Genomic DNA, 115,343 nt, shown 5'->3' on the forward strand with positions numbered 1-115,343 from the left:
GTTGTCAGTCGGAACATCTGACCCATTGCGGACATCCCCTGCACCTGCTGTTTTGCCAGTTTTTCCGCATCATCCTGCTGATAGCCTTCCAGCTTTGCTATCTGCGTCATAAACTCGACCGCCATGTCCATCGGAATTGCCAGTTTCGCATCCAGCGATTTCACGGAGCGGTCGACTTCCTGCGCCAGCGTTTGCGGTTGTGCCGTTGTGGTTGCCGGATCTTTGAGGAACAGCGACAGATTCAGCGTGGTTTCCCCTTTGGCGTTTTTCCAGCTAAGCGGCGCCAGGGTCAGTACCGGATCGCCTTTTAACAGCACGGGGAGAGCGCTAAAGAACGCTTCAGTGACTTTTTGCTGATAAAGCTCAGGATTCTGCGCCACGTCCGGCTGATTCAGCAGCGCCTGCGTTTGTGCATGATATTGCTGACTAAACTGGTGCCAGGCTTCGCCGTCGATTTGACCGACTTTCAGCGTTAATTTACCGCTGCCCAAATCCTGATTCTGCACTTTCAGGCTGTTAAGCGAGTAATCCAACTGGCTGTTAATGGTTTTTCCGTCGTTGACGAGATCGGACTTGCCGGCAATTTCCATCCCTTCCAGCACCGCCATCTCTTTACCCTCAATGGCGATGGACAGTTTATCCAGCGTTAACTTTTGGTCGCCCACACGTTCGCCAAAGCTTGCCAGTTTACTGGTACCGTCGGTTTTCAAATTATTAAAGGTGAGTTGGACCTTCTGGTTATATTCGTTAACGGCATCGACCAGGCCGCTCTGCGCTTCGCCCGACAGCGAAACCACATTACCGTCTTTATCGGCGTTAAGCTGGAACTCGCCGCCGCTAAAGGCGACCTTTTCACCGGCATTCTCGTAGTTTAACGGCTTGAGAGAGATATCGGAGCGGGTATCGCCGCCATAACCAATGCGGGTATTGATAACAAAGGGCGTGTCGCCTTTCGCGATATCAAAGAGGGGTTTTGCCGCATCGTTATTCACCAGCGTGGTTTTTACCGACGCCATAGAAGGGATCAGATTGAGCGTTTTGAGCTGGGCGAGCGGGAAGGGGCCATGTGAAACGGACTCGTCCAGCACAATGCTTTGCCCGGGCTTCAACCAGGTAGTGTCTGCGCCGGCAACCGGTTTGACAACCAGTTGCAGATGGCTACTGAACACGCCACGCTGGTAGTTTTGATAACTTAATTCGACACCGGCCTCCGGCGCAGTACGCTTGAGCTGTTCATTGGCCTGAGTCACCATTTCTGAAAGATGGTTCTCCAGCTTTTTCCCCGTATACCAGGCGCCGCCTGTCCAGACGATGCCAAGTGCAATCACTACACCTGCAGCTACCAGTGTTTTTTTCATATCAATTGTCCATAAAAATGAAACCAGGCGGATTAAACCGCCTGGAGGAGTTTTACGTCTGTTATAAGCTTAGCAAGAGTTGTTAAAAAATTCAGTACGTTGCTACAGCTTGTTATAAACACGCGCTAAACGGCCTGTGCCGCTGGCGTTAACCGGAGACTCATCCGCGCCGATAAAGGCCGATTCACCCGGCTTCAGTACCAGACGCTGTTCATCTTTACGTAACACCGCCTCACCCTCAACGCAGAACAGAATCGCGGCGCTGTGTTGGCCGATGCTCGTCTCCTGAAGCGCCAGGTCGTGCAGTGAAAAAGCAAAATCGTCAACCGGAATTGGGAAGTCCAGCTCCGCGCCGCTTTTCACCGGGGCAGTCAGCAACTCGCCGGCAGGTTTAGGTTCGAACTTCACGTTCGCGACCAGCTCAGGGATGTCGATATATTTTGGCGTAAGGCCAGCGCGCAGAACGTTATCGGAGTTCGCCATGACTTCCAGCGCAACGCCCTGCAGATAAGCATGAGGCGTTTCGGCAAACAGGAACATCGCCTCGCCGGGATTCAGTTTGACCACATTCAGCAACAAAGGAGAGAAAAGCCCGCTGTCGTCAGGATAATACTCTGAAATCACGCGGATCGTTTGCCACGGTTCGCCTTGCTGGCTGTTAAGCGCCGCTTTGAGTACGGCTAACGCGCGGGATTTTTCTTCGCCTTGCATATTCAACAGGCTGGCGAAAAGCTGGCTCAGACGTTCAGCATTCGGCGCCTGCAAAAAGTGGGCGATAGCGGAATGCGCGCCGGCGACAGGTTGCAGTAAAGAGACAATGTCAGAAAATTCGCGGAACGCGTTCATCGCCAGGAAAGGCGTCAGGGCAAAAACCAGCTCTGGTTTATGGTTAGGATCTTTATAGTTCCGCTCTGCGGCATCCATGGGGATACCCGCCGCATTTTCTTTCGCGAAACCGATTTCGGAATTGCGCTTATTCGGGTGCACTTGAATAGAGAGCGGCTGCGCGGCGCACAGTACTTTAAACAGAAACGGCAGTTCGCCGAAACGGTTGGCTACCGCTTCGCCCAGCATGGCGGTTTTATTCTTTTCGATGGCGTCACGCAGGGAGACGGTTTCGCCGTTGGCGGTGGTGATTCGCGAGCTGCTTTTGGGATGCGCGCCCATCCAGAGTTCAGCCATTGGCTGCTGCTGCGGATTGGCGATGCCATAAAGTTCCGTTAACGCAGTTTTACTTCCCCAGGCATAGTTTTGCACTGAGTTAATGAGTTTTTGCATTATCAAGCCCTGTTTCAATGTGGAGATCAATGGGAGGTATTAAACCAAGAAACCCGCATGAAGTAACCTCCGGGCGTAAAAAGTCGTACTTGTCTCAGTTTTTGTTAAAAAATTGTGTAGGATAGTGTTACTCGCTTTGAGTCGGGCAATGGAACACCTGCCCAGAGAATAACCATACCGAGCGGTAAGTGAGAGCACAATGTCAAACAAACCCTTCTTTTATCAAGACCCTTTTCCCCTCAAAAAGGACGATACCGAGTACTACTTGTTGACCAGCGAACATGTTTCCGTCGCCGAATTCGAAGGACAAGAGATCCTGAAAGTCGCGCCGGAAGCGCTAACGCTGTTGGCGCGTCAGGCCTTCCACGATGCGTCTTTTATGCTACGTCCCGCGCATCAGCAGCAGGTGGCGGATATTCTGCGCGATCCGCAGGCCAGTGAAAACGACAAATATGTCGCGCTGCAATTCCTGCGAAACTCCGATATCGCGGCCAAGGGCGTGTTGCCCACCTGCCAGGATACCGGTACGGCCATTATTGTCGGCAAAAAAGGCCAACGCGTCTGGACTGGTGGAGGTGATGAAGCGGCGCTGGCTCGCGGCGTATATAACACCTATATCGAAGATAACCTGCGCTATTCGCAGAACGCGGCGCTGGATATGTACAAAGAGGTCAATACCGGTACTAACCTGCCGGCGCAGATCGATCTCTACAGCGTCGATGGCGATGAATATAAATTCCTTTGTATTGCTAAAGGCGGCGGTTCGGCGAATAAAACCTACCTCTATCAGGAGACAAAAGCGCTTCTGACGCCGGGTAAGCTCAAAAATTATCTCGTCGATAAGATGCGTACGCTGGGCACCGCCGCCTGTCCGCCGTATCACATTGCGTTTGTCATTGGCGGCACCTCGGCGGAAGCGAACCTGAAGACCGTTAAGCTGGCCTCGGCAAAATACTATGATGCGCTACCAACCGAAGGCAATGAACACGGGCAGGCCTTCCGCGATATTGAGCTGGAAAAAGAATTGTTGCTTGAGGCGCAAAATCTTGGCTTAGGCGCGCAGTTCGGCGGCAAATATTTCGCTCACGATATTCGTGTCATCCGATTGCCGCGTCACGGGGCATCGTGTCCGGTAGGTATGGGCGTGTCCTGCTCCGCGGATCGAAACATTAAAGCGAAGATCAACCGGGAAGGGATCTGGATCGAGAAGCTGGAGCGCAATCCCGGTAAATATATTCCTGAGGCGCTGCGCCAGGCGGGAGAGGGCGAGGCGGTGCGCGTTGATCTTAACCGTCCCATGAGCGAGATACTGCAACAATTGTCGCAGTATCCGGTATCAACGCGCCTGTCGCTGAACGGCACAATTATTGTGGGTCGCGACATCGCGCACGCTAAACTGAAAGAACGGATGGACAGCGGCGAAGGTTTGCCGCAGTACATCAAAGATCATCCTATCTATTATGCGGGGCCGGCAAAAACGCCGGAAGGGTACGCCTCCGGGTCGCTTGGGCCGACTACCGCAGGACGGATGGACTCTTATGTTGATCAGCTCCAGTCGCAGGGCGGCAGTATGATCATGTTGGCGAAAGGCAACCGCAGCCAGCAGGTGACCGATGCCTGTAAGAAACATGGCGGCTTCTACCTGGGCAGTATCGGCGGCCCGGCAGCCGTTCTGGCGCAGGGCAGTATCAAGCGCCTGGAGTGCGTGGAATATCCTGAACTGGGTATGGAGGCTATCTGGAAAATTGAAGTGGAGGATTTTCCGGCCTTTATTCTGGTGGATGATAAAGGCAACGATTTCTTCCAGCAGATTCAGTCATCGCAGTGCGCACGCTGCGTTAAGTAATGTCGCCGCCCTGCGGGGCGGTAACATGATTCGCTATTTTGCCGGAGAACGGCGCAAGCGCCTTATCCGGTCTACACCGTTGTGTTGTTATCGTTAATACTCATAAGACCGCAAACATGTGAGCAATGTCGACACATGATCTCATCAACTTGAGTAAGGAGCAGGTAATGGTAACGGTACGCCGCGAGAAAGATTCAATGGGCGCGATTGAAGTCCCGGCAGATAAACTGTGGGGGGCGCAGACTCAACGTTCGCTGGAGCATTTTCGGATTTCCACGGAGAAAATGCCCGTCTCGCTCATTCACGCTCTGGCGTTGACCAAGCGCGCCGCTGCGAAGGTCAACCAGGACTTAGGGTTGTTGGCGGCGGAAAAAGCCAGCGCGATTATCCAGGCGGCTGATGAAGTGCTGGCGGGAAAACATGCTGATGAGTTTCCGCTGGCGATTTGGCAGACCGGGTCCGGTACGCAAAGCAACATGAATATGAATGAGGTGTTAGCGAACCGCGCCAGTGAAATTTTGGGCGGCGTTCGCGGTATGGAACGCAAGGTGCATCCCAATGATGACGTCAATAAGAGTCAAAGCTCAAACGATGTGTTCCCAACCGCCATGCACGTGGCGGCGTTACTGGCGTTACGCGAACACCTTATCCCGCAATTATCCGCATTAACGGATACGCTTCGCGATAAATCCCACGCTTTCGCCGATATTGTCAAAATTGGCCGTACTCACCTGCAGGACGCGACGCCGCTCACCTTAGGCCAGGAGATTTCCGGTTGGGTAGCCATGCTGGAACATAACCTCAGGCATATTGAGCACAGTTTACCGCACGTCGCGGAACTGGCGCTCGGCGGAACCGCAGTAGGGACAGGGCTTAATACCCACCCGGAATATGCCCGGCGCGTGGCCGAGGAACTGGCGACGATTACCGCGGCGCCGTTTGTTACCGCCCCGAATAAATTCGAAGCGCTGGCGACCTGTGACGCGTTGGTACAGGCGCATGGCGCATTAAAAGGACTGGCGGCCTCGCTGATGAAAATCGCCAACGATGTTCGCTGGCTGGCGTCCGGCCCGCGCTGCGGCATTGGCGAGATTGCTATCCCGGAGAATGAGCCAGGCAGTTCCATTATGCCTGGTAAAGTGAATCCGACCCAGTGTGAAGCGGTAACGATGCTATGTTGCCAGGTGATGGGTAACGATGTGGCCATCAATATGGGGGGCGCATCGGGCAACTTTGAGCTCAACGTCTATCGTCCGATGGTTATTCATAATTTTCTGCAAACGGTGCGCCTGCTGGCCGATGGCATGGCGAGTTTCAATCAACACTGTGCGTCAGGAATCGAGCCAAACCGCGAGCGTATTACGCAGTTGCTGAATGAGTCGCTGATGCTGGTCACTGCGCTCAATACGCACATCGGTTACGATAAAGCGGCGGAGATTGCGAAGAAGGCGCATAAAGAAGGGCTGACGCTCAAAGCCTCAGCCGTGGCATTAGGATACCTTAGCGACGAGGAGTTCGACGCCTGGGTACGTCCGGAGTTGATGGTTGGCAGTATGACGCCGGGACGTTAATCCGCCACATACAGGTGCAGTCGCGGAATAATCAGTCGCAGCGGCTGCGCCTGTGGTTTAAAACGGTGCTGAATATTGTCGGCGTCATAGTTTTCCAGCCCGCCAATATCCGGCACGCCAGCGCCGTTGTCCGTGTTGATTAATGCGATAATCGGCGTGGGGCAGGCGTGTTGCACCTGTTTTTGCTGGCCTTTATACCAGATGCGGGCGATCGGCTGTACTTTAACCGGACGCTTAATCTTGAGTCGGGCCTGCTGCGGTAAGGCAGCGATATCCTGATATTCCCGTTCCAGCTTGAATTGCCATTGTTCGCGCGTCCACGGCGGGACGCTGCGCGGCGACGCGAGGCTTTTTTTCAACTGGCTCAGAACCTCATCCCGGCTTAAATTTTTAATAATATGTTTATTTGCCCAACCGAAACGTATGGTGGCGGGGTTATTGATAAGCGTCAGCGTGCGGTAAGCGTTCAGCGTAATTAAGCCGGGTAGATGCCGATGCACCCACTCAAAACGTGCCGCTGAGGGAAGACCGGACTCTACCGTAACCATCTGCTCGAAGGTGGTTTTCAACTGGTTAATGCGCTGTACCTGATTTTCCAGATCTAGCTGTGTCGCATTATCCACTTGATAGCATAAAACGCCAGGCAGGCGGACGGCGGCTTTACTGCTGCGGTTTTCGGACTGCTGTTGAATAAACAAATGGCGATAGTGACGTAGCGCCAGCGTTTCGGCCTCTTTCCCCAGATGTTGCGTTACCTCGATAGTATCCAGCGGCGCATGTTCCGCCTCTTTGGTCACCTGCGGCAGTGAAAAGACACGGGCGATAAGTAGCGAATGCTGCTGTAGATTATCCGTCAGCGCCGCCAGGTGTTGTTCTATCTGGCGAAAAGTGCCATTCAGGCGTTCAACGAGATCGTAGCGGGACATGGTATCACTCACTTTAGTTACAACATACTATATATATAGCACAGTTCCCGCCGCTCAACCAGCGTGCAAAATGCGTCAGGCAGCGGTCATGTCGGGCATCGCGTGCCAGACCGGCCAGCGAAAACTAAATTTTGCGCCGCCCAGTTCGCTCTCGTCACAGACGACGCTACCGCCCATCGCCAGGGCGATAGAGTGTACGATGGCGAGTCCAAGCCCGCAGCCGCCTGTCGCCCGGTCTCTACTGGGGTCGAGTCTGACAAAAGGTTCAAATATGCGCTCACGCGCATCCGCTTCAATGCCGGGGCCATCATCTTCGACTATCAACGTTGCCTGACTGCCGTCGAGTAACAGGCTGACCTGAACGGTGGTACGACTGTAGCGCAACGCATTATTCAGCAGGTTATCCAGCACTCGCGACATTAACCGCATATCAAGCGCGCCATAATCGCCGATTACACATGTGAGAAGGTTTACGGCACGTTCCGGGGTCACGCTCTGCACATCCTGCAAATGCGCGAGCAACCATGCGGGGAGGTCGGGTTCGGTCAACATCAGTTCATTTTGTGGTCGGTCAAGGCGCGCATAGGTGAGCAGTTCTTCAATCAGCGCTTCCAGTTGACCAATATCGCGATTGAGCGCCTGTGATTCCGGCGGTGTCAGATTTTCACTCATTTCAAGCCGATAGCGTAAACGTACCAGCGGCGTGCGAAGCTCATGGGCGATACCGTCAATCAGCTGTTTTTTACTGGCGATCAGGGCATTAATGTTATCCGCCATCTGGTTGAACGCGACGCCCAGACGTTCGAAACTGGAGCCATTATCGAAGTGCAGGCGTTCAGTCAAATGACCCTCGCCAAAGCGCTGCGCGGCGGATTCGAGCCTGAGCATTTCTTGCCAGTGCGGGCGCATCCAGATAAACACAGGAAAGGCGAGAGAAAAGGCAATGAGCGCCATTAAGGCGATATCCAGCAGTCGCATTTGATGCAGGAAATAGAGATAGGGAACCGGGCCAACCGCCAGGACGTAATGGCTGCGCGGGATACGCTGAATAAAGGTGTATTGATCGTCAAGCGCGACAATATCGCCTTCACGCAGTCGCTGCGTGGTGGCGGCATCAAGCTTATAGTGATTTAACGGTTCAACGCGTAAATCGAAAGAGAGGTTCAGGTCCATCTCTTTTAACGTTTTCCCCCATTCACGCGGCGGAATTTCCCGTAGTTCGCTGCGCATCAGATAGAGCGAACTTTTCATCAGATCGTCGAGCGATTGCCTGCCCGCGCGTTCGGCGGTGAATTTGTACACCAGTCCGACCAATAAGGTCATGACCAGAAAACAGACGAACAGCAAAAGGTAAAACTGCACAAACAGCTTTTTCATCAACGCCCACCGGATCTCAATACATTAGCTCTATCGCGCGCTGACGAAAAAGATTTCCCGTCAGCGCCGCTGGTGGGTTATAAAAGCAGGCTTTGCGTCAACTGACAACCTCATTGTCCGGCGTTAAGGTCCGGACTTTCGTGAACAATGCGTCCATCGACAAGCGTCAAAACAGCGCGAATGGTATCAATTCTGTCTTCCGGCATCGTCATAAATGGCTGATTGAGTACCGCCAGATCGGCCTGTTTTCCGACGCGAAGCTGGCCCCGGTGTTGTTCGGCAAAGGCGAGCCAGGCGGCATGACGTGTATATAACGCTAGCGCTTCCAGACGCGTGAGCCGCTCGCTGGCGGGTTTACGCACGGAACCGCCTGACGCTATACCGGTGATATGATATTCGATAGCGTGCCAGACACCGGCAATGCCAATACGCGTCGAATCGGTACCGCCAGCTACGACAAGCCCTTTATCCAGCGCCAGTCGAACCGGCGGCGAATTGTCCGTCGCGCCGGGTGGATTGGCGTCACGGATGGCAAGCCCCTCAAAGTAAGGCCCCATTTGCACAGTGTATGCCAGACCCAGCTTACGCATTCGCTCAAGCGTCTGTGGCGAACCGGTATTCAGATGCGCAATAGACCAGCGGAGAGGGCGCAGATCGTACTGCTGCGCTACCTGCTCAAAAATCGTCAATATCGCGTCGGCGCTGTCATCGGTATAGGCGTGGATCTCAAGCGGTATTCCCCGTTTTGCCGCAAATGTCGCGACCTGGCGAAGCGCGGTTTTGTCCTGCTCTGAGGAAGAAAACCCTGGGGCCATCCGCACGCCGTCATTCATTCCGGCCACCAGGCTTTCCCCCAGGCCAAGAAAAGCCAGTTGCCCGTCATCGGCACGCGCCGGGCGAAAGGCCATCAGGTTGCTGAACCACTGCGCTTCATGACCTTTCGCTTCTGGCTGTACCGGAATGCGATACCCCACGCGCAGCGGTAAATCCCCCTGGTTTCGCATTGCAAATAAAGGCTCATAAGCGGCGGCAGGCCCGGCAGAGGGGTCAATGATGCCGGTCACGCCGCGAGCGTTCATATCAGCGAAAAATTGTCGCAGACCGCCCTCGCGATCGGCGTTACTACTTATGCTGGCAAAAAGCTGGTTAAACGCGGCGATGTCACCAAATAATTTCCCCGTGGCGCTACCTTTTGCGTCGCGCTCTACGCGGATTCCCGCTAAATCAGGAGGAGGGGTGTCGTTAAGGCCAAGTACGTCTATACCGCGCTGATTCACTAACGCATAGTCGTAAAGATACTGAATATAAGCCGGATGATCGGGAAGGGCGTGGCTCAATTCGGCTACCGTCGGCGCCCGGTTTTCTGCAAATTGCGCCGGTATCCACGATCCCACTACGGCTACCCATTGATCGTGGGGACGACGGTTAGCGTCGGCGCGTAATTTATCCAGCGCGTCTTTAAGCGAAGGGCTGTCGTACCAGTAGGTTTCGAATGTCTAGGTTTGTCCGCCGCGAATGGCGTGGATGTGGGTATCGGTCAGGCCGGGTATCACGGTTTTACCCTGTAAATCGATGGTACGGGTATGGTCGCCGCGCCATTCATCTGTCGCCGTATCATCGCCAATCGCCACAATCCGCGAGCCGGAAATCACCAGCGCGCTGGCCTGCGGCTGGGCATCATTCAGAGTGATGATATTACCGTTATGCAAAATAATATCCGCTGCCGGGCGGGCGACGGTGGCTGCGCCTGTGGCCGTGAGCAGAAAGAGAAGCGCGGTTCTGGAAAGCAGAGGCGGGACGAGACTGATCATTAGCATGTTCCTTTTGTCGGGCGATAAGCAAACCATAGAGAGCGAACAAGAATTGTTCAATCTGTGCCCAGGGAACAGTGCGTTCTGTTTTTAGAACGGTGGTGATAAAAAAAGAAAAGCCCGCCGAAACGGCGGGCTTGAGAAGAATTAATGAATAATTAGAACTGGTAAACCATACCCAGCGCGACGATATCATCAGTGCTGATACCGGCATCTTTATAGAACTGGTCGTCATCATCCAGCAGGTTGATTTTATAATCAACATAGGTGGAGAAGTTTTTGTTGAAATAGTAGGTAGCACCTACATCAGCATATTTAACCAGGTCTTTATCATCGCCATTAACGTTGTTATAGGTCAGATCTTTACCTTTAGACATCAGGAAAGAAACCGCCGGGCGCAGACCGAAATCAAATTGATATTGGGCTGTAACTTCGAAGTTTTGCGTTTTGTTTGCTACGCCGCCAGCATAACCCGCATCCGTTTTACCATAAGGCGTCATATTACGGGTTTCAGAATACATAGTCGCTAAATAGATGTTGTTGGCATCATATTTCAAGCCAGCTGTCCATGCATCCGCTTTGTCGCCGCCAGCAATCGTGCCGCCAGCATTGACTTGCTCATTAGTACGATCGGAAGTGGTATACGCAGCGCCTGCGCTGAAGCCCATGCCAATATCATAGGTAGTAGAAATACCGAAGCCATCACCGTTATCGTAACGAATATCGTCGCCATTATTACGGTTATTGGTACCGATATTTACATCGTCAGCGCTTTGGCTTTCATTTTTACCCTGATATTGCAACGCGAAGTTCAGACCGTCTACCAGACCGAAGAAATCAGTGTTACGGTAGGTGGCCACGCCGTTAGCACGACCGGTCATGTAGTTGTCAGCGTAAGTATAGGAGTCGCCGCCGAACTCAGGCAGCATATCGGTCCAGCCTTCTACGTCGTACAGGACGCCGTAGTTACGACCATAGTCGAATGAGCCGTAGTCGCCGAATTTCAGGCCGGCGAATGCCAGACGAGTCCAGGAATTAGCGCCTTCGCCTTCGGTAGTGTTAGCCTGAGCGTTATATTCCCACTGGCCGTAACCGGTCAGTTGGTCGTTAATCTGCGTTTCGCCTTTAAAGCCGACACGCATATAGGTCTGATCGCCATCTTTAGAAGAGTCATCAGAGAAATAGTGCAGGCCGTCTACTTTCCCGTAAAGGTCCAGTTTGTTGCCGTCTTTGTTATAAATTTCAGCGGCGTGTGCTGCGCCAGCAGCCAGCAGAGCCGGGATGACAAGTGCCAATACTTTTCTTTTCATTTTTTTATCCTTAAAAACTTAACTTATTTGCAAAAGATTGAACTTCTACAGATTCGTTGAATCAAAGGCATCCTAATCTGAATAATATTATTTCAGCAAATGCTAACTTTTCTTATATGTTATTAATTAATACAAAAGTTACTATCGGAAACGCATATATTTATGGTGAATATATTTGTTATTATGTATTCATGTATGTGATTTGTTTTATTTCACAATTTGCGAAAAAAGATGGCAATATAGCGGCGGGCAGACATTCTGTTATCAATTTTGTGAACTGGCTTCGAGTTTTTTTAATTTAACTTTCTTGAGCGAAAAAGACGTAATCATGAACCACAACGCAGAGAAAACGGTAATAAAGGGGCCGTTTCGACTAATAAAAATAGCATTCATGTATACAATGTCTGTTTTTTGAACAGTGGCGGTGATGAGCATCGCCACTATGACTTGATAAAGGCAGGTAAAATTTGTCGGCTAACTTATCCCGTCGTTTCGTCCCAGGCATGAGGGGCAAAAAGATAGCCTTTATTGCGAATGGTCTTTATACGATAGGGCTCAGCAGCGCTATCCAGCAGTTTCTTACGCAGGCGGGAAATCGCCACATCCACGCTGCGATCCAGACCATCATAATTGACGCCGCGCAGCGTTTTTAGCAACGCGTCGCGATCCATAATTTGTCCGGCGTGTGTCGCCAGTTCCCAGAGCAATTCAAAATCGGCGGTGGAGAGCGATATGAAATCGCCATTGAGCTGGACCGCCCGGTTAAGGGGATCGATGGTTAACGCGCCAAAACGCAGCGCTTTATGCGGCGTAAGCGCGCTCTCCTGAAGACTTTTTGCCTGTTGCGTTTGTTCGCTTTGCCGCAGGTGTAAGCGCAGACGCGCCAGCAAAACGGCCGGAGGCGTGGTTTTGAGGATGTAGTCGCAGGCGCCCATCTCCAGCGCCAGAATATGATTCATATCACTGTCCAGCGAGGTGAGCAGGACAATCGGGCCTTGCCAGCGGTGGCGTAAATCGCGACATATCGTCATGCCATCTTTACCTGGAAGCATAATATCCAGTAAAACCAGATCGGGCTGAGTGGTGAGGATAAGATCCTCCGCCCGGTCACCACGCGGCTCAACAATGACATCAATATCATGTTTCGCCAGATAAGCGGCAATGAGAGAACCCACTTCAGCGTCGTCTTCAACAAATACAATGCGGTTCATATTATAAATGGAGAATAGAAAACGCCAACATACACCGCCTCTGTTTTCCCTTCCATAAATCTTTTCTAAACGAGAGCGGTTCCGTTATGCTACACGCTGTTGTTATTAGCGTGTTAAGGCAAGGTAATGGGACTCGTGATTAAAGCTGCCCTGGGGGCGCTGGTCGTCGTATTGATTGGTCTGCTGTCAAAAACAAAAATTATTATATCGCCGGATTAATTCCTCTGTTTCCAACGTTTGCGCTTATCGCGCACTATATCGTGGCCAGCGAGCGGGGCATCGACGCGATGCGTACCACCATCGTCTTTAGCATGTGGTCGATCATTCCTTATTTCATTTATCTTGCAACGCTATGGTATTTCAGCGGCGTGATGCGCCTGCCCGTCGCGCTTGGCGGTGCGGTGGTCTGCTGGGGGCTAAGCGCGTGGCTGCTGATTTTTTGCTGGATTAAATGGCATTAATATTGGCAAAGACCGTGGTTTCCCCATCGTAATACAGACGGATATTACGATGGGGAGGTTGTCAACCCACCAGCATCCACGTAGCCGGAACCGCCGCGACCAGCAATAAACCAATCAGCACGACTTCCTGACGATTTAACACGTTGTCATGCTTGTGCGTCCGACGCGCATACAGGAAAACCAGTAATCCAGGCGCGTACAGTACGACGGACAGCAGCAGGTGCATGGGACCCGACGCGTATAACAACCATAAGCCATAAATACAGGCTCCGATACCGACCGCCCGATGGAGGGGACGTGTTGCAATCTTCAGCAGAAATGAGCCGACCAGAAAGTAGGGCACCAGAATCATTTCTGACGCAATCGTCAATAGCGTGTTGTAGTCCGAACCGGTCAGCCAGATCAGCACCAGACAGATTTGCACACAGATATTGGTGAGCCATAACGATGCAGAAGGCGCGCCTTGCGCATTTTGTCGCGCGAAGATGCCCGGGAAGGATTTATAGGCTGCCGCCAGAAACGGCACCTCTGCCGCCATGATAGTCCAGCTTAGATAAGCCCCGCAGACAGACACAATCAGTCCCGCTGCAATAATAATTTCTCCCCACGGCCCCATCATTTTTACCATCAGTCCGGCCATCGACGGGTTACGCATCTCCGCCAGTTCCGGACGCGCAAGAACGCCAAGAGAAAGCAGCGTGACCAGGAGATATATTCCCAGCGCCGCGAGAACCGCCAGTAGCGTGGCGCGGCCTGCATCGCGTTTATTTTTCGCTCGGGCCGAGACGACGACGGCGCCTTCAACGCCAATAAATACCCACAGCGTAATAAGCATGGTGTTCTTGACCTGTTCCCATACGGGAATATCGAGTTCAACACCGGTGAAGTCCAGTGTGAAGGTATCCAGTTTGAACATCATGATAGCCAGCACAATAAACGCGCCGAGCGGCAACAGTTTCGCCAGAGTCGCGACCAGATTGATGCTGGCTGCCGTTTGTACGCCGCGCAGGATGAGGAAATGGACAATCCAGAGCAGGACTGAAGCGCCGACAATAGCCTGCCAGGTATTACCGTCGCCAAACAGACGCAGCGCAGGCGTATCGGTAAAGAAACTCAGCGCTGAAAAAACGATAACCAAATAGGATACGTTGGCGATGACCGCGCACAGCCAATAGCCCCAGGCAGAACAAAAGCCAATCAGTTCGCCGAAGCCTTCGCGGGCGTAAGTAAAGATGCCGCCGTCAAGCTCGGAGCGAATGCGCGTAAGGATTAACATGGCGAATGCCAGTAAGAGTATCCCCACGCCGGTAATGGCCCAGCCAATTAACAACGCAGCCGGACTGGCAACGGCGGCCATATTCTGGGGCAGACTGAAAACACCTGCGCCAAGCATTGAGCTTAAAACCAGCGCGGTCAGCGCGCTCAGTCCCAGTTTTTTTTCCATTGGTATCCAGCTATAAAAATGAAATTGGAAGAATAATTATTATGGCAAAACGCATAAAAATGGTGAAAGCCACTAAGGCGCGGGATTTTACGGAGAGAAGGGACCGCATGCAACGGCCTGGATAAGATTTATCGCCAAAAAAGCGAAAAGTGAGATTCATCGCGATATTTGACGGAACTGGCATCCCGCGAGAAAGTGCCGGATGGTGGCTTATCAGGCCTGCCGTTGAACGATCGTGTAGGCCTGATAAGGCAGGTATGCCGCCATCTGGCGAGAAAGCCTGATGGCGACGCGCGCCTTATTTATAGAGGTCGGCGCTGATGGTGATGTTATTGCCGCGCTCCTGCCACTGACGCGTAATATGATAATACTTAGCGCCTTTCTTCGCCGCGCGTTTGGCGACCTGATAGGAGATTTCTGTCATATTGCCGTAGTTGCCGGTGAACTTAACGCTGTCGAAAGGCACCATCATCGCAGCCGTCGCTTTGTTCAGCTCCTCAACTTTTGTGCCATCCGGAAGTGTGACAGTGTAACGTCCGCCTTTGGAGGATTGCGTTTCGAAGAAACGGCCTACTTCGGCGCTCGGCGAGGCTGACGTGGCGACGCCTGGAATTTCGACTTTCTTCGCAGCTTCGCCGCCCTGAGCCAGCGCGGCGCGGCCAGCTTCAGAGTCTGCCGGAATAGCGTCCGGGCTCTGGACGATGCGTTTTTTCGCATCTTGTTTATAGATAAATGCAGTGATGCGCTGGTTTCCGCCCTGATTCGCATCTATCTGACGAACAATATAGAAAGCGTATGCGCCTTTTTGTTTCGCCGCTTTCGTAATGGCATCGTTAACTTCCGGCTGGCTACGGTAGAAGCCCTGAACGGTGACGGTATCATACGGTTCTAATTGTACGGCCTGGTCTTTCGGTAATTCCACGATGCCATTAATGACACGATTTTTGGGCGCGTCGGCTTTCGGCGCGTCGGCTTTATACACGTCCGCCACAACACGCCAGTTACCACTGTTGCCGAACTCCGAGGTGTCGACAACATAGAAGGAGGCTGCGCCTTCTTTATCTGCGCGGCGGGACACGGCGGAGACCGCATCGCCAATAGCATTAAAACGACCGGTAATAACGATGCGGTCATAAGGTTTTAGTGCAGCCGCTTGCTCCGGCGTCAGTTCTGTTGCTGCATGGACAGAAAAAGCAGCCGCAGAAAGCAGAGCCGACGCCAGGAGAGTGTTCTTAAGCTTCATAAAAATAATCCTTCGCCTTGCGCAAACCAGGTACTGGTATTGTTATTGACTAGAAACGTGGCTGATTATTGCATTTAAACCATATGGATGTCTGCGGGATTTTTCACGCATCGTGTCATGTATCCTATCTTTGATGATAACATTTGCCGATATGTCGAAAAAAACGGCGTCCGGGCGGCTAAGCTAATGAAGCGCATAAATTTAATAAGTTAATTTAATGTTAATTTCTTGATCGCGCCAGGGGTTTAATGATGTTTTGCTGTCAAATTTGAGCGAATTATCAGCCCTCGCAGGCCATTTTCAAGGCATTATGGCTGCTTAGCGGCTGAATCGTTCATGTTTTGCAAATTTGATAAAAAATTCTGTTTTTTGGCGCTAGATCACAGGCGTTATTTTCAGTAGGTTATAGAGAGTTTGTAACGGTTTTATTCTGCTGGGGTAACATTTACCTCAAACGCGGGCAGGCGTACGCTTCTCGCGCTTACTGACAAACCATCATCAAAAATATCGATGGAAGGGAACATTTATGCGAATTGGCATACCAAAAGAGCGGTTACCCAATGAAACCCGTGTCGCTGCGACGCCGAAAACGGTAGAGCAGCTACTGAAGCTGGGGTTTAGCGTCGCTATCGAAAGCGGGGCGGGTCAACTGGCAAGTTTTGACGACAAAGCGTTTGCGCAGGCTGGCGCGGATATTGTAGACGGCAATGCTATCTGGCAGTCGGAAATTATTCTCAAGGTTAATGCGCCTGAAGAAGAGGAAATCGCTTTACTGAACCCCGGGACTACGCTGGTCAGTTTTATCTGGCCTGCGCAAAATCCTGGGTTAATGGAGAAACTTGCCGAACGTAAGGTTACGGTGATGGCGATGGACTCCGTGCCGCGTATTTCCCGCGCGCAATCGCTCGACGCGTTAAGCTCAATGGCGAATATCGCGGGTTATCGCGCCATTGTAGAGGCCGCGCATGAATTTGGGCGCTTCTTTACCGGCCAAATCACTGCCGCCGGGAAAGTGCCGCCGGCGAAGGTGATGGTGATTGGCGCGGGCGTTGCCGGTCTTGCGGCTATCGGCGCGGCAAACAGCCTGGGGGCGATTGTCCGCGCGTTTGACACTCGTCCTGAAGTCAAAGAGCAGGTCCAGAGTATGGGGGCTGAGTTCCTCGAACTGGATTTTAAAGAGGAAGCCGGTAGCGGCGATGGTTACGCCAAAGTGATGTCCGAGGCGTTTATCAAAGCGGAAATGGCGCTCTTTGCCGCCCAGGCCAAAGAGGTCGATATCATTGTTACCACCGCGTTGATTCCGGGCAAACCTGCGCCGAAGCTGATTACCCGCGATATGGTCGATTCTATGAAGGCCGGCAGCGTGATTGTCGACCTGGCCGCGCAGAACGGCGGTAACTGCGAATATACCGTCGCTAATCAGGTTGTGACGACGGACAATGGCGTGAAAGTGATTGGCTACACCGATCTACCGGGGCGTTTGCCGACGCAGTCATCCCAACTTTATGGCACCAACCTGGTTAACCTGCTGAAGCTGCTGTGCAAAGAGAAAGACGGCAATATTGACGTGGATTTTGACGATGTCGTGATCCGTGGCGTGACGGTGATTCGTGACGGCGACATTACCTGGCCTGCGCCGCCAATCCAGGTTTCCGCGCAGCCACAGGCCGCGCCTAAAGCAGCACCTGCGCCAAAAGAGCCGGAAAAGCCCGCTTCACCCTGGCGGAAGTATGCGTTAATGGCGCTGGCGATCATTCTTTTTGGCTGGCTGGCCGATGTCGCGCCAAAAGAGTTCCTCGGCCATTTTACCGTGTTTGCGCTCGCCTGCGTGGTTGGTTATTACGTGGTGTGGAACGTGTCTCATGCGCTTCATACGCCATTAATGTCGGTGACCAACGCAATTTCAGGGATTATTGTTGTCGGGGCATTATTGCAAATTGGTCAGGGCGGCTGGGTCAGCTTCCTGAGCTTTATCGCAGTGCTTATCGCCAGCATTAATATTTTCGGTGGCTTCACCGTGACTCAGCGTATGCTGAAAATGTTCCGGAAAAACTAAGGGGTAACACATGTCTGGAGGATTAGTTACAGCTGCATACATTGTTGCCGCGATCCTGTTTATTTTCAGTCTTGCCGGGCTTTCAAAGCATGAAACGTCCCGCCAGGGGAATAACTTCGGTATTGCCGGGATGGCGATCGCGTTGCTGGCGACCATTTTCGGGCCGGATACCGGCAACGTGGCATGGATTCTGGTCGCCATGATTATTGGCGGCGCGATTGGCATCCGCATGGCGAAAAAAGTTGAGATGACCGAGATGCCGGAGCTGGTCGCGATTCTGCACAGTTTCGTGGGCCTGGCGGCGGTACTGGTTGGCTTTAACAGCTATCTGTACCATGACGCCAGTCTGGCGCCGGTGCTGGTGAATATTCATCTGACCGAAGTCTTCCTCGGTATCTTTATTGGCGCAGTCACTTTCACTGGATCGATCGTAGCGTTTGGTAAACTGCGCGGCAAAATCTCTTCTAAGCCGTTGATGTTGCCTAACCGTCACAAAATGAACCTGGCGGCGCTGGTTGTTTCTTTCCTGTTGCTGCTGGTTTTTGTCCGCACCGAAAGCGTGGGTCTACAGGTTCTGGCGCTGCTGCTGATGACCATTATCGCGCTGGCGTTTGGTTGGCATCTGGTCGCCTCTATCGGCGGGGCGGACATGCCGGTGGTTGTTTCAATGCTGAACTCCTATTCCGGTTGGGCTGCCGCGGCGGCTGGCTTCATGTTGAGCAACGATTTGCTGATTGTGACCGGCGCGCTGGTCGGTTCGTCAGGCGCGATCCTGTCTTACATTATGTGTAAAGCGATGAACCGCTCTTTCATCAGCGTTATTGCTGGTGGGTTCGGTACTGACGGCTCCTCAACGGGCGACGATCAGGAAGCTGGCGAACATCGCGAAATCACGGCGGAAGAGACCGCTGAGATGCTGAAAAACTCCCACTCCGTCATTATTACGCCGGGGTACGGGATGGCGGTGGCGCAGGCGCAGTATCCGGTGGCGGAAATCACCGAAAAACTGCGTGCGCGCGGTATCAATGTGCGTTTCGGCATTCATCCGGTGGCGGGTCGCCTGCCGGGGCATATGGACGTGCTGTTGGCAGAGGCGAAAGTGCCTTATGACATCGTGCTGGAAATGGACGAAATCAATGATGATTTCGCCGATACCGATACCGTGCTGGTGATTGGCGCGAACGATACGGTGAACCCGGCGGCGCAAGACGATCCCCGCAGCCCGATCGCCGGTATGCCGGTTCTCGAAGTGTGGAAAGCACAGAATGTCGTGGTCTTTAAGCGTTCAATGAATACTGGTTATGCTGGTGTGCAGAACCCGCTGTTCTTTAAAGAGAATACGCAAATGCTGTTTGGCGATGCCAAAGCCAGCGTGGATGCAATTCTGAAAGCGCTTTAATCTTTTAAACGTGCGGCGGCCTCTTCGGAGGCCGTTTTTATACACTTCATCCTTTACGCTGCCTCTTTGTTGGCTGCGCTCAGAAACCCCGGTCACATCGTTATCTATGCTCCCGGGTATTTCTTCCCTTGCCGCCGCGAGGCATCTTGAATGATTTTGTGTATGTATTGCATTTTATCTTTTGTTTAAATCGCTAAGCAGAACGGCGATACTCTGCCCGCCGGTGGTCTGTTCGAGGGCGATTTTGACAATGATGGTTAACGGAACGGAGAGCAGCATGCCCACCGGACCTAATAGCCAGCCCCAGAAAATTAACGACAAAAATACCACTAAGGTTGAAAGGCCTAAACCACGTCTCATGATTCGTGGCTCAAGGATATTGCCGAAGACCAGATTAATCAGCAGATAGCCTGCCAGCACCAGCAGCGCATCATAAAACCCGTTAAATACCAGCACCTGAATAATGGGCGGCAGGGCAGCGAGCACCGATCCAATATTAGGAATATAGTTCAGCGCGAAGGCCAGTAGTCCCCAGACAAAGGCGAAGCGGACATCCAGCGCGGCCAGCATTCCCCATGCGACCAGTCCCGTCACGATACTGATCGCTGTTTTTAGCACCAGATAATGGGAAACGCTATCAAGCGCGCGTTGAATTGCCGCCATGCCCTCCACCGGACGGCTCATCATCTGCTGCAGTTTTTCAGGCAATTGTGGAACCTCCAGCAGCATAAATACCACGGTCAATAACAATAAAAAGATGGACGACATGGCATTGGACAGCTGGGTGAGCAGGTTCGTTACCAGAGTCATTGCGGCGTTTGGATCGATATATTTCGCCAGCTCATCAACCGACACGCCAATGCCTGCTCGCTGCAACCACGGTTCGATACGTTGCAACGGTATCACCAATGAGGAGCGATACTGCGGTAGGGTACGGGCCAGTTCATTTAATGATGTCCCCAAATAGGCCAGTAGCAGTACCATTAGCATGACAATAATCACAATGAGCAATGACACGGCGATAACGCGCGGAATTCGACATCGGGTCATCCGTTGCACAACGGGATTGAGAACGACCGCAATAAATAACGCCAAAATAAAGGGAACAATGATATCTGCGGCGAAGCGGATACCGCTCAGAATAACCACCAGCATTCCCAGCATAATGACGATTTTTAGACCATTGAGCGTGATGATCGGTTTTGCCATATCAGTCCCTGTTTTCTGATGCCGACACGAATAATAATGTGATGTCGGTCGACCTGTTCTGGTTAAAATCAAATACTTCAGGTAAAGAAGTGAAAATATTTTGAGTTAATTCCTGGCTTATGATACAAATCAGGCGTGTTCAACTACCGAGGACAATTATCATCCGCGATGACGAGAAGCAACACTGCGGATAATTGTAATATTATGGACAATATGTTCAGCGCTTTTTTCTCCACGCAAACGCATCTTCACTCTACCTCCTTTTTCCTTCTTATCGGCGAGCAGCACTGGCGTAACGCACTTTAGTCTCTCACTTCTGCCTGAGCTGGCGCAATGCGCTGTGCTAACTGATTTTATTTTTTAGTTTGCTGCGTGCAGCAGACTCGAAAGAGTATATTCTCATGCAGGAGAAGTGTCATGTTTTACTGGATTTTATTAGCTCTGGCTATCGCGACTGAAATTACCGGCACGCTCTCAATGAAATGGGCTAGCGTGGGTAATGGCAATGCGGGTTTTATTTTAATGCTGGTGATGATCACGCTGTCATATATATTTCTTTCTTTTGCGGTAAAAAAGATTGCCCTGGGTGTAGCGTATGCCTTATGGGAGGGGATCGGCATTTTATTTATTACCATTTTTAGCGTGCTGCTATTTGATGAAGCATTATCAACCATGAAGATTGCCGGCTTGCTGACGCTGGTCGCCGGCATAGTATTGATCAAATCAGGGACGCGTAAACCCGGCAAACCGGTGAAGGAGGCGACTCGTGCAACAATTTGAATGGATACACGGCGCCTGGCTTGGGCTGGCAATAATGCTGGAAATCGCGGCTAACGTACTGTTGAAATTTTCGGACGGCTTTCGCCGTAAATGCTATGGCATCTTATCGCTTGCCGCTGTTCTGGCCGCCTTCAGCGCGCTTTCCCAGGCGGTAAAAGGGATAGACCTGTCGGTGGCGTATGCGTTATGGGGCGGTTTTGGTATTGCCGCCACGCTGGCGGCGGGCTGGGTGCTCTTCGGCCAGCGCTTAAACCCCAAAGGCTGGGTTGGCGTGATATTGCTGCTCGCCGGAATGGTCATGATCAAATTTGCCTGAGACGATCGCTGCCTGTCGGTTCAGGCAGCGATTCCCGCATTAATCCTGCGCCAGAGCTTTCAGCTTATCGCGAAAGCCGGTGACGGATATAGCGCAGTTATCGGCGCGCCAGCGATCTTTAGCCGCAGGGGCGGAGCTTTGTACGCCAATGAGCTGCCATCCGCTATCCGTGTGCAATAAGAGCGGCGAGCCGCTGTCGCCTGGTAACGTGTCGCACTGGTGTGAGAGTACGGCATTCTGCGCCCAGCCGGTCACGACGCAATCCTGATGGGAATAGAGCGCATTCAGATGATCTTCCGGATAACCGGACTGCGTGACTTTTCGGTCTGCGGCTTTCAACGCCGCAGTGAGCGCCGCTTTATCGCCGGTAAATAAAGGCACTGGCGTGATACCGGAAGGTGGGTAGCGCAATATTACCAGACCAAAATCCCAGCTTGCCGCGGCAGGCGGCACAATCCAGCCATCGCCATCCGCTTTCAGGCGTCGGCCCAGCGACGGTTCAACGCGGCCTTCAATGCCGTGGATTTCATAGCGCCATACTCCTTTTCGCGCCACAAAACGCAGCGCAACCGCCTTGTCTGGTTTTCCTTTCGGTGGCGTTAGCAGGCAGTGACCTGCTGTCAGGGCGATATGCGGGGAGATAAGCGTTGCCGTACACAAATTACCGCTGGCGGTCTCTAGTTGCCCGATGGCATCCCACGGCGATTGGGTAGGATCGGCGACGGGCACCCGATCATCATGGTTAAAAAAAAGCGTTTTGACGTCGCTGGCATCCGTGGCGTCTGTTTCAGCCCCCCTGGCTTTCGCCATAACCGGTAAAAAAACACACTATGCCCAGTAATACAGCAATGGTTTTATGCATATCACACTCTGGTGGGTAATTATGATTATTAACAACAAACCCTCAGTACTACTATAGACGTGACGGTAAGAAAGTGGGAGTAAAATCAGATAACTACACTCAGGAAAGATAGAAATGCGTGGCAATAGCGGCGCATAAAATAAGCACGATAAGAATGAGCTCAAAGCGGTAGCGAGACACTTTTTTGCCCTCCCGGAAGGCGGCGCTAAACCAGAACAATTTAGCGCCGTAAAAACGGGCGCGGGGGCGCGCCGCAGCATGTTACGACTTACGCAGCCGGTTGAGTAGTTGGTTTTGACGGGGTTTTGGCTGGCGCTTTACCACCTTTTTTCTGGTGCTTTTTAGCCGCCTGCGCTTTTTGCTCAACGGTTTTTTTATGCTGTTTTTTGTGGTGCTGGGTGTTCTGGGTTGTTTTGGCAGGCGCTGCGGTTTTCGCAGGCGTTGCAGTCTCAGCCGCGAATGCTGCGGAAGAGAGACCCATTGCAGCGGCAACAACCAGAGCTAATACTTTTTTCATTTTGATACCCTCGATTTGGTTTTCATTCAACCCCACTGCGGGGCCGGTGAAATGACTATATCGCTGTTATCAAAAGGCTTCCGTGAGTGATTGGTTTCGGCATGTAACGCTATGTACAATCCCCCGGTAACGCGATGTCAGCCCCCACCATAATAGGTAGCTTTACGTTACCGGCCGTTATTTTTGGCCGCAGAGTCGGTAATATCCGCCCTCCAGAATAACAGGCACACCGTATATGAATCCGATAATCTGGGTGGTATTTACGCTTCTGGCGCTGGATGCAATCAGAGAAGTTATGGGCGTATCAAGCCTGACAGGTCTATGGTGAACAGTGAGTCGTGGCGTGAAACCAGCCCGGCGATAGCGCACGTTGCTATCGCCGGAATATTTCTTTTCAGGCATGAAGACGGTGATGTAACCGCGTCCCGACCAGGATGGCCAGCACCAGCATTAGCGCGATAAAACCACCTACGCCGTTCCAGCCGTAACTATGCCAGAATACACCGCCTAGCGTCCCGGCAATACTGGACCCCAGATAATAGCTGAAAAGATAAAGTGACGAGGCCTGTCCCTTCGCCCGACGCGCACGCGGGCCAATCCAGCTACTGGCCACGGAGTGCGCGGCGAAAAAGCCGGCGGAAAAAAGCAGCATCCCAGCAAAAATCAGCCAAAGCGAGGTAAAAAGCGTCAGTAAAAGCCCACCCAGCATTACTGCGGTAGAGAACAGCATCACCGGCCCCCGGCCATAGCGTGAGGTCATGGCGCCAGCTTTCGGCGAGCTCCATGTGCCGGTGAGATAGGCTACGGATAACAGTCCGACCACGGCCTGGCTTAATTCCCAGGGGGAGAGCATCAGGCGATAACCAATGTAGTTAAACAGGGTGACGAACGCGCCCATCAGTAAAAAACCTTCTGCAAACAGCAGAGGTAACCCCCGATCGCGCCAGTGGAGACGGAAATTAATAAATAGCGTTTTAGGCCGTAGCGACGTGGGACGGAAATGTTGCGAGGCGGGTAAAATCTTCCAGAACATCAGCGCGGACGCCAGCGCAAAGCATCCGATGGCCGCCAGCGCGATGCGCCAGTTAAAAAAGTCGGTCATGACGCCGCTTAATAAACGCCCGCTCATCCCGCCGATGGAATTACCGCTAATATAAAGCCCCATAGAGAAAGCGACAAAGCTGGGATGGATTTCTTCGCTCAGGTAGGTCATTCCCACCGCGGCGACGCCGCTTAACGACAGACCGATCAGCGCGCGCATAATCAGAATACCATGCCAGCTGGTCATCATGGTTGATAACAATGTGCAGCAGGAGGCTAATAACAAGGCGGTGACCATCACCGGTTTACGGCCTATCGCATCAGAAAGCGAGCCGGTAAAAAGTAAGCCGATAGCCAGCATGGCGGTAGAAATAGAAAGTGAAACGCTGCTGCTGGCGGGGGAGACGCCAAACTCCTGGGAAAGTACCGGTAGTATAGGCTGAACGCAATAAAGGAGCGCGAAAGTCGCCAGGCCCGCGGAAAAAAGGGCCAGCGTGACGCGCATGAAAGGCGCTGTACCGCGTTTAATAAATTGAACCGGCTGAGAATGGCGTTGTTCATCGATATCGCTCGCCGTGGCGTCATCGAGAATAGTTGTACGACTCACGTTAAATCCTTGCTTTACATCTCCGTCAACAGGAGACGGGTATAACCGACATGTAAAGCATAGAAAAAGCAAAATATTCTGTCTAATATATTAATTGTCTCAAATAAGACGTTAAAAATATGAATATCGAATTACGTCATTTACGTTACTTTGTGGCGGTAGCAGAAGAGCTGCATTTTGGTCGCGCCGCCGCGCGCCTCAATATCTCGCAGCCGCCGCTGAGTCAGCAGATACAAATTCTGGAGCAGCAGGTCGGCGCGCGATTACTGGCGCGGACTAACCGCAGCGTAGCGTTAACCGCCGCCGGGCGACAGTTTCTGGTGGATAGCCGACACATCCTGAGTCTGGTAAACGACGCCGCCGCTCGCGCCGAGCGGTTGCATCAGGGCGAAGCGGGTGAAATCCGTATTGGCTTTACGTCTTCAGCGCCTTTTATTCGGGCGGTATCGCATACCTTTTCGCTGTTCCGCCAGTCCTATCCGGGGGTGCATATGCAAACGCGTGAAATGAATACGCGTGAGCAAATCGCGCCGCTCAACGAAGGCGTACTGGATATTGGCTTACTGCGGAATACGCCGTTGCCCGACACACTTAATCGCGAGGTGATTTTGCATGAGCCGCTTATGGCCATGATCCCGCGCGAACATCGGCTGGCGCAAAAGCCGGTCGTCAGTCTGACAGAACTGGCGGAAGAACCTTTCGTCTTTTTCGATCCGCATGTCGGGACGGGCCTCTACGACGATATCCTCGGCCTGATGCGGCGCTATAACCTGTCGCCGACCATCACGCAGGAGGTTGGCGAGGCAATGACCATTATCGGTCTGGTAGCGGCGGGACTGGGTGTCTCGATTCTGCCGGCATCCTTTAAGCGTGTACAGATGAGCGAGATGCGCTGGGTTCCCCTGGCGGAAGAGGACGCCGTATCTGAAATGTGGCTGGTATGGCCAAAGCATCATGAACAGAGTCATGCCGTACAGCGGTTTTGCCAACTGCTATTACTGGCTGCCCGACGGGATTAATTACGCTTAAAAAGGGTGAAAATGTGCAGTTAATCACACGGCTAAGCAAAAAGTTGACGGCGAGTATTGAAGTGTTTCACCATAGCACACAGATTATTTCGGAGCGCGAAAATAAAGGGAGTGAGCGGTGGTTGCTGATAGTCAGCCTGGGCATATCGATCAAATTAAGCAGACCAATGCTGGCGCAGTGTATCGCCTGATTGATCAGCTCGGACCGGTATCGCGAATTGACCTGTCTCGTCTGGCGCAGTTGGCGCCTGCCAGTATTACGAAAATTGTTCGCGAAATGCTGGAAGCGCATTTGGTTCAGGAACTTGAAATTAAAGAGGCGGGCAGTCGCGGACGTCCCGCCGTCGGGCTGATGGTGGAAACGGAAGCCTGGCACTATTTATCTATTCGTATTAGCCGTGGCGAAATTTTCCTTGCACTGCGCGATCTTAGCAGCAAACTGGTGGTAGAAGAGTGTCTGGCGCTGCCGTTAAACGAAGCTACGCCGTTGCTTGAGCGAATTATTACGCACGTTGATCGGTTTTTTACCCGCCATCAGCAGAAACTGGAGCGTCTGACCTCCATTGCCATTACGTTACCGGGCATTATCGATACCGAAAACGGCGTTGTGCACCGGATGCCGTATTACGAAGATGTCAAAGAGATGCCTTTGGGAGATGCGCTGGAGCGGCACACCGGCGTACCGGTTTACATTCAGCATGATATTAGCGCCTGGACGATGGCAGAGGCGCTTTTTGGCGCCTCACGCGGCGCGCGCGACGTTATCCAGGTGGTGATTGATCATAATGTGGGGGCGGGCGTTATCACCGACGGTCATTTGCTTCATGCGGGTAGTAGCAGTCTGGTAGAGATTGGGCATACCCAGGTCGATCCTTATGGTAAGCGCTGTTATTGCGGTAATCATGGCTGTCTGGAGACCATCGCCAGCGTCGATAGCGTGCTGGAACTTACGCAGCTTCGGCTTAATCAGTCGATGAGTTCAATGTTGCACGGCCAGCCGTTAACGGTAGATTCACTGTGTCAGGCGGCGATGCAGGGAGATCTATTAGCAAAAGATATTATTAGCGGCGTTGGCGCGCATGTCGGACGCATTCTGGCTATCATGGTGAATTTATTTAATCCGCAAAAAATTCTTATTGGTTCGCCGCTAAGTAAAGCGGCTGATATCCTTTTTCCAGCCATTGCTGACAGTATCCGTCAACAGGCGCTGCCCGCCTACAGCAGGAATACGGTTGTGGAAAGCACGCAGTTTACCAACCAGGGTACGATGGCCGGGGCGGCGTTGGTAAAAGACGCGATGTATAACGGCTCTTTGTTGATTCGTCTATTACAGGGTTAACATTTTTTAACTGTTGTACAAAAATTTGCGCTAACTCAAGCTGATTGCCCTTGCCATATCTTAGACTTTCTCCACTGTATTATTTTCCTGGCTTATATTTTCGAAGCATAACGGTGGAGTTAGTGATGCTGAAGCGTTTCTTTATTACAGGTACAGACACTTCTGTTGGGAAGACGGTGGTTTCCCGCGCATTACTACAAGCGTTAGCGTCGAGTGGTAAGAGCGTTGCAGGGTATAAACCTGTCGCTAAAGGGAGCAAAGAGACTGCAGAAGGGATGCGCAACAAAGATGCGCTGGTATTGCAAAGCGTCTCTTCGCTGGAGTTGCCGTATGAGGCGATTAATCCGATCGCGTTAAGCGAAGAAGAAAGCAGCGTCGCGCATAGCTGTCCTATAAATTACACCTTGCTGTCCAACGGTCTGGCGAGCCTGAGCGATAAAGTGGACCACGTTGTTGTGGAGGGCACTGGTGGCTGGCGTAGTTTGATGAATGATTTACGTCCATTGTCTGAATGGGTGGTACAGGAACAGTTACCGGTATTGATGGTGGTAGGGATTCAGGAGGGGTGCATTAATCATGCGCTACTGACTGCGCAAGCTGTCGCTAATGATGGACTGCCCTTAATTGGCTGGGTGGCGAATCGTATCAATCCTGGCCTGGCGCATTATGCTGAAATTATTGATGTGCTTGGGAAAAAACTGCCAGCGCCGCTGATTGGCGAGCTACCGTACCTGCCGCGCGCCGAGCAGCGTGAGCTGGGGCAGTATATTCGTTTGTCAATGCTCGGCAGCGTGCTGGCGGTAGATAGAGTCATGGCGTAACGTTTGCGAGAGCACTGACGCGACTACACAGGCAATCAGCAGACCGGGGAGTAACTGATACTCGCCGGTCATTTCACAAATCATCAGGGTGGACATTATCGGCGCATGGGTTGTCGCCGCCAGTAGCGTCGCCATACCCGCCAGCCCCAATAAAATCGCTATTTCATCCGAGCCTGGCAGCCAGAATCCCCATATCCGACCCAGAAACATTCCAATTGATAATCCGACAAATAATGTTGGCGTAAAGACGCCGCCCGGCGCGCCAGACCCGCTGCTGGCGAGCACCGCCAGGATTTTGCACGCAAAAATTCCGCCAATCAGCGAGAATAGCGGCGGAGAGAGCAAAAATGATTGTACGACGCTATAGCCGTTTCCCCATACCGTGGGCGTGAGTAACGACAGTAATCCGACAATAAGCCCGCCCAACGCCAGTTGCCAGGGCGGGGACAGTTTTAAGCGTAAGAAACTATTATGGCTGGCCGTCATCAGCCACATCAGTAATGGACCGCACAGACCGGCGACCAGGCCGGTACTGACTATCATGACGTACTCCCGCGCGTGGAGATCAACGGTCAGATGTACGGTATAGAGTAGTGAATCGCTACCGTTTAATAGATGGGTGGTTAGCAGGGCGACGACGGCGGAAACGACAACCGGGCCGAGGGAAGCCAGCATTAAGGTACCGAACAGGATTTCCGCGATAAACAGGCTGCCCGCCAGCGGCGCATGGTAAGCGCCCGCCATGCCCGCAGCGGCGCCGCTGGCGATCCATAATTTCCATTCCTCACGCGGCGTGAAGCGTCGGGCAAAGCTGGATGCCGCCAGCGCGGCGAGGAGGATCATTGCGCCTTCGCGACCAATTGCGCTGCCGCTGACCACGACCAGCAGCGAGGCCAGCGATTTCACCAGACTGGCGCCAACGTCAAATTGCCCGTCGGTTTGCAATGCTTCCATATAGTCAGTGGGCGCATGGGGGCGCTGTTGGTTCATTTTTTGCCACCCCCACAGCAACAGACCAGCGGCCAGGCCGCCAAGCGCTGGCGTAATCAGCCGTCGCCAGGGCGAAAGCCCCTCAGCCGCATTCACCAGACTGCCGGTGTCATTACTCAGGAAAATCCACTCCAGCAATTGCATCGCATGACGGAAGGCGGCGACAGCCAGCGCCGCGAGAATACCGATGAGCGTAGCGATCAGCAGGCGACGAAACATCGCGCGCAGATCCGGGTAAGCGTGTAAACGATGCATGAGCGGGTAAATAGGGAGTTTCAGGATAGCCTATTCTGCGGGGAAATGGCGTCAGACGCAAAAGCACTATGTGCGATATAATATTGCGTACAATAATGATACTGCCGGATAGCGAGAGGCCATCCGGCGGCAACGTTAGCTGCTTTCGTGAATATTTAGCGCCCGACGCGTGCGGCCTGAGCTGAGATAATCGGCGATGTAATCCTGAGAGATTTCACCGTTATAGCGTCCGTCTTCATCAACGATCGGCATCCAGCTAGTATTACTTTCGTACAATCTGGACAGCACAATACGCAGATTATCTTCCGCTTTGCCCGTAATACGGAAAGGATGGGTGATATCGGCGCAGATTCCGCTGGCGTTCCGCGCTTCCCGGCGCTTCACAAATCCCAGTGGCTTACCGTCGTTGTCAATGACGGTAATGGCGCGAATATCGTGATCATCCATAATGCCGAATGCCTCGCTTAACGGCATGGAAGGCCGCGCGGTAATGGTTGGCTGTTGGTCGGTAACATCGCCCGCGGAGACCAGTAGCAAACGCTTTAACGTTCTGTCCTGACCGACAAACGACCCGACAAACTCGTTAGCCGGTTTGGCCAGCAGTTCATCAGGACTGGCGCACTGTACAATTCGCCCCTGACGGAACACGGCGATACGGTCGCCGAGCTTTAGCGCTTCGTCGATATCATGGCTGACCAGCATCACGGTCTTTTTTAGCTTACGCTGCATATCCAGAAACTGGTTCTGGATCACTTCGCGGTTAATGGGGTCCACCGCGCCGAAGGGCTCATCCATCAGCAGTACCGGCGGATCGGCGGCCAGAGCGCGGATCACGCCAATACGCTGTTGCTGTCCCCCGGACATCTCCTTTGGATAGCGATGCAGAAATTTTCTGGCATCCAGCGCCACCATGTCCATCAACTCTTCGGCGCGTTGCTTGCAGCGCGCTTTGTCCCAACCCAACATGCGCGGCACAACGGTAATATTTTCTTCAATCGTCATATTAGGAAACAGGCCGATCTGCTGGATAACATACCCAATATTGCGGCGTAGCGTTACCGTATCCATATCGTTGGTATTCTCGCCGTTGATAAGAATATTACCGCTGCTGGGCGCGATCAGCCGGTTGATCATCTTTAACGTGGTGGTTTTGCCGCAGCCGGAGGGACCGAGTAAGACGCACATTTAGCCTTCCGGCACGTTCAGGTTGACGTTGTCGACGGCTTTTAGCGGCTGACCCTTTTTCTGTACAAATTGTTTGGTGAGATTTTCCAGTTTTATCATTATCGTATCCCCTTAGGTGTCAGTACGGCTTGCAGACGATGCAACAGCCAGTCAAGTACAATTGCCAGTAGACAGATCATTAGCGCGCCGGCAATTAACATGCGAATATCGCTGCCGCTAATGCCGTTTAACAGTAGCAGCCCCAGACCACCAGCGCCGATCACCGCGGCAATCGCCATCACGCCGATATTCATCACTACCGCGGTGCGGATACCCCCGAAAATAACCGGTAGGGCCATTGGGATTTCGACCCAGCGCAGCCGTTGCCAGAAAGTCATACCGATGCCGCGTCCCGCTTCACGCAGACCGGGCGGCAAACTATCAAGCGCAGTATGGGTATTACGGACAATCGGCAGTAAAGAGTAGAGAAAAACGGCCGTCACAGCGGGCAGAACGCCAATACCATGCCCGATCAGCGAAAAGAGCGGGATCATTAATCCAAACAGCGCGATAGACGGAATGGTAAGAAGTAGCGTGGCGGCGCCCAATACCGGCATTGCCAGCCATTTGTGGCGTACAATCAAAACGCCTAACGGTACGCCGATGATAATCGCCAGACCGACGGCCAGCGCGACCAGCCAGAGATGCTGAAAGGTAAGGCTGGCGAGATAGCCTGCATTATTCAGCATATAATGTATCGTATCCATAGGCGCTCCTTACAGCAGACCTTTGTCCTGCAAAAATTGATGGGCTACCTGTTGCGGCGTGCGATGCTCGATATCGACCTGGGCGTTTAGGGTCGATATCACATCGTTATTGAGCAGGCCGGAAAGGGTGTTTAAGGCGTCATCAAGGCCAGGATTGGCTTCCAGCACCTCTTTACGCACCACGGGCGTGACAGCGTAACTTGGAAAGAAGCCTTTATCATCTTCCAGCACTTTCAGATCAAACCCTTTCACCCGTCCGTCGGTGGTATAGACCAGCCCGGCGTCAACCAGCCCATCCCGAACGGCGTTATAGACCAGCCCTGGGTCCATCTGTCGTATTTGCGGGCGATCAAGCTGCATTTGGTAGGCTTGCTGAAGGGGCTTCATCCCATCGCTGCGCCCGGCAAATTCCAGATCGAGACCGAGCATCCAGTTGTGGTCAGGATCGTTCTGCCGGACCTGTTCGATTTTTGCCACCATTTGCGAGATGGTGGTGATATTTTCCGACTCGGCGCGTTTGCGCTGCATCGCGAACGCGTAAGTATTGTTCATGTCAGCCGGTTTGAGCCATACCAGGCCCAGCTTCGCATCCAGGCGTTTTACCGTGTCGTAGGTTTCCTGTGGACTCATGCGCTTATCGATACGGTTGAAAATAATCAGCGATGTACCGGTGTATTCCCAGGTAATATCAATTTGTTTATTCACCATCGCATTACGTGAAATCACCGCGGCGATATTGGTTTGCGGCTGAACCTGAAAGCCTTTCTTCTGCAAATACTGAACGGTCATAGCGGAAAGAATATGCTGCTCGGTAAAGCTTTTGGTGGCGAGAACCAGCGGCGCGGCCTGCGTCTGGCTACTGAACAACAGCGTTGCGGCAAGCCATCCCAACAGGTGTTTTTTGAATCTCATTTAACGCTCCTTATTGTTATTTATGCGTTCAGACGGTATGAGGGCTAAGGCGTCGCCCAAACCAGGCAAGCAGAGTGTCAAGAATCAGCGCGAATAACGCCGTGGCCGTTGCGCCGAGGATCAACGTCGGAAAATCGTTGAGATAAACTCCCGGGAAAATCAGCTCGCGTAGCTGCTAGCGCCGATCAGAAAGGCCAGCGGCGCGGTGCCGACATTGATGGCGGTCGCGATGCGAATACCGGACAGCATCACTGGCCACGCATTAGGTAGCTCTACCTGACGAAGCCGCTGCCATTTTGTCATCCCAATCCCATTCGCCGCTTCAATCAGTGAGGCGGGAACGGAACAGAGGCCCGCATAGGTATTGCGGACGATAGGCAGAAGGGAGGCCAGAAATAGCGCGACAATGGCGGGCGTATCGCCGATCCCGATAATCACCATCGCTAAGGCCAGAACGGCCAGCGGCGGCAAGGTATTACCAACATTAAAGATTTGCATGACATATTCAGCAAATCCTTTTGCCGCAGGTCGGCTGAGTAAAATCCCGCTCGGGATACCGACCAGTAAAGCAAAAAACATGGACGTAAAGACCAGCATCAAATGCCGTTGCCCGAGATACAGCAGATCGACCTGACGCGCTTTCAGCGTCTCCAGACCGATTCCCCAGATAAACAGCGCCAGTAACAGCAAAATGACGATAGTGAACCCAAGTACACGTTTTAGGGTGAGGGTGTGCATTGCGGTGTGTCTCCCTGTTTGCATGTGTTATGGCGACGTTAAGAGTCGCGTGTTGTTATGCCATGTTCCGGCAGGGTACTTTGAGCTATAGCAACAGGTTGGGAAGGATTCCAGCGAAGCGTGATGTTTAACACTATTAAACATCTATTAACAATTATGCTTTGCCCTTATGCGGCTTAGCGTAAACATTCACGATAAAGAATTATCTTAAAAACAGAAATGTAGTGTGACGTTGTCACTTTTTGTAGATAAAAATAGGCCGCAATGGGAGAAAAGGCAGGTAAAATCCTGCCTTTTGTGGGGATTAACGGAATAACGGTTTTACAGCGACGGGAATAATAAGTTGAGCTTGCCATTGCGCCAGAGTCAGACGCGCCAGTTGCCCCAACGCCTGATAAAACGGATGCCCGGCATGATCGATAAATACGTCCAGAAAGCGGGACGACCACGGAAACAGATGCCAGGCCAGGAGTTGTTCGCATTCATGATGACGATCATTCTCGGCAAGCCAGGCCGCCAGCAGCAACAGCGACCCAAAATGATCTTCTGGCTCGTTTTGTTGCATTTCAAACTGAATTCCGTTTTCGCGCATCCACTGACGTAGCGCCAGCGTAGAATCGCCAAATAATACGCTCTCACGATCCAGCCAGACGGAACCCCACGGCGGAGACGGCAGAGCGTAAGGGCCGATAAACAGACGCTGCCAGGCCTGTGGCAACGACTCTTCGCTGTGGGTCTTAAACATAGCCGCCACAGGCGCAAGCGCCTCGGCATCAAGCGGCCACTGCGCCTGCCAGTCGTCGGTTAAAGCGCCTGAACCAGAGGAGCGGTTTCGTGGCTTTCCGGCGAATAATAAAACAACGCGCCAAGAACACGCGCCGTTACTGAAAAATCATCACGTTGTAAAAAAGTGGTCATTCAAACAATCCCGAAAGGTGCGGGTCGCCCCGCACGCATAAATTAACCTGCGATGGCCATACCTACGGTCATATGCAGGCCATAAAAAAGTCCGCGGCCAATAATTTCTCCCGCCAGCACCAGCACGACACCGAGCAGCAAACCAACGGTATGCGGTTCGCGGCGACGGATTAGCGGACATAGCCAGCAGCCTAATCCGGCGGCAAGCAAGACAATGCGCCAGACCTGTAGCATACCGTAATCCGGCGCGAGATGGCTGGCCTGTTGCACGGAACTGTGAATGGTTGAGAGAGACAGTCCTTGTAGTACGATGACCGCCACGCACACCACCAATGCTAGGCCGCTAATACTGGCAAACGTCACGCTGCAAAATGGGACGCGCGCGATGCGTAGCAGTAGCGCCGCAAACACCGGGCCGCACAGGAATGCCGTGAGGAAAAAGGCCAGCGTGGTGTAGCCATTATACCAGGTTGGCACGGTATCTATCTGATAAACGAGCGTCATTGCCCAGATGAATGCAACGCCGAGCGCCATACTGACCAGCAGCCACACTTTACCCAGCGCCGGGGGCATTTTACCGAGTACCGCCACCAGCCACCAGATGCCGCCTACGGCAAAGAACACCGATCCTGCGGCGATTTCATTACTCAGTGCGGAAGCGCCTACGCGGTTAAGCGAGTTAAACGCGCGCATCGGCGAGCCGAGATGCATAATCGACGCGAGGAATCCTAGTCCCATCACCAGCCACAGAAAAAACATGCTACGCACGATGCGCTGACGGGCGATGGTATCGTCTTTTGCCGTCAGCCAGCCCAGTCCGCTAACGATTAACGCGCCGACCACGCACTGACCAAAGACCGTGAAGATCATCAACGGCCATTCATGCCATCCACTTCCCATCTTATACCTCCTTCGGATTGGCCAGATAACCGGTAGTGTCCCCGGTCGGGCGGCTGTTGGCGTTCGGTTTAATCACAATATTCGGCTTCGTGAAATGCGCGCGCGGCAACGGCGCGACGGCAGCCAGCTCTCCGTGTTTTTTACGCAGTTCGTCTATCGGGCCAAAGTCCAGCGCCCGCAGCGGGCAGGACTCCACGCAAATCGGCTTTTTGCCGTCGGCGACGCGATCATGACAGCCGTCGCACTTAGTCATATGACCTTTGGCGGCGTTGTACTGCGGCGCGCCGTACGGGCAGGCCATGTGGCAGTAGCGGCAGCCGATACAGACCTCTTCGTTCACCACCACAAAACCGTCATCGCGCTTGTGCATCGCGCCGCTCGGGCAGACTTTGGTACAGGCCGGGTCTTCGCAGTGGTTGCATGAAATGGAGAGATAATAGGCAAAGACGTTCTGGTGCCAGACGCCGTTATCTTCCTGCCAGTCGCCACCTGCGTATTCATATATCCGCCGGAAACTGACGTCGGGAGTGAGATCTTTGTAGTCCTTGCAGGCCAGTTCGCAGGTTTTGCAACCGGTGCAACGACTGGAATCAATAAAAAATCCATACTGGGTTGTCATCGGTTACTCCTTACGCCTTTTCAACCTGAACAAGATTACTGTGTGACGGATTACCTTTCGCCAGTGGGGAAGGCCGGTGCGACGTCAGAATGTTAATGGAGCCGCCGCGATCGACTTTGTCGCCAAACATGTCGGCATTTAACCAGGCGCCCTGGCCGATAGCGGTGACGCCAGGCAATATGCGCGGCGTGACTTTTGCCAGAATGAGCATCTCTCCATTCTGGTTAAAGACCCGCACGGTGTCGCCATGCTGAATGCCGCGCGCTTGCGCATCAATCGGGTTGATCCAGATCTCCTGCGGACACGCCTGTTGCAGGATGTCGATATTGCCGTAGCTGGAGTGGGTACGCGCTTTATAGTGGAAGCCGGTTAGCTGTAGCGGGTAGCGCTGACGAAGCGGATCGTCCCAACCGTCAAAGCCTGGCGTATAGGCGGGTAAAGGATGGATAATCTCATCTTTCTTCAGCTCCCACGTGTTGGCTAGGGTTGCCAGACGCTCGGAATAGATTTCGATTTTACCGGACGGCGTTTTCAGTGGGTTGGCGGCAGGGTCTTCGCGGAATGAGCGGAAAGCGACGTAGTGCTCCTCCGGGCATTTTTTCTTGAAAATCCCTGTCTGTTTCATCTCTTCGTAATCCGGCATTTCCGGGTTACGCGCTTTGGTTTTTGCGTGCAGGTATTTGACCCACTCATGCTGCGTGCGGCCTTCTGTGAAGGTCTGGTATACGTCCGGACCAAGCCGTTTAGCCACTTCACTGAGCGTCCAGTAAATGGGCTTTCTTTCAAATTTCGGCGAGGTGGTGGGCTGACCAAGAATGACATAGCCCATATTGCCTGCGGATTCGTGGGAAATCAGATCTTCCTGCTCGGTCGGCATTAAATCAGGCAGCAGAATGTCGCAATATTTTGCCGACGCGGTCATAAAGTGCTCGATGCCGACGATCATTTCACATTTACTGTCGTCCTGAAGCACCTCGTGGGTGTGGGCGATGTCGCCATGCTGATTGATCAGCGTATTACTGGCGTAGCACCACAAAAATTTGATCGGCACGTCGAGCTTGTCTTTTCCCCGCACGCCGTCGCGTGTGGCGGTCATTTCCGCGCCATGATCGATAGCGTCGGTCCAGGTAAAGACCGAAATCTGGGTTTTTACCGGGTTCTCCAGCATAGAAAACCATTCGACGCCCAGATCCCAGGTGCCTTCGCGCACGCCGGAATTACCGCCATTTATGCCGACGTTACCGGTGAGTACAGACAGCATGGCGATTGCGCGTGCGGTCTGCTCCCCGTTAGAGTGGCGTTGCGGTCCCCAGCCCTGGCAAATGTAAGCCGGTTTCGCCGAGCCGATTTCCCGCGCCAGTTGAATGATTTTTTCCGCCGGAATACTGGTAATCTGCGCGGCCCATTGCGGCGTTTTAGCAATACCGTCGTCGCCCTGACCCAAAATATAGGCTTTATAGTGCGCGTTACGCGGGGCCGAGGCGGGCAGAGTGGTTTCGTCGTAGCCGATGCAGTATTTATCCAGAAACGGTTTATCAATAAGATCTTCGGTAATCAGCACCCAGGCGATTGCCGCCGCCAGCGCGCCATCGGTACCAGGGCGAATCGGCAGCCACTCGTCTTCGCGGCCGGCGGCAGTGTCGTTATAACGCGGGTCAATCACGATCATCCGGGCGTTGGAGCGCTCGCGCGCTTGTTCGACATAGTATGTCACGCCGCCGCCGCTCATACGTGTTTCCGCGGGGTTATTGCCAAACATCACCACCAGTTTTGTATTGGCGATATCATCCGGACTGTTGCCGTCGTTGCCGCCGAACATATAGCTCATGGCCGCGCTGATTTGGGCGGTGCTGTAGCTACCGTAACGGCTGAGATAGCCGCCGCAGGCGTTCATCAGGCGATACGGTACGTTAGAATTGGTAATATTGCCGCCGTCCACGCCGGTACCGTAAAGGACATGTACCGCTTCGTTGCCGTAGTCCTTGAGGATACGTTTCAGGTTATCGCCGATGGTATCCAACGCTTCATCCCAACTGATACGTTCGAATTTGCCTTCTCCTCGTTTACCAACGCGTTTCATCGGATATTTCAGGCGATCGGGATGATTCATCCGGCGACGAATAGAACGGCCGCGCAGGCAGGCGCGTACCTGATGGTTGCCATATTCATCGTTGCCCGTGGTATCTGATTCAACCCAATATACGGTGTCATCTTTTACGTGTAGGCGCAGCAGGCAGCGGCTGCCGCAGTTAACGGTACATGAACTCCAGACCGCTTTTTCTGCCACATTGCCGGATGCGAGGTCTGCTGCGGCGTGTGCGATGCGGGAGAACGGAAGGGTGAAAGCGCTACTGGCAAGCGCAAGGCTACCGATAGCGGAGGTTTTCACCAGGCTTCGTCGGCTGATACTGGCCGCCATTAATGCCTCAGGGTTGGTGATTTTCATAACAGCTCACTATGCTCATCCAAAAAAGAGTTTTAAATGTCGTTGTGTTCGCAAAACGGGGAGCTCCGGGCGCGTAAAAACGTCCCGGAGCAGGCGGCTTAGATTTTTTCGATTTCCACCAGATTTGTATGTTGAGGATTCCCTTTTGCCAGGGGGGAAGGACGCAGCGTCGTGAGCGTATTGATGCAGGCGCCGTGGTCAATTTTATCGCCAGCCATATCCGCATTATGCCATGCGCCCTGACCCATCGCGCTGACGCCCGGCAGAATACGCGGCGTGACTTTGGCGGGTAGACGCACCTCTCCACGATCGTTAAAGACGCGAACCTTATCGCCATTCGCGATACCACGTTTTTGCGCATCGAGCGGATTTATCCACACCTCCTGGCGACAGGCGGCCTGCAGAACATCAATATTGCCGTAGCTTGAATGGGTACGGGATTTATAGTGAAAGCCAAACAGCTGTAGCGGGAAGGTGCTCCGCTTCGGATCGTCCCATCCTTCAAAAGTAGGGGTATAAATCGGCAGTGGGCTTATCACGTCGCCTTCCGCCAGCTCCCAGGTACTGGCGATGTGAGCGAGTTTGCTTGAGTAGATTTCGATTTTACCGGACGGCGTTTTTAACGGATTGGCCTGCGGATCTTCACGAAATTTTTTATAGGCGACAAAGTGGCCGTTGGGATCTTTGCGTTTATAGATGCCCATTTTTTTCAGATCGTCATACGCGGGCAATGCCGGATCTCTTGCCTGCATTTTGGCGTACAGATATTGCAGCCATTGCGCCTGTGTACGGCCTTCGGTAAACCGCTGATACACATCGTCGCCGAGGCGTCTGGCGATTTCGCTGAGTACCCAGTAGATGGGCTTGCGTTCAAACTTAGGCGTCGTCGCCGGTTGGATAAAAATCAGATATCCCATATTGCCGGCGTAATCATTGGGGATGATATCTTCCTGTTCGACGGTCATGAGATCCGGCAGTAAAATATCGGCGTACTTCGCGGAAGAGGTCATAAAATTGTCGATGACCACAATCATTTCGCATTTCGTTTCATCCTGAAGAATTTCATGGGTTTTATTAATATCCGAATGCTGATTAATCAGGGTGTTGCCAGCGTAGTTCCATAGAAATTTGATCGGGACATCCAGCTTATCTTTGCCGCGTACGCCGTCGCGCAGGGCGGTCATTTCCGGGCCGCGCGCAATGGCGTCCGTCCAGCTAAAGCAGGAGATGGTGGTTTTAACGGGATTCTCCAGGACCGGCAGACGTTCAATGGTAATGGTGTAAGTGGATTCGCGTGCGCCGCTATTACCGCCATGAATGCCGACGTTGCCGGTCAGAATCGGTAACATGGCGATGGCGCGAGCGGTTTGTTCGCCGTTCGCCTGACGCTGCGGGCCCCAACCCTGACAGATGTAGGCCGGCTTGACGCTGCCTATCTCGCGCGCCAGTTTGATAATCCGATCGGCGGGGATGCCGGTAATATGCGATGCCCACTGCGGCGTTTTGGCGATACCGTCCTCTCCCTGGCCCAAAATATAAGCCTTATAATGGCCATTGGGGGGCGCGTCAGCCGGAAGGGTCTTTTCATCGTAGCCGATGCAATAGTTATCGAGAAAAGGCTGGTCAACGAGATTTTCGTTAATCAATACCCAGGCAATTCCCGCCACCAGCGCGGCATCGGTGCCGGGGCGAATCGGTATCCACTCGTCTTCACGTCCGGCAGCGGTATCGGTATAGCGCGGATCTATTACGATCATGCGCGCATTTGAGCGTTCACGCGCTTGCTCCAGAAACCAGGTAATGCCGCCGCCGCTCATGCGTGTTTCAGCCGGATTATTGCCGAACATGACCACCAGTTTACTGTTTTCGATATCAGATGTGCTGTTGCCGTCGTTGGAACCATAGGTGTAGGGCATGGAGCAAGAAATTTGCGCGGTACTGTATGAGCCGTATTGATTCAACGAACCGCCGTAGCAGTTCATCAAACGCTTCACCGGCGAGGCGGCAGGCGACGAGCGGGTTATGTTGCCGCCTACGATGCCGGATGAATAGTGGATATAAACGGCTTCATTGCCGTAGGTCTCTACGGTCTTTTTCAGGCTGGCGCTAATGGTGTCCAGTGCTTCCTGCCAGCTAATGCGTTCAAATTTGCCTTCGCCGCGGCGGCCAACGCGTTTCATGGGATAGTTAAGGCGATCCGGATGGTTAATACGCCGACGGATTGAACGGCCCCGCAGGCAGGCGCGAACCTGATGATTGCCGTAGACATCGTCGCCAGTGTTATCAGTTTCAACCCACCAGACTTCATTATCTTTTACATGCAGACGCAGGGCGCAGCGACTGCCGCAGTTGACCGAACAGGCGCCCCAGACGATTTTATCTTCTTCGTTGCGCATAGCCTGCTGCACCGCCGCGGCCGCGGTACGCATCCCAAACGGTAAAGATACGCCTCCGGCAGCCAGCGCCAGTGAGCCAAGCGCCGCTGATTTCACTAACGTCCTGCGGCTAACGCCTGTTTGTTGCTTTTCTCCGGGCATCACTCACTCCATTGTCGTTATTATTTCGCTATATATTGATAACTATAACGAAATTATTAACATGCTAATGATGTAATGAGTTTACCCCTTTGGGAGTAAGGATTATTAATCCATGTCAAAGAGCGTTACCCTCCGGACCCGGAGGGCAGGAGGAGGTTATTGCGGTTCGGCGGATGAACCGTCCTGAGCGGGAGAGGTATTGGCTGGCGCATTGCCGCTGCTGGTGCGGGTATAAAGAATTTTATGCGTGTCGTTCGCGCAATGGCCCACCACCTGTGAGTCCGGCTGATCGGCCTGGTCGTTAGGAACGATAGTGAGCGTAAAATTATCCGCCGGCACGCCGTTATTGATGATACGTTGTTCAATATCGCTTTTTACTCTCTCGCACGATCCCGGTGCCGCCATCACCAGCGAGGGGGCGCTAACTAACGCCAGAGCGGCTATTGCAGTTGCGATTTTCATCATGAACTCCTGTGATTAATGACGATGTTCTAAGCTTAGCATTTTTCGTGTAAATAACTGTATTTGCTAATATGATGATAAATATCTTTTCATCCTGGTGATACGTGTGAAGAAACCCCTTTTACTGACGTTATTGTGCATGATACTGGCAGGTTGTGATAACCCGAAATCCCTTGAGTCTTTTACGCCGGAAATGGCCAGTTTTTCGAACGAATTTGATTTTGATCCATTACGTGGTCCGGTAAAGGATTTCAGCCAGACATTGATGAGTGAGAATGGCGAAGTGGCGAAGCAGGTCACCGGTACGCTTTCACAGGAAGGCTGTTTTGATACGCTTGAGTTACACGATCTGGAGAATAATACGGGGCTGGCACTCGTGCTGGATGCCAATTATTACCGGGATGCTCAGACGCTGGAAAAAAAGGTGCAGTTACAGGGGAAGTGCCAGCTGGCGGCGTTGCCTTCGGCGGGCGTGACCTGGGAAACGGACGACAACGGTTTTGTGGTATCGGCGACGGGCAAAGAGATGAAGGTCGAGTACCGCTATGATAGCGAAGGCTATCCGTTAGGTAAGACAACCATAAACTCGCAGAATACGCTCTCTGTGACGGCAAAACCCTCCGCGGACCCGCGTAAAAAGCTGGATTATACGGCAGTCAGCCGGGTGGATGATCGACAGGTCGGCAACGTCACACAGAGCTGCGAATATGATGCGTACGCGAACCCTGTTGACTGCCGGCTTGTTATCGTCGATGAGAGCGTTAAGCCGGCAGTGTTCCACCATTACACCATTAAAAATCGTATCGATTACTACTAAACCGGGCGCGGTGCGACTCTCCGTGACTACCGCGCCGCGTTTACTGCGCGGTGGGTTTCAGGAGCGTAGAACCGGACGTTTTATGTTCATCCAGATACTGCTGCTGGAAGATACACATGCGGATGGTGTTACGGTATTCGCCGTTAATGAAGAACTCATGAATCAGCTCGCCTTCTACTCTAAACCCGAGTTTACGGTAGATGTGAATCGCTTTTTCATTCTCTTTATCGACGATCAAATACAATTTATAGAGATTGAGTACGGTAAATCCGTAATCCATCGCCAGTTTGGCCGCGCGTGACGCCAGGCCTTTTCCCTGGTACTCCGGCGAGATAATAATCTGAAATTCCGCCCGCCGATGCACATGGTTAATTTCCACCAGTTCTACCAGCCCGGCGTTTTCACCGTCGCATTCGACGACAAAGCGCCGTTCGCTTTGGTCGTGGATGTGTTTGTCGTAGAGATCCGACAGTTCGACAAAAGCCTCATACGGCTCTTCAAACCAGTAACGCATAACGCTGGCATTATTATCAAGCTGGTGGACAAATCGTAAATCTTCACGCTCAAGCGGGCGCAGTCTGACCTTGTAGTCACTTGTCATACTGTATCCTTACACTTCCTTTTAGTTATCCTGCATTAGGGCGTAATAACGCGACCTGTACGACGATCCAGACACCGCAGCGTATTGGGCTCCCAATAGGCGTTGATGTTGGCGCTTTGCTCGCATTTATCGCGGTTATCAAAGGCGGCATCGGCTTTGTCCCACTCTTTTTCTGCGCGGGTATTCACTTTCTGGCGCAGACTGCGAGTGTCGTTCCATTGTTCCTTTTCCATAGCCGCTTCCTGACGACTTTGTGCGCTATCTCCCGATTCAATCACCAGTTTACTGGTTTCAGCGAATGCGGAAGTAGTATATACAACGGCCGCCAACGTAAGCATTGCCGTCAGGCACAGGCGTTTGCTCAGCGTATTGTTCATCACAACATCCTTTCATTAGAGGGGAAAAGCGGTAAACCACCTGTAAATTCTACACCAATCCTTATGCCTGGCATATACACAAGAATGGCCGGATAACCGTAACGATATTCTGTTGTATTATCACTTATCATTTCGTAACCAAATGAATCTCATGCTAAAGACGACTCTGCTTTTCTTTGTCACCGCCCTCTGTGAAATCATTGGATGTTTTCTTCCCTGGCTATGGCTTAAGCGCGGCGCCAGCGTGTGGTGGCTTCTGCCCGCCGCTGCGTCACTTGCGTTATTCGTCTGGCTTTTGACCTTGCATCCGGCGGCGAGTGGGCGGGTTTATGCGGCTTACGGTGGGGTATATGTCTGTACTGCGCTCCTGTGGTTACGTGTTGTCGATGGCGTCCGGCTCACGGTTTATGACTGGTGCGGCGCGCTGATCGCGCTGTGTGGAATGCTGATTATCGTCGTCGGATGGGGACGTACGTAACATTGCCGCGCGACCAGAACATTTTGTGATCTGGCAGCGCTTTTTACATTAATATACTTGTATGGTAGTAGCTCAGTTGGGTAAATTTCCTGCATCCCATAATGCGATGTAAGGAATAAAAATGAAGATTGTAGGGGCTGAAGTTTTTGTTACGTGTCCAGGGCGTAACTTCGTCACCTTAAAGATAACCACGGAAGACGGGATCACCGGTCTGGGGGATGCCACCCTGAACGGACGCGAGCTCCCGGTGGCCTCGTACCTTACCGATCACCTGTGCCCACAGCTCATCGGGCGGGATGCTCGCCGCATCGAAGATATTTGGCAGTTCTTCTACAAAGGCGCGTACTGGCGCCGTGGCCCTGTCACCATGTCCGCCATTTCCGCGGTTGATATGGCGCTATGGGATATTAAAGCCAAAGCCGCCAATATGCCGTTGTATCAGTTACTCGGCGGCGCTTCGCGTGAAGGCGTCATGGTGTATTGCCATACCACAGGCCACACCATCGACGATGTGCTGGAAGACTACGCGCGTCATAAAGAGCAAGGGTTCAAAGCAATCCGCGTGCAGTGCGGCGTTCCGGGGATGAAAACCACCTACGGCATGGCGAAAGGCAAGGGGCTGGCCTATGAGCCCGCGACAAAAGGCCAGTGGCCGGAAGAACAATTGTGGTCAACGGAAAAGTATCTCGATTTTACGCCAAAGCTGTTTGACGCCGTGCGTAATACGTTCGGGTTTAATGAACATCTTCTGCACGATATGCATCACCGACTGACGCCTATTGAGGCTGCCCGCTTTGGCAAAGGTATTGAAGACTATCGTTTGTTCTGGATGGAAGATCCGACGCCGGCTGAAAATCAGGCATGCTTCCGCCTCATCCGCCAGCATACGGTCACGCCGATTGCGGTAGGCGAAGTCTTTAACAGTATCTGGGATTGCAAACAGCTCATTGAAGAGCAATTGATTGACTATATCCGCACCACGCTTACCCATGCCGGTGGTATTACCGGGATGCGCCGCATTGCCGATTTTGCCTCGCTCTACCAGGTGCGTACCGGTTCGCATGGGCCGTCCGATCTGTCGCCGGTTTGTATGGCCGCTGCATTACATTTCGACCTGTGGGTGCCTAACTTTGGCGTGCAGGAGTTTATGGGCTACTCCGAACAGATGCTGGAGGTTTTCCCGCATAACTGGACGTTCGAGGGCGGCTATATGCATCCGGGCGACAAGCCAGGACTGGGCATTGAGTTCGATGAAAAACTGGCGGCGAAATATCCGTACGATCCAGCCTATTTGCCGGTGGCCCGCCTGGAAGACGGCACACTGTGGAACTGGTAAGGAGCGAAAAATGAAAAGCATCGTAATCGAAAAACCGAATACATTAACTATCGAAACGCGCGCGCTTCCGCAGCCTGCGCCGGGCGAAGTTCGCATTAAAGTGAAACTGGCGGGTATCTGCGGTTCCGATAGCCATATTTATCGGGGACATAATCCCTTTGCAAAATATCCCCGTGTCATAGGCCATGAATTTTTCGGTGTCATCGACGCGGTAGGCGACAACGTCAATCGCGACCGGATAGGAGAACGGGTATCCGTCGATCCGGTGATCAGTTGCGGGCATTGTTACCCTTGTTCAGTCGGTAAACCCAATGTGTGTACCTCGCTGGTGGTGCTGGGCGTGCATCGTGACGGCGGTTTCAGCGAGTATGCGGTGGCGCCGGCCCGTAATGCTCATCGCATACCGGACAACATCGCAGATCATCATGCCGTCATGGTTGAGCCGTTTACCATTGCGGCAAATGTGACGGGACAAGTGAATCCGACCGAGCAGGACGTGGCGCTTATCTATGGCGCAGGCCCGATGGGACTGACGACCGTACAGGCGCTGAAGGGGGTTTATCAGGTTAAAACGGTCATAGTCGTTGATCGCATTGAAGAGCGTTTAGCGATGGCGAAGCAGAGCGGCGCTGACTGGACCCTCAATAATGGTCAACATTCACTGGCGGAATTTCTACAGCAGAAGGCGCTAAAGCCGACCTTGATTGTCGATGCCGCCTGTCATCCCGCTATCCTGCAAGAGGCGATTACACTTGCATCGTCTGCGGCACGCATTGTCCTGATGGGATTTTCCAGCGACCCGTGTGAGATTGTACAGCAGGGTATTACCGGAAAAGAGCTGGCTATTTATTCATCGCGTCTTAATGCCAATAAATTCCCGGTCGTGATTGACTGGCTGAATAAAGGGCTTATTGATCCGGATAAGCTGATAACGCATACATTTGATTATCAACATGTCACCGACGCGATTGAGCTTTTCGAGAAAGACCAGCGTCAATGCTGCAAAGTCTTACTCACGTTTGCGAAATAATATAAATAATTGCGAGTAAGTGGTACGCATCTTACCTCTTAGAGATTGCCTATATGACACAAATAAAGCATGAACGATCGACTCAGGATTTAGTGCGCGCTGCCGTATCTGGATGGTTAGGCACCGCGCTTGAATTTATGGATTTTCAGTTATATTCACTAGGCGCGGCTCTGGTCTTCCATGAGATATTTTTTCCGGAACAGTCTGCCGCGATGGCGCTTATTCTGGCAATGGGCACCTATGGTGCAGGTTATATAGCCAGAATTATCGGCGCCTTTGTTTTTGGTAAAATGGGCGACCGAATCGGACGAAAAAAAGTATTGTTTATTACCATCACCATGATGGGGATCTGCACCACGCTGATTGGCGTACTGCCGACGTATGCGCAAATCGGCATTTTTGCGCCAGTATTACTGGTGACATTGCGAATTATACAGGGGCTGGGCGCCGGGGCGGAAATTTCCGGCGCGGGTACTATGCTGGCCGAGTATGCGCCGAAAGGAAAGCGTGGTATCATTTCCTCGCTGGTCGCGATGGGCACCAACTGCGGTACGTTGAGCGCGACGGCGATCTGGGCGGTGATGTTCTTTGCGCTTGAACGCGAACAACTGATCGCCTGGGGATGGCGTATTCCTTTCCTGGCGAGCGTCGTTGTTATGATATTCGCGATCTGGCTGCGAATGAATCTGAAAGAAAGTCCGGTATTCGAAAAAGTAAGCGAAGGCGAAAAATCGCCAGCGTTAACGCCTGCGTCAGAAAATACATTGGGCGCGATGTTTACCAGCAAATCTTTCTGGCTGGCTACCGGTTTACGTTTTGGGCAGGCGGGCAATTCCGGGCTTATTCAAACCTTCCTTGCCGGATATTTAGTTCAGACGTTATTATTTAACAAATCTATCCCAACCGATGCGTTAATGATAAGTTCCGTAATTGGTTTTATCACTATCCCACTCTTGGGGTGGTTGTCCGATAAATACGGTCGTCGGCTGCCGTATATAATATTGAATATCTCCGCGATTATTCTCGCCTGGCCGATGCTGTCTATTGTGGTAGATAAAACGTATAGCCCTGGCGTAATTATGGCGGCGCTCATTGTTATTCATAACTTTGCCGTGCTGGGATTATTTGCGCTGGAAAACATCACCATGGCGGAAATTTTCGGATCGCGTAATCGCTTCACCCGGATGGCGATTTCAAAAGAGGCAGGGGGGCTGGTGGCGGTCGGTTTTGGCCCCGTCCTCGCAGGGATCTTTTGTAACATGACCGATTCCTGGCTGCCCATCTTAATTATGCTGGTGCTCTACTCGTGTATTGGTCTGATTTCTGCGTTGTTGATGCCGGAGGTCAGAGATCGCGATCTGAGCTTGCCTGAGGATGCGGCGGAAGCGACAGCGGCAGAGAAGTTACGCCACTCCGCAACCCAGACGAGTTAAATCGTGTCGACGGTATGGCCGGAACGCTAATGCGGTTTCGGCCATGCTGCCCGGTCACTTTTGTTTAATTAGCGTAAATCCAAATGTACCAGGGCAGGCGTTACTCTGCGACTGTTCCGCTTTCAGAATATAGAGGTTATAAAATGCAAAACAGGCTTTTATCGGCAAAGGCGACGCTTCCTGATTACGATCGTGCGGCGCTGGTGGCGCGGATGGTCCATCTCGGTTTTGGCGCGTTTCATCGCGCGCATCAGGGGGTTTATACAGATATTCTGGCTGCGGAGCAGCATAGCGACTGGGGCTATTATGAGGTTAATCTTATTGGCGGCGAACAGCAGATTGCCGATCTAAAGCAGCAGGATAACCTCTATACCGTGGCGGAGATGTCGGCGGAAGCCTGGACGGCGCGTGTGGTGGGCGTCGTCAAAGCGGCGTTGCATGTTCAGGTTGATGGTCTGGAACGTGTGCTGGCGGCGATGTGCGAACCGCAAATAGCGATTGTGTCTCTGACCATTACCGAGAAAGGGTATTGTCATTCGCCAGCCACGGGCCAACTTCTGCTGGAACATCCCATGATTGCCGCCGACCTGCAAAATCCGCATCAACCGCTAACGGCACCGGGTATTATTGTCGAAGCGTTAGCGCGTCGTAAAGCCGCAGGCTTACCGGCATTTACCGTGATGTCCTGCGACAACATGCCGGAAAATGGGCATGTGACGCGTCAGGTTGTGACGGCTTACGCCCGGGAGGTGGATGCGGAACTGGCGATATGGATCGAGCAAAACGTGACATTTCCGTCAACCATGGTTGATCGGATTGTCCCTGCGGTCACGCCGGAGACGCTGGATAAAATCGAACAACTGACCGGCGTGCGCGATCCGGCGGGCGTTGCCTGTGAACCGTTTCGCCAGTGGGTGATAGAGGATACGTTTGTGGCGGGTCGTCCGCTGTGGGAAAACGCGGGCGCGACGTTGGTCGCCGACGTGGTTCCGTTTGAAGAGATGAAACTGCGAATGCTTAACGGCAGTCATTCATTCCTGGCTTATCTGGGGTATCTTGCCGGCTATCAGCATATTAATGACTGCATGGCTGACGACAACTATCGTCTGACCGCGCAGGCGTTAATGTTACGCGAGCAGGCGCCCACACTGAAAGTCCAGGGGGTAGATTTACAGCGTTATGCCGATCAGTTGATTGCGCGTTACCGTAATCCGGCGCTGCGTCATCGTACCTGGCAGATTGCGATGGATGGCAGCCAGAAACTTCCGCAGCGTATGCTGGACTCCGTTCGCTGGCATCTTGCTAATCATAGCGATTTTGATTTGCTGGCGCTGGGCGTGGCGGGGTGGATGCGTTACGTTGGCGGCGTGGATGAGCAGGGTAAGGCGATCGACGTCAGCGATCCGCTATTGCCGGTTATTCAGCGCGCCGTGGCAAACAGTGAAGAAGGCGCCAGTCGTGTTAAGGCGCTGCTGGGAATGGCTGAAATTTTCGGCAACGATTTGCCGCAGGCGGAGCGGTTTACGCAAAAAGTGCAAGAAGCCTATGACAGTTTACTGACATATGGCGCGAAAGCGAGCGTGGCGAAATATGCCGAGCGCTTGAAATAGCGTAACAGAGACCCGGTAGCATTATGCTACCGGGAAGGCCGGAACGGTTCCTGGCGGCCTGTGGTATCAGTTCATGCCAAGACGAATCAATTCGACCGGCGCGAATTTACCTTCACAACCTTCGACAATCACCGTTTTGCCGCGGCGAATTTGACCTGCATCCAGACCTTCGCTCTCAATGGCTTTGATAATCCCGGTATGACCCGTGCCGCTTATCATGACCCGGCTACCGGTAGTGATTGCGTTACGGTTACGATCGTATGTCATCATCGTGTTTTCTCCTTTCAAACTTACTGCCAAAGCCCGCAGGTTTCCCCGCATGACGGGCGACATATAAATACGCTTATCGTTGCGGATTTTTTTTGTTTTTGATCAAGCTCACGGCTTTTTAGGCGGGAATGTGCAGGGTGAGAAAGCGGAGAAGGCGTCTCACCCCGACGTTAAAGGGGGGTTAGTCTTCGCTAAACCAGCCGCTGTTTTCCTGACGGATAAGCTGGACGGATTCGCTAATTTCCTGCAAATGCTGGGTCATTGCGCTCTCAACCGCATTGCCGTCACGATTTTCCAGCGCGGAGAAAATATCATGGTGCTGGCGCAACAACATCTCCGGCGGAGAAACATGATCCAGACTCATATAGCGAACCCGGTCGATTGTCGCTTTGATATTTTCAATGGTATCCCACGCTAACTGGCAATCGGCGATCTGCGCCAGCTTTTGGTGGAAATCGTCATCAAGCTGGAAAAAATCATCAATCTGTTTGCGCTCGATAGCAATATGTTGCAGGTGCAGGTTTTGCGCCAGTTGATAGCACTGGTTGTCGGTGATCATCGCCGCCGCACGGCGGACCACCGCGCATTCGATCGCCTGCCGAACAAAGCAGCCATTCTGTACCTGAGAAAGCGAAATCTTATTCACATAACTACCGCGCTGAGGGCGGATCTGAATCAACCCATTTTCCGCCAGCTTTATAAAAGCCTCGCGCACCGGTTGACGCGAAACGTTAAAACGGGTTGAGACCTCTTTTTCTGATAGCGGCGTGCCAGGCGGGATAAGACAATGCACGATATCACGCCGAAGAATACGGTAAATTTGCTGGTTGACAGGCTGTGTAGGGTTAAGCTGCGTTTCGACGGTCATTCATTCTTACTTTTTAGGCGGTTGACCCGGATACTCTACCACTTTTCCGTGGCGGTCTATACCGATCATGTTTCTGGTTGCAGATACGTTTGCCAGGGATTACCCGGCCCGCAGACCGGGTATAACCTCTTAGCTACGGTGGACGCTGAGCCCTGCGAAAGATTGGGTAACAGGCATCATTTCAACGGTATTAATATTCACATGCGCGGGGAGTGTGGCCACCCACTATACCGCTTCGGTAATGTCTTCTGGCGTGAGCGCGGTGGTATTTTCGTAGGTTTTACCCGCTTTCTCATCGTCGCCTTTGAAACGAACGCTGGAAAACTCGGTACCGCCAACCAGGCCCGGTTCAATGTCGGTCACGCGAACCGCCGTGCCGTGTAAATCCGTGCGCAAATTCAGGCTAAACTGGCGCACAAAGGCTTTCGTCGCGCCATAGACGTTGCCACCAGCATAAGGCCAACTGCCGGCGGTTGAACCGATGTTAATGATATGACCGCGATTACGTTCGACCATTCCTGGCAGCACGGCGCGGGTCATATAAATTAAGCCTTTATTATTAGTATCGATCATAGTTTCCCAGTCTTCTACGCTGGCTTTATGCGCCGGTTCAAGACCCAGCGCCAGACCGGCGTTATTGACCAGCACATCAATATCGCGCCACTGCGCAGGCAGAGAGGACATCATCTCTTCGATGGCCGCGCGGTTGCGCACGTCCAGTTGGGCGGTCAATACGTTCTCGCCAAGCTCATCTTTTAACGCTTGCAGGCGTTCATGACGACGTCCCGTGGCAATGACTTTATGTCCATTCTCAACAAAACGGCGTGCAATGCACTCGCCAAACCCTGCGGTTGCTCCAGTTACTAAAACGATCATCACACAGTTCCTCAACGCTTTTTGTGTTGTATTACCATAGCACGCGGCGTTTATGAAAGGGTAATCCTGGTTAACACGGTTGCGGTCAGCATAGGGGGAAGCTTACTCTTATGATCAACCTATTTTCAGGAGTGAAAAATGTCGACGAATCCTTTGTTAGACCAGAGTATGTTGCCCTATCAGGCACCGCGTTTTGATCGGATCAAAGATTGCCATTATCGTCCTGCTTTTGATGAGGGCGTTCGGCAAAAACGCGTGGAAATCGAGGCCATCGTCAATCATCCGGCGGCCCCTGACTTTACGAATACGCTTCTGGCGCTGGAGCAAAGCGGGGCGCTTCTGTCACGCGTCACCAGCATTTTTTTCGCGATGACGGCCGCGCACACTAACGATGAACTCCAGCGGTTGGATGAGGCCTTTTCTGCCGAGCTGGCGGCGCTCTCCAACGATATTTATCTGAATAGCGCGTTATTCGCTCGCGTGGATGCCGTCTGGCAACAGCGTCACTCACTGGGGCTGGATGATGAGTCGCTACGGTTGGTCGATGTGATCCATCAGCGTTTTGTGTTGGCAGGCGCGCAGCTTGCCGAAGAGGATAAAGCGCAACTGAAGGTATTGAATACTGAATCCGCGACCTTAATGAGTCAGTTTAATCAGCGTCTGCTGGCGGCAAGTAAAGCGGGCGGGCTGGCGGTCGATGACGCGCATTGCCTGGCAGGATTAAGCCCGGAAGAAATGACCGTCGCTGCTGAAGCGGCGCGTGAAAAAGGCCTGGAGGAGCGCTGGTTCATTCCGCTCCTTAATACGACGCAACAGCCTGCGCTTGCTACGCTGCGCGATCGCCAGACTCGCGAAAATTTATTCGCAGCGTCATGGACTCGGGCGGAAAAAGGAGATGCCCACGATACCCGAGCTATCGTTCAGCGTCTGGTAGAGATTCGTCGCTGTCAGGCAAAACTGCTGGGTTTCCCCAATTATGCCGCATGGAAAATGGCCGATCAGATGGCGAAAACGCCGCAAGCCGCACTGAGCTTTATGCGTGGCATTGTGCCGCCAGCGCGTCAGCGTGTACTCAATGAACAGGCGGAAATTCAGAACGTCATTGATGGTGAGCAGGGCGGCTACACCGTTCAGGCCTGGGACTGGATGTTCTATGCCGAACAGGTACGGCGGGAAAAATATGCGTTAGATGAAGCGCAACTGAAGCCCTATTTTGCCTTAAATACGGTGTTGCAAGAGGGGGTTTTCTGGACCGCCAACCAGCTATTCGGCATCACCTTCGTCGAGCTTTTTGACATTCCGGTGTATCACCCTGATGTTCGGGTGTGGGAGATTTTCGATTCCGATGGTGTCGGCATGGCGTTATTTTATGGCGACTTCTTCGCGCGGGACTCGAAAAGCGGCGGCGCGTGGATGGGGAATTTTGTCGAGCAATCCACACTCAATGAAACCCGGCCCGTTATATACAATGTATGTAACTATCAGAAACCGGTTGATGGGCAGCCTGCATTACTGCTTTGGGACGACGTTATTACGCTCTTCCATGAGTTTGGTCATACGTTACATGGTTTGTTTGCCGTTCAGCGCTATGCCACGCTTTCAGGTACCAATACGCCCCGCGACTTTGTCGAGTTTCCCTCCCAGATTAATGAGCATTGGGCGAGCCATCCACGCGTGTTCGAACGCTACGCGCGTCATGTCGACAGCGGTGAAAAAATGCCCGCTGATTTACAGGAAAAAATGCGCAAGGCGAGTTTATTTAATAAAGGTTACGATATGACTGAATTGCTCGGCGCCGCATTGCTGGATATGCGCTGGCATATGCTGGAGGAGAGCGTAGCAGAGCAGTCTGTCGCTGAGTTCGAGCAGCAGGCGCTGGCCGCCGAGCATCTTGATTTACCGGCAGTGCCGCCCCGCTATCGCAGCAGTTATTTTGCCCATATCTTCGGCGGCGGCTACGCAGCGGGATACTACGCCTACCTGTGGACGCAAATGTTAGCGGATGACGGTTATCAATGGTTTGTAGAGCAGGGCGGCCTGACGCGTGAAAACGGGCAGCGTTTTCGTGATGCTATCCTTTCCCGGGGGAATAGTACTGATTTAGAAACGCTTTATTCAGCCTGGCGTGGACATGAACCGCATATTGACCCCATGTTGCAATATCGTGGGCTCGATCGCTAAGCTGATACGGTTGTTCGGCACTGTCGAACAACCGCCTGAAAATGAATCCTGCACTTCTGATGACAGCCAGTTAAATTTATGGGGTTAAATTGTCTGAATATAAAGAGGGCGTGCATTCGGATTTTTCTGCTTATTTTCCCGTGGTGGCTTGATTGCCAAAGATTTATTACCGCTTCGCTGCTGATGTTTTAAAAAATATATTTTCCGCCATGTGATGGTATTATGTAAATAATGCAGAAATGAATTTGACACTGCGCACAGGGCGACTAGATTTAGAACTGTATCACATGATATGAGAAGACATATCATATTTAAAACGCAACATCATCATGAGGATTATATTATGGCAGAACATCGCGGCGGTTCCGGTAATTTTGCAGAAGATAAAGAGAAAGCCTCAGAAGCAGGTCGTAAAGGCGGCCAGCATAGCGGTGGGAACTTTAAAAACGACCCACAACGTGCATCTGAAGCGGGTAAAAAAGGTGGCCAGAATAGCCACAGTGGCGGACGGAAATCCGGCAATTAATTTTACTCCTGATATTTCGTAAATATATTCTGAAATATTGCACATACGATGCGGGCCATAGGCTCGCATTTTTTTATTCTGACCGGGAGTTGTTCTGACCGGTCAGATGAAATTATTGTTTATGCTTTCTTCGTTAACAGAAAAAGCAATTCAGCGAGGGCGAAGTGTACGCATTTTTCTAATACTTCCTGACAATCTCCGTTGAAATGTTGTCGGCTTGTAAAAGTTGTATTGTTAATATTCCAGGCAAACCAAACGGTGCCCGCCGGCGTGCCATCTTCGCCGCCTTCCGGACCGCCATAGCCGCTGATCGCTATGCTGATATTGACCTCAGCCTGATCCTTAGCGCCCTGTGCCATTTCAGTAACGACCGCTTCGCTGACGGCGGTATGTTCGGCAAGGCTGTGGCGTTGTACGCGTAAGATTTTTGCTTTGGCTTCATCAGTAAAGGTGACATACCCCACACCGTAAAATGAGAGCGTATCTTCTGCTGCGCACAATGCTGAAGCCAGTTTCCCGCCAGTGCAGGATTCTGCAGTGGTCAGACGGAGTTTCTGGTTAACCAGTAAATCACCAAGTTTTTTTGTCAGGCTATCGACGGATTCGGCTTCATCAAGGGTGACAATATCGTGCTGTTCTAATCTCATCGTTTATTTTTCCGTTACCAGAGACAAAAGAAATCTGTTCGTTCTTCTCAAGTATGGCATATTTATTTTATGACATTGTCAGTGAATGATTATTTTATCCAGTTACCAACAAACCCGCTGTTGCATAACTTGCTTACTTTCTTACGGCGATGACTGTCATTGATTATGCGTAAGGCCATTATCCTCAAAAAATAAAGCCGATTAATCTGAATTGCTATCAAAACGTTGATGCATATGACTTCAGCTATGTGGCAAGTTCTCTATTACGCCGTTACGCTTTCGCGCTCACCGGCGCTGATGTCGGTTGCATATTAATCCGGATGGGTTGATTTTATTGCTTAATATTCTGCGGGTAAATTCATGTTTGTAAAAACTAAAAATAGCGGCCAGACTTAATACGTCAAATAGACGTTATTAAGGAGAGAGCATGAAACTACAGGTGGCTGCATTTTTAAGTTTTCTGATAATGCCTTACGCGCTAGCGGAAGATCAGGGGGGATTAAAAAAAGACGTGGCACCGCCGCCGCCTCATGCTATTGAGGATGGTTATCGCGGTACGGATGATGCAGAAAAAATGACCATCGAACAGGCAAAAACCCTGCATGATGGCGCGACCGTTTCGCTGCGCGGCAACCTTATTGATCATAAAGGTGACGATCGCTATGTATTTCGTGATAAATCCGGCGAGATTAACGTGATAATTCCTTCCGCCGTATTTGATGGGCGGGAAGTTCAGCCGGATCAAATGATCAACATTAACGGTAGTCTGGACAAGAAAGCGAAGGAACCGCTTGTCCGCGTGAACCGACTGCAAAAATAACGCGCGCTAACCGGCAATCTCCAGGTCAGCCATACGGGGCACGCGGCTGGCCTGATACCATGGGTCTTGTAAAAGCGCCTGGGGGACAAAAGGTCCCATAATGTCTTATTCAGGTCTGGTTGCGTATCGTTTAAGCTTCATTGATATTGACGGTGCTACAGTCGTTAGCGATCCGTTATCCTCGCAAGAATTTGCCCGGTAGCGTATAAGCAAAACACAAATCTATCCATGCAAGCATTTACCGCTGGTGAACCGGCGGTTTTTTTTTTGCCTGCCATCCAGACAAAAGCGGCCCCTTGCGCAACGATGCAGCAAGGGGCCGGCTCTGCGAGGGATTATCTCCGTTCATTAATCATCCCATTTATGACTGAACCAGGCGGCCAGAAATCCGGAAAATAAAATAATTCCTAATACAACGATAAAAAGGTTAATACTGCCTAACATCTCGTTTCTCCTTATTTTAGCGTGCATCCTCTTTTTTAAAAAACCTCGTACAGACTATAGTACTAATTTATACTTAAGCAAAGTCTGAATTGCGTATTTATTTTACTGGAAGGGTAAAGCATTAGAATATTTTCGTCAGCGCCCAGGAGTATTCCTGAATTACCGCAGTGACAGCAGATAATTAGCCTGCAATATATAGGGTTAACCCGGTGCGCCAGAAACGGCGCACATGACTGGCTGCAGATAATTAACAGGTGATATCCTGTTGCGTAGGGGTAATCCGCATTCCTTTTAACATCAGTGCCCATGCGAACACAATGGCGATTATCAGGACAACGAAAAGCGACCAGGCGGGAAGCGTCGTCAGGATGACGCCGCTGACCAGCGGGTTTACCGCCGCACCCAGCCAGCCCAGCGATTGCGCTGAAAAATAGCTGGCTTTCATCCCGGCAGGCGCAATGTTGTCAATTAACATATATTCGCCGGGGGCATAAATAATTTCGCCAATCGTGAATACTGCCGCTGAAAGCCCCCAAAAAAACAGATTGTCGCCTGAAAAAATAAATCCGATGAGCCCGGCGATAAAAAAGACGGTGCCGGTCGTCATCATTGGTCGAATATTGACGGCGGTAAGTCGACGGCCCACGGCGTATTGCAAACTGACCACAATAACCGCATTAACCGGCAGGACGACGGCTACCACTTTTTCCGCGAAGCCGCTATCGGCAACGACCATAACGTACTGTGAAATACAGGACGCAAAGGCCCCCCCCACAAAGGAGGCCAGAAATGCCGAAAGCGTAAACCACAATAATGCTTTGTCGCGCAGCAGAACGGAGGGAGACCAGATAGCGGCATTTTTCCCCTCGCTGGCGGCAACCGATCGTGTCACCCATACCTGAATAAAGACCAGCGGGAATGCGGAACAGATGGCGGCAAGCCAGAAGGGTAAATTGATGCTTTGCATCACCAGCAGCGTGCCGAGCGGCGGGCCAACCGTCCAGCCGATATTGAGTACGGTATAATTGAGCGAAAAAATCCGTGTTTTTGTTGTCGCGGTGAGGTTATCGGCGAACCAGGCCTTCAGGACGGTAGAAAAAACCGAATAGGCGCAGTTAATAAGCGCAAAAAGCAGGACAACCAGTACGACATTATGCACCATTGGGATGGCGATAAATCCGCAGGCGAAGGCGATAATCGCGAGTAACATGTAGCGCTTTTTATCAAACTTGTCCGCCAGAATCCCAAAGCCAAGACTAAAGATGACGCCGATCGTTAACGCGCTGGTCAGCGCGTAGCCAATCAGATCCACGCCTAAACCGTACTGACGGTTAAGATAGATGGTCATAAAGGGGAGCGTGGCACCGCGTCCAATTGTCAATAACAGCGATGAGGCGAGTAGAGCCAACGTCGAACGTCTCAATCCTGGATTCATTTTTCCTGCCTGAAATGGAGGTTACGTATCGGGACGTTTTAATCTACCGTGCCCGCAAAAGCATGATGTCTATACGCTATAGCGTAGTCTTAACATACCATAACGCAGGATTTTGCCCATCGTGTGTTGTTCAATGCCATGCTCACGGTAAAAAGAAAAGTCCTGTTATGGCGCACTGATTTCCGATAACTTACCTTTTTACAAAATTTTAATAATGACAGGGGCCGATGATGCCGCGTAAAGACGGTTTTTTGGCGTTACTGGTGGTTGTCGTATGGGGGCTCAATTTTGTTGTCATCAAAGTAGGCCTGCACCATATGCCGCCATTATTGCTGGCAGGATTACGATTTTTACTGGTGGCGTTTCCGGCAATTTTCTTTGTCGCCCGGCCTAAAGTCCCGCTTACGCTGTTGCTGGGCTATGGGCTGACGATAAGCTTTGGGCAGTTCGCCTTTCTCTTTTGCGCGATAAAGTTTGGTATGCCCGCAGGACTGGCGTCGTTGGTATTACAGGCGCAGGCCTTTTTTACCATGGCTTTGGGGGCGTTTGTTTTTAGTGAGCGGTTACAACGTAAGCAGTTAGCGGGGATCGCCCTGGCGATTATAGGTGTACTGGTATTGATTGAAGCCAGTCTCAACGGACAGCATATAGCGATGTCGGGATTTATGCTGACTCTGGCGGCGGCATTCTCTGGCGGCGGCATTTAGCTGGGCCTGCGGCAATATCTTTAATAAAAAAATTATGCAACATAGTCCGCGCCCGGCGGTGATGTCGCTGGTGGTCTGGAGCGCGCTGATCCCGATCCTGCCGTTCCTGCTGTCATCGCTGCTACTGGAGGGGGCGGATCACATTACGCAAAGCCTTATTACCATCGATATGACGACGATATTGTCGCTGCTTTATCTGGCTTTTGTCGCCACTATACTTGGCTACGGCATCTGGGGCGCGTTACTGGGGCGCTATGAGACCTGGCGCGTGGCGCCGTTATCATTGCTGGTGCCGGTAGTCGGGCTGGCGAGCGCCGCGGTGTTACTCGGGGAAACGTTGACCGGGATGCAGCTTGCGGGCGCAGTACTGATTATGGCTGGACTCTATATCAATGTGTTTGGATTTCGTGTGCTCCGTACTGCCCGCGTCAGGGGATGAGGCATTATGTTACTAAGAAGACAAACGCTAATTTCAGACCATGCCGCGAGGTAATAGCGGCGGACTTGTCATCGCCAGACGGTACTAAAAAAATGCCCCGCAAAACGGGGCAAAGAGGTTAAAGGTGTTGGTCGTTATAATAGGGCACGCCTAATTCATCTGACTTATCGCTGTTCACGCTCACGGGGTGAAGGTCATTTGGCGGATCGCCTACACAGGGCAGCAGCATCACATCGCGGCTATTTTGCGCCACAGGTAACAAAGTTTGTTCTGCAATGCCATATCCGGAGGCGATAAGTAACAGACCCGGCAGGGCGGGAAACAGCATTTTCATAGTGCTCTTCGCGTGGCGCATAAACAAACTAGTAGTTGCCATGGTTCAGCGGCAGCATATACCGTGATTCGCCATGCATATTGGTGATCCGGTATTTGTGTGGCGGCACATCAAAGTAGTTTTTGAACGTCCGGGTCAATGTTTGCTGTGACTCAAAGCCATAGCGTTCCGCCAGATAGAGAATGGGCTCGTTGCTCTCTTTTAATTTTTGCGCGATTTCCGTCATTTTACGGCTGCGGATGTATTGGCCTAATGAATGACCGGTCTCTTTTTTAAACATCCGTTGCAGGTGCCATTTGGAATATCCTGAACGCTCAGACACTTTTTCCAGTGAGAGCGGCGACTCCAGGTTATCCTCGATCCAGTCCAAAATGCTATGAATAGTAATAGCGTCAGTGTTGCGTCTGGACATCGTCATACCTCTTTTTTGTCTACGGCAGAATTTTCTTGAGCAAATACTCAAGCGTTGCCACTTCGTCCGCCGTTAAGTTTTTTGTTAATTCCTGATGCAGGTCTTGCCCTGGTCGTTGATGACATTGCTCACAAATTGCCGCGCCGTCCGGCGTTAGCTTCACCAGTACGCCGCGTTTGTCATTAGGATTCGGCAGTCTTTCGATCCAGCCTTTGCACAGCAGGCGGTCGAGCATTCGCGTCAATGCGCCGAGATCGACAGACAGCACTTTTTTAAGTTCAACCGGGGTAATACATCCCGCGCAGCGTATCGAGCAAAGCACTTTAAACTGTGTTGCGGTGATATCCAGCGGGGATAAATAGTTATTTAACAGGCGATCTTTTTTTGATTTACCATGTAGATCAAGCGACCCAGCGGAATGATTTCATTGAACAGATCACTGGTGCTTTTCAAAATGGTTGCCCCGGCAAGTAATTAATTTCGTCAGATACTATTTCCAAGGCAAGTATAAGTCAACTAAATGAATTGGCCGATGCCACGATTTGCTAAAAGGCGTCCGGGGTATTGTGCTGTGATAACTTGTAACTAATTGATAATTACAGGTTATAGGTTGTAAAGAATATTGACTTGCACACTGGCGAAATGGCGCGCCTGGGCAATATCACTTTATACTTCCGGTTCATGAAACGCTGATGGGTAAGAGATAGTATTATGATGGATTTGTTTAAAGCGATTGGATTGGGGCTGGTCGTACTGCTCCCGTTAGCCAATCCGCTAACCACCGTGGCGCTGTTTCTTGGCCTTGCGGGCAATATGAATAGTGCGGAACGCAACCGGCAGTCCTATATGGCTTCGGTTTATGTCTTCGCTATTATGATGGTGGCGTACTACGCCGGGCAGTTAGTTATGAACACCTTCGGTATTTCGATTCCAGGGCTACGGATCGCCGGGGGGTTAATCGTGGCGTTTATCGGCTTCAGAATGCTTTTCCCGCAGCAGAAGGCGCATGAGTCGCCGGAAGCGAAAAGCAAATCGGAGGAGCTGGCAGACGAACCGACGGCTAATATTGCATTTGTTCCACTGGCTATGCCAAGCACCGCAGGACCGGGGACCATCGCAATGATCATCAGTTCCGCTTCCACGGTGCGTCATGGCGGCGAGTTTCCCGACTGGGTCATTATGGTCGCGCCGCCGATTATTTTTCTTGCCGTGGCGGTGATCCTGTGGGGATGCTTACGCAGTTCTGGCGCTATTATGCGGCTGGTGGGTAAAGGGGGGATTGAAGCGATCTCCCGCTTAATGGGATTCCTGCTGGTGTGTATGGGCGTGCAATTTATTATCAACGGCGTGTTGGAAATTATTAAAACGTACCACTAAGGCGCATTTTCGTCTGCCGGAAACCTGTTCCCGGCAGACGAATGTCTTAATGCGGTTGTTCTTCCAGCGCCACTGGCCATTTGCGGAATATGAGCACAGCCCATACCAGCGCGGCACAGGCGGGTATGGCGCCAATATAGCCGATGGCCGACATTGACCAGTGCAAACTCACCTGATTGCCTACCAGCGCGCCAGCGCCAATACCAATATTAAAGATGCCTGAAAATAGCGCCATTGCGACATCGGTCGCGTCCGGGGCCAGCGCCAGTACTTTCACCTGCATACCGAGCCCTATCACCATAATCGCGATGCCCCAGAAAATGCTCAGTATGGCCAGATGCGCTTCGCTATCCGCCGCAGGCAGCAGCAGAAGCAGACAGACAACCAGCAGGGCAATAGCGATACTGACGAGCGACGAGGCATGGCGATTACCCAGTTTACCAAACACGAGGCTGCCGATGATCCCGGCGCCGCCGAGGATCAGTAACAGGACGGTAGCAAAATTCGCACTGAGCCCGGCGACATTCTGAACGAACGGTTCAATATAGCTATAAGCTGTGTAATGCGCAGTCACCACAACGACGGTCAGCACATAGAGGCTCATCAGCGCCGGGCGCCGGAATAGCAAAGGTAAACTTTTTAGTGAGCCGGAATGCTCGCTCGGCAATTTCGGTAGAAGCTTAATCAGACATAGCAGCGTAATTAATGCGCCCATGCCGATGGCAAAAAAGGTGGTGCGCCAGCCAAAATACTGACCAACAACGCGACCTATCGGCAGCCCAAGCACCATGGCCAACGCGGTGCCGGTCGCTATCAGACTTAATGCCTGCGCGCGTTTCCCGGCAGGGGCCAGGCGGATCGCCAGCGAGGCGGTTATCGACCAGAAAATAGCGTGGGCGAAAGCGATACCAATACGGCTAATGACCAGCACGGTAAAGTTCCATGCCAGAAAGGAGAGCACATGGCTGGCAATAAACAAAACAAACAGACAAATTAGTAGCTTACGGCGCTCCATTTGACTGGTAAGAAGCATAAAAGGCAGCGACATGACGGCAACTACCCAGGCGTAAATGGTTAGCATGATGCCGACCTGCGCGGTTTGCATATGAAAGCTTTCAGCAATGTCTGATAGCAAACCAACCGGCACAAATTCTGTGGTATTGAAAATAAAAGCGGCAATAGCAAGCGTAACTACCCGTAGCCACGCGACCTTGCGGGAAACTGGATTGATTGTCATAAAAATATTTCGGGTTAGTTGCGAGAAGGTGAGGCCGCGATCTTAAAACGTTTACTGGCGAAAAGACAATCATTTTGTGACCTGCTTCTCATTTACTTCGCAGGCCGTTTCGTCTTCAGTCGACGCTCGCCAGTTGGGCGTTAAGTAACTCGATAAAGGCCTCAAGCTGACGCGTCATCGCCCCGCGCCGCCACATTAGCCATGTGTTAAGCCAGCGCCACTTCTCCGCCAGCGGCCAGGCTTCCACCTGATGATGTCCTGGCATACTGTTGAGCATACTTGCTGGCATCAGCGCAATACCTGCGCCGGCAATTACGCACGCCAACATTCCATGATATGACTCCATTTCGTGAATCGTACCGGGGGTCGCGCCATCGGCATGAAACCAGCTTTCGAAATGCCGTCGGTAAGAACAGTTGGCGCGAAAAGCATAGATGTTATAACCATTCACCTCGCTGGCCCGCGAAACGACGGAATGGCCGTGTGGCGCGACGATCATCATCTCTTCCTGGTAAGCCGGTATACCTTCCAGCCCCGGATGCATTAGCGGGCCATCAATAAAGGCGGCGTTCAGCTTTCCCTCGAGCACGCCATCCAGCATGGCGCCGGAAGGACCGGTCGTTAACGCGAACTGAATTTTAGGGTAACGCTGGTTATAACCCGCCAGCAGCGCGGGGATACGTACGGCGGCAGTACTTTCTAACGCGCCGAGTGAAAACAGTCCTTGCGGTTCCTCTCCGGCAACCACCATGCGGGCTTCATCGACCAGCGCCAGGATCTGCTGGCTGTAACGTAAAAAGTTATGCCCGGCTGGTGACAGCCTGAGTCGCTGGTTTTCGCGAATAAACAGAGAGACGCCCAGGTCGGCTTCAAGCTGGCGGATACGCGTGGTCAGGTTGGACGGAACGCGGTGTACTTTTGCCGCCGCCTGCGTAATGCTGCCCGTCAGAGCGACAGCGTTAAACATTTCCAGTTGCGTCAGGTCCATGGTTTTCTTAATTCGTGAATAGTCTGGTTAATATTATTCATTTTTCAGAAATGGTAAAGGGCGTCATGATGGTACAACTCCCCTGATAACGAGAGAAAGAACATGACCATGATGACTGCAACACAGGCGTTATCCGTTAATCCTGCGACCGGCCAGACGCTGGCGGCAATGCCCTGGGCTAACGCGCAAGAGATTGAACATGCGCTGAGTCTGGCGGCGAGCGGTTTCAAAAAGTGGAAAATGACATCAGTAGCGCAACGGGCGCAAACATTACGCGATATTGGTCAGGCGCTTCGCGCTCATGCAGAAGAGATGGCGCAATGTATTACGCGTGAAATGGGTAAACCCATAAAGCAGGCGCGTGCGGAAGTGACGAAATCCGCCGCGTTATGCGACTGGTATGCGGAACATGGCCCGGCAATGCTGAATCCTGAGCCTACGCTGGTAGAAAATCAGCAGGCGGTGATTGAATACCGTCCGCTGGGCGTCATTCTGGCGATAATGCCGTGGAATTTTCCTTTATGGCAGGTGTTACGCGGGGCAGTGCCGATACTGTTGGCGGGGAATAGCTACTTGTTAAAACATGCGCCCAATGTCACGGGTTGCGCGCAGATGATAGCCCGAATCTTGACGGAAGCCGGTACTCCCGCTGGCGTCTATGGATGGGTGAACGCCAATAATGAGGGCGTGAGTCAGATGATTAACGATCCGCGAATCGCGGCGGTGACGGTGACCGGTAGCGTGCGCGCCGGCGCGGCGATTGGCGCTCAGGCTGGGGCGGCGCTGAAAAAGTGCGTACTGGAACTGGGGGGCTCGGATCCGTTTATTGTACTCAATGATGCCGATCTCGAGCTGGCGGTAAAAGCTGCGGTTGCAGGACGCTATCAAAACACCGGACAAGTCTGCGCCGCCGCCAAACGTTTTATTGTCGAAGAGGGCATTGCGCAGGCGTTTACCGATCGTTTTGTGGCGGCTGCCGCAGCATTAAAGATAGGTGATCCTCTGGTTGAAGAGAATGACCTGGGGCCGATGGCGCGCTTTGATTTGCGTGATGAACTCCATCAACAGGTGCAGGCTTCCGTCGCCGAAGGCGCACGGCTACTGTTGGGCGGGGAGAAAATCGCCGGGGAGGGCAACTATTATGCCGCGACCGTTCTGGCGGATGTTACACCTGACATGACTGCATTTCGTCAGGAACTTTTTGGGCCTGTTGCCGCCATTACCGTCGCAAAAGATGCGGCGCACGCCCTCGCGCTGGCGAATGACAGTGAGTTTGGCCTGTCGGCGACGATCTTTACCGCCGACGATACGCTGGCCGCGGAGATGGAGGCGCGTCTTGAGTGCGGCGGGGTATTCATTAATGGGTACAGCGCCAGCGATGCGCGTGTGGCATTCGGCGGGGTGAAGAAAAGTGGCTTCGGTCGCGAGCTTTCGCACTTTGGTTTACACGAATTTTGTAATGTGCAGACCGTCTGGAAGAACCGCGTCTAATTGCCCTGACGTCGCGTGGCGCCCTCTGCTATACTCGCAGGCCTTTTCAGACCTGCGAGCAAGGAGCATGTTGTGGCCTGGGCCATGGATAATGCAATTTTAGAGACGATTTTACAGCGCGTTCGCCCCCTCATTGGCCAGGGCAAAGTCGCTGACTATATTCCGGCATTAGCGTCCGTCGAGGGTTCAAAGCTGGGGATAGCGATTTGTACCGTGGACGGGCAGCATTATCAGGCGGGCGATGCGCACGAACGCTTCTCTATTCAGTCTATTTCGAAAGTGCTCAGTCTGGTGGTGGCGATGCGTCATTATCCGGAAGAGGAGATCTGGCAGCGCGTCGGAAAAGATCCTTCCGGCTCGCCGTTCAATTCGTTGGTTCAGTTAGAGATGGAACAAGGCATCCCGCGTAATCCATTTATTAATGCGGGCGCGCTGGTGGTATGCGACATGTTGCAAGGCCGGCTTAGCGCGCCGCGTCAGCGGATGCTGGAAGTTGTGCGCGCGCTTTGCGGCGTATCGGATATTACGTATGACGCTACGGTCGCGCGCTCTGAATTTGAGCATTCCGCCCGTAACGCCGCTATTGCCTGGCTGATGAAATCATTCGGTAATTTTCATCATGATGTGCCTACCGTGTTGCAAAATTACTTCCACTACTGTGCGTTGAAAATGAGCTGCATGGAACTGGCGAGGACGTTTGTCTTTCTGGCGAATCAGGGCGAGGCGTTTCATCTCGACGAGCCGGTAGTGACCCCCATGCAGGCCCGGCAAATTAATGCGCTAATGGCGACCAGCGGGATGTATCAGAATGCCGGAGAGTTTGCCTGGCGGGTAGGATTGCCCGCTAAATCCGGCGTGGGCGGTGGTATTGTCGCCATTGTGCCGCATGAAATGGCGATTGCCGTCTGGAGTCCGGAGCTGGATCCTGCGGGAAACTCTCTGGCAGGTATCGCCGCGCTTGAACAATTAACACAAACGTTAGGACGTTCGGTATACTGATGAATGCGCTTGAACCGCTCTTTGCCCGCCTGGCGCGATCGACATTTCGTTCGCGTTTTCGTCTCGGGATAAAAGAAAGACAATATTGCTGGGATAAAGGCGCGGAGGTGATTGATAAACACGCCGCCGATTTTATCGCCCAGCGACTGGCGCCAGCTCACCCGGCGAATGATGGTAAGCAAACGCCGATGCGGGGCCATCCGGTATTTATCGCGCAACATGCGACGGCAACCTGCTGTCGCGGGTGCCTGGCGAAGTGGCACCAGATTCCTCAGGGAGAACCGCTGAGCGAAGCGCAGCAACAGTATATTGTCAGCGTTATCCATTACTGGCTGGTCATACAAATGAATCAGCGGTAGAGCAGCGCGTCGTTGCTGACGCTTTCCCCGATAAATCACCCTATACCACTGATAGCAGCCGTTGACCGTTATATATCTCATGTGCTGAAGTGTCTTTTTAGTTACAACATACGTTTGGTTGTTTTTTTTCAATGCCTGTCAGCACTGTGCAAAAAATGTTCTACAGGGCAGGGGATCCGTGTATCACCAGAAGCTTGCAACCTTGATCTGGATCACGTTTAATGACAGTGCTTTTTTACCTGCTGAAGATAATCATGATCGTTAGACCACAACAGCACTGGATTCGCCTGATATTTGTCTGGCATGGTTCCGTGTTATCTAAAATCTTTTCACGACTGCTCCTTAACTTTCTTCTTTCTATCGCCATTATTATCATGCTGCCCTGGTACACAATGCTGGGTATTAAGTTTTACCCTTGCGCCGTTTAGCATACTGGGCGTCGCTATCGCCATTTTTCTGGGGTTTCGCAATAATGCCTGTTATGCGCGTTACGTCGAAGCGCGACATTTGTGGGGGCAGTTGATGATCGCTTCACGCTCAATACTGCGTGAGGTGAAAACAACCTTGCCTGATGAACGCGGTATCGAGGATTTTGTTCGGTTACAAATCGCTTTTGCCCACTGTTTGCGTATGACATTGCGTCGACAGCCTCAAACGCAAGTTCTGGGCAACTATCTTGACCAGGAGGCGTTACAGAAAGTTGTCGCTTCCCATTCCCCTGCTAACCGTATCTTATTGCTGATGGGAGAGTGGCTGGCGATTCGCCGCCGCAGCGGAAAGCTTTCCGATATTTTATTTCATAGCCTCAACAACCGTTTAAATGATATGTCGTCAGTGTTGGCCGGCTGTGAACGCATCGCCAACACGCCGGTGCCTTTTGCCTATACGTTAATTTTGCATCGTACGGTTTATCTTTTCTGCATTATGTTGCCATTTGCACTGGTGGTTGATCTGCACTATATGACGCCGTTTATTTCGGTGCTTATTTCTTATACGTTTATCGCGTTGGATGCGTTAGCGGAAGAGTTGGAAGATCCGTTCGGTACTGAAAATAATGATTTACCGCTGGATGCGATATGCAATGCGATAGAAATCGATTTACTGCAAATGAATGATGAAAGGGATATTCCGGAAAAACGGATACCGGATAAGCGCTATCAACTGACCTGAGTTTGTCTTAACAGGCGCAGAATGTTCATCTGCGCCATAACCTGAAGAGCAAAGCTTAATAGCCTTCTCCAACGCCGGTTTTGGCTGGACCGGAGTAGTGGACATGAACGATTCGCCATCCTGTGTTTGGTATCTTCGCCCACACCTGGCTTTCGCGGCCTGTCGTGTGTTGAGTCTGCCCATTATCACGGCGTACCGCGGTAAAATGCCAGTCGAACTCTGCAACGGCGGCATTGCCATACACATGAATAGCAGGGGGAGCGTCCAGTTTTAATGTGCGTTTACTGAAAGTTTTACCCATAGTGGTGCCATAAAAATTTTCAGCGATCTGCGACCATCCGCGTTCGTGACCGCGTGGATGAATAAAACTGGTTTCCGGTGAAACATAAAAGAGCTGCTTGCCTAACGTTGGGTCTGCCTTATCTATTGAATAAAGGTAACGGTTAATGCCTTCTGTAATTTCTTGTTTAACGGTCGACGTAGCTTCATTTTGTGCGGCGGTTGGCGTTGCCGCTGATGCCGATGACACCATCAGAGTTAACGTTATCGCGGCGGCCGAAAACAATAGTGACGTTTTTTGCATAATAGTTATACCCATATGGTCTGTTTTTGAGACGCTTTATCTTTCCTGTTACGTTCACTTTTATACTAAAGGAGCATGGCTCACGAACAATAAAAAACATCCTTCTATAAAACTACCCCGAAAAGGGAGTAGTGCAATTAAGAATATCGTATTTGTTTGTAACGACATGACTCAAAATATCAACATTTAGAGTTTCAGTATTGTTGTTGTCCATTGACTTACTTTTATGTTTATTACCGCTGGTAAATAGTTAATCTTATGAATAGTGATATGCAAATGACCGTTTGCGCTATGTGATAATTAACCATAGTAAAAATACACGAAGCGAAGAAGTGCTATTTCAGTAGTACTGATATTTTCATAACGCTAATTTAGAAATAAATGTAAACGTAACAAATTATACACAAAAATAAGAAGGACTGTGGCCTCAACTGACTTGATTATGATTCCGTCTTAACGAATGTCAGCCGAGTATTCAGTGCCATTCTCGCCCTGGCATCCCCGACCGTAAGCCAGTTCTCTACTGGTAACCCCCTTGTTATTACAGCAGAAAACAGGGCATATCATTGATGTAGTCATGCTTAACTTGCATTTTAACATCACTAATACATAGCAAGATAATATTACACTTTGAAACTTAACGCACGGTAATTGTTAGTGATATTGTCCTGGACAGTTCCGCGAGCAGGTTTTGCGGAAAGTCCAAAAATAAGACAAATAAGGCATATAAAATGAAAAAAGTAGTGGTGTTATCTGCGGTAGCCGCAGCCGTAATGATGGCTGGAGCCGCCAACGCAGCAGAAATCTATAACAAGGATGGCAATAAACTGGATTTGTATGGCAAGGTCGACGGCCTGCATTATTTTTCCAGTAATCATAGTACGGATGGCGATCAATCTTATATCCGTATGGGTATTAAAGGCGAGACTCAAATTACCGATCAACTAACCGGTTTTGGACAGTGGGAGTATCAGGTCAACGCCAATCGTCCGGAAGATGGTGACTCCAGCGGTTCCCCGCAAAGCTGGACGCGTCTCGGTTTTGCTGGTTTGGCATTTGCCGATATGGGGTCTGTTGATTATGGTCGTAACTATGGCGTGTTATACGACATTGGTTCATGGACTGACGTACTGCCTGAATTTGGTAATGATTCGTATGAAGCTTCCGATAATTTTATGACCGGACGCGTGAATGGCGTTCTGACTTATCGCAATAATGATTTCTTTGGTCTGGTTGATGGTCTGAATATTGCGTTGCAGTATCAGGGTAAAAATGACGGCCTGTCGAAAGAAGGCGATCCTTTAAGTAATAATGCCAGAAAAAGTATCGCGTACCAGAATGGCGATGGTTTCGGGGCATCAGCGACATATGATTTGGGCATGGGGGTGAGCCTGGGGGCAGCCTATACCAGTTCCAAACGCACGCTTGATCAGATGACGCAAGATAAATACGAAAATGGCGACCGCGCTGAAGCCTGGACTGGCGGCGTGAAGTATGATGCCAATAATATTTACCTGGCGGCAAACTATACCCGTACTTATGATATGACCTATATGGGCGATACATTGGGCGGCTTTGCACATAAAACCGATAACTGGGAAATGGTAGGGCAATATCAATTTGATAATGGCTTACGCCCGTCACTGGCATTCCTGCAATCCAGAGCCAATGATGTTGATGGACTGGGTTCGTTCGACCTTGTGAAATATATTGATGTGGGTTCCTATTACTACTTCAATAAAAATATGTCCGCGTATGTTGACTACAAAATCAATCTGCTAAAAGATGGCAACCCATCGAATCCTAATACAGACAACACCGTGGCGCTCGGCTTAGTCTACGAGTTTTGATAAAACTTGCTGATTAAGACAGTTTAGGGATACCCTCCTTTTCCCAAAACTGGGTCACTGCTTAACCTTTATTATTGTTAATTTATTCTTTTATTATTTCAGGACGCTTCTGGCGTCCTTTTTTATTGCCTATTCGTTGACTATTCGACTTCGATCTCGCGAATGCGCATTCTGCTACTGTCATCTATCTGCACTTTGCCTGAATGACAAAAGGGACAACAGAGTGTGGATGTTTGAGAGGTGAAGGGTTGATTACAGGACAGACACCAACCTTGCGCCGGTGCGATAGTAATGTGGAAACGCGCATTGTCAGCAAGGGTATGACGAGCGGCGACGTCCAGGCCAAAATGCAGCGCCGGCACCTCAACACAGGCCATAACGCCAATCTCCAGCCAGACTTGCTTTACCTTGCTGAACTGGTGATTTACTGCCTGTTCCTCCAGCAATTCGATAATATTTTGCGCCAGGGCTAATTCATGCATGGGCCAGCTCCTTCATTCAACAATATTTACGGCGACACAAGGATCAATTACCTGTAACTGTTGCGACCACAATGAGAGTGGAATAGTGGCCAGTTCGCGAGCAATGACGCCGTCAGGTTGGGCGTGACGTGTGGTAGGCGAGATAATACGGTAATCAAGAATATTGCCTGACGTCGTCAGTCTGGCCTGATGAACTAACCATCCTCGCGCGGTTTCCACTACCGCTATTTTCCATTCGCCATCATCAAAACGATTCCAGCGCAGGGTGGGAAGGGCGCTCAAACTTCGGGCGAGCGTAATGCAGCGGGCCAGCAGACGTAGCGCAGTCGTTTTACCGCTAAGACAACAGGCTGACAGCAGCGGATATTCGATAGCCAGAGGCGAGACATCCAGGGGACCATGGGTTATTAACGTATGGTCCGGGGACGATGCCATCGGTAGTGTAGGTGTAATGATATTCTGTACTGCCGCCAGCCAGCGGGCGGTTTCAGAACGCTCTTGCAAAAACCAGGCTTCCCAGCCCTTTACGCCAGCGGCAAGCCAGGTCTGAGGATCATCGTCAAAAAAGATTGTGCTTGCCAGCGGGGATAACTCTCCGCGACGTAACAACGCCCATTCTTCAGCGGTTGCCTGTCGGTGGCTAAACAGGGGGAGCCAGTCTGTCAACGCGCGACGGAGCGTTTCTCGCGCCAGCTCTTGTTGTGCGGCCTGCATATCTGGCTTCTTTTCAGGAAACAACAGTAAAGCCGCCGCCGCGCTGTGCGCCTGAGCGCACAACGTAAACAAACGTGAAATAAGCGTTTTTGCGTATACCGGCGTTGCGCCCTGTAACAAACGACCGATCGGCGCCTCCTGCCAGATAATCCGTAGCGGGTGAGAATAGACGGTCAATCTTTGCACGAACTATTACCTTCATCGATCACCATAAACCCGGACTTACTGGTTTCGCAAACCGGACAGCACCAGTAATCAGGTAACTGGCTGAAGGGCACACCGGGTGGAATTTGCCATACGTCATCGCCCAGCGCAGGGTCGTAAACCCACCAACATACTTTGCACTCCATGCGCACCACTGGCTCATTTTCTGTAACCGGGTATTCTTTCAACCATTCCAACGTATTTTTTAGCCCCGCGTAGGCATCTTCGATATCATCGATGCCTGCAACGGCGATATCAGGAATGTCCGCTATCTCAATCATATCTTGCAGTAATGTGTTCATATCATTGAAATAATTGACCCGCCATACGCCGGGAAAATGCGTGCTTACAATCCGGCATTTACCATATCCGCGTGAAAAAATAGCGCTACAACCTTCGCCTAAAAAATGATCCAGATACTCGCGATCGGCATCGTTTACTGGCAACAGCGTTAAGTTAATGATATGCGGCTCTTTTACCGGCTGTTTTACGCGCTCGGCTATTTCATGCGCGATAAAGGCACCATTCATCAATCCCGCCGGTTGTGGCGGCAATTCTGGCGTAATCGGCGGCTGCGGATGCGTCTGCCAGATGCTCTCTGGGATCGGGCCAATGATAATTTCATCGGCAACCCGTTGCTGGTCAGCGTTATATTCACGCACACGCCAGACGCCCGTAAAAACCGTCTCCTGAATACGCTGTTCTTTTCCATCGGATAATAGTACCCGGGCGGAGATTTCACCTTCGCCGAGCAGTTGATCCAATAAACCGCTATTCTGTTGCTCAGTGGCATTCAGCTTATAGCTCAGGGGAAAGGGGAGCGTTGCCACTGGGTTATCCATATCGCGAATAAGCGTAGTCAGGATGTGTCTGGCAACACGGAGCTCAGCGGGCAGCGCCTGTTCCGGTAAAACCGGCGTCAGCGGGAGATTAATGCCGGCGGGGATAGGAAGAAAGTTAAAGTCTTCCTCTTCTGGCTGCGAGCCTGGTCCGGCAATATTAACGACTGGAATAGTTCTGGAATAATTCACGTGTGTTACCTTTCATTCTATTGCGTGATAACGGGAATATCCTGACGATAGCCCGGTGTGGTCAGCAATGCGGCCACCCGCTGAGAGTATTCTTGCCAGCTATATAATCCCGCCAGACTGCCGACAAAACGGTGCTGGCGAAAGAAAAGCAGCGCCGGATATTTCAGAATGCGATACTCCCGGGCGATCAGTTCACTCTGTTCGCTATCCGCAAATGCCGCGGTATAAGACGTCGCCGGAAATTGCTTGAGGATCTCCGGGATGATGACCCAACTGTCGGCGACTTCCGGATGTTTGTTGGGGTCGCTTTGCAGCAAAACCAGCACAGTCGGATGCGCATTAATCAACGACGGGAGCGTTTGCGCATCGGTAATCAGAAAGCCTTTATCCGCCAGTGGACAAACAGGATTTTGGGGTGAGATAGTCATTTTTTTAAATGCTCCGGTAATTCAGGCGTGCGAGACAATAAATCGGCAAAACCGGTCAGCGGATCGCTTTGCGTGAGCATGGCCTGTTCCAGTGAGTCCAGCGCCGCCAGTACCTCAGCGGCTTCCGCTTCGTCCATTTCTCGTCGTGCTGCGCCGCCAAATGTCAGCAGCCATGCGCCTGCTAAGGGGGGAGCCACAAGCCGAATATCAACGTCGATAAGCTCGCCGTGTCGGTCGCGGCATTTGGCGAACCACTGACCGGGTGAAATAACCTGCACAGGAACGCCGATACACATTATGATTTCTCTCTCTGTAGCACCCGAATATCGCCGACCCGGCAAGCGCTTTGCGCATCTGGGCGTTCATCTTCGTAGCGTTCCATACACAGGCTGTAATGATTGAGTCTTTCAGTGGGCAAGGCCGCTGAAGAGGCGGTGATACCCCATTGCGCCAGCACTTCCTGCGCGAGATAGACCGCAGGCATCAGTTGCGCCTTTACCTGCGGCGTAAGACTCCCGCCATAGTCATCCAGACATTCCGGCTGCACGCCAATCAGCACAATCTCCGATAACTGGCCGCCGGTTAATTGCAGCAATGCCAGCACTTCAGAAAAACTGGTCTGATGTAAACTGAGTTTTTTCGCCGTCAGATAGGCGGGAACCTGTTCATCACGAAACATCGCCAGCGAACCTGGAGCCATACCAAAATCGATAGCATCCATGATTAACAGTTTTTCGGTCTGTTGCAGCCAGGGCAGCAGCGCCAGCCCCTGCGTACCGCCATCAACAACGTCAACTTTCTCGTTATCGGCATACTGTTCAAACAGCTTTTCCGCCGCTCTGACGCCGAACCCTTCATCTGCCCAAAGCAGGTTGCCAAGCCCTAAGATTGTTACTTCTGCCATTGTTATCACCTGAACCAGCGCCAGCCGCTTATCATGACGGAAATCACGCTTTGTCGGCTCATAATGTCTTCGCGGATAGCGGTATAAACATGCGCAATGACGAAGGCGATAATGAACCACATGCCCAGCCGGTGCCAGAAATGCAGCGCGAGGCTATCGTTGCCAGTCAGGCGAATCATCCAGCCAAACCATTGATACGCCCAACTGTCTGTTCCAAGTCCTTCGCCATAGAGCGCAAAGCCGCTACACACCATCAGTACGGACATCCAGAAATAGAACATTACCGCCAGTCCCGCTACCGGATTATGTCCATAGTAACGATGGGCCTCTTTTTCGAGGAAAAAATACCAGCGGATTTCGCTGATAACGCCTTTGCGCCAGGCGCGGCGCCAGAACGGAACCAGAAACATCTCCCTGGCGTACTCATTGCCGACACATGCCCAGTAAATACGAAACAGCAGCGCGACAGTAAAAATATACGCCGTGGTAAAATGGATCAGTCGTATCCAGCCCATCCAAAACATAAAGGTCGCTTCACCTTGAATCGATGGCAGGGGGCGGCCAATGAAATATCCTGTAACAGCCAGGACGACAATGGATAACGCCGTGATCCAGTGCCATAAACGGACCGGAGCTTCATAGATATAGTACCCCTGGCTGGTTATTTCTTTGAGATGCATTGAGACCTCCGAATCGTCGTCATCGTACCTGAACCCTGACCAGCTCCCCTCCATGATTATCAATAACATGGGTGGAGCAGGCCAGGCAGGGATCGAAGCTGTGCAGAGTACGTAAAATCTCCAATGGTTGATCGGGAACGGCGAGTTTAGTCCCCATTAACGCCGCTTCGTACGCGCCAATTTGACCTTTATCGTCACGTGGCCCGGCATTCCAGGTTGTCGGTACCACACACTGATAGCTGTCGATTTTCTGATTTTCAATTTTTATCCAGTGCCCCAGCGCGCCACGCGGCGCCTCGCTGAAACCAACGCCTTTTGCCGATGTAGGCCAGGTATCGGGTTCCCAGAGCGTGACGTTTGCCGTCGCCGTATCGCCGGACTTGAGGTTACGCATCAGACGATCGAAGAAATATTGCAGCGTATTGCCTGCCCATACGGATTCCAGCGCACGCGCGGCAGTACGTCCTAATGTAGAAAAGAGCGCTTCTTTAGGAAGCTTTAATACACTCAGCAGTTGATCCACGGGCTCTTTAAATTCCGGTTTATTTTGATGATATCCAATCAGATAACGCGCCAGCGGACCTACCTCCATCGCATGTCCCTTCCAGCGCGGCGATTTAATCCATGAATATTTAGCGGACTCATCCACCTGTTCGATAAAAGTTTTTGTGCCTTTATAGTGTTCGCCCATGACCAGTTGCGGTTCGGTCAGACCATCCCAGGGATGCAGGCCCTTATCGTTATTGCCGTTACCATAGGTATACCAGGAGTGAGTGACAAACTCCTGAATCTCATCGGGGGCGGTTAAATCGACAGGATGAATTTCGTCGAAACGACCGTTAATGATAGCCCCACGCGGAAGCAGAAGATTACTGGCGGAATAATCGTTAGGGTTATCCGGAAACTCGCCATAAGCCAGCAGGTTCATGCTCGATAACCCGCCGCCGATTTTTGCCCAGTCTTTGTAATAACTGGCAATCAGCAAGACGTCCGGAAGATAAACCTGTTCGCAGAACTGGCGAGCTTTTTGGATGATGGAACTGACAAGGTTCAGGCGTTCCATATTCACTGCGCCGACCGCGCCCGTTTCGTCAAGGTTGATGGCGCAAGGAACGCCGCCCACCAGCCAGTTAGGATGCGGGTTTTTACCACCGAAAACGGTGTGAATTTTTACGATCTCTTTTTGAAAATCGAGCGCTTCAAGATAGTGGGCGACCGCCAGCAAATTGGCTTCCGGCGGAAGTTTCATCGCCGGATGTCCCCAGTAGCCATTACGGAAAGGGCCAAGTTGACCGGACTCGATAAACCGCTTCAGTCGATTTTGCAAATCGCGGAAATATCCCGGCGAGGATAGCGGCCATGCGGAAAGGCTTTGCGCGATGGCGGAGGTCTGATGCGGGTCGGCTTTCAGGGCGGCAACCACATCAACCCAGTCCAGCGCGTGCAGATGATAAAAATGCACCAGGTGATCGTGAACGTGTAGCGTAGCCTGCATCATATTACGGATACAGTTTGCGTTGTCCGGAATCGCGATTCCCAGCGCATTTTCTACGGCACGGATTGAGGTCAGAGCGTGTGTACCGGTGCAGACGCCGCAAATGCGTTCAACAAATGCCCAGGCGTCTCGCGGATCGCGACCTTTCAGGATAACCTCCAGGCCGCGCCACATGGTGCCGGTCGACACGGCGTTAGTAATGACATTATTACTGTCGATATTCACTTCGCAACGCATATGCCCTTCGATGCGAGTAACCGGATCGACCACAATTCGCCGTCCGCTATTGTCCAGCGTAAAACCCTGAGTCTGATAAGGATATGCCATAATTATTTTTTCTCTTCCGGAGCGTTTTCTGATGACGTGTTGTTTTTATTGCGGGCGTGTTTTATGGCGCTCACCGTGGCGTGAGCGATGGCGGCAGCGCCCGCGACGCCGGCAACGCCCAGTCCGATTTTATCGGCGGTAGCTTCAATGCCGGTTTGCGGAATGCCCGTTGCCCGGCTGTAAAAAGAACCGTAATCCCAGAATCCATCTTCCGAACATCCGAGGCATCCATGACCCGACTGGATAGGAAAAGACACGCCATCATTCCAGCGAACGGTTGAACAGGCGTTATAGGTGGTCGGGCCTTTACAGCCCATCTTGTACAGGCAATACCCTTTTCTGGCGCCTTCGTCATCCCACGCTTCCACAAATTGACCGGCATCGAAATGCGCGCGTCGGTAACATTTGTCATGAATTCGCTGGCCATAAAACATTTTTGGTCGTCCAAGACGATCAAGGGGAGGGATGCGATCAAATGCCAGCATATAGGTGATAACGGCGGACATCACTTCAGGTATAGGCGGGCAGCCTGGCACTTTAATAATGGGTTTATCGGTAATTAATTTGTGAACCGGCGTGGCTTTAGTTGGGTTGGGACGGGCTGCCTGCACGCAGCCCCATGATGCGCAGGCCCCCCAGGCGATAATCGCTTTAGCATCCGCGCTGACGCGTTTTAACTTCTCCAGGAACGGCTCGCCAGCCAGTATGCAAAACATCCCATCTTCATTCAGCGGCGCGTTACCTTCCACGGCAACGATATAATTTCCTTTGTACTCACGCATCACATCCGCCAACGCCTGCTCAGCTTGTTGCCCTGCGGCGGCCATAATGGTGTCGTCATAATCCAGGGAAATGAGCGACAAAATGGCATCTTTTGCCAACGGGTGCGCAGAGCGAATGAAAGATTCGGTACAGCAGGTACATTCAAGACCATGCAGCCATATCACTGGCGTACGCGGTTTATTCTCCAGGGCATAAGCTATCTGAGGAATCATCGAACTGCTCAGGCCTAAAGACGTTGCGGTAAGGCTGCAAAACTTGAGGAAGCTACGCCTTGTCACGCCGTGTCTACGCATAACTTGATAAAATGTATCTTGTGTTTGCATAACGTTTATCCCAAACCACTATAGTTAGTGTGGGCATCATATGTTGCATTTCTTGTCTTTCTCAACGTGTTTTAGTAGCAATTATGTTTCTAATTCGTAACAACTGATTACATGTGTGCTACTCACATTACTCAAAAACATAAATTAATTTAATGTTATTGGTGATGTGGAGTAAATATAGCGTTGTGAAGATATCTCTTAATGTTGATAAGAAACCGTGTTTTTTATTTATAACATGATGGGATTTTTTTAAATGGTCACACGGATAACGCGTTTCATGTTAGTTCGCTGTGTTTAACTCTCCTTTAAACCCGTTAGTTAAATTTATTAGCTTGTAAAATAAGATCACAATTAATTACGTGCTGCATAACCATTGATAGGTTTAATTTAATATATTCATCCAATTCATTTTACAAACAAGGAGAGCATGATGAAAAAAAGTAAAGCAATTTTATTTATCGCTCCGGCGCTGTTTTCATACGCCATGGCTGCACAGGCCTGCACAACCCTTGCTATTCAGGATAAACAAGGCGATATTTTTCATGGGCGTACGCTGGAATATATGCAGGATTTACCCTCATGGTTAACGTATTACCCGGCGGGAACACAGTTTGATAAAAAAACGCCGGATGGCAGCCAGGGGATAAGCTATCAGGCGAAGTATCCGATACTGGCCATTACTTCCACCATTACTGATGGCGATAGCAGAGACATACTTGAAGGCATGAATAGCGCGGGATTGTCATTTAGTGAAAACATGATCATGAATGCGCAGTTGCCGCCATTGCCCGCGAGTGAATATAAACAGGCAATTCCTGTCACCTCGTTGGGAGAATGGGCGCTGGCCCGTTTTGCTACTGTCGGCGAGGTAAAACAGGCAATAAAAGAGGGCAAATTCTGGTCACCGGAACTGCATCGGTTTGGCGATCTGAAATCGCCATTTCATTACGCGTTTTACGACAAGAAAGGAGGAAGCATTGTCGTTGAAGTGGAAAATGGCAAATTCCATGTCTATGACAATCCCACTCGCGTGATGACAAATGGTCCCGCATTCCCCTGGCATCTGACAAATCTGAATAATTATACGCAATTAACCAATGTGGACCGCTCTTCAGGCACATAGGGCGGGATAAAAGTGATGCAGCCTGATAGCGGGATTGCTATTGCAGACTTGCCATCGTCCGATACGTCGGTTTCCCGTTTTATACGCGGCGTTTATTACACCACATATGCGCCGCAAGCGACATCCGCCCACGACGCAATGAATACGCTTGCACATATTATGAGCCGTTTCGATCGTCCGAAAAATATTACGGTTGATTATATGGGGAGTGAAGGGGAAGGCAACGCTACCCGCAAACCGGTCTCAGAATATACGGTCTGGACAACGCTGTCTGACTTAACGCACGGTGAGATGATGGTGCGCGGCTACAATGATATCAACTATAAAACCTGGTCTCTTTCTCAGTTTAAGAACGCGACAGCGCCCGTGTTCGAGAAAATCAACGTCAAAGGATAAATAGCTCATCTCGGTTTAGTTTCCCCGGTAGTCTCGGCGAAGGTAATGGAGGCTACCGGCGGTTGCTTCTCTTTATCATGCACGGTAATTAATTATCACGATCACCAGCGCCAGGATGGTATGCTAAATCCATTCAAAATCCCCTGGATATGGATTGGAGGGCGCATGGTTATACCTGAGGTCAGGCAGGAGAGGCTCTATCAGAAGATAGCCAACCTCATCATTAAGCTGATCAATGATAATATTTTTCCCCCGGGAACTTTTTTACCGCCAGAACGCGAACTGGCAAAACAGCTTGGCGTGAGCCGCGCCTCCTTGCGAGAAGCCCTTATTGTACTGGAGATCTCCGGATGGATCGTGATTCAGTCCGGTAATGGGGTTATCGTTTCAGATAAAAAACACCTTGCCAGAGACTATACCATCGAAGAAATTCTCTCTACTCGCGAGCTGGTTGATAGCCATTGTGCGCGCTTAGCCGCACAAAACGATAACGTTGACGTCATCAACCAAATAGAGGCGATTTATCATCGTATGGATCAAGCCATTAACGATAATAACGTCCACGGCTTTTACTCGCTGGATAAAGAGTTTCACCTTGCGATCTCTGAGGCTAGCCGTAACCGGGTGTTGTTCGATATGTCCCGTATGTTATGGGAACAACGGATTAAACAACGGATTAATATCCCTTATGCCGGGCTTGATGAGCAGTCTGGAGACAGAAATGTTTTACTTAATCTCAACAAACAACATAAAGCGATAGTGGATGCAATGCGCCAGTCTGATGCTGACAGCGCTTATGAGGGATCGCTGGAACATTTACGCTATGTGAGAAAGATTGTCGGCGGCTAAGTTTGTCGGTAAATAACACCGCATGGCGGATATGCCATGCGGTAGAACTCGCCGTAAATCAATGGAAAACAGCATTAATCTTTAAGTAGCGCTCCGGATAGCGATCAAGTTCTTTAACTGCATCAGGGATCTCATCAAGATTGACGACCTTACTGACAACATCTTGCGGATTAATCTCCAGCGTTGACAGCATGCGTAATGCCTCATCAAATTCACCGGCACTGGTGCGGGAACCGCGTAAATCCAGTTCTTTATAGGTGATCAGGTTCGTCGGCAGCGACGTTTCCTGTTTTGGCCATCCGGTAAACGAAATACGACCAGCAAACGATGCTAAATCAAGCGTATTTCGAATAGCGCTATTTGCGCCGGAAGCTTCTATCACGACCTGCGCCATGGTGCCGTGGGTGATATTTTTAATAGCGTCGATAACCTGATCGTCAGCGGCGTTCAGCACATAAGGAACGCCAAGCTTTTGCGCATAGCGTAGCCTTTCTTCCACAATATCGATCAGAATAGGCATTGCCTTGTAATGACGCGCGCTTAATGCCGCCATAAGACCAATGGCCCCCGCGCCGATGATGGCAACATATTCCCCAGCCTTAACGTTTGCCCGATGCAGCGCGTGCAGAGCGATGGTCAGCGGTTCTGCCAGCGGCGCCATTTCAGAAGGCACATTATCTGGTATTTTATGAATTAAATGTGCGGGATGAGTAACCACCTCCTGCATTGCGCCATCGACATGCACGCCAATGACGTTTAAATTTTCACAACAATTAGTTCTGCCGACAGAGCAAGGGTAGCAGTGACCACAATAAATATAGGGGTCAACAATTACGCGGTCACCTTCTTTAATATTGTCCGGCATTCCGGCGCCTTCCTGAAGAACAATTCCGGTCACTTCATGCCCAATAATTCTTGGGTAAGTAACCAGTGGGTTCGTTCCACGAAAAGCCCCGATATCCGATCCGCAAATGCCTGCAGCATCAACCTTAATTAATACTTCATTTTCTTTCTTATGGGGATAATCCACCCAGCGGGTTTCAACTTCACCAGGCTTATTAATGAACACAGCTTTGACTTTCATTGGCTTTGAATCCTTTACTTTTTACAAACACGAAGACCAACAGGCTTGAAACGATAGCGATAGCACCAGCCAGATAGAACGCATAGTCATATTTACCGCTAAATTGAACGATAAAACCGGTGACAAGCGGACCGATAATACCGGATATATTAGCCAGGCCATGCATGGCTCCTCCGACGCTCCCTACCTTATCTTTATGAACAACATCCTGAATAACAGCCCAATAAATTGGGCCTGTTAAATAGAGCAGGAAGAGTGAAACTGACATGAGCGTAATTGCGCTACCAATAGTGCTAACGGTACCGGAAACGGCAACACATACCGCCGCGCCTGCCAGACATACGCCCAGAATAAGTCGACGTGAGAGCAGAGCATTACCGGTAATCCGATAAATTACATCAGAACAGACGCCGCCGAGTACCATACCAATGGCGCCGATGACCCAGGGAATTACCGTAGCGATACTAATTTCTTTAATATCGAGATGTAACGAATGGTTCAGGTAACTTGGGAACCAGGTCAGGAAGAAAAAAAGAATATAGTTGTAGCTGAAAAAAGCCAGAGTTGTCGCCCATACCATTGGTTGTTTCATGTAATAGCCGAGTGAAGGCGTAGCCCGGCCATCATCAGATAAAATAACGTCCTCATGATTTTCAAAATCAATGCGTTCTTCCGGCGCCAGGCGTTTACTCATTGTTGGCTTATCGCTAACGATAAAGTATCACAGTAGTACCCAGACCAGGCCAAATAAGAAAATAATGCCAAATGCGGGGCGCCAGCCTAAGGATAACGCCAGCAGGCCCACTATCGGCCCGGACACCGCGCCGCCGAGCGGGGAACCGGCGCTAAAAATTCCGATCGCCGTGGCAGACTCCTTTCGGGAAATCCAGTTATTGATGATTTTATTTCCGGCAGCGCTGACCGGTCCTTCAGCCATACCGAAAAGAACGCGCACGATAAGCATTGTCCACAATCCGGTGACCAAACCAGTTAAGCCACAAAATACAGACCATAGTAACGCTGCGATGAGAAAAACCGTTTTTGGCCCAACTTTATCGCTGGCCCAGCCACCAATAAAATTAAACAGGGCGTATCCGATAAAAAACGCGCTGAAGATCATCCCCATCTCCGCGGCGTTAAATCCTAACTCCTTTTCGATCAAGGGGGCAGTTATCGACAATGCTGAACGATCCATATAGTTGAGCATGTAAACTATAAATAGAAGAAAAACGATAAGCCATCCCATTGTTTTTCTTTTCATGATTAATCCTCTTATTGTGGTCTAGTGGCCTGACCACAATATTTTAAGGTTATTTTCAAATCACCTCTCTTGTGGTTAGAACGTGATCAATATAACAAAAATTTATCGCAGAGGATTTTTATCCATCGCAAGCGTGATGGATAAAATTATTTAAAATCAGATAATTACTTGAAAATTCAATCGGGGCTATCGTTTTCCCCTAATCCACGCCCCGGTAACGTTTGACATGCGGCGTTAACGGAAGGTGGTGCTGTCTGTGGGTATTTTTCATCGGGCGTAATATAAACCTGACTCGTGGCGACATAGCCATCATTAAAAGTGGCTTCGATATAGGTAGCTTCCCAACCTGTCTTCGGTTCATTTAACGTAATACTGATCTTATTGTTGGCGGGAGTATCTATTGTAAGCGGCTTATAGCGGATGCCACAGGCATAACGAAAATCACGCGCATTTGGATTGTTAGCTGTCCAGCGAACGACTTTTACCGGCGCTTCTGAGAAATAGACCGTAAGAAGATGGTGGTGAATAAGGCCGATCAACTGTGGTAATGTTTTTTTACTTTGAAACCTATTAATAAAAGGAACGAGGCTTTCTTCAGCGAACTGGTTAATTGAGTAGTGGTTCATATTAGGCACTATACGTAATGATTTTACGCCAGGAAGTTTGCTATAATAAAAGCGAGTGTTGTCTGGTACGAAAAAATCATCGCCACTTGCATTAATAATATATTTCGGTATTGCAAGTCGGGGTTGATAAATAGTATTGAGATATCTTAACGGATCTATTATTTGCCTTAGTTGGGTAAATGTGGGGGATTTTATTTTCTCATCTATGCCTTGCTGGTAGTAGGGGTAGAATGTAATGGGCCAATTTCCACCGTATGATTGATAAATATGCTCAAGTGAAGCATCAATATCAAGTAGATCAATGGCGAAGGGAACAATTGCTTCAACATCAGGATCGGCGATAGCTGACAACCAGGTGGTCCACCCACGCTTTGAAATACCTGTAATGATAAAGGAATTTATATTCCATTGCGTTAACTCCTTTTTTGCTAATCTCATCGCTTGCGATAGGGCAGTGACCATAGGAATATTTAAAGGCATTAACTCACGTTTCTCCGGCGCTTCCATAAATAATGCCCAGCTTCGGGAAACGCTCTCGTCCTCTTTCAGTGGTTTTTTATCATCCTGAAAGGTTAAATATTGGTTAGGTATATCACTCACTGATATTACGATGGTATTCGTATCACGGGAGATGCTTGCCAGTGTTTCCTGGGGGAAATCACCGGGTTTACCAGTGATTTGTACGCCTTTATCATAATTAATTCCGTTGTTTACAACCACCAAAGCATGGTGCTCTTTTGCCGTTTCAGGGATATAAATATCAACGTTATGTCGCCATTGCGCAGGGGTTACCATGTCATCTGGCGACCAGTGTTGCGATAATAATTCATAGTGTCTGACTACCACCTGTGCTAATGGAGCTGTATTAATCAAGGTATATTTTAGCGGTGTGCCTGAAATCTGCCCCCGGTAGTCGGGGAGAACATGAGACAAATCACACTCCGGGCTGTTTCGACAAAAGAAGATGTTGTTATGAAGTAGTGTATAAACTTTTGTAGAAATGAAAAACAGTACGATAACAACGAGATATGTTTTTTTCATGCTTTCCCCGCGCTTTACAAGGGCAAATGCCAGCCAGCATAATTTCCATAAATACCTCTTAAACATTCAATATAAGTACAATACTTTTGATAAATAAGGGAAGAAGGGAACAATAATGTTTGTGACGTTGTCACATTATTCTGTTTCTGGTTTCACTATTAGCACTGAACTTTTTGAAAGGTAAATCATTGCCGTCACCAGACCAATAATGGCGACAGAGATAGCTATACCGATCCAGACGCCATACAGAGCATAACCCAGGACAAATCCGCCCAATACGGGGGATATAAAATCAGCGATTGCGATTAATGCCTGCGCCGTTCCGATGACGATACCTTGTCGGGCAGGCGATACATGGACGGACAAGGCGGCAAGATAAGTGGGTTTGGCTAGCGCATCAGCGATGCTAATACAAACGATAGCAAAAACAAGCACAGGTATGGTCGTGGCGATACCCGCAGTGAGAAATCCAGTACAAAGAAGGGCGAAGATGAGGATAATTAGCTTTCGCTCCGAAAAATATTGGCTCACCCAACCTAACAGAAATAGCTGAACGAAAATATTAATAACCCCGTCCGCCATTAACAGATAGCTTAACGCTTTTGGCCCAAAGGGAAGCCCATTCCAGATGAAGGTGTCAGAAAGAAAAACAGGTAATTGTGAAGAGTACATGCCATAGGCGAAGAAATGACAAAGCATTACGATGATTAAGACGCGAAGGACAGGCATCTTTAAAATAGCGCGGGCAGAGAACGCCGCTATTTTATCTGTGGTACGTGATGTTGTGGAAGGGTCTTTTAACCCCCAAATCGCGACCAGGGCAGACCCAAGGACAAGTATAAAGGCGGCGTAGATCGGCGCGCTCAGACTGATACGCGATAACCACCCGGAAACGCCTGCCCCGACAATACCGCCTAACCCAATGCAGCCTGTGAGGATACCGATTGCCTGACGCCGATTTCTGACGTGCGTACAATCGGCAATATAGGCTGCGGCGGCTGACAAATTCCCGGCGCTAATGCCAAAAAGCGTGCGGGCGAGCAGGATAAACAGGATACATTGCGCGTTGGCGAGTAATAGTAAACTTATCGCCGCAATAGCCAGCGTGACAATCAGTATTCGCTTGCGGCCAACGCGATCGGAAAGGTGGCCAATCAGGGGCGCCGCACAAAATTGGCTAAAAGCTTCAGTGGCGATGATGACTCCAATGATAAGCGGCGAACCGCCCATCTCGCGGATATAAAAAGGCAGTACCGACATTACAGCCGCTGTACTGGCGGCGTAAAGGCCGACAAGCAGGAAAACAGGCAAAATACGCCGCTTGTTGAGCGGGGTGATAGTTTCGCTGTCGGTGTTCTCATAGACATTAGTATTCATCTTTAATCCCTATGGCAAAACGAGAGAGATAATTTTCAATATCGTTGCTCTGTTTGCCGTGAAAGAATGCGCCGACATAGCCATCGGGTCGAATCACCACGCATTGACCCGGCGCCAGATGATAGGATTCCCGGAAGTGCCCCAGGGTATCGATGAGCTCGTCCTGCTCGCCAATGTGATGAATACGCAGTCCTCGCCGCGCATCGATGACCTTACCGTGGGTTTCGTAGGCCAACAGATTCCAGTCCGGACCTTGTAGTAACTGAAATAATCGTAATGATTGGCCGCCGGCGCCCAAAAGAGGAGCATCCGGAGCTCTTTCTCCCGCTTGTAACCCATGCTGACGTTCGGGCAACGTGTGGGCTAAGGGGGAGTCGGTATACTGGATGTCAAGTTGTTGAACGTCGCGTTCTCGTTTGATGCCACCCTGTTTTTGAGAGTCAAGTAATAGGGTCGAAAGGTGGAGCAGTGATTCGGCTACCGGGCGGCGTTCCTGTTCATAGCTATCGAGAAGCTCTTCTCCTGCGCCCCGCAGCGAGGCTGCCATTTTCCACCCCAGGTTATAGGCATCCTGGATGCTGGTATTTAATCCTTGCCCACCCGTCGGCGGATGCACATGAGCGGCATCACCGGCTAAAAATACCTTACCCACACGGTAATGTTCCGCTATGCGCGCATTCATCTGGTACTTCGATACCCAGGGAATCGAATGGATGCGAACATCCGTCCGCCCGATTCGTTCAGTAAGAAAAGCCGTGAGCACGTCGGCTGAGAAATTCTGCGAGTCGTCCGGGGCCAACAACGCCTGGATTTGAAAGAGCTGCGTGCCGGCGAGAGGGCAAATCGTTATCATCCGCGTCATATCGCCATCGTTAAAATGGTGCCATACATCCCGGTTTAGACCGGAAAGTGAAGCGTCAGCCACAAGCGCATGGATTCCCAACGTACGACCGGGGAAGCTGACGCCTAATTTTTTTCTGACAAAGCTTCCGCCGCCATCCGCACCTATCAAATAATGTGCGATGATGACCTCTTCTCCAGCCGGCCCGGCAACATACGCGGTGACTGTGCGTGGGGTTTGCGCAAAATGTCGTAACTCGCAGCCGAACTCCACCCGATGTCCCCATGCTTTTAATTGCTCTCGCATAATCGTTTCTGTCACGTTCTGTGGAACCATCAATGGCAGATGGTAGGGTTCGGCGTGGGTCGGTTTTGTATGATGCGCAATATCTGAATCTACATAGCTTCCGTCGTGACGGTAGGTTCGTAGTCGGGGATAGAGCCCGCCGGCGGCGACCACTTTATTGAGTATTCCAAGATAAGAAAAAAGAACTGACACCGTCAACAGATTTGGATTCAGATCTACGGCTGGAAGATGATGAAGCACTGGCATTGATGGATGATTTTTTTACGACATTTAATGTAGATAGAGGGAGTTTCTCGATCACAACATACTATCCGCCAGAACCACCGCTAAAGCATTTGCTTAATCCGTTTCGCAAAAACGATATTCCTCAGGTGGCGGATTTCACTATAGGTATGCTCATTGCGTCTGCCAGGGCTGGTCGCTGGTTGTATGACTGATTCACGCTGGGGGGCTGCTTTTCGCCTTCCGCCATTATGGTGCGCATAACGGATGTTATGTTAAATTCACCAGAACATTTAAAAGACATGTTAAAGCGGCTGGATTCGTGTATGTCAAAAAACTTCTGGCCCATAAGTTTGATCCCTTCCCTGCCGTGACGCTGCGCGAATTCTGTTGATTTGCACCCGCTTATCCTGCACACGATTTCACGCAGCACACGCCACGCAGGCATAAAAAAACCGGCCACTGTGACCGGTTCGTCGCGCAGGTGCTTCCCCTTACGGCAGCGGTCACGTTTAACGATGTGATGGCCGCTGGCATTATGCGTATTCTTCATCAACGCGGCGTTCAGCTTCCGCAACAGCTCTCTATTGTCGGCTTTGATGATGTGGTGCTGGCCCGGTATCTTTATCCGGCGTTAACAACAATGCATTATCCGGTCGAACAAATGGCGCGTTGTGCCGCGCAACTGGCGATACAGTTATACCAGGGCATTACGCCGCCGCCCAGCAGCAATCATTTCAATGCCGAACTGGTGATCCGCGATTCTGTCGCGCCCTATTTTTCACGATGAATGCGTCGTCAACAGTAAAAACTGTGATGACTATCAAATTAACCCTTCTCATGTAATCGGTTACATGGACGAAAGTAATGGATCACAGTAGTGAGAAGCGTATCCCCCTACCCTTGAGCTACCTTACTGACCGGAGCTCCATTATGAGTGCATCACAAAACAAGAAGAAAACGCTGTCATTGGGTTTAGCGCTAATCCCAGTCATCTCCATGTTGTTATTGTTGATTATCGGTTACGGCATCATGGGGCTACGTATCGAACCGCTCCTTCTGTGCTCTGCGGCGGTAGCGGCAGGCATTGCATGGTGGCAAGGATACTGTTGGGAAGACATCATCAACTCAGTGGTGGATAAGCTGGCTAAAGCAATGCCGGTTATCATGATCCTGATCTGCGTGGGCGGTTTGATTGGCACCTGGATGTTTAGTGGCACCATTCCCTACATGGTGTACTGGGGGCTAAAACTCATAAGCCCGGAATATATTTTGATTGCAGCCTTCTTTTTAACCAGCGTGGTCTCCGTCTGTACCGGTACATCATGGGGATCCGCCGGGACGGTTGGCGTTGCGTTAATGGGGGTTGCCGCCGGGCTGGACGTGTCTCTTGCAGCAGCAGCTGGCGCCGTTGTTTCTGGCGCTTATTTCGGCGACAAAATCTCACCGTTGTCCGACTCGACTAACTTTGCCGCGATTGTCGCAGACACTACTCTGTTTGAGCATATTCAGCATTTACTTTGGACGACCCTGCCAAGTTTCCTGCTTGCCGCCGTGGTTTATCTTATCGCCGGACACAGTAATATGCTGGGCGAGGTGGCTACGCCGCAGCGCGTTACGGACATCATCCACTCGCTGGAGTCGCTATACCATTTTAATATTATTCTTATTTTGCCGCCGGTGATCGTACTGTGGGGCGCAATTCGCAAAAAGCCTGTCATCCCATTAATGTTAAGCGCCTGCGTACTTGCCTTGTTCCTCGGCGTCATCATGCAGGGACTGAGCATCAAACAGGGACTGGACGCTTTCATTGATGGATTTGATATCGCCATGTTCCCACAAGGCGCAGAAGGTGTCGTGGCCGATGTTCCGCGACTGCTAAACCGGGGCGGAATGTTCTCGATGATGGGAACGATACTGTTAGTTTTCTGCGCTTTTTCATTTGCCGGAGCGCTAACGTGAACCGGCGCGTTAACGATCATCATTAACCGACTGCTGACCATTATTCATAGCGTTGGTCAACTCATTGCCGCCACTATCGGCACCACAATTTTGGTCACAGGAGCGACCAGCGACGGTAAACTGGCATTGTTAGTTCCCGCCGAACTGTTTAAAGATGCCTATCGTCGTATGGGGCTGGATACTAAAAACCTTTCACGGACGATAGAAGATGCCGGTACCGTTATCGAACCTCTCCTGCCGTGGACCTCGGCTGGCGTCTACATGGCAACCACGCTGGGCGTTAGCACGCTTGATCTTCTGCCCTGGGCTATCCAGTGCTATGCGGCGATCTTCTTCGCATTAATTTATGGTTTTAGCGGAGTTGGTATTGCCAGAACTGCCTCCGCTTCAGAAAAGTCGCCGCAAACGTCAGTGACGAAATAATAAGGAAACAAGATGGATTTTAACCAGATTATCAATCGCAACAATACTGGTTCGGTAAAGTGGGATTTTATTGAGCGTCACTTTGGCGACGGCGCTGGGAAACTGCTGCCGATGTGGGTTTCTGATTTCGATTTTGCCTGCCCGCCTGAGGTTCAGGCGGCATTGCATCAGCGAATCGAGCACGGCGTATTTGGCTATAGCGAACGTGATGAGGCCTATTTTAACGCCCTGCTTCACTGGTTTTCGTCACGCCACCAGCTTACGTTAAAACAGGAATGGGTATGCAGCGTGGAAGGCGTCGTACCAGGGTTGGCGCTCTTAGTGCAAATGTTGACGCATCCAGGCGACGGCGTAGTGGTACAGGGACCATACTATGGCTCCTTCGCCAAAATAATCACGCTTAATGGTAGAAAACTGCTGGAGAATCCCCTTAGCGAGTCGCCGGACGACGGCTACCAGATGGATTTTTGCCAACTGGAAAGGCTGTTTCGCCATGAGCGCCCTCCGCTGATGATTTTGTGTAATCCACATAATCCAACCGGGCGTTGCTGGTCGGCCAACGAGCTGGAGCAACTGCTTTTATTATGTGAAGCTTATGATGTCACTCTCATCTCGGATGAAATATGGGCCGATCTATTGCTGCCCGGCGAAACCTTTACCTCGGTACTGCATTTAGGGGAGCGCTGGCATAAACGGGTCATCTCCGCCACTGCGGCCAGCAAAACGTTTGGCTTATCGTCGTTGCGAATTTCTAATTTTCTCATTCCCGATCCTACGCTTCGCCAGCGATTCCTGTCTCGTCTGGACGCTCATGGGCTGGACGTCTTTAACGCCCTCTCCGTTCAGGCGGCGACTACCGCATGGAATGAAAGCAGACAGTGGCTGGATTCGCTACTGGATTACCTGGCGGAAAACCGCCGCTGGTTTGTTGAACAGGCGACAGAGCACCTTCCCTGGGCAAGAATTGTCCCGGCGCAGGGAACCTATTTATTATGGATGGATTGTAAAAAACTGGGACTGGATGACGAACAGCTAAAATGGGTAATGGCGGATGTCGCGGGTATTGCTCCTTCAATGGGCAGCGGCTTTGGCCCGGCGGGCAGCGGATTAAGACACCAGATCGTTCAGCGTGAAGCCGTCATGGGCAGTAATAAAGTTAACGCTTGACCAGGGGCGACGGCCGCGCAAATCATAGAGATCGCCGGAACCCAGCAGGCGTGCGGCGAAATCATTTGTGACGTTGTCATCTTTCCAATATTCGCGTACCGTATCGCGGTATTTATCATTCCATTCGCCCCACCCTGGTGGAAAGCCGCCAACCTGATAGCCGCCCGGTCCGATATCCCAGGGTTCGCCAATCAGTTTCAGTTTTGCCAGCACCGGGTCTTGCGTTACCGCATCAAAAAAACCGCCTCTCTGATCAAAGCCTTCCGGCTCACGACCAAGAATGGTGCCCAAATCAAAACGAAAGCCGTCGACATGCATTGACTCCGCCCAATAGCGAAGGGAATCCATCACCATTTGCAGTACCCGTGGATGAGAGGTATTGACGGTATTACCTGTCCCTGTATCGTTAATGTAATAGCGATGCTGATCGGGCATGGTGCGATAGTAAGAGAAGTTATCGATACCTTTAAATGACAGCGTGGGGCCAAGCTCATTCCCTTCTGCCGTATGGTTATAGACCACGTCCAGTATCACTTCGACGCCGGCATCATGGAAAGCGCGCACCATATCGCGGAATCCCTGAATACCTTTTGGACCATAGTAGCGCGTCGCCGGCGCAAAAAAGCCCAGCGAGTTGTATCCCCAGAAATTTTTCAGTCCTTTATCGAGCAGATGCTGATCGTCCGGGAACCAGTGAACGGGTAAAAGCTCGACGGAGGTAATACCCAGACTTTTAATGTAATCCACGCTGGCTTTATGTCCCATGCCCTCAAACGTACCGCGTAGAGGCTCAGGGATCGCGGAATTAAGCTGGGTAAAGCCTTTTACATGCGTTTCATAAATAATGGCGTTCGACCACGGTATGGAAGGCCGTTGTCTATCCTCCCAATTCGCCTCAGCCGGATCAATCACCCGGCATTTAGGCGTAAATGGCGCGCTATCCTGGTCATCAAAGGTCAAATCTTTATCGTCATGAAGTAATTGATACGCGAAATGCGCATCGTTCCACTGAATATCGCCCACCAGCTCACGGGCATAAGGGTCAATAAGCAGCTTGTTGGGGTTAAAACGATGACCATTTTCCGGGTCATAAGGACCGTAAACGCGGTACCCATACAGCGCGCCGGGCTGCAACTTCGGGACATAGCCGTGCCATATTTCGTCGGTATATTCCGGTAACTCCAGACAAGCGATTTCATGCTCCCCGCTCGGATCGTAAAGACAAAGCTCGACGCGTTCCGCATGGGCGGAAAAAATAGCGAAATTCACGCCTTCGCCGTCATAATTTGCGCCAAGCGTATGGCTGTATCCTGATCTGATTTCAAAAGCCCTGTTTGTTGTCATTCTCTTTCTCCACCCACGGTAAACTTTGTCCTGTCACGGCACATCAACACATAAACTCAGTCGCTCATTAAAACCAGTACGCCGCCCTGGTGTGAGGCCAACGACAGGCGTTCACCAGGCATTAACCTCTCCTGGGTAAGCACATTGCGATAACGATGCTGATTAAGCTGTCCGGGTATAATAATGTCGGTTCCTGACCAGAAACCGCTATGCGATTGTGACAATAAGCCGTCACATTCGGCGAACACCAGTCGGGGCGCAACAACAATCAGCGCATCATCATGATTGACTCTGGCGTAAGCGATGACCTTGTCGGCACGCTGACCAACAGCCCGCAGCGGTATATAGTCGCCAAAACGGAAGAGCTCATGATTCTGCTGACGCAAACGCAGTAAGGCGGCGGTGACATACTGATTCACCTGCCCGTTCAGCCAACTCTCTTCGCGCGAGAAAACTCCCGGCGTTAGTTGGTCTAACTGCTGCGCCAGCGTGGCGAAATCCGGTTCGCGGCGGTTGTCGGGATCGACAAGACGAAAATTCAACGCCTCGCTTCCCTGATAGATATCAGGTACTCCCGGCGCGGTTAACTTGATAACGGTCTGCGTCAGGCTGTTAACCAGCCCTGCGCGGATGAAGGGTTGCAAGGAACGATAAAAATCCTGCAAAAATGTCTGATTATCCGGCGCCAGTAAATAACGGGCGTAATCAAGCATTGCCGTTTCGTAAGCCTCATTACTGTCCACCCAATCGGTACGTAGCTTCGCTTCGCGTAGCGCTTTCTCCACAAAGGCTTCAAAGCGTATTTTCAGCGCGTTTAAACCTGTTTCGTCCTGCGGTTGTAGCATCGGGGGCCAGACGCCGGTCAGCGCCTGATATAACATCCACGTATCCGCCGATTTTGGCGCAGTGCCATCATTCAAAAATTTGACATGGGTCTGGTTCATCTGCCGCCAGCGGGCAAGGCATTCGCTCCACTGTTCCGGCGCTTCGGTAAGCGTATACAGGCGTGCTCGCGCATCCTCGCCTCGCTTGGTATCGTGGGTCGACGTACCGGATAACGCATCAGGCTGTCGCGCCTGTCGGGTTTTCATCTCATGGTGAAAGCGTTCGATGGAGAAGTGATGCGTGACGGGCTCGGCGCCGACTTCATTTAACGCCAGTCCCATGTTTTGACGAAAGAAAAGCGTATCCTCTACCGATTTCGCCATCAGCGGACCGGTGAGTTGCTGGAACCGAACGCGAAACTGTGTCGCCTCCTCCTGGCTGGAGGCGGGAACATCGCCAGTAAGAAGACGGCTCAGAAATGTAAGCGCTTCTGGCTGCGGAGGATTTTCAAGCGTCTTTACCCGTTCCACAATACGGTGTAACAGGCAAATATCGGTCGGCGGTAGCCCTTCTGCCGTGCCGTAAGTGCGATATACGGGAAAGGCAATTAATAACTCGCGTAACGCCTGCCGAACGATGCTCTCTTCCTGTGCGATCTGTAGCTCGCTGGCAATCGACAGCGCAAGCGCGAGCAGCCGGGTAAATTCCCCCTCGAAATTGCGATCGACCATCAGCAATTTAGCCGCCCGTAATTCCGCCCGCATATCCACTGGCGCGCCTTTAACGGTCTCGTAAGCCTGGCGCAGATTGTCTATCTGCTCATCGTCAACCAGCACCTCCGCCAGCGAGGCGATAAATTCATAGCCTGTGGTGCCGGAAACCGGCCAGTCATCAGGAAGTTGCTCGCCTTTAGCGAGAATTTTTTCCACGGTGATATAGCACGCCGGCCCCACTTCCTGACGTAAACGCGCAAGATAGGCTTTCGGATCGGCAAGTCCGTCGATATGATCGATACGTAAACCGTCAACCGCCCCCGTTCTGACCAGCTCCAGAATCAGCCGATGTGTATCGTCGAAGACGGTTTTATCTTCCACCCGCATTCCTACCAGCCCTGTGACCTCAAAGAAACGCCGATATGAAAGCGAGCGAGCGGCATCGCTCCAGGACATTAATTTCCACGGCTGGCGCTCATGCAAATCAGCAATAGCGGCTTTATCGGTAAGCGCCAGTATTTCGGCCTCGCGCCCCTGCCACGTCGCCGGCGCAAGCGGATAATAGTTATCATAATAGGCGAACGCGGGTTTACCCGTAGCGGGATCGGGCTTGATCGCAATTTCTCCGTTTTCCAGCACGGCGTCAAACGTGTCGCCTAAAAAAGGCAGCGTCAGTCGGCGCGACCAGTCAATATCGAAATGGCGCGCGTAACGGCTCTCCTTGCCATATTCAAGCACGTCGCGCCACCAGGCGTTTTCCAGCGAGCTGGCCATGTGATTAGGCACAATATCGATGATCAATCCCAGACCTTGCGCTTTAAGTTCGGCCACCAGTCTTTCAAATCCTTCGCGCCCGCCAATAGAAGGCTCAATCTCATTCGCATCGGTGACATCATAACCATGCGTTGACGCTTTGGTGGCGGTAAAGATGGGTGAGGCATAAAGATGGCTGATACCCAGATTTTTAAGGTAAGGCACCAGCGCCGCAGCGCGATCGAAGGTCATGCCATTACGAAACTGAAGACGATACGTTGCAGTTGGGATCATGATGCAGACTCTCCCTGGGCTAAGCGGACAATAAGAGAATGTTGGGAAAGCGACCCGGTGGATTCATTCGGCCAGGCGAAGAGGGTCTTACCCGGTAAATCGGGCAGCAATACCGTCGTGGCGCTAATATTCAGCGCCAGTGACAGCGTTCCTCCCGGAAAACGCCAGCTAACGGCAATAAACCCGGGCGCGGTTTGCAATACCGTTCCTGAGCTCTCACGGGCAGCGGACAACAGCGGCACGATATGCTTCTGGCGCAAAAGCAGTAGTTCGCGGGTAAATGCCAGCCACGCTTTACCCTCTTCACTGTGCTGTTGCTTCCAGTTAAGTTTTGAGCGTTGAAAGGTCTCTGGCGCATTCGGGTCCGGAACATTTTCCCCTGCATGATCGGCAAACTCTTTTGCGCGACCTTCACGAACGGCGCGGGCTAAATCCCCATGGAAATCGGTAAAAAAAGAAAAGGACGGCTTTCGCCATACTCTTCGCCCATAAAAAGCAGGTGAAAGCAGCAACGTGGCGAGCAATACTTTTGTTCGTTCAGCGCCCGCCAGGGTTATCAGTCTGTCGCCCTGGGCGCGGTTACCGACCTGATCGTGGTTCTGAATAAAATCCACAAAGGCGACCGGAGGTTGTCCGGTACTTTTTACGCCGCGAGGTTCGCCGGTTTGGGGGGAAATTTCTCCCTGATAAGCGAATCCTTCGGCCAGCGCTCTCGCGAGGTGTTTTTCCGGGGTATCAGCAAAATCGTTGTAGTAGGCCTGGGTCTCTCCGGTCGCAAAAACGTGGACGGCATTATGAAAATCGTCATTCCATTCGGCGGTAAACAGCGGCGCATTGCCATCCTGATCACGGGGATGCAGAGAAATAATATTGCGGCTATCTTCGGTAGTCAGATGAATGGGTCTGTCGGTAATGTCTTCCCGAATACGTTGTGCGATTTCAACCAGCACATGCCTGGCGCTACTGTCCTCAATCTGATCGATAGCGTCAAAGCGTAAGCCGTCGAGATGGTATTCTGTCAGCCAGTATAACGGCGCCTCGATGATATAGCGCCGCACGGCGTCGACATCATAGGCGATACCATTTCCCCACGGCGTCATGCGCTCTTTGTGGAAAAACGCCGGCGCCAATAGCGGTAAATAATTTCCCTCCGGGCCGAAATGGTTCAGCACAATATCCAGGACGACGGAAAGACCATACCCATGCGCGGCGTCAATAAACGCCTTGAAATCATCCGGCGTCCCATAGGCAGAATGCGGCGCGTAAAGCAGTACGCCGTCATAGCCCCAGCCACGCTCGCCGCCAAATTGCGCAACGGGCATCACTTCAATAACGGTAACGCCGAGTTCAGCGAGATAAGGCAGCTTCGCTATTGCGGCGCGGAAGGTGCCTTCCGGAGTGAACGTGCCTGTATGCATCTCATACACCACGGCCTGCTCCCAACGGCTACCTTTCCACCCGGTGTTGCGCCACGTGTAGCTGCCTGGATCAACCACATATGACGGACCGTTGACGTCAGTTTTTTGGGCGCGGGAAGCCGGATCGGGGACCACCATGCCATCGTTGAGTACAAAGTTATACTCCGTACCTGGCGTCACCCCGGAGACGTCCAGCGTAAACCAGCCGTCACCGCTCGCCTGCATTTCCTGGTCTTTACCCGCAAGCCTGAGCATAACCTTTTGCTGACCGGTGGCCCAAAGACGAAAGCGGACAACATCAGCGGCGATATATTCAGCCCCCCAGCTTTTGCAAAAAATTTTTGAACTCATTTGTCGCTCCGTTTAACCCATAACCTCTACAACATCCGAAGAACAAGCATAGACTATGGGGCTAATCTTTACGTGACACTGTCACTTAACAGGCATTCTTTTTCCTATCTGCGTGTAAAACCGTGGAATTATTGTCGGGATTGCTCAGATGTACCGAAGTGCGCGGTATCGCCTCGCCCGTGTTCGCCAGAGCCCTGAACACGCTGTAGCTGGATAACCTCCCCCTGCTCCCAGGCGTTAGCCCCCTTAACAACGGGATGTTCAGGCAGATCCTGCCGCTCGCGTTTAATGGCCTGGGTATCAATTCCCAGACGGCGATCCCGATCGGCCAGCAGCGCGGGGTCAAGCTGCCCGTCGCCAGTAAAGCCCATCATCAGCGCAGGGATACCCATTGGCAGGGTTTTATCCCGGTCGGTATGCCAGGTGTGCCAGGTCTTGCCATAAGTATTAACAATCTTACTCATCAACGCTTTATCAGCGACCTGCGGTAAGCCAGGCGCCACCAGGCTACCGGATTTCACCTCGTACTGGTGGCTGTGCCACAGTTTTTTCTCCTCGGGAGGAAGCGTTTTAAATAAACGTTCGCTGATAATGTACTCCACCCCCATCAGGCGCGCGTTTTTCGTATTGCCGTCGTAAATCACCGCCTGCATGACATCTTCGTTCAGGACGGTAACGTAATGGTGCGCTTCCATCTGTCCGTTTTTATCACCGCTATAAAAATGGAACCCGTCAAGGTAGGTACTGATGGCATCGACAGGTGGTCTGGATTGAATAGCCGCCGCGCCTGTTTCCAGGGTACGTAATTTGGCAGAGGTTTTTTCCCCGGGAATAGGCGTTTGCGGCGGCGTATTATTGGCGCCGCATCCGGCCAGAAAAGGAATGATAAAGAGTGCCAAGTGCCAGCGGTAAAATTTTCATTAGGTCTCCATATAGTGAAAGGGCTCTAATGAAAATAGTGCAATACCACGTGATTGGTAGAAGAAATGGAAGATGTTATTTGTGACGGTGTCACAAATAGTAAAACCCGACACACAGGCCGGGTTTTGATATCAGTTTACTCTTATTTTGAGAGTTCTTTCTTGATTTCGTCTTTTATTTTGCTTAATTCACTCTGCGGGTTTTTCTTACAAAGCTCAACGGCTAGCGGCACTGCTGTCGTCTCAGTTTCCTGGAAATCTACGTAGTCCCCGCCTTTAAAATCTTCATCTTCATTCAGCACCCAGAAAGCGACTGGCGCCATCGTCTGCGGATTGAGGTCAACAAACTCCTGGCAGCTCATACCTTTAGGCGTAACGTTTGTTTTAGTAGTATCTGTTGCCGCATTCACGCTAACACTGGTTACCAGCGCTGCCACGATAATACCTGCTGTAGCAAGGGAGAATTTATTCATTGTTGTTGCTCCAATAATTATATAAATAACCTCTACATCTGCGCGTTAACCCGTTAATGTAGAACACAGAAAATAATACCCCTCCTCTCTCAGGAATAAAGATCACCCTCCGTGATATGGCTATTATTGATATTTACGTTGACTGATTTTGATGTTTGATGAATAAAGCAACATGGCGAGCAGATTTTAAGGCGGAAAAGTAGGCCACGACAATAGCCGCAGACGTGGTCTACGGCGCGTTGAGGTGATAGAAATACGGCAGGATCTCAGATAGACCGGGAGCAAGCCCTCCGTCTGAAAGTATATTCATCAGCCCGATCAACCCATCGTTACCGGGCTGGAGAGGTTATCAGGCGTTAAGCTGGTAGTCGAGGGTGATTTCCGCATTCAGAACCTGCGATACCGGGCACCCGGCTTTTGCTTTCTGGATGATTTGATCGAAAGTTGAAGCATCAATATCTGCTACCGCGACTTTGCTTTGTAGCGCAATTTTGGTAATGGCGAAGCCCGCCTCCACCTTATCAAGCGATACGTCAGCGGTGGTGTCAATGGATGTCGGCGTAAATCCAGCCTCTCCCAGCATGAGTGATAGCGCCATGGAGAAACAGGCCGCATGTGCGGCGCCAATTAACTCTTCCGGGTTGGTTCCCTGCGCGCCTTCGAACCGGGTATTGAATCCATACGGTTGTTGATTAAGCACGCCGCTTTCTGTTGATACAGTACCTTTACCCCGTTTGATGTCGCCTTCCCAGTGTGCCTGACCTTTCTTATGGATTGTCATTTTTGCTCTCCTGTTGGCTCAAAAAATAAAGTATAGACCATGCTGCTAATCTGCGTTGTCCATGCCGATGGAGGTAGCATGTTGTCGATTACCCGCACTTCAGATATAGAAAATAGTTGTATGCTTTTTCAGTGATTAATATTAAACCAACAGGGCTCCCTTTCTTTAAAGAATATATCCCTCCTTTTGTCCTTACTTTTTCTTCTGGAGGCGTATTCCATTATGTATATTTTATATGTATATTGAGATTTATCCTATCACATTGTAATAAAGGATAAAAATCACAATAAGTAGCCTTTTAAATGTATATTAATTGACCACTATTTGTATGAGGATATGTAATTGGCAAACGTAATATATTTTCTTCAGGGGTAAACAATTAGAGTTCCGCCTTGCGTTAAAATAACTCCAGGACTAATCTTAACCACAGCCGCAAAAATATTTGCCATGCTGAATACGAATTAATTTTCTGCGAGCCGTACTAAATAAATACATGTTCACGGAGGCATTATATGTTTACTTATCACTCAGCAAATACCTCAGCAGCACAACCGGCCTTGGTCAACGCGATTGAACAAGGATTACGCGCGGAGTTAGGCGTTGTCACTGAAGATGATATTTTAATGGAGCTGACCAAATGGGTTGAGGCTTCCGACAATGACATCCTCAGTGACATCTACCAGCAGACCATCAACTATGTGGTAAGCGGGCAGCACCCGACTCTGTAAAACCTGCTATGCTGTATCGGCAACCTTAGGGGTTACGTTTCTTTCGCGTAAGCGAATTTGTCCTTAAAACTAGCAACAGGATTGAGGAGTTAACATGAAATCGAACCGTCAGGCTCGTCATATACTTGGACTGGATTACAGAATTTCCAACCAGCGTAAGGTTGTTACTGAAGGCGACACCAGCAGCGTGGTGAATAACCCAACCGGCAGAAAGCGCCGCGCCGACAGCCAAAAGTAATCGTACAGTCCTGAAATGACGTTAAACACCATTGCATCTGCAATGGTGTTTTTGTTTATAGGAATGACCTTAACGTCTCACAATGCTTTATACTCAGGGTCGGTTCCCTGGTGGAAGGCAATATATGATGATAAACGACGGTGCCAGGGACAGTTATTCGAAAAAGAGTGAGTAGCATGGAAACTATAACCAAGAAAGCACGTTCCCTTTATATCCCTTACGCTGGCCCTGTATTGCTGGAATTCCCCCTGTTAAACAAAGGCAGCGCTTTTAGCGTAGAAGAGCGCCGCAACTTCAATTTGTCAGGGCTGCTGCCAGAGGTCGTCGAGTCGATTGAAGAACAGGCCGAACGCGCCTGGCTCCAGTATCAGGGGTTTAAAACAGAAATCGATAAGCATATTTACCTGCGTAACATCCAGGATACCAACGAAACGCTCTTTTATCGACTGGTGCAAAACCATCTTGAAGAGATGATGCCGGTTATCTATACCCCGACCGTGGGCGCGGCCTGTGAGCGCTTCTCTGAGATTTATCGCCGGGCGCGCGGCGTATTTATCTCTTATCCGAACCGTCACAATATGGACGACATTTTGCAGAATGTGCCTAACCACAACATTAAAGTTATTGTGGTGACGGATGGCGAGCGGATTCTGGGGCTTGGCGATCAGGGCATCGGCGGGATGGGGATCCCTATCGGTAAGCTGTCATTATACACCGCCTGCGGCGGCATTAGTCCGGCCTATACCCTTCCCGTTGTGCTGGATGTCGGCACCAACAATCAACAGTTACTCAACGTTCTGCTTTACATGGGCTGGCGTCATCCGCGCATTACCGACGATGAGTATTATGCGTTTGTCGATGAGTTTATTCAGGCCGTTAAGCAGCGCTGGCCAGATATCCTGCTACAGTTTGAAGATTTCGCGCAGAAAAACGCAATGCCGCTGTTGACGCGCTATCGTGATGAGATTTGCTCCTTTAACGATGATATTCAGGGCACCGCAGCCGTGACCGTCGGTACGTTGATCGCCGCCAGCCGCGCTGCCGGCAGTCAGCTTAGCGAGCAGAAAATCGTTTTCCTCGGCGCGGGTTCCGCCGGATGTGGGATTGCTGAACAAATCATCGCGCAGACTCAGCGTGAAGGTTTAAGCGAAGATGCCGCTCGACAGAACGTTTTTATGGTCGATCGCTTCGGCCTGTTGACGGACCGGATGCCTAATTTATTGCCGTTCCAGGCAAAACTGGTGCAGAAATGCGACAATCTCCAGCACTGGGATACCGAAAATGACGTGCTGTCGCTGCTGGATGTGGTGCGTAACGTGAAGCCGGATATCCTGATCGGGGTTTCCGGCCAGACCGGGCTCTTTACTGAAGAGATCATCCGCGAGATGCATAAGCATTGCCCTCGCCCGATCGTCATGCCGCTCTCTAATCCCACCTCTCGCGTGGAGGCCACGCCACAGGACATTATCGCCTGGACGGAAGGCAACGCGCTGGTGGCAACCGGCAGTCCATTCTCGCCGGTCATCTGGAAAGATAAGATTTATCCGATCGCAAAATGTAATAACGCCTATATTTTCCCCGGCATCGGTCTGGGGGTTATCGCTTCCGGCGCATCGCGCATTACTGATGAAATGCTGATGTCAGCCAGTGAGACGCTGGCGAAATATTCTCCGCTGGTCAATAACGGCGAAGGATTAGTGTTACCAGCGCTTAAAGACATCCAGGTCGTGTCGCGCGCTATCGCTTTTGCCGTAGGTAAAATGGCGCAGCAACAAGGCGTAGCGGTGAAAACCTCTGCGGAAGCGCTGCAACAGGCGATTGACGATAACTTCTGGAAACCGGAATACCGCGACTACCGTCGGACTTCCATTTAATACGTACCCGGCGGTGAATGCCGCCGGATATCATTTTCTTCTTTAGTTTTAGTGAGTCTGTCGACACACCTGAATTCCTTTCCCTGCTTATTTGTCAAGCTACTAATATTAGCCACCTTTATGTATTGAACGGGGATTTATCAGGATAATCCTGGCTAAACTATTACATTGTATTTCTGCCGCCTTGCATAACTCATCAGAAATATTAATCCTAAAGAGGTAATAGCACCTTACCTGCTATTACCTGCTATGCAGTTCACTATTAATAAAAGGAGAAGGTTATGAAAGCTGCTGTTGTCACACAAGATCATCAGGTTGATGTTACTGAGAAAACGCTGCGTCCCCTTCGCCACGGTGAAGCTTTGCTAAAAATGGAGTGCTGCGGCGTATGCCATACCGATCTACACGTGAAAAACGGCGATTTCGGTGACAAAACCGGCGTCATTCTGGGACACGAAGGCATTGGCGTCGTGGCGGAAGTCGGTCCTGGTGTCACCTCGCTGAAACCCGGCGATCGCGCGAGTGTCGCGTGGTTTTATGAAGGATGCGGACACTGTGAGTATTGCAATACGGGCAATGAAACCTTATGCCGCAACGTGAAAAATGCCGGTTACACGGTAGATGGCGGCATGGCCGAAGAGTGTATTGTCGTCGCGGATTATGCGGTGAAAGTACCGGAAGGTCTGGACTCTGCGGCGGCAAGTAGTATTACCTGCGCGGGCGTTACCACGTATAAAGGGGTGAAGATTTCTCATATTAAACCTGGCCAGTGGATTGCCATCTACGGTCTGGGCGGTCTGGGTAATCTGGCCTTGCAGTACGCGAAAAACGTTTTCAATGCGAAAGTGATCGCCATTGATGTCAATGATGGACAACTGAAACTGGCCGAGGAAATGGGCGCAGATCTGACCATTAATTCACGTACGGAAGATGCGGCTAAAATTGTGCAGGAAAAAACCGGTGGCGCGCACGCAGCGGTGGTTACCGCGGTCGCTAAGGCGGCGTTTAATTCCGCAGTAGATGCCGTTCGCGCCGGAGGTCGCGTGGTGGCAGTCGGGCTGCCGCCAGAAGCCATGAACCTTGATATCCCTCGCCTGGTGCTGGATGGAATTCAGGTTGTCGGTTCGTTGGTGGGGACACGCCAGGATCTGACCGAAGCCTTCCAGTTCGCGGCGGAAGGAAAAGTCGTGCCAAAAGTCGCTTTACGTCCGCTTGAAGATATCAACGTTATTTTTAAAGAGATGGAACAAGGGCAAATTCGTGGCCGTATGGTCATCGATTTCCGTCGTTAAACGATTTGCTGTGGTCGTCTGAGTATACAGACAGCAGATGAAAACAAGGCGCTACCAGGATAGCGCCTTGTTTATCAGATTGCGAAAGAATTACTGAATACCTTCTTCGCTCTCTTTTTTTGCTTCCGCCTTCTCGATTTCACGATACCAGCGTGGATGATGTTTCTTCGCCCAGCGACGGCTGACCTTCCCTTCGATCATGCCTTTAATCGAGCCTTTCACCCAAAATGCCATATACATATGGATGAGGATCGCGTGCATTAAAATAATGCCCGCCGCCGCATGAATTAACAGGCTATAACGCACCACCTGCATGGGGAAATACTGCGCGAAATACGGACGCCAGATAATCACGCCAGTCACCAGCAGCACAAAAATCATGCTCATAATGGACCAGAACATCATCTTCTGTCCGGCATTGTATTTGCCGACATCCGCCACCTTATGCTCATTGCCTTTCAATACTTCGACAATATTTTTCAGCCACGGAATATCTTTTTTATCCGGGATGTTGTGGTGGACGAAACGCACGAACATAAACATCAGCGCGATGAAGATGGCAATACCGAAGAACGGGTGCAAAATACGTCCCATCTGCGGCGTGCCGAAAGTTTGCGTCAACCATTGTAGCGTCGGGAAGAAAAACGAAATTCCCGACAGCGCTACCAGGAAGAAGCAGATCACCACCGTCCAGTGACAGGCGCGGTCGACAAATTTCGTGCGCACAATCATTTTCGACTTACTCATGATGATCCTCCTCATCGTCGTCCGTTTCTTTATTCGGGCCAATACCGATGTAGTGGTAAATCAGACCGGCGAAAGTGGCGATAAAGCCCGCTGCGGCCAGCGGTTTTAGCGCCCCTTTCCACAGATTGATTGAGGTATCGATCTGCGGATCTTTCGGCAAGCCGTGGTACAACTCCGGCTGATTGGCATGGTGCAGCACATACATGACGTGCGTGCCGCCGACGCCCTGCGGGTTGTAGATACCGGCATGTTCAAAGCCACGCGCTTTTAACTTCTCCACGCGTTGCTCGCCCAGTTCCAGCATCTCTTTTTTGGTGCCGAAGTGAATAGCCCCGGTCGGACAAGTTTTGACGCAGGCCGGTTCCTGGCCCACGCTGACGCGATCGACGCAGAGCGTACATTTATAAACGCGGTTGTCCTCTTTGTTGAGGCGCGGAATATTAAACGGACACCCGGCGATACAGTAACCACAGCCGATACAGTGTTCAGATTGAAAGTCAACAATCCCGTTCGCGTACTGGATGATAGCCCCGGCAGATGGACAGGCTTTAAGACAGCCTGGATCTTCACAGTGCATACAACCATCTTTACGAATCAGCCACTCCAGCTTGCCGTTCTGCTCGGTTTCGGTAAAGCGCATCACCGTCCAGGACTTGGCGCTGAGATCGGCAGGGTTATCGTACACCCCGACACAATGACCAACGTTATCGCGAATATCGTTCCATTCAGAACAGGCTACCTGGCAGGCTTTACAGCCGACACAGGAGGAGACGTCGATCAGTTTCGCGACTTCGGCTTTGTAATCACGCGCCTGCGGAGGCGGCGTGATGGCGTTTGTTGCGGACCGTTTAATAATGTCCTGCGTTTCCATAGACATATGTTCGCCTCCCTTACGCCTTCTCGATGTTAACTAAAAACGCTTTGTATTCCGGCGTTTGCGAGTTGGCATCACCGACATTTGGCGTCAGAGTATTGGCGATATAGCCTTTGCGCGCGACACCCTCAAAGCCCCAGTGAATCGGGATCCCCACCGTTTCAACCTGCTGACCGTTGACATGCAGGGTGCGAAGACGACGAGTTACCACCGCGACCGCGCGAATAAACCCGCGTTTACTGCTCACCTTCACATAGTCGCCGTTAGCAATACCTTTCGCTGCCGACAGCGTCTCACTGATCTCCACAAACTGTTCCGGCTGAGCGATAGCGTTAAGTAGCGCATGTTTGGTCCAGGTATGGAAATGCTCTGTGAGGCGGTAAGTCGTGCCCACGTACGGAAACTGCTCCTTCTTACCCATGCGCAGCGCATCTTCTTCATACAGACGCGCAGCCGGGTTCGAGACCACATTCGGGTGCAGCGGGTTAGTGCCCAGCGGCGTTTCCATCGGCTCGTAATGCTCAGGGAACGGCCCTTCCGCCATTTTATCAATAGCAAACAGACGTCCCAGCCCTTCCGGCTGCATGATAAACGGATTGGTCCCGCTCCCCGGCGCCGCGTTGTTAAAGTCCGGAATATCGTTCCCTGTCCACTTCGCGCCGTTCCACTGGATCAGCATCCGTTTTGGATCCCACGGTTTACCCTGCGGATCCGCCGAAGCGCGGTTATACAATACGCGACGGTTTAGCGGCCACGCCCACGCCCAACCCAGTGTATTGCCAAGCCCTGACGGGTCGGCGTTATCACGTCTGGACATCTGGTTGCCCTGCTCCGTCCAGCTACCGGTATAAATCCAGCAGGAGGAGGATGTCGTACCGTCATCGCGCAGTAATGCAAAACTACTCAACAACTGGCCTTTCCTGGCAAGCAGTGTACCGTTGGCGTCATAGAGATCTTCCAGCGCATAGCCGTTGTTCTCTTTCGCCACTTCTTCCGAATGCGGTTCATCCGGCTGCTTGTAATTCCAGCTCATCTTCAATAGTGGTTCGGCGCCTTTACCGCCTTCTGCGCGATACATTTCACGCAGACGATGGTAAATACCGGCCAGAATCTCGCCGTCGTTACGCGCTTCGCCCGGCGCGTCCTGACCTTTCCAGTGCCACTGTAACCAGCGACCGGAGTTAGCGATAGATCCATCCTCTTCCGCAAAACAGGTAGACGGCAGACGGAAGACTTCGGTCTGAATCGTTGTCGGATCGACATCATTAGATTCGCCGTGGTTCTGCCAGAACGTTGACGTTTCAGTCACCAGCGGATCGATAACGACCAGATACTTCAGTTTGCTTAAGCTTTGCACCACTTTGTTTTTGTCCGGGAAGGACGCCACCGGGTTAAAGCCCTGACAGAAATAGCCGGTGACTTTCCCGCTATCCATCATGTTGAAATATTTGATCACGTCATAGGACTGATCCCACTTAGGCAGCCAGGCAAAGCCCCAGTCATTCTCTTTCTGCGCCGCATCGCCATAGAAAGATTTCATCAGGCTGACGAAGAACTTAGGATAATTACCCCAGTAGTTGACCTGATCGGCCAGCGTCGCTTTGGGGGTATTCGCTGCCAGATAAGTTTGCAGATCGGCCTGTTTTTCTGACGGTAGCGTCAGGTAACCCGGCAGGCTGGTGGAGAGCAGTCCTAAATCCGTTAAACCCTGAATATTAGAGTGGCCGCGCAAGGCGTTCACACCGCCGCCAGCCATCCCCATATTGCCGAGCAGCAACTGGATCATCGCCATAGTACGGATGTTCTGCGCCCCGACGGTATGTTGCGTCCAGCCCAGCGCATACAGGAAGGTGGTAGTGCGATCCGGCGCGCTGGTAGAGGCCAACACCTCACACACCTTCAGGAAATCCGCTTTCGGCGTACCGCAGATGTTTTCCACGACGTCCGGCGTGTAGCGCGAAACGTGCTGCTTCAGCAGATTCCACACACAGCGTGGGTGCGTCAACGTTTCATCACGTTTGGCATAGCCGTTTTCATCGAACTGGTAGTTCCAGGAGGATTTATCGTACTGACGCTTTTGGGCGTCATAGCCGCTGAAAAGACCGTCATCAAAGGCAAAATCATCCCGCACCAGCAGGCTGGCGTTGGTGTAATGCTTAACGTATTCAGCGTTGATTTTGTTATTTTCGATCAGGTACAGCAAAACGCCGGACAGAAAGGTAATGTCTGTACCGGAACGTATTGGCGCATAGATATCCGCCACCGACGCCGTACGCGTAAAGCGTGGATCAACGACAATCAGCGTCGCATCGTTATTATTTTTCGCTTCCATCGCCCAGCGGAAACCCACCGGATGCGCTTCTGCGGCATTGCCGCCCATCACCATCACGACGTTGGCGTTTTTAATATCCACCCAGTGGTTGGTCATCGCACCGCGACCAAATGTTGGAGCAAGACTTGCTACCGTTGGTCCGTGTCAGACGCGCGCCTGGTTATCTACCGCCAGCATACCGAGAGAACGCGCAAACTTCTGCGTCAGCATACCCGTTTCATTGCTGGCCGCCGAGGCGCACAGCATCCCGGTAGAGAGCCAGCGGTTAACCGTGACGCCCTGCTCATTCTTTTCAATAAAGTTGGCGTCGCGGTCGGCTTTCATTAATTTAGCAATACGAGTGAAAGCGTCATCCCAGCTAATGCGCTGCCACTTGTCGGAACCCGGCGCGCGGTATTCCGGATAGCGTAGGCGATCTTCACTGTGAACATAGTCCAGCAAACCGGCCCCTTTCGGGCACAGCGCGCCACGGCTTACCGGATGATCCGGGTCGCCTTCAATATGGTAAATCGCTTCTTTCGCGTTTTTTGCCCCATCTCCCAGGCTATACATTAATAGCCCGCAACCTACGGAACAGTATGTGCAGGAGTTACGGATCTCTTTTGCGCGCAACAGCTTATAGTTTCGCGCCTGAGCCAGGGCCATTTTAGGGGTAAAACCCAGTGCGGCCACCGTTGTTCCCGCCATACCGCCCGCGCAGATTTTAAAAAATTGTCTGCGGCTGACGTCCATTGCTTTCCTCTTTTTTCCACGGATGCACGCCTCCTTCGAACTGCAGCAAAACCTCAGCCCAGGATGCGTGTATAACTTCGCGAGGAAACTAACAGCAAAATCGATAACTTTTTTGCGTCAAATCAATATTGAAACGGTTCCGCTATTAAATAGCCCTATTTTTAAACCGCAATAACTCCAGGGAGGTACTAAAAAATGACACTGCATGGCATCGCCCTCGGAAAAAGTGCTATAAGTGGCAGTTTATTTTGCGCGGTATTCAGGACAGTCACAAAGCATGACATCACAAAAAGCAACGCTAATAGGGCTTGTTGCCATCGTTCTGTGGAGCACGATGGTTGGGTTAATTCGCGGCGTCAGCGAAGGTCTCGGACCGGTAGGCGGCGCAGCCATGATCTATTCATTAAGCGGTCTGCTGCTGATTTTTACCGTCGGATTACCTGATATCCGCCGTTTCCCGGGGCGATACCTCATCGCAGGCAGCGTACTGTTTGTCAGTTATGAAATATGCCTGGCGCTTTCTCTCGGTTATGCCGCCACTCGCCATCAGGCTATCGAAGTCGGCATGGTTAACTATTTATGGCCCAGCCTGACCATTCTGTTTGCCATTCTTTTTAATGGGCAAAAAACTAACTGGCTTATTGTTCCTGGATTGCTTATTGCACTTACTGGCGTTTGCTGGGTTCTGGGGGGCGAGAATGGTCTTAATCCAGGAGAAATTATCAGCAATGTCGCCACCAGTCCGCTAAGTTATTTACTGGCATTTCTTGGGGCGTTTATATGGGCGACGTACTGCACCGTCACAAATAAATATGCGCGTGGTTTTAACGGTATCACAGTCTTTGTGTTACTCACCGCCGTGGCGCTGTGGTTCCACTATTTTCTTACGCCGCAACCTGCCATGATATTTAGCCTACCGGTGATTGCTAAACTTTTTACCGCGGCATTAACGTTAGGGTTTGCCTACGCCGCATGGAATGTGGGCATACTTCATGGCAATGTGACTATCATGGCCGTAGGGTCTTATTTTACCCCCGTCATGTCCTCTGCTCTGGCCGCGCTGTTACTCAGCTCACCACTGTCATTCTCCTTCTGGCAAGGCGCAGTCATGGTTTGCGTAGGTTCGCTACTTTGTTGGCTGGCAACGCGGCGGCGCTAAGCGACGGGCGGGCCGATATTGATATTAAATCGACCCGCTGTACCTTGACACTCTTCATAACACAACTACGCTTTTATCTATTGCCTGTGCGTATTTGACGATTTTCCATTTTCACGTGCTCCTCCTGCGCCATACCAGGATTGCGCTGGTAAAAATGAATTTTATAAAATCGTTAAACATGTTAATGCAATGATATAATTATATTAACAAATATATAATTAACGTTAGCTCGCAACTGTTATTAGTGCATATAATAATCAGTAGTTACTACCAAAAATAAAACCATAAACAGCCCAATAGTCCCCTCCGAAAAATATATCTTATTAGACAGTCCCTATTTGAATTAATACTCTCAAATGTATTAAGGAGATCTCGATCACACAAATTAAAATAATTTGTAATCTTATGAAACTTATTATTGAACTTATGCCACTCCGTCATTTAAAAATAGTCTGCCATTGACAAATGCCTCGTTTAACAATGGTTGAGGAAACACGCTAAGAAAATTATAAGGATTATTAAAATGAAACTTAAGTTAGTAGCAGTGGCAGTGACTTCCCTGTTGGCAGCAGGCGTTGTAAATGCAGCCGAGGTATATAACAAAGACGGCAATAAACTGGATCTGTACGGTAAAGTTCACGCTCAGCATTATTTCTCTGATGATAACGGAAGTGATGGTGACAAAACTTACGCGCGTCTGGGCTTTAAAGGCGAAACTCAGATCAACGATCAGTTAACCGGTTTTGGCCAGTGGGAATATGAATTCAAAGGCAACCGTACTGAAAGCCAGGGCGCTGACAAAGACAAAACCCGTCTGGCGTTTGCTGGTCTGAAATTCGCTGACTACGGTTCTTTCGACTACGGTCGTAACTACGGCGTTGCTTACGACATCGGCGCATGGACCGACGTTCTGCCAGAGTTCGGTGGCGATACCTGGACTCAGACTGACGTCTTCATGACTGGCCGTACTACTGGTGTTGCCACCTACCGTAACACTGACTTCTTTGGCCTGGTTGAAGGTCTGAACTTTGCCGCGCAGTACCAGGGCAAAAACGACCGTGACGGCGCGTACGAGTCTAACGGCGACGGTTTCGGTCTGTCCGCAACGTATGAGTACGAAGGTTTTGGCGTAGGTGCGGCCTATGCGAAGTCTGACCGTACTAACAACCAGGTGAAAGCAGCGAGCAACCTGAATGCTGCGGGTAAAAACGCTGAAGTCTGGGCTGCTGGTCTGAAATATGATGCGAACAACATCTACCTGGCGACCACCTACTCCGAAACGCTGAACATGACCACCTTTGGTGAAGATTCAGCGGGTGATGCGTTTATCGCGAATAAAACCCAGAACTTTGAAGCAGTTGCTCAGTATCAGTTCGACTTCGGTCTGCGTCCGTCCATCGCTTACCTGAAATCCAAAGGTAAAAACCTGGGTACTTACGGCGACCAGGATCTGGTTGAGTACATCGATGTCGGTGCTACCTACTACTTCAACAAAAACATGTCCACCTTCGTTGATTACAAAATCAACCTGCTGGACGACAGCGACTTCACCAAAGCGGCTAAAGTGTCTACCGACAACATCGTTGCTGTTGGTCTGAACTACCAGTTCTAATTTTGTTGTAGTCTGAATACAAAGCCAGTCCTTTCAGGGCTGGCTTTTTCTCTTGATGTAGACTCGGTCATAAGGAGTATGCCGTGCAGACGTTCACTGGTCGTTGTCTTTGCGGACAGAGCCATTTTACCGTTGACGTCGAAATGCTGGATGTCTATGCCTGCCATTGTACGCTGTGTCAAAAATGGTCGGGTGGAATAGCCATGTATCTGGAAGCCTGCGGGCAACCACAGCTAGCCCCCCTTTCCCCGGAACCGCCATACTTTTCATCCTCTTCGCGCGGCGAACGCTACTTCTGTTCCGGCTGCGGGTGTCCGCTGTGGTTTCGGCTTACCGATACCGATCGCTATTTTATTCCCTGGACCTTACTGGAACTGAACGAAGTTGATCGCCGTCGGCTGATTCTGGCTGCGGAAATTTATACCGAAACCCAGCCTGCCTTCTGGCGACTGACGGGGCAATACGCACGCCTCAGCGGTAAAGAGGTTGAGGAAATGGACTCCCCCTGCCAGCTAGCGCATTAAGCGCTTATCTCACCAGGCGTTATGTTATCGGCGTTGGGCTTTTGCCAGGCTGAACCACATCCCTACCGCCAGCAAAAGAAGCATACTCCCGGCGCTGCTTAACGCCACGCTATGCGACCAGATAAAGGCATGTCTGGCGGCGTCCAGTATTGCCTGCCCCTGCGTGGGCGGTAGGCTATTCGCCAACTGCACGGCTTCTCCCATTGAAGATGACGCTCTGGCAATCTCTTGCGCCTCAAGCCCGGCAGGCAGACGGATAGACGCGGAGAAGCTACGGCTTAACAACAGACCGAAAATGGCAATGCCCAGTCCCGCGCCCAGTTCATAAGCCATCGTTTCTATCGCGCCGGCCGCCGCCGCTTTTTCTGCCGGCGCAGCGGCCATAATTGCCGACGTGGAAGCCAGCAATGCGCTGGCGGCGCTAAATCCCAGCAGCGCCATCAGCCCCCAGGCCTGCCATTGTTGGGTGCTGAAATCCGTCATCGCCAGGCCATAAAAACTCAGCGCGCTTAACGCCATGCCGCCCGTCGCGACCAGCCGTAACCCCAGACGCGAGACCAGCGCGCCCGCAATCGGCCCGCTGAATCCACTGGCGACCATCACCGGCAGCATAAATACCCCGGCCTCATAAGGCGATAGCCCGTGAACAAACTGTAGCTCTTGCGCCATCAGCAGCTCAAAACCCACCAGAGTGATCATCGCGGTCATCGCCATCACGACGCCGCTCAGGATAATGCGATGGGTAAATAGTCGCATATCAATCATCGGACGCGATGTCGCAAGCTGTGTGCGGAGAAAGAGTCCTAGGAGCAGCGTGCCGGTAAGCAGGGTAAGCGAGATGGCCCACAGCGACAAATTCCCTTTCAGCGCGGTTTTAGCGCTATAGACCAACAGCAAAATGGCAATAATCAGCATCACCGCATGGCCAAGATTGAGCGGTTGATCGCGACGGCCCGCCTGGCGAGGAACATAGCGGGCGGTTAAGCCCATGACGACCAGCACAATCGGCACGTTGATCAGGAAAACCGATCCCCAGTAAAAATGCTCTAATAATATGCCGCCGATGAGCGGCCCAAACGCCGCTCCGCCCGAACCTACCGCTGCCCAGACGCCCAGCGCCATGTTGCGATGCTTCTCTTCACAAAAGGTAGCGCGTATTCCGGCCAGCGTCGCCGGTACAATCATCGCCGCGCCAATAGCCAGTAATACCCTGGTGGCGATAAGCCAACTGGCGGTATGCGAAAACGCTGCCGCCAATGACGCCAGGCCAAAGAGCGTCCCGCCCAGCATCAGCAGGCGTTTAAAACCGATACGATCGCCAAGCGCGCCCATCGGCAACACCATGCCAGCCATGACCAAAGAATAAATATCAATGATCCACAGCAGCTCGTTGCCGCTGGCCCCCAGTGTCATACTCAGTGTCGGGGCGGCGACATGCAAGACCGTGGCATCAATGGCGACAGGAATATAGACCAGCACAATAATGACTAACGTTAACCACTGACGAAACATAACTCTCCCTTCAAAAACTCAAATTTGGACGCTTGTCCAGCTTCAGGATCCTACGGTAAGTTGAACGAATGTCCAGCTTTTTGTTACACTGCGCGCATTGGCTAATGTGGGGAAAATATGAGTTACCTTAACCGGGATGAACGCCGCGAAGTGATCCTGCAAGCGGCGATGCGCGTGGCGCTGGCAGACGGGTTTGCCGCCATGACGGTGCGACGAATTGCATCAGAAGCCGATGTCGCCGCCGGCCAGGTGCATCACCACTTCAGCTCGGCGGGCGAGCTCAAAGCGCTGGCCTTTGTCCATTTGATCCGCACCCTGCTTGATGCCGGGCAAGTTCCGCCGCCCGCCACCTGGCGTGCACGGCTTCACGCTATGTTGGGTAGCGAAGACGGCGGCTTTGAGCCTTACATAAAATTGTGGCGAGAGGCGCAAATTCTGGCCGACCGGGATCCGCACATCAGAGATGCTTATCTCCTCACGATGCAGATGTGGCATAAGGAAACGGTCACAATTATCGAGCAGGGCAAACAGGCAGGAGAATTTACGTTTACTGCTAACGCCACGGATATCGCCTGGCGGCTTATCGCACTGGTGTGCGGGCTGGACGGTATGTATGTACTGGGGATTCCGGAAATGGCCGATCCCGCGTTTAAATTCCATCTGGATCGTATGATTACGCTTGAACTCTTTGCGTAAAGTTACAAATAATTTAATAAAAATCGCTTTTAATTTACAAATAGTAACAATTAAGAAACATCATATCTCCTCATCGCGCCGCGCTGGCCTGGTTTTTTATCTATTCTTTCACTCAATATTCTAAAAAAACTTCAATAAGTTCTCAAAAGAGCGCGTGACGCTCTGTCTCTTTTTTGTGTTTTTCTTCAAATGATATGCGCATGTGAGGGGTAAAATGACACGACAAAACGAGAATTATAACCGTTATCTCTTGAGTGACTGGCGACCCGAAAATCCAGCCTTCTGGGAGAATAAAGGGAAAGGCATCGCCAGAAGAAACTTATGGATTTCAGTAAGTTGTTTGCTCCTTGCATTTTGCGTCTGGATGTTGTTTAGCGCTGTTGCCGTCAACCTCAATAAAATTGGATTTAATTTTACCACCGACCAACTCTTTTTATTAACCGCACTACCTTCTCTTTCCGGCGCAATATTACGCGTTCCCTACTCCTTTATGGTACCACTGTTTGGTGGCCGTAAATGGACCGTATTAAGTACCGTAATATTGATTATTCCCTGCACCTGGCTGGGATTCGCCGTGCAAAATCCTGCCACCCCTTTCGGGGTATTTATGCTCATCGCTCTGTTGTGCGGTTTTGCGGGGGCAAACTTCGCGTCCAGTATGGGCAACATCAGTTTTTTCTTTCCAAAAGCCAGACAAGGTAGCGCGTTGGGTATTAACGGCGGACTGGGAAATCTTGGCGTCAGTGTGATGCAGTTGATTGCGCCGCTGGTTATTTTTCTGCCGATATTTACTTTTTTAGGCGTCCGGGGCGTGCCGCAACCTGATGGCTCCCTGCTCGCCCTCACTAACGCAGCCTGGATCTGGGTGCCGTTACTGGCTGTCGCGACGCTTGCCGCCTGGTTTGGTATGAACGATATCGGCAGTTCAAAAGCGTCTGTCGCCTCGCAATTGCCGGTGCTAAAACGTCTGCACCTGTGGCTGCTTAGCCTGTTGTACCTGGCGACATTCGGGTCATTCATCGGCTTTTCCGCAGGTTTCGCCATGCTCGCCAAAACGCAATTTCCCGACGTAAACATTCTGCAACTGGCGTTCTTTGGCCCCTTTATCGGCGCGCTGGCGCGATCGGCAGGCGGCGTGATCTCCGATAAATTCGGCGGCGTTCGCGTCACGCTCATTAATTTTATCTTTATGGCGCTGTTTACCGCCTTGCTATTCCTCACACTGCCAGGCTCCGGCGCAGGCAGCTTTAGCGCGTTCTATCTTGTTTTTATGGGCCTGTTTTTGACAGCGGGTCTCGGCAGCGGTTCTACCTTCCAGATGATTGCGGTGATCTTCCGTCAGATCACGCTCTACAACGTCAAACTGCGCAGCGGGAGCGATGAGCAGGCGCAGCGCGAAGCGGTGACGGATACCGCCGCCGCGCTCGGTTTTATCTCCGCTATTGGCGCTGTGGGCGGCTTCTTTATTCCAAAAGCGTTTGGCACCTCTTTGGCCTTGACCGGCTCGCCGGTGGGCGCCATGAAAATCTTTTTGCTGTTTTACATCGCTTGCGTCCTGCTGACCTGGCTGGTCTACGGGCGTCGTAAGCCTAAACAACAATAACAACATACGCACCTGTAGGACGGCCATCCGGTAATGGTTTAACGCCAAATCGACAGGATGGCGGAAAATTTATCGAAGCAGGAGAAATGTCATGAGTAAACTGTTGGATCGCTTTCGTTACTTTAAACAAAAAGGCGATACCTTTGCCGACGGCCATGGTCAGGTGATGCATACCAACCGCGACTGGGAAGACAGTTATCGCCAGCGCTGGCAGTTTGATAAGATCGTGCGCTCAACCCACGGCGTCAACTGCACGGGCTCCTGTAGTTGGAAAATTTATGTCAAAAATGGTCTGGTGACGTGGGAAACCCAGCAAACCGACTACCCGCGCACGCGTCCCGATTTACCGAACCATGAACCGCGCGGCTGCCCGCGCGGCGCCAGCTACTCCTGGTATCTCTATAGCGCCAATCGTTTGAAATACCCTCTGGTGCGTAAGCGGCTGATAGAACTGTGGCGCGAGGCCCTTTCCCGGCACAGCGATCCGGTACTGGCATGGGAATCTATAATGAACGACCCGCAAAAATGCCAAAGTTACAAACAGGTGCGCGGACATGGCGGCTTTATTCGTTCGAACTGGAAAGAGCTGAATCAGCTCATTGCCGCTGCTAACGTCTGGACAATCAAAACCTATGGTCCGGATCGTGTGGCGGGGTTTTCACCTATTCCGGCAATGTCGATGGTTTCTTACGCCGCCGGAACACGTTATCTGTCATTGCTTGGCGGTACTTGTCTGAGCTTCTATGACTGGTATTGCGATCTTCCACCCGCGTCGCCAATGACCTGGGGCGAGCAGACTGACGTGCCGGAGTCCGCCGACTGGTATAACTCAGCCTACATTATTGCCTGGGGCTCTAACGTGCCGCAGACGCGTACCCCGGACGCCCACTTCTTTACCGAAGTGCGCTACAAAGGCACCAAGACGATCGCCATCACCCCGGACTATTCCGAAGTCGCTAAACTGTGCGATCAGTGGCTGGCGCCAAAGCAAGGTACCGACAGCGCGCTGGCGATGGCCATGGGTCACGTTATTTTAAAAGAGTTTCATCTCGATAATCCCAGCGACTATTTTCTTAACTATTGCCGCCGTTATACCGACATGCCAATGCTGGTCCTGTTGGATGAGCGCGCAGACGGCAGTTATGTGCCGGGGCGTATGATGCGCGCGTCGGATCTGGTGGATGGACTGGGAGAAGCCAATAATCCGGAATGGAAAACCGTCGCGCTCAACAGTACGGGCGAACTGGTCGCGCCCAATGGTTCTATCGGTTTTCGCTGGGGCGAAAAGGGAAAATGGAACCTGGAACCGGTGGCGGCGGGCGTCGAAACTGAACTGTCGCTCTCTTTACTCGGTCAGCATGATGACGTGGCGGGTGTCGCCTTCCCCTATTTTGGCGGTAACGAAAACCCGCATTTTCGCAGCGTGCGGCAGGAACCGGTGCTGGTACGTCAGTTACCGGTGAAACGCCTGGCTCTGGCGGACGGTAGCGAGCGGATGGTCGTCAGCGTTTACGATCTGGTGCTGGCTAATTATGGGCTGGATCGTGGTCTGGATGACGGCCATAGCGCCAATAATTATAACAACGTAAAAGCCTACACGCCGGCCTGGGGCGAACAGATTACCGGCGTGCCGCGTCGACATATCGAAACTATTGCACGTGAATTTGCCGAGACCGCCCATAAAACTCACGGTCGTTCGATGATCATCCTCGGCGCGGGAGTGAATCACTGGTATCACATGGATATGAATTACCGTGGGATGATTAACATGCTGGTGTTCTGCGGCTGTGTTGGACAAACCGGCGGCGGCTGGGCGCACTATGTCGGCCAGGAGAAGCTGCGGCCGCAAACCGGCTGGCTGCCGCTGGCCTTCGCGCTGGACTGGAATCGCCCGCCACGTCAGATGAACAGTACCTCGTTTTTCTACAACCATGCCAGCCAGTGGCGCTATGAAAAACTGACTGCGCAAGAGTTGCTGTCGCCGCTGGCCGATCCGGCTAAATTTTCCGGACACCTGATCGATTTCAACGTGCGCGCGGAACGTATGGGCTGGCTACCCTCGGCGCCGCAGCTTAATCTTAACCCGCTCAGCGTGAAAGCGAGCGCCGATAAAGCCGGGCTGTCTGCGGCGGATTATACCGTGCAGGCGTTGAAATCAGGCGCTATCCGTTTTGCCTGCGAACAGCCTGACAGTGGTCATAATCACCCGCGAAATTTATTTGTCTGGCGCTCTAACCTGCTCGGCTCCTCCGGGAAAGGTCATGAGTACATGCTCAAATATCTGCTGGGCACCGACAGCGGTATTCAGGGCGAAGCGCTGGGTTCCAGCGAAGGAATTAAGCCTGAAGAGGTGGAATGGCAGTCCGCCGCGATTGAGGGCAAGCTCGATCTGTTGGTCACGCTTGATTTCCGTATGTCCAGTACCTGTCTGTTTTCCGATATCGTTTTGCCGACCGCCACCTGGTATGAAAAAGACGATATGAATACCTCGGATATGCATCCGTTTATCCACCCCCTTTCCGCCGCGGTCGATCCTGCCTGGGAATCCAAAAGCGACTGGGAGATCTACAAAGGTATCGCCAGCGTCTTTTCTGAAGTGTGTGTCGGACATCTCGGACAGGAAACCGATGTGGTGTTACACCCGCTCCAGCATGATTCCCCGGCGGAACTGGCGCAGCCATTTGATATTCTCGACTGGCGTAAAGGCGAGTGCGAACTTATTCCGGGCAAAACCGCCCCCAATATCGTCGTGGTTGAACGCGATTATCCGGCCACCTATGAACGTTTTACCTCGCTGGGTCCCCTGCTGGATAAATTAGGCAACGGCGGTAAGGGTATTGCCTGGAATACGCAAGATGAAGTCGATTTCCTCGGTAAGCTCAATTACACCAAACACGATGGCCCGGCGAAAGGACGTCCGCGGATCGACACCGCGCTGGATGCTTCGGAAGTGATTCTTGCCTTAGCGCCGGAAACTAACGGCCAGGTGGCGGTGAAAGCCTGGCAGGCGTTGGGCGAGATGACCGGGCGCGAGCACACCCATCTGGCCATCAATAAAGAAGATGAGAAAATTCGCTTTCGTGATATCCAGGCGCAACCGCGCAAAATTATCTCCAGCCCGACCTGGTCAGGGCTGGAAAGCGAGCATGTCTCTTATAACGCCGGCTATACCAACGTACATGAACTGATCCCGTGGCGCACGTTGTCGGGGCGTCAACAACTCTATCAGGATCATGCGTGGATGCGCGCTTTTGGCGAAAGCCTGGTGGCATATCGTCCGCCGAT

At 51.4% G+C, this 115,343-nt stretch carries 90 protein-coding genes and 18 pseudogenes (2 of these 108 running past the window's edge); 45 read left to right on the plus strand and 63 right to left on the minus strand.

What is annotated here, in order from left to right:
• Both ACQ29O_RS10445 and manA read right to left on the minus strand, forming a co-directional pair.
• Positions 1-1,358, minus strand: the 5' portion of a protein-coding gene (locus ACQ29O_RS10445) for a YdgA family protein (RefSeq protein WP_000753342.1). The gene continues 151 nt to the left of window position 1, outside the view; 1,358 of the gene's 1,509 nt are visible here — the first part of the coding sequence; its start codon is at positions 1,356-1,358; the stop codon falls past the left edge of the window.
• 102 nt (positions 1,359-1,460) lie between these two features.
• Entirely contained in the window at positions 1,461-2,636 is a 1,176-nt protein-coding gene (manA, locus tag ACQ29O_RS10450) for a mannose-6-phosphate isomerase (protein WP_001170622.1), read from the minus strand.
• 199 nt (positions 2,637-2,835) lie between these two features.
• On the opposite strand from manA, the gene fumB reads away from it, so the two are divergent.
• Together fumB and fumC are read left to right on the plus strand one after the other, a co-directional pair.
• Entirely contained in the window at positions 2,836-4,482 is a 1,647-nt protein-coding gene (gene fumB / locus ACQ29O_RS10455; protein ID WP_000066611.1) for a class I fumarate hydratase, read from the plus strand.
• 167 nt (positions 4,483-4,649) lie between these two features.
• A complete protein-coding gene (gene fumC / locus ACQ29O_RS10460) occupies positions 4,650-6,053 on the plus strand; it encodes a class II fumarate hydratase (protein ID WP_000259117.1) in 1,404 nt (467 codons plus the stop codon).
• On the opposite strand, the gene tus is transcribed toward fumC, so the two are convergent.
• The 5 genes and pseudogenes from tus to rstA all read right to left on the minus strand — a co-directional run bounded on the left by tus (position 6,050) and on the right by rstA (position 12,688).
• The gene (gene tus, locus ACQ29O_RS10465; protein ID WP_000092497.1) at positions 6,050-6,979 is read right to left on the minus strand and encodes a DNA replication terminus site-binding protein; all 930 of its coding nucleotides are present in this window, start codon (positions 6,977-6,979) and stop codon (positions 6,050-6,052) included. The two genes, fumC and tus, sit on opposite strands and share 4 nt — an antisense overlap.
• A gap of 75 nt (positions 6,980-7,054) precedes the next feature.
• Positions 7,055-8,356 (minus strand): two-component system sensor histidine kinase RstB, encoded by a 1,302-nt coding sequence (rstB, locus tag ACQ29O_RS10470; RefSeq protein WP_000732946.1) that lies wholly within the window; start codon positions 8,354-8,356, stop codon positions 7,055-7,057.
• A gap of 110 nt (positions 8,357-8,466) precedes the next feature.
• A pseudogene (locus ACQ29O_RS10475) lies at positions 8,467-10,173 on the minus strand (amidohydrolase).
• 152 nt (positions 10,174-10,325) lie between these two features.
• Entirely contained in the window at positions 10,326-11,477 is a 1,152-nt protein-coding gene (gene ompS2 / locus ACQ29O_RS10480; protein WP_000824305.1) for a porin OmpS2, read from the minus strand.
• Between the two features lie 479 nt (positions 11,478-11,956).
• Positions 11,957-12,688 carry a two-component system response regulator RstA gene (gene rstA / locus ACQ29O_RS10485; RefSeq protein WP_001080048.1) on the minus strand — a complete coding sequence of 244 codons (732 nt, stop codon included), beginning with the start codon at positions 12,686-12,688 and terminating at the stop codon, positions 11,957-11,959.
• Between the two features lie 126 nt (positions 12,689-12,814).
• Here rstA and ACQ29O_RS10490 point away from each other — a divergent pair.
• Positions 12,815-13,149, plus strand: a pseudogene (locus tag ACQ29O_RS10490) (GlpM family protein).
• Between the two features lie 61 nt (positions 13,150-13,210).
• Here the strand turns inward: ACQ29O_RS10490 and ACQ29O_RS10495 are convergent.
• Together ACQ29O_RS10495 and ydgH are read right to left on the minus strand one after the other, a co-directional pair.
• Positions 13,211-14,593 carry an amino acid permease gene (locus ACQ29O_RS10495; protein ID WP_000412349.1) on the minus strand — a complete coding sequence of 461 codons (1,383 nt, stop codon included), beginning with the start codon at positions 14,591-14,593 and terminating at the stop codon, positions 13,211-13,213.
• Between the two features lie 298 nt (positions 14,594-14,891).
• On the minus strand, positions 14,892-15,836 hold the full coding sequence (gene ydgH, locus ACQ29O_RS10500; RefSeq protein ID WP_000769294.1) for a DUF1471 family protein YdgH: 945 nt from the start codon (positions 15,834-15,836) through the stop codon (positions 14,892-14,894).
• 526 nt (positions 15,837-16,362) lie between these two features.
• Here ydgH and pntA point away from each other — a divergent pair.
• Together pntA and pntB are read left to right on the plus strand one after the other, a co-directional pair.
• Positions 16,363-17,892: a Re/Si-specific NAD(P)(+) transhydrogenase subunit alpha gene (gene pntA, locus ACQ29O_RS10505; protein ID WP_001219360.1), complete on the plus strand. Its 1,530-nt coding sequence runs from the start codon at positions 16,363-16,365 to the stop codon at positions 17,890-17,892.
• Between the two features lie 10 nt (positions 17,893-17,902).
• A complete protein-coding gene (gene pntB / locus ACQ29O_RS10510) occupies positions 17,903-19,291 on the plus strand; it encodes a Re/Si-specific NAD(P)(+) transhydrogenase subunit beta (RefSeq protein WP_000014055.1) in 1,389 nt (462 codons plus the stop codon).
• A 174-nt stretch (positions 19,292-19,465) separates the two neighbouring features.
• Here pntB and ACQ29O_RS10515 read toward each other — a convergent pair whose 3' ends face one another.
• The gene (locus tag ACQ29O_RS10515; protein ID WP_001118270.1) at positions 19,466-20,500 is read right to left on the minus strand and encodes an AI-2E family transporter; all 1,035 of its coding nucleotides are present in this window, start codon (positions 20,498-20,500) and stop codon (positions 19,466-19,468) included.
• A 135-nt stretch (positions 20,501-20,635) separates the two neighbouring features.
• Here ACQ29O_RS10515 and ACQ29O_RS10520 point away from each other — a divergent pair, with 135 nt between their 5' ends.
• The 3 genes from ACQ29O_RS10520 to mdtI all read left to right on the plus strand — a co-directional run bounded on the left by ACQ29O_RS10520 (position 20,636) and on the right by mdtI (position 21,596).
• A complete protein-coding gene (locus tag ACQ29O_RS10520; RefSeq protein WP_001539987.1) occupies positions 20,636-20,806 on the plus strand; it encodes a hypothetical protein in 171 nt (56 codons plus the stop codon).
• Between the two features lie 111 nt (positions 20,807-20,917).
• A complete protein-coding gene (gene mdtJ / locus ACQ29O_RS10525) occupies positions 20,918-21,280 on the plus strand; it encodes a multidrug/spermidine efflux SMR transporter subunit MdtJ (protein ID WP_000500278.1) in 363 nt (120 codons plus the stop codon).
• Positions 21,267-21,596 carry a multidrug/spermidine efflux SMR transporter subunit MdtI gene (gene mdtI, locus ACQ29O_RS10530; protein WP_001183821.1) on the plus strand — a complete coding sequence of 110 codons (330 nt, stop codon included), beginning with the start codon at positions 21,267-21,269 and terminating at the stop codon, positions 21,594-21,596. Before mdtJ ends, mdtI begins: the two co-directional genes overlap by 14 nt.
• Before the next feature lie 39 nt (positions 21,597-21,635).
• On the opposite strand, the pseudogene ACQ29O_RS10535 reads toward mdtI, so the two are convergent.
• Together ACQ29O_RS10535 and asr are read right to left on the minus strand one after the other, a co-directional pair.
• Positions 21,636-22,458: pseudogene (locus ACQ29O_RS10535) on the minus strand (trypsin-like serine peptidase).
• A gap of 268 nt (positions 22,459-22,726) precedes the next feature.
• Positions 22,727-22,975, minus strand: coding sequence for an acid resistance repetitive basic protein Asr (asr, locus tag ACQ29O_RS10540; RefSeq protein ID WP_000756313.1), 249 nt, complete (start codon positions 22,973-22,975; stop codon positions 22,727-22,729).
• 235 nt (positions 22,976-23,210) lie between these two features.
• Here asr and ACQ29O_RS10545 point away from each other — a divergent pair, with 235 nt between their 5' ends.
• Complete coding sequence (locus tag ACQ29O_RS10545; RefSeq protein WP_001068154.1) at positions 23,211-23,303, plus strand: KPN_01571 family protein; 93 nt, start codon at positions 23,211-23,213, stop codon at positions 23,301-23,303.
• 66 nt (positions 23,304-23,369) lie between these two features.
• Here the strand turns inward: ACQ29O_RS10545 and ACQ29O_RS10550 are convergent, their stop codons facing one another.
• Positions 23,370-24,623: an MFS transporter gene (locus ACQ29O_RS10550; RefSeq protein ID WP_000091801.1), complete on the minus strand. Its 1,254-nt coding sequence runs from the start codon at positions 24,621-24,623 to the stop codon at positions 23,370-23,372.
• Positions 24,624-24,742: 119 nt separating this feature from the next.
• On the opposite strand from ACQ29O_RS10550, the gene ACQ29O_RS10555 reads away from it, so the two are divergent.
• The 3 genes from ACQ29O_RS10555 (at position 24,743) to bioD (ending at position 27,811) form a co-directional block, all read left to right on the plus strand.
• Positions 24,743-25,642, plus strand: coding sequence for a LysR family transcriptional regulator (locus ACQ29O_RS10555; RefSeq protein WP_001019577.1), 900 nt, complete (start codon positions 24,743-24,745; stop codon positions 25,640-25,642).
• 127 nt (positions 25,643-25,769) lie between these two features.
• Positions 25,770-26,990, plus strand: coding sequence for a sugar metabolism global transcriptional regulator Mlc (gene mlc / locus ACQ29O_RS10560; protein WP_000225087.1), 1,221 nt, complete (start codon positions 25,770-25,772; stop codon positions 26,988-26,990).
• A 125-nt stretch (positions 26,991-27,115) separates the two neighbouring features.
• Positions 27,116-27,811, plus strand: coding sequence for a dethiobiotin synthase (gene bioD, locus ACQ29O_RS10565; protein ID WP_000919234.1), 696 nt, complete (start codon positions 27,116-27,118; stop codon positions 27,809-27,811).
• Here the strand turns inward: bioD and clcB are convergent.
• The 11 genes and pseudogenes from clcB to ACQ29O_RS10620 all read right to left on the minus strand — a co-directional run bounded on the left by clcB (position 27,767) and on the right by ACQ29O_RS10620 (position 40,522).
• Positions 27,767-29,056 (minus strand): voltage-gated ClC-type chloride channel ClcB, encoded by a 1,290-nt coding sequence (gene clcB, locus ACQ29O_RS10570; RefSeq protein ID WP_000554905.1) that lies wholly within the window; start codon positions 29,054-29,056, stop codon positions 27,767-27,769. The two genes, bioD and clcB, sit on opposite strands and share 45 nt — an antisense overlap.
• A 135-nt stretch (positions 29,057-29,191) precedes the next feature.
• A pseudogene (gene osmV / locus ACQ29O_RS10575) lies at positions 29,192-30,340 on the minus strand (osmoprotectant ABC transporter ATP-binding protein OsmV).
• Complete coding sequence (osmW, locus tag ACQ29O_RS10580) at positions 30,340-30,987, minus strand: osmoprotectant ABC transporter permease OsmW (RefSeq protein ID WP_000379683.1); 648 nt, start codon at positions 30,985-30,987, stop codon at positions 30,340-30,342. Before osmW ends, osmV begins: the two are co-directional and overlap by 1 nt.
• 9 nt (positions 30,988-30,996) lie before the next feature.
• Positions 30,997-31,899, minus strand: coding sequence for an osmoprotectant ABC transporter substrate-binding protein OsmX (gene osmX, locus ACQ29O_RS10585; RefSeq protein ID WP_001211193.1), 903 nt, complete (start codon positions 31,897-31,899; stop codon positions 30,997-30,999).
• Between the two features lie 28 nt (positions 31,900-31,927).
• A pseudogene (osmY, locus tag ACQ29O_RS10590) lies at positions 31,928-32,637 on the minus strand (osmoprotectant ABC transporter permease OsmY).
• 304 nt (positions 32,638-32,941) lie between these two features.
• A pseudogene (gene dmsD, locus ACQ29O_RS10595) lies at positions 32,942-33,555 on the minus strand (Tat proofreading chaperone DmsD).
• A gap of 42 nt (positions 33,556-33,597) precedes the next feature.
• The gene (locus ACQ29O_RS10600) at positions 33,598-34,455 is read right to left on the minus strand and encodes a dimethyl sulfoxide reductase anchor subunit family protein (protein ID WP_000534697.1); all 858 of its coding nucleotides are present in this window, start codon (positions 34,453-34,455) and stop codon (positions 33,598-33,600) included.
• A gap of 1 nt (position 34,456) precedes the next feature.
• Positions 34,457-35,074: a dimethylsulfoxide reductase iron-sulfur subunit DmsB gene (gene dmsB, locus ACQ29O_RS10605; RefSeq protein WP_000213062.1), complete on the minus strand. Its 618-nt coding sequence runs from the start codon at positions 35,072-35,074 to the stop codon at positions 34,457-34,459.
• A gap of 10 nt (positions 35,075-35,084) precedes the next feature.
• Complete coding sequence (gene ynfF / locus ACQ29O_RS10610; protein WP_000705279.1) at positions 35,085-37,520, minus strand: selenate/tellurate reductase subunit YnfF; 2,436 nt, start codon at positions 37,518-37,520, stop codon at positions 35,085-35,087.
• Positions 37,521-37,618: 98 nt separating this feature from the next.
• On the minus strand, positions 37,619-40,057 hold the full coding sequence (ynfE, locus tag ACQ29O_RS10615) for a selenate/tellurate reductase subunit YnfE (protein ID WP_020976729.1): 2,439 nt from the start codon (positions 40,055-40,057) through the stop codon (positions 37,619-37,621).
• Between the two features lie 156 nt (positions 40,058-40,213).
• Complete coding sequence (locus ACQ29O_RS10620; protein WP_000975516.1) at positions 40,214-40,522, minus strand: DUF1161 domain-containing protein; 309 nt, start codon at positions 40,520-40,522, stop codon at positions 40,214-40,216.
• A gap of 103 nt (positions 40,523-40,625) precedes the next feature.
• Here ACQ29O_RS10620 and ACQ29O_RS10625 point away from each other — a divergent pair, with 103 nt between their 5' ends.
• Positions 40,626-41,336, plus strand: coding sequence for a YnfC family lipoprotein (locus tag ACQ29O_RS10625; RefSeq protein ID WP_000743121.1), 711 nt, complete (start codon positions 40,626-40,628; stop codon positions 41,334-41,336).
• A gap of 40 nt (positions 41,337-41,376) precedes the next feature.
• On the opposite strand, the gene speG is transcribed toward ACQ29O_RS10625, so the two are convergent.
• Together speG and ACQ29O_RS10635 are read right to left on the minus strand one after the other, a co-directional pair.
• Entirely contained in the window at positions 41,377-41,937 is a 561-nt protein-coding gene (gene speG, locus ACQ29O_RS10630; protein ID WP_000199997.1) for a spermidine N1-acetyltransferase, read from the minus strand.
• 35 nt (positions 41,938-41,972) lie between these two features.
• On the minus strand, positions 41,973-42,314 hold the full coding sequence (locus ACQ29O_RS10635) for a DUF1283 family protein (RefSeq protein ID WP_001066440.1): 342 nt from the start codon (positions 42,312-42,314) through the stop codon (positions 41,973-41,975).
• A gap of 151 nt (positions 42,315-42,465) precedes the next feature.
• Between ACQ29O_RS10635 and ACQ29O_RS10640 the strand changes: the two genes are divergently transcribed.
• The 5 genes from ACQ29O_RS10640 to ACQ29O_RS10660 all read left to right on the plus strand — a co-directional run bounded on the left by ACQ29O_RS10640 (position 42,466) and on the right by ACQ29O_RS10660 (position 48,201).
• On the plus strand, positions 42,466-42,792 hold the full coding sequence (locus ACQ29O_RS10640) for a YnfA family protein (RefSeq protein ID WP_000921389.1): 327 nt from the start codon (positions 42,466-42,468) through the stop codon (positions 42,790-42,792).
• Between the two features lie 121 nt (positions 42,793-42,913).
• Positions 42,914-44,128, plus strand: coding sequence for a starvation-sensing protein RspA (gene rspA / locus ACQ29O_RS10645; protein WP_000706266.1), 1,215 nt, complete (start codon positions 42,914-42,916; stop codon positions 44,126-44,128).
• Between the two features lie 10 nt (positions 44,129-44,138).
• On the plus strand, positions 44,139-45,158 hold the full coding sequence (locus ACQ29O_RS10650; protein ID WP_000836496.1) for a Zn-dependent oxidoreductase: 1,020 nt from the start codon (positions 44,139-44,141) through the stop codon (positions 45,156-45,158).
• A 53-nt stretch (positions 45,159-45,211) separates the two neighbouring features.
• Positions 45,212-46,591: an MFS transporter gene (locus tag ACQ29O_RS10655; RefSeq protein WP_000192118.1), complete on the plus strand. Its 1,380-nt coding sequence runs from the start codon at positions 45,212-45,214 to the stop codon at positions 46,589-46,591.
• 143 nt (positions 46,592-46,734) lie between these two features.
• Complete coding sequence (locus ACQ29O_RS10660) at positions 46,735-48,201, plus strand: mannitol dehydrogenase family protein (protein WP_001181268.1); 1,467 nt, start codon at positions 46,735-46,737, stop codon at positions 48,199-48,201.
• Between the two features lie 66 nt (positions 48,202-48,267).
• On the opposite strand, the gene ydfZ is transcribed toward ACQ29O_RS10660, so the two are convergent.
• The 3 genes and pseudogenes from ydfZ to ydfG all read right to left on the minus strand — a co-directional run bounded on the left by ydfZ (position 48,268) and on the right by ydfG (position 50,215).
• Positions 48,268-48,471 carry a putative selenium delivery protein YdfZ gene (ydfZ, locus tag ACQ29O_RS10665; protein WP_000989267.1) on the minus strand — a complete coding sequence of 68 codons (204 nt, stop codon included), beginning with the start codon at positions 48,469-48,471 and terminating at the stop codon, positions 48,268-48,270.
• Between the two features lie 181 nt (positions 48,472-48,652).
• Positions 48,653-49,339 (minus strand): GntR family transcriptional regulator, encoded by a 687-nt coding sequence (locus ACQ29O_RS10670; protein ID WP_000215562.1) that lies wholly within the window; start codon positions 49,337-49,339, stop codon positions 48,653-48,655.
• A 129-nt stretch (positions 49,340-49,468) separates the two neighbouring features.
• Positions 49,469-50,215: pseudogene (gene ydfG / locus ACQ29O_RS10675) on the minus strand (bifunctional NADP-dependent 3-hydroxy acid dehydrogenase/3-hydroxypropionate dehydrogenase YdfG).
• A 138-nt stretch (positions 50,216-50,353) separates the two neighbouring features.
• On the opposite strand from ydfG, the gene dcp reads away from it, so the two are divergent.
• Together dcp and ACQ29O_RS10685 are read left to right on the plus strand one after the other, a co-directional pair.
• Positions 50,354-52,396, plus strand: coding sequence for a peptidyl-dipeptidase Dcp (dcp, locus tag ACQ29O_RS10680; protein ID WP_000106250.1), 2,043 nt, complete (start codon positions 50,354-50,356; stop codon positions 52,394-52,396).
• Positions 52,397-52,739: 343 nt separating this feature from the next.
• On the plus strand, positions 52,740-52,922 hold the full coding sequence (locus tag ACQ29O_RS10685) for a general stress protein (protein ID WP_000807642.1): 183 nt from the start codon (positions 52,740-52,742) through the stop codon (positions 52,920-52,922).
• Positions 52,923-53,041: 119 nt separating this feature from the next.
• On the opposite strand, the gene ACQ29O_RS10690 is transcribed toward ACQ29O_RS10685, so the two are convergent.
• Positions 53,042-53,569, minus strand: a complete 528-nt coding sequence (locus ACQ29O_RS10690) for a 2-oxo-tetronate isomerase (RefSeq protein WP_001235352.1) — start codon at positions 53,567-53,569, stop codon at positions 53,042-53,044.
• A 427-nt stretch (positions 53,570-53,996) separates the two neighbouring features.
• Between ACQ29O_RS10690 and ACQ29O_RS10695 the strand changes: the two genes are divergently transcribed.
• Positions 53,997-54,389, plus strand: a complete 393-nt coding sequence (locus ACQ29O_RS10695; RefSeq protein WP_000776351.1) for a YdeI family stress tolerance OB fold protein — start codon at positions 53,997-53,999, stop codon at positions 54,387-54,389.
• A gap of 238 nt (positions 54,390-54,627) precedes the next feature.
• Here ACQ29O_RS10695 and ACQ29O_RS10700 read toward each other — a convergent pair whose 3' ends face one another.
• The 3 genes from ACQ29O_RS10700 to ydeE form a co-directional block, all read right to left on the minus strand.
• Positions 54,628-54,738 (minus strand): hypothetical protein, encoded by a 111-nt coding sequence (locus tag ACQ29O_RS10700; RefSeq protein ID WP_418895766.1) that lies wholly within the window; start codon positions 54,736-54,738, stop codon positions 54,628-54,630.
• A complete protein-coding gene (gene mgtS / locus ACQ29O_RS10705) occupies positions 54,738-54,833 on the minus strand; it encodes a protein MgtS (protein WP_000901531.1) in 96 nt (31 codons plus the stop codon). The genes ACQ29O_RS10700 and mgtS overlap by 1 nt, the downstream gene beginning before the upstream one ends.
• Before the next feature lie 247 nt (positions 54,834-55,080).
• Positions 55,081-56,268: an efflux MFS transporter YdeE gene (gene ydeE / locus ACQ29O_RS10710; RefSeq protein WP_020936972.1), complete on the minus strand. Its 1,188-nt coding sequence runs from the start codon at positions 56,266-56,268 to the stop codon at positions 55,081-55,083.
• Positions 56,269-56,495: 227 nt separating this feature from the next.
• On the opposite strand from ydeE, the pseudogene eamA reads away from it, so the two are divergent.
• A pseudogene (gene eamA, locus ACQ29O_RS10715) lies at positions 56,496-57,414 on the plus strand (O-acetylserine/cysteine exporter).
• Between the two features lie 118 nt (positions 57,415-57,532).
• Here eamA and marB read toward each other — a convergent pair.
• From marB to marR, 3 genes and pseudogenes are all read right to left on the minus strand, one after another.
• On the minus strand, positions 57,533-57,748 hold the full coding sequence (gene marB, locus ACQ29O_RS10720; RefSeq protein ID WP_000783049.1) for a multiple antibiotic resistance protein MarB: 216 nt from the start codon (positions 57,746-57,748) through the stop codon (positions 57,533-57,535).
• A gap of 28 nt (positions 57,749-57,776) precedes the next feature.
• Entirely contained in the window at positions 57,777-58,160 is a 384-nt protein-coding gene (gene marA, locus ACQ29O_RS10725) for an MDR efflux pump AcrAB transcriptional activator MarA (RefSeq protein ID WP_000091194.1), read from the minus strand.
• 19 nt (positions 58,161-58,179) lie between these two features.
• Positions 58,180-58,613 (minus strand): annotated as a pseudogene (gene marR, locus ACQ29O_RS10730) (multiple antibiotic resistance transcriptional regulator MarR).
• Between the two features lie 258 nt (positions 58,614-58,871).
• On the opposite strand from marR, the gene ACQ29O_RS10735 reads away from it, so the two are divergent.
• The gene (locus ACQ29O_RS10735; RefSeq protein ID WP_000968968.1) at positions 58,872-59,537 is read left to right on the plus strand and encodes a MarC family NAAT transporter; all 666 of its coding nucleotides are present in this window, start codon (positions 58,872-58,874) and stop codon (positions 59,535-59,537) included.
• Positions 59,538-59,583: 46 nt separating this feature from the next.
• On the opposite strand, the gene ACQ29O_RS10740 is transcribed toward ACQ29O_RS10735, so the two are convergent.
• Positions 59,584-60,774 (minus strand): sugar transporter, encoded by a 1,191-nt coding sequence (locus ACQ29O_RS10740; protein ID WP_000154616.1) that lies wholly within the window; start codon positions 60,772-60,774, stop codon positions 59,584-59,586.
• A 115-nt stretch (positions 60,775-60,889) separates the two neighbouring features.
• Positions 60,890-61,762, minus strand: coding sequence for a putrescine utilization regulator PtrR (ptrR, locus tag ACQ29O_RS10745; RefSeq protein WP_000366539.1), 873 nt, complete (start codon positions 61,760-61,762; stop codon positions 60,890-60,892).
• Between the two features lie 102 nt (positions 61,763-61,864).
• Between ptrR and sad the strand changes: the two genes are divergently transcribed.
• The 5 genes and pseudogenes from sad to ACQ29O_RS10770 all read left to right on the plus strand — a co-directional run bounded on the left by sad (position 61,865) and on the right by ACQ29O_RS10770 (position 65,781).
• The gene (sad, locus tag ACQ29O_RS10750) at positions 61,865-63,253 is read left to right on the plus strand and encodes a succinate-semialdehyde dehydrogenase (RefSeq protein ID WP_000178408.1); all 1,389 of its coding nucleotides are present in this window, start codon (positions 61,865-61,867) and stop codon (positions 63,251-63,253) included.
• A gap of 72 nt (positions 63,254-63,325) precedes the next feature.
• Positions 63,326-64,252, plus strand: coding sequence for a glutaminase B (glsB, locus tag ACQ29O_RS10755; RefSeq protein WP_000312240.1), 927 nt, complete (start codon positions 63,326-63,328; stop codon positions 64,250-64,252).
• Entirely contained in the window at positions 64,252-64,611 is a 360-nt protein-coding gene (locus ACQ29O_RS10760; RefSeq protein WP_000992449.1) for a DUF4186 domain-containing protein, read from the plus strand. Before glsB ends, ACQ29O_RS10760 begins: the two co-directional genes overlap by 1 nt.
• Before the next feature lie 254 nt (positions 64,612-64,865).
• Positions 64,866-64,910 (plus strand): annotated as a pseudogene (locus ACQ29O_RS10765) (hypothetical protein); the annotation flags it as partial.
• A 4-nt stretch (positions 64,911-64,914) separates the two neighbouring features.
• Positions 64,915-65,781: a bestrophin family protein gene (locus ACQ29O_RS10770; protein ID WP_077918269.1), complete on the plus strand. Its 867-nt coding sequence runs from the start codon at positions 64,915-64,917 to the stop codon at positions 65,779-65,781.
• A 55-nt stretch (positions 65,782-65,836) separates the two neighbouring features.
• On the opposite strand, the gene ACQ29O_RS10775 is transcribed toward ACQ29O_RS10770, so the two are convergent.
• The gene (locus ACQ29O_RS10775) at positions 65,837-66,379 is read right to left on the minus strand and encodes a YybH family protein (protein ID WP_000513126.1); all 543 of its coding nucleotides are present in this window, start codon (positions 66,377-66,379) and stop codon (positions 65,837-65,839) included.
• Positions 66,380-67,095: 716 nt separating this feature from the next.
• Here ACQ29O_RS10775 and ompC point away from each other — a divergent pair.
• Positions 67,096-68,214 carry a porin OmpC gene (gene ompC / locus ACQ29O_RS10780; protein WP_000758342.1) on the plus strand — a complete coding sequence of 373 codons (1,119 nt, stop codon included), beginning with the start codon at positions 67,096-67,098 and terminating at the stop codon, positions 68,212-68,214.
• 140 nt (positions 68,215-68,354) lie between these two features.
• Here ompC and hypA read toward each other — a convergent pair whose 3' ends face one another.
• The 9 genes from hypA to ACQ29O_RS10825 are packed head-to-tail and all read right to left on the minus strand — an operon-like array spanning position 68,355 to position 75,585.
• Positions 68,355-68,696: a hydrogenase maturation nickel metallochaperone HypA gene (gene hypA, locus ACQ29O_RS10785; RefSeq protein ID WP_000544772.1), complete on the minus strand. Its 342-nt coding sequence runs from the start codon at positions 68,694-68,696 to the stop codon at positions 68,355-68,357.
• A gap of 12 nt (positions 68,697-68,708) precedes the next feature.
• Positions 68,709-69,596: an ATP/GTP-binding protein gene (locus tag ACQ29O_RS10790; RefSeq protein ID WP_001189401.1), complete on the minus strand. Its 888-nt coding sequence runs from the start codon at positions 69,594-69,596 to the stop codon at positions 68,709-68,711.
• Entirely contained in the window at positions 69,584-70,645 is a 1,062-nt protein-coding gene (locus tag ACQ29O_RS10795; protein ID WP_001109927.1) for a hydrogenase expression/formation C-terminal domain-containing protein, read from the minus strand. Before ACQ29O_RS10795 ends, ACQ29O_RS10790 begins: the two co-directional genes overlap by 13 nt.
• Before the next feature lie 17 nt (positions 70,646-70,662).
• On the minus strand, positions 70,663-71,073 hold the full coding sequence (locus ACQ29O_RS10800; protein WP_001746904.1) for a hydrogenase-1 operon protein HyaE2: 411 nt from the start codon (positions 71,071-71,073) through the stop codon (positions 70,663-70,665).
• Entirely contained in the window at positions 71,070-71,369 is a 300-nt protein-coding gene (hypC, locus tag ACQ29O_RS10805; RefSeq protein WP_000334904.1) for a HypC/HybG/HupF family hydrogenase formation chaperone, read from the minus strand. The genes ACQ29O_RS10800 and hypC overlap by 4 nt, the downstream gene beginning before the upstream one ends.
• The gene (gene hybD / locus ACQ29O_RS10810) at positions 71,369-71,977 is read right to left on the minus strand and encodes a HyaD/HybD family hydrogenase maturation endopeptidase (RefSeq protein WP_000852664.1); all 609 of its coding nucleotides are present in this window, start codon (positions 71,975-71,977) and stop codon (positions 71,369-71,371) included. Before hybD ends, hypC begins: the two co-directional genes overlap by 1 nt.
• Positions 71,978-71,982: 5 nt before the next feature.
• Positions 71,983-72,726, minus strand: coding sequence for a Ni/Fe-hydrogenase, b-type cytochrome subunit (cybH, locus tag ACQ29O_RS10815; protein ID WP_000924456.1), 744 nt, complete (start codon positions 72,724-72,726; stop codon positions 71,983-71,985).
• A complete protein-coding gene (locus ACQ29O_RS10820) occupies positions 72,677-74,479 on the minus strand; it encodes a nickel-dependent hydrogenase large subunit (RefSeq protein WP_000331200.1) in 1,803 nt (600 codons plus the stop codon). Before ACQ29O_RS10820 ends, cybH begins: the two co-directional genes overlap by 50 nt.
• 2 nt (positions 74,480-74,481) lie before the next feature.
• Entirely contained in the window at positions 74,482-75,585 is a 1,104-nt protein-coding gene (locus ACQ29O_RS10825; RefSeq protein ID WP_001194442.1) for a hydrogenase small subunit, read from the minus strand.
• 427 nt (positions 75,586-76,012) lie between these two features.
• On the opposite strand from ACQ29O_RS10825, the pseudogene ACQ29O_RS10830 reads away from it, so the two are divergent.
• Positions 76,013-77,104, plus strand: a pseudogene (locus tag ACQ29O_RS10830) (choloylglycine hydrolase family protein).
• 45 nt (positions 77,105-77,149) lie between these two features.
• On the plus strand, positions 77,150-77,953 hold the full coding sequence (locus ACQ29O_RS10835) for a FadR/GntR family transcriptional regulator (RefSeq protein WP_020936974.1): 804 nt from the start codon (positions 77,150-77,152) through the stop codon (positions 77,951-77,953).
• 58 nt (positions 77,954-78,011) lie between these two features.
• Here ACQ29O_RS10835 and ACQ29O_RS10840 read toward each other — a convergent pair whose 3' ends face one another.
• The 5 genes and pseudogenes from ACQ29O_RS10840 to ACQ29O_RS10860 form a co-directional block, all read right to left on the minus strand.
• Positions 78,012-79,037 carry a zinc-binding alcohol dehydrogenase family protein gene (locus ACQ29O_RS10840; RefSeq protein WP_000864923.1) on the minus strand — a complete coding sequence of 342 codons (1,026 nt, stop codon included), beginning with the start codon at positions 79,035-79,037 and terminating at the stop codon, positions 78,012-78,014.
• Positions 79,012-80,298, minus strand: a pseudogene (locus ACQ29O_RS10845) (MFS transporter). Before ACQ29O_RS10845 ends, ACQ29O_RS10840 begins: the two are co-directional and overlap by 26 nt.
• A gap of 176 nt (positions 80,299-80,474) precedes the next feature.
• Positions 80,475-82,031: a PhoPQ-activated pathogenicity-related family protein gene (locus ACQ29O_RS10850; RefSeq protein WP_253336050.1), complete on the minus strand. Its 1,557-nt coding sequence runs from the start codon at positions 82,029-82,031 to the stop codon at positions 80,475-80,477.
• 69 nt (positions 82,032-82,100) lie between these two features.
• Positions 82,101-83,342: an MFS transporter gene (locus ACQ29O_RS10855; RefSeq protein WP_020936976.1), complete on the minus strand. Its 1,242-nt coding sequence runs from the start codon at positions 83,340-83,342 to the stop codon at positions 82,101-82,103.
• A pseudogene (locus ACQ29O_RS10860) lies at positions 83,332-84,672 on the minus strand (FAD-dependent oxidoreductase); the annotation flags it as partial. The gene ACQ29O_RS10855 and the pseudogene ACQ29O_RS10860, both read right to left, overlap by 11 nt.
• Here ACQ29O_RS10860 and ACQ29O_RS10865 point away from each other — a divergent pair.
• The 4 pseudogenes from ACQ29O_RS10865 to ACQ29O_RS10880 all read left to right on the plus strand — a co-directional run.
• Positions 84,651-84,926, plus strand: a pseudogene (locus tag ACQ29O_RS10865) (DUF1493 family protein); the annotation flags it as partial. The pseudogenes ACQ29O_RS10860 and ACQ29O_RS10865 sit on opposite strands and share 22 nt — an antisense overlap.
• A gap of 272 nt (positions 84,927-85,198) precedes the next feature.
• Positions 85,199-85,501 (plus strand): annotated as a pseudogene (locus ACQ29O_RS10870) (substrate-binding domain-containing protein); the annotation flags it as partial.
• Between the two features lie 143 nt (positions 85,502-85,644).
• Positions 85,645-87,096: pseudogene (gene nhaC, locus ACQ29O_RS10875) on the plus strand (Na+/H+ antiporter NhaC).
• Between the two features lie 12 nt (positions 87,097-87,108).
• Positions 87,109-88,203, plus strand: a pseudogene (locus ACQ29O_RS10880) (MalY/PatB family protein); the annotation flags it as partial.
• Positions 88,204-88,206: 3 nt separating this feature from the next.
• On the opposite strand, the pseudogene glgX reads toward ACQ29O_RS10880, so the two are convergent.
• The 6 genes and pseudogenes from glgX to ACQ29O_RS10910 all read right to left on the minus strand — a co-directional run.
• Positions 88,207-89,607, minus strand: a pseudogene (glgX, locus tag ACQ29O_RS10885) (glycogen debranching protein GlgX); the annotation flags it as partial.
• Positions 89,608-89,663: 56 nt separating this feature from the next.
• Positions 89,664-92,192 (minus strand): malto-oligosyltrehalose synthase, encoded by a 2,529-nt coding sequence (gene treY, locus ACQ29O_RS10890; protein WP_000613151.1) that lies wholly within the window; start codon positions 92,190-92,192, stop codon positions 89,664-89,666.
• Positions 92,189-93,961: a malto-oligosyltrehalose trehalohydrolase gene (gene treZ / locus ACQ29O_RS10895; protein WP_023165000.1), complete on the minus strand. Its 1,773-nt coding sequence runs from the start codon at positions 93,959-93,961 to the stop codon at positions 92,189-92,191. The genes treY and treZ overlap by 4 nt, the downstream gene beginning before the upstream one ends.
• A gap of 128 nt (positions 93,962-94,089) precedes the next feature.
• On the minus strand, positions 94,090-94,860 hold the full coding sequence (locus ACQ29O_RS10900; protein ID WP_041030970.1) for an OBAP family protein: 771 nt from the start codon (positions 94,858-94,860) through the stop codon (positions 94,090-94,092).
• Positions 94,861-95,024: 164 nt separating this feature from the next.
• A complete protein-coding gene (hdeB, locus tag ACQ29O_RS10905; protein WP_001032161.1) occupies positions 95,025-95,354 on the minus strand; it encodes an acid-activated periplasmic chaperone HdeB in 330 nt (109 codons plus the stop codon).
• A gap of 349 nt (positions 95,355-95,703) precedes the next feature.
• On the minus strand, positions 95,704-96,135 hold the full coding sequence (locus ACQ29O_RS10910; RefSeq protein ID WP_000152297.1) for an OsmC family protein: 432 nt from the start codon (positions 96,133-96,135) through the stop codon (positions 95,704-95,706).
• A gap of 512 nt (positions 96,136-96,647) precedes the next feature.
• Here ACQ29O_RS10910 and bdm point away from each other — a divergent pair.
• The 4 genes from bdm to adhP all read left to right on the plus strand — a co-directional run bounded on the left by bdm (position 96,648) and on the right by adhP (position 100,267).
• On the plus strand, positions 96,648-96,863 hold the full coding sequence (gene bdm / locus ACQ29O_RS10915; RefSeq protein ID WP_000495700.1) for a biofilm-dependent modulation protein: 216 nt from the start codon (positions 96,648-96,650) through the stop codon (positions 96,861-96,863).
• A 94-nt stretch (positions 96,864-96,957) separates the two neighbouring features.
• The gene (gene sra, locus ACQ29O_RS10920) at positions 96,958-97,101 is read left to right on the plus strand and encodes a stationary-phase-induced ribosome-associated protein (protein ID WP_000841559.1); all 144 of its coding nucleotides are present in this window, start codon (positions 96,958-96,960) and stop codon (positions 97,099-97,101) included.
• A 176-nt stretch (positions 97,102-97,277) separates the two neighbouring features.
• On the plus strand, positions 97,278-98,975 hold the full coding sequence (locus tag ACQ29O_RS10925) for an NAD-dependent malic enzyme (protein WP_020936981.1): 1,698 nt from the start codon (positions 97,278-97,280) through the stop codon (positions 98,973-98,975).
• A gap of 281 nt (positions 98,976-99,256) precedes the next feature.
• A complete protein-coding gene (adhP, locus tag ACQ29O_RS10930; RefSeq protein WP_000642448.1) occupies positions 99,257-100,267 on the plus strand; it encodes an alcohol dehydrogenase AdhP in 1,011 nt (336 codons plus the stop codon).
• 90 nt (positions 100,268-100,357) lie between these two features.
• On the opposite strand, the gene fdnI is transcribed toward adhP, so the two are convergent.
• Genes fdnI through fdnG form a run of 3 tightly spaced genes read right to left on the minus strand, consistent with a single transcriptional unit; the run spans position 100,358 to position 104,952 of the window.
• On the minus strand, positions 100,358-101,014 hold the full coding sequence (gene fdnI, locus ACQ29O_RS10935) for a formate dehydrogenase-N subunit gamma (protein WP_000045657.1): 657 nt from the start codon (positions 101,012-101,014) through the stop codon (positions 100,358-100,360).
• Positions 101,007-101,891, minus strand: a complete 885-nt coding sequence (fdxH, locus tag ACQ29O_RS10940; RefSeq protein ID WP_000061599.1) for a formate dehydrogenase subunit beta — start codon at positions 101,889-101,891, stop codon at positions 101,007-101,009. Before fdxH ends, fdnI begins: the two co-directional genes overlap by 8 nt.
• Positions 101,892-101,904: 13 nt before the next feature.
• Positions 101,905-104,952: a formate dehydrogenase-N subunit alpha gene (fdnG, locus tag ACQ29O_RS10945; protein ID WP_077944549.1), complete on the minus strand. Its 3,048-nt coding sequence runs from the start codon at positions 104,950-104,952 to the stop codon at positions 101,905-101,907.
• A gap of 277 nt (positions 104,953-105,229) precedes the next feature.
• On the opposite strand from fdnG, the gene yddG reads away from it, so the two are divergent.
• The 3 genes from yddG (at position 105,230) to ACQ29O_RS10960 (ending at position 108,247) form a co-directional block, all read left to right on the plus strand.
• Complete coding sequence (gene yddG, locus ACQ29O_RS10950) at positions 105,230-106,111, plus strand: aromatic amino acid efflux DMT transporter YddG (RefSeq protein ID WP_000203795.1); 882 nt, start codon at positions 105,230-105,232, stop codon at positions 106,109-106,111.
• Between the two features lie 523 nt (positions 106,112-106,634).
• Entirely contained in the window at positions 106,635-107,723 is a 1,089-nt protein-coding gene (gene ompD / locus ACQ29O_RS10955) for a porin OmpD (protein ID WP_000769037.1), read from the plus strand.
• 143 nt (positions 107,724-107,866) lie between these two features.
• Positions 107,867-108,247, plus strand: coding sequence for a GFA family protein (locus ACQ29O_RS10960; protein WP_014343841.1), 381 nt, complete (start codon positions 107,867-107,869; stop codon positions 108,245-108,247).
• A gap of 24 nt (positions 108,248-108,271) precedes the next feature.
• Here ACQ29O_RS10960 and smvA read toward each other — a convergent pair whose 3' ends face one another.
• A complete protein-coding gene (smvA, locus tag ACQ29O_RS10965) occupies positions 108,272-109,759 on the minus strand; it encodes a methyl viologen efflux MFS transporter SmvA (protein ID WP_000489740.1) in 1,488 nt (495 codons plus the stop codon).
• A gap of 117 nt (positions 109,760-109,876) precedes the next feature.
• Between smvA and ACQ29O_RS10970 the strand changes: the two genes are divergently transcribed.
• The 3 genes from ACQ29O_RS10970 to ACQ29O_RS10980 form a co-directional block, all read left to right on the plus strand.
• Positions 109,877-110,455: a TetR family transcriptional regulator gene (locus ACQ29O_RS10970; protein ID WP_045161447.1), complete on the plus strand. Its 579-nt coding sequence runs from the start codon at positions 109,877-109,879 to the stop codon at positions 110,453-110,455.
• A 214-nt stretch (positions 110,456-110,669) separates the two neighbouring features.
• Positions 110,670-112,058, plus strand: coding sequence for a NarK family nitrate/nitrite MFS transporter (locus tag ACQ29O_RS10975; protein WP_045161445.1), 1,389 nt, complete (start codon positions 110,670-110,672; stop codon positions 112,056-112,058).
• 91 nt (positions 112,059-112,149) lie between these two features.
• A protein-coding gene (locus ACQ29O_RS10980; RefSeq protein ID WP_045161443.1) for a nitrate reductase subunit alpha crosses the window boundary here: on the plus strand, positions 112,150-115,343 show its 5' portion. 547 nt of this gene lie beyond the right edge of the window; the window shows 3,194 of its 3,741 coding nt (coding positions 1-3,194); the start codon lies at positions 112,150-112,152; its stop codon lies beyond the right edge, outside the window.

It is taken from the genome of Salmonella sp. GDC200615 (genome assembly GCF_050574145.1).
Classification (GTDB): Bacteria; Pseudomonadota; Gammaproteobacteria; order Enterobacterales; family Enterobacteriaceae; genus Salmonella; species Salmonella enterica.

What these genes read in the sequence shown, in the direction of transcription:
- manA (WP_001170622.1), bottom strand. Translation starts at nt 2,636, where the DNA reads ATGCAAAAACTCATTAACTCAGTGCAAAACTATGCCTGGGGAAGTAAA.
- fumB (WP_000066611.1), top strand. Translation starts at nt 2,836, where the DNA reads ATGTCAAACAAACCCTTCTTTTATCAAGACCCTTTTCCCCTCAAAAAG.
- fumC (WP_000259117.1), top strand. Translation starts at nt 4,650, where the DNA reads ATGGTAACGGTACGCCGCGAGAAAGATTCAATGGGCGCGATTGAAGTC.
- tus (WP_000092497.1), bottom strand. Translation starts at nt 6,979, where the DNA reads ATGTCCCGCTACGATCTCGTTGAACGCCTGAATGGCACTTTTCGCCAG.
- rstB (WP_000732946.1), bottom strand. Translation starts at nt 8,356, where the DNA reads ATGAAAAAGCTGTTTGTGCAGTTTTACCTTTTGCTGTTCGTCTGTTTT.
- ompS2 (WP_000824305.1), bottom strand. Translation starts at nt 11,477, where the DNA reads ATGAAAAGAAAAGTATTGGCACTTGTCATCCCGGCTCTGCTGGCTGCT.
- rstA (WP_001080048.1), bottom strand. Translation starts at nt 12,688, where the DNA reads ATGAACCGCATTGTATTTGTTGAAGACGACGCTGAAGTGGGTTCTCTC.
- ACQ29O_RS10495 (WP_000412349.1), bottom strand. Translation starts at nt 14,593, where the DNA reads ATGGAAAAAAAACTGGGACTGAGCGCGCTGACCGCGCTGGTTTTAAGC.
- ydgH (WP_000769294.1), bottom strand. Translation starts at nt 15,836, where the DNA reads ATGAAGCTTAAGAACACTCTCCTGGCGTCGGCTCTGCTTTCTGCGGCT.
- pntA (WP_001219360.1), top strand. Translation starts at nt 16,363, where the DNA reads ATGCGAATTGGCATACCAAAAGAGCGGTTACCCAATGAAACCCGTGTC.
- pntB (WP_000014055.1), top strand. Translation starts at nt 17,903, where the DNA reads ATGTCTGGAGGATTAGTTACAGCTGCATACATTGTTGCCGCGATCCTG.
- ACQ29O_RS10515 (WP_001118270.1), bottom strand. Translation starts at nt 20,500, where the DNA reads ATGGCAAAACCGATCATCACGCTCAATGGTCTAAAAATCGTCATTATG.
- mdtJ (WP_000500278.1), top strand. Translation starts at nt 20,918, where the DNA reads ATGTTTTACTGGATTTTATTAGCTCTGGCTATCGCGACTGAAATTACC.
- asr (WP_000756313.1), bottom strand. Translation starts at nt 22,975, where the DNA reads ATGAAAAAAGTATTAGCTCTGGTTGTTGCCGCTGCAATGGGTCTCTCT.
- ACQ29O_RS10545 (WP_001068154.1), top strand. Translation starts at nt 23,211, where the DNA reads ATGAATCCGATAATCTGGGTGGTATTTACGCTTCTGGCGCTGGATGCA.
- ACQ29O_RS10555 (WP_001019577.1), top strand. Translation starts at nt 24,743, where the DNA reads ATGAATATCGAATTACGTCATTTACGTTACTTTGTGGCGGTAGCAGAA.
- bioD (WP_000919234.1), top strand. Translation starts at nt 27,116, where the DNA reads ATGCTGAAGCGTTTCTTTATTACAGGTACAGACACTTCTGTTGGGAAG.
- clcB (WP_000554905.1), bottom strand. Translation starts at nt 29,056, where the DNA reads ATGCATCGTTTACACGCTTACCCGGATCTGCGCGCGATGTTTCGTCGC.
- osmW (WP_000379683.1), bottom strand. Translation starts at nt 30,987, where the DNA reads ATGGATACGATACATTATATGCTGAATAATGCAGGCTATCTCGCCAGC.
- osmX (WP_001211193.1), bottom strand. Translation starts at nt 31,899, where the DNA reads ATGAGATTCAAAAAACACCTGTTGGGATGGCTTGCCGCAACGCTGTTG.
- ACQ29O_RS10600 (WP_000534697.1), bottom strand. Translation starts at nt 34,455, where the DNA reads ATGGGAAGTGGATGGCATGAATGGCCGTTGATGATCTTCACGGTCTTT.
- dmsB (WP_000213062.1), bottom strand. Translation starts at nt 35,074, where the DNA reads ATGACAACCCAGTATGGATTTTTTATTGATTCCAGTCGTTGCACCGGT.
- ynfF (WP_000705279.1), bottom strand. Translation starts at nt 37,520, where the DNA reads ATGAAAATCACCAACCCTGAGGCATTAATGGCGGCCAGTATCAGCCGA.
- ynfE (WP_020976729.1), bottom strand. Translation starts at nt 40,057, where the DNA reads ATGCCCGGAGAAAAGCAACAAACAGGCGTTAGCCGCAGGACGTTAGTG.
- ACQ29O_RS10620 (WP_000975516.1), bottom strand. Translation starts at nt 40,522, where the DNA reads ATGATGAAAATCGCAACTGCAATAGCCGCTCTGGCGTTAGTTAGCGCC.
- speG (WP_000199997.1), bottom strand. Translation starts at nt 41,937, where the DNA reads ATGACAAGTGACTACAAGGTCAGACTGCGCCCGCTTGAGCGTGAAGAT.
- ACQ29O_RS10635 (WP_001066440.1), bottom strand. Translation starts at nt 42,314, where the DNA reads ATGAACAATACGCTGAGCAAACGCCTGTGCCTGACGGCAATGCTTACG.
- ACQ29O_RS10640 (WP_000921389.1), top strand. Translation starts at nt 42,466, where the DNA reads ATGCTAAAGACGACTCTGCTTTTCTTTGTCACCGCCCTCTGTGAAATC.
- rspA (WP_000706266.1), top strand. Translation starts at nt 42,914, where the DNA reads ATGAAGATTGTAGGGGCTGAAGTTTTTGTTACGTGTCCAGGGCGTAAC.
- ACQ29O_RS10650 (WP_000836496.1), top strand. Translation starts at nt 44,139, where the DNA reads ATGAAAAGCATCGTAATCGAAAAACCGAATACATTAACTATCGAAACG.
- ACQ29O_RS10655 (WP_000192118.1), top strand. Translation starts at nt 45,212, where the DNA reads ATGACACAAATAAAGCATGAACGATCGACTCAGGATTTAGTGCGCGCT.
- ACQ29O_RS10660 (WP_001181268.1), top strand. Translation starts at nt 46,735, where the DNA reads ATGCAAAACAGGCTTTTATCGGCAAAGGCGACGCTTCCTGATTACGAT.
- ydfZ (WP_000989267.1), bottom strand. Translation starts at nt 48,471, where the DNA reads ATGATGACATACGATCGTAACCGTAACGCAATCACTACCGGTAGCCGG.
- ACQ29O_RS10670 (WP_000215562.1), bottom strand. Translation starts at nt 49,339, where the DNA reads ATGACCGTCGAAACGCAGCTTAACCCTACACAGCCTGTCAACCAGCAA.
- dcp (WP_000106250.1), top strand. Translation starts at nt 50,354, where the DNA reads ATGTCGACGAATCCTTTGTTAGACCAGAGTATGTTGCCCTATCAGGCA.
- ACQ29O_RS10685 (WP_000807642.1), top strand. Translation starts at nt 52,740, where the DNA reads ATGGCAGAACATCGCGGCGGTTCCGGTAATTTTGCAGAAGATAAAGAG.
- ACQ29O_RS10690 (WP_001235352.1), bottom strand. Translation starts at nt 53,569, where the DNA reads ATGAGATTAGAACAGCACGATATTGTCACCCTTGATGAAGCCGAATCC.
- ACQ29O_RS10695 (WP_000776351.1), top strand. Translation starts at nt 53,997, where the DNA reads ATGAAACTACAGGTGGCTGCATTTTTAAGTTTTCTGATAATGCCTTAC.
- ACQ29O_RS10700 (WP_418895766.1), bottom strand. Translation starts at nt 54,738, where the DNA reads ATGAACGGAGATAATCCCTCGCAGAGCCGGCCCCTTGCTGCATCGTTG.
- mgtS (WP_000901531.1), bottom strand. Translation starts at nt 54,833, where the DNA reads ATGTTAGGCAGTATTAACCTTTTTATCGTTGTATTAGGAATTATTTTA.
- ydeE (WP_020936972.1), bottom strand. Translation starts at nt 56,268, where the DNA reads ATGAATCCAGGATTGAGACGTTCGACGTTGGCTCTACTCGCCTCATCG.
- marB (WP_000783049.1), bottom strand. Translation starts at nt 57,748, where the DNA reads ATGAAAATGCTGTTTCCCGCCCTGCCGGGTCTGTTACTTATCGCCTCC.
- marA (WP_000091194.1), bottom strand. Translation starts at nt 58,160, where the DNA reads ATGTCCAGACGCAACACTGACGCTATTACTATTCATAGCATTTTGGAC.
- ACQ29O_RS10735 (WP_000968968.1), top strand. Translation starts at nt 58,872, where the DNA reads ATGATGGATTTGTTTAAAGCGATTGGATTGGGGCTGGTCGTACTGCTC.
- ACQ29O_RS10740 (WP_000154616.1), bottom strand. Translation starts at nt 60,774, where the DNA reads ATGACAATCAATCCAGTTTCCCGCAAGGTCGCGTGGCTACGGGTAGTT.
- ptrR (WP_000366539.1), bottom strand. Translation starts at nt 61,762, where the DNA reads ATGGACCTGACGCAACTGGAAATGTTTAACGCTGTCGCTCTGACGGGC.
- sad (WP_000178408.1), top strand. Translation starts at nt 61,865, where the DNA reads ATGACCATGATGACTGCAACACAGGCGTTATCCGTTAATCCTGCGACC.
- ACQ29O_RS10760 (WP_000992449.1), top strand. Translation starts at nt 64,252, where the DNA reads ATGAATGCGCTTGAACCGCTCTTTGCCCGCCTGGCGCGATCGACATTT.
- ACQ29O_RS10770 (WP_077918269.1), top strand. Translation starts at nt 64,915, where the DNA reads ATGGTTCCGTGTTATCTAAAATCTTTTCACGACTGCTCCTTAACTTTC.
- ACQ29O_RS10775 (WP_000513126.1), bottom strand. Translation starts at nt 66,379, where the DNA reads ATGGGTATAACTATTATGCAAAAAACGTCACTATTGTTTTCGGCCGCC.
- ompC (WP_000758342.1), top strand. Translation starts at nt 67,096, where the DNA reads ATGAAAAAAGTAGTGGTGTTATCTGCGGTAGCCGCAGCCGTAATGATG.
- hypA (WP_000544772.1), bottom strand. Translation starts at nt 68,696, where the DNA reads ATGCATGAATTAGCCCTGGCGCAAAATATTATCGAATTGCTGGAGGAA.
- ACQ29O_RS10800 (WP_001746904.1), bottom strand. Translation starts at nt 71,073, where the DNA reads ATGACTATCTCACCCCAAAATCCTGTTTGTCCACTGGCGGATAAAGGC.
- hypC (WP_000334904.1), bottom strand. Translation starts at nt 71,369, where the DNA reads ATGTGTATCGGCGTTCCTGTGCAGGTTATTTCACCCGGTCAGTGGTTC.
- hybD (WP_000852664.1), bottom strand. Translation starts at nt 71,977, where the DNA reads ATGGCAGAAGTAACAATCTTAGGGCTTGGCAACCTGCTTTGGGCAGAT.
- cybH (WP_000924456.1), bottom strand. Translation starts at nt 72,726, where the DNA reads ATGTTATTGATAATCATGGAGGGGAGCTGGTCAGGGTTCAGGTACGAT.
- ACQ29O_RS10820 (WP_000331200.1), bottom strand. Translation starts at nt 74,479, where the DNA reads ATGGCATATCCTTATCAGACTCAGGGTTTTACGCTGGACAATAGCGGA.
- ACQ29O_RS10825 (WP_001194442.1), bottom strand. Translation starts at nt 75,585, where the DNA reads ATGCAAACACAAGATACATTTTATCAAGTTATGCGTAGACACGGCGTG.
- ACQ29O_RS10835 (WP_020936974.1), top strand. Translation starts at nt 77,150, where the DNA reads ATGGAGGCTACCGGCGGTTGCTTCTCTTTATCATGCACGGTAATTAAT.
- ACQ29O_RS10840 (WP_000864923.1), bottom strand. Translation starts at nt 79,037, where the DNA reads ATGAAAGTCAAAGCTGTGTTCATTAATAAGCCTGGTGAAGTTGAAACC.
- ACQ29O_RS10850 (WP_253336050.1), bottom strand. Translation starts at nt 82,031, where the DNA reads ATGTTTAAGAGGTATTTATGGAAATTATGCTGGCTGGCATTTGCCCTT.
- ACQ29O_RS10855 (WP_020936976.1), bottom strand. Translation starts at nt 83,342, where the DNA reads ATGAATACTAATGTCTATGAGAACACCGACAGCGAAACTATCACCCCG.
- treY (WP_000613151.1), bottom strand. Translation starts at nt 92,192, where the DNA reads ATGATCCCAACTGCAACGTATCGTCTTCAGTTTCGTAATGGCATGACC.
- treZ (WP_023165000.1), bottom strand. Translation starts at nt 93,961, where the DNA reads ATGAGTTCAAAAATTTTTTGCAAAAGCTGGGGGGCTGAATATATCGCC.
- hdeB (WP_001032161.1), bottom strand. Translation starts at nt 95,354, where the DNA reads ATGAATAAATTCTCCCTTGCTACAGCAGGTATTATCGTGGCAGCGCTG.
- ACQ29O_RS10910 (WP_000152297.1), bottom strand. Translation starts at nt 96,135, where the DNA reads ATGACAATCCATAAGAAAGGTCAGGCACACTGGGAAGGCGACATCAAA.
- bdm (WP_000495700.1), top strand. Translation starts at nt 96,648, where the DNA reads ATGTTTACTTATCACTCAGCAAATACCTCAGCAGCACAACCGGCCTTG.
- sra (WP_000841559.1), top strand. Translation starts at nt 96,958, where the DNA reads ATGAAATCGAACCGTCAGGCTCGTCATATACTTGGACTGGATTACAGA.
- ACQ29O_RS10925 (WP_020936981.1), top strand. Translation starts at nt 97,278, where the DNA reads ATGGAAACTATAACCAAGAAAGCACGTTCCCTTTATATCCCTTACGCT.
- adhP (WP_000642448.1), top strand. Translation starts at nt 99,257, where the DNA reads ATGAAAGCTGCTGTTGTCACACAAGATCATCAGGTTGATGTTACTGAG.
- fdnI (WP_000045657.1), bottom strand. Translation starts at nt 101,014, where the DNA reads ATGAGTAAGTCGAAAATGATTGTGCGCACGAAATTTGTCGACCGCGCC.
- fdxH (WP_000061599.1), bottom strand. Translation starts at nt 101,891, where the DNA reads ATGTCTATGGAAACGCAGGACATTATTAAACGGTCCGCAACAAACGCC.
- yddG (WP_000203795.1), top strand. Translation starts at nt 105,230, where the DNA reads ATGACATCACAAAAAGCAACGCTAATAGGGCTTGTTGCCATCGTTCTG.
- ompD (WP_000769037.1), top strand. Translation starts at nt 106,635, where the DNA reads ATGAAACTTAAGTTAGTAGCAGTGGCAGTGACTTCCCTGTTGGCAGCA.
- ACQ29O_RS10960 (WP_014343841.1), top strand. Translation starts at nt 107,867, where the DNA reads ATGCTGGATGTCTATGCCTGCCATTGTACGCTGTGTCAAAAATGGTCG.
- smvA (WP_000489740.1), bottom strand. Translation starts at nt 109,759, where the DNA reads ATGTTTCGTCAGTGGTTAACGTTAGTCATTATTGTGCTGGTCTATATT.
- ACQ29O_RS10970 (WP_045161447.1), top strand. Translation starts at nt 109,877, where the DNA reads ATGAGTTACCTTAACCGGGATGAACGCCGCGAAGTGATCCTGCAAGCG.
- ACQ29O_RS10975 (WP_045161445.1), top strand. Translation starts at nt 110,670, where the DNA reads ATGACACGACAAAACGAGAATTATAACCGTTATCTCTTGAGTGACTGG.